Source organism: Enterobacter cloacae complex sp. P47BA (genome assembly GCF_014930485.1).
In the GTDB taxonomy this organism is placed as follows: Bacteria; Pseudomonadota; Gammaproteobacteria; order Enterobacterales; family Enterobacteriaceae; genus Enterobacter; species Enterobacter bugandensis.
The window spans coordinates 1-113,340 of sequence record NZ_JADBRF010000012.1 but is presented as its reverse complement, the minus strand read 5'-3'; the positions used below and the strand labels follow the sequence as shown (position 1 = coordinate 113,340).

At 56.6% G+C, this 113,340-nt stretch carries 114 protein-coding genes, 1 tRNA gene and 1 other RNA gene (1 of these 116 only partly in view); 46 read left to right on the top strand and 70 right to left on the bottom strand.

What is annotated here, in order from left to right; all coding sequences use genetic code 11:
- From IM299_RS13885 to rppH, 6 genes are all read right to left on the bottom strand, one after another.
- Positions 1-519, bottom strand: partial view of a prepilin peptidase-dependent protein gene (locus IM299_RS13885; RefSeq protein ID WP_193357648.1) — the 5' portion only. 42 nt of this gene lie to the left of the window's left edge; the window shows 519 of its 561 coding nt (coding positions 1-519); the start codon lies at positions 517-519; the stop codon falls past the left edge of the window.
- Positions 510-974, bottom strand: coding sequence for a prepilin peptidase-dependent protein (locus tag IM299_RS13880; RefSeq protein WP_059353925.1), 465 nt, complete (start codon positions 972-974; stop codon positions 510-512). Before IM299_RS13880 ends, IM299_RS13885 begins: the two co-directional genes overlap by 10 nt.
- A 184-nt stretch (positions 975-1,158) precedes the next feature.
- Positions 1,159-1,953 carry a thymidylate synthase gene (gene thyA, locus IM299_RS13875; RefSeq protein WP_013098550.1) on the bottom strand — a complete coding sequence of 265 codons (795 nt, stop codon included), beginning with the start codon at positions 1,951-1,953 and terminating at the stop codon, positions 1,159-1,161.
- A gap of 6 nt (positions 1,954-1,959) precedes the next feature.
- Positions 1,960-2,835, bottom strand: coding sequence for a prolipoprotein diacylglyceryl transferase (gene lgt, locus IM299_RS13870; RefSeq protein ID WP_028014284.1), 876 nt, complete (start codon positions 2,833-2,835; stop codon positions 1,960-1,962).
- A gap of 192 nt (positions 2,836-3,027) precedes the next feature.
- Positions 3,028-5,274, bottom strand: a complete 2,247-nt coding sequence (gene ptsP / locus IM299_RS13865; RefSeq protein ID WP_193357647.1) for a phosphoenolpyruvate--protein phosphotransferase — start codon at positions 5,272-5,274, stop codon at positions 3,028-3,030.
- Positions 5,275-5,286: 12 nt separating this feature from the next.
- Complete coding sequence (gene rppH / locus IM299_RS13860) at positions 5,287-5,817, bottom strand: RNA pyrophosphohydrolase (protein WP_013098553.1); 531 nt, start codon at positions 5,815-5,817, stop codon at positions 5,287-5,289.
- 683 nt (positions 5,818-6,500) lie between these two features.
- Between rppH and mutH the strand changes: the two genes are divergently transcribed.
- From mutH to IM299_RS13845, 3 genes are all read left to right on the top strand, one after another.
- The gene (mutH, locus tag IM299_RS13855) at positions 6,501-7,193 is read left to right on the top strand and encodes a DNA mismatch repair endonuclease MutH (RefSeq protein WP_028014286.1); all 693 of its coding nucleotides are present in this window, start codon (positions 6,501-6,503) and stop codon (positions 7,191-7,193) included.
- Between the two features lie 128 nt (positions 7,194-7,321).
- Positions 7,322-7,540: a YgdI/YgdR family lipoprotein gene (locus IM299_RS13850; protein WP_014885085.1), complete on the top strand. Its 219-nt coding sequence runs from the start codon at positions 7,322-7,324 to the stop codon at positions 7,538-7,540.
- A 131-nt stretch (positions 7,541-7,671) separates the two neighbouring features.
- Positions 7,672-8,712 carry an NADP(H)-dependent aldo-keto reductase gene (locus tag IM299_RS13845; RefSeq protein ID WP_028014287.1) on the top strand — a complete coding sequence of 347 codons (1,041 nt, stop codon included), beginning with the start codon at positions 7,672-7,674 and terminating at the stop codon, positions 8,710-8,712.
- A 45-nt stretch (positions 8,713-8,757) separates the two neighbouring features.
- Here the strand turns inward: IM299_RS13845 and lplT are convergent, their stop codons facing one another.
- Positions 8,758-9,951: a lysophospholipid transporter LplT gene (gene lplT / locus IM299_RS13840; protein ID WP_193357646.1), complete on the bottom strand. Its 1,194-nt coding sequence runs from the start codon at positions 9,949-9,951 to the stop codon at positions 8,758-8,760.
- Entirely contained in the window at positions 9,944-12,103 is a 2,160-nt protein-coding gene (gene aas / locus IM299_RS13835) for a bifunctional acyl-ACP--phospholipid O-acyltransferase/long-chain-fatty-acid--ACP ligase (RefSeq protein WP_193357645.1), read from the bottom strand. Before aas ends, lplT begins: the two co-directional genes overlap by 8 nt.
- 624 nt (positions 12,104-12,727) lie before the next feature.
- Between aas and galR the strand changes: the two genes are divergently transcribed.
- Complete coding sequence (gene galR / locus IM299_RS13830; protein ID WP_028014290.1) at positions 12,728-13,744, top strand: HTH-type transcriptional regulator GalR; 1,017 nt, start codon at positions 12,728-12,730, stop codon at positions 13,742-13,744.
- Here galR and IM299_RS13825 read toward each other — a convergent pair.
- Positions 13,705-14,190, bottom strand: a complete 486-nt coding sequence (locus IM299_RS13825) for a GNAT family N-acetyltransferase (RefSeq protein WP_041908378.1) — start codon at positions 14,188-14,190, stop codon at positions 13,705-13,707. The two genes, galR and IM299_RS13825, sit on opposite strands and share 40 nt — an antisense overlap.
- Positions 14,191-14,410: 220 nt before the next feature.
- Between IM299_RS13825 and IM299_RS13820 the strand changes: the two genes are divergently transcribed.
- Positions 14,411-15,448, top strand: a complete 1,038-nt coding sequence (locus IM299_RS13820) for a LacI family DNA-binding transcriptional regulator (protein WP_028014292.1) — start codon at positions 14,411-14,413, stop codon at positions 15,446-15,448.
- Here the strand turns inward: IM299_RS13820 and lysA are convergent.
- Positions 15,418-16,680, bottom strand: a complete 1,263-nt coding sequence (gene lysA, locus IM299_RS13815; protein WP_045629967.1) for a diaminopimelate decarboxylase — start codon at positions 16,678-16,680, stop codon at positions 15,418-15,420. The two genes, IM299_RS13820 and lysA, sit on opposite strands and share 31 nt — an antisense overlap.
- A gap of 122 nt (positions 16,681-16,802) precedes the next feature.
- On the opposite strand from lysA, the gene IM299_RS13810 reads away from it, so the two are divergent.
- Positions 16,803-17,729 carry a LysR family transcriptional regulator gene (locus IM299_RS13810; RefSeq protein WP_041908376.1) on the top strand — a complete coding sequence of 309 codons (927 nt, stop codon included), beginning with the start codon at positions 16,803-16,805 and terminating at the stop codon, positions 17,727-17,729.
- Here the strand turns inward: IM299_RS13810 and IM299_RS13805 are convergent.
- On the bottom strand, positions 17,724-18,416 hold the full coding sequence (locus IM299_RS13805) for an aspartate/glutamate racemase (protein WP_028014295.1): 693 nt from the start codon (positions 18,414-18,416) through the stop codon (positions 17,724-17,726). The genes IM299_RS13810 and IM299_RS13805 overlap by 6 nt on opposite strands.
- 133 nt (positions 18,417-18,549) lie before the next feature.
- Here IM299_RS13805 and IM299_RS13800 point away from each other — a divergent pair, with 133 nt between their 5' ends.
- The gene (locus tag IM299_RS13800; protein ID WP_048957335.1) at positions 18,550-18,873 is read left to right on the top strand and encodes a cupin domain-containing protein; all 324 of its coding nucleotides are present in this window, start codon (positions 18,550-18,552) and stop codon (positions 18,871-18,873) included.
- A gap of 37 nt (positions 18,874-18,910) precedes the next feature.
- Here the strand turns inward: IM299_RS13800 and wzz(fepE) are convergent, their stop codons facing one another.
- From wzz(fepE) to IM299_RS13770, 6 genes are all read right to left on the bottom strand, one after another.
- A complete protein-coding gene (gene wzz(fepE) / locus IM299_RS13795; protein WP_028014297.1) occupies positions 18,911-20,035 on the bottom strand; it encodes an LPS O-antigen length regulator Wzz(fepE) in 1,125 nt (374 codons plus the stop codon).
- Between the two features lie 187 nt (positions 20,036-20,222).
- Positions 20,223-21,638, bottom strand: coding sequence for a sugar porter family MFS transporter (locus IM299_RS13790; RefSeq protein WP_028014298.1), 1,416 nt, complete (start codon positions 21,636-21,638; stop codon positions 20,223-20,225).
- A gap of 314 nt (positions 21,639-21,952) precedes the next feature.
- Positions 21,953-22,714: a 2-dehydro-3-deoxy-D-gluconate 5-dehydrogenase KduD gene (gene kduD / locus IM299_RS13785; RefSeq protein ID WP_003862835.1), complete on the bottom strand. Its 762-nt coding sequence runs from the start codon at positions 22,712-22,714 to the stop codon at positions 21,953-21,955.
- Between the two features lie 63 nt (positions 22,715-22,777).
- Complete coding sequence (gene kduI, locus IM299_RS13780) at positions 22,778-23,614, bottom strand: 5-dehydro-4-deoxy-D-glucuronate isomerase (protein WP_045260916.1); 837 nt, start codon at positions 23,612-23,614, stop codon at positions 22,778-22,780.
- A 235-nt stretch (positions 23,615-23,849) separates the two neighbouring features.
- Positions 23,850-25,028, bottom strand: a complete 1,179-nt coding sequence (locus tag IM299_RS13775; RefSeq protein WP_028014300.1) for an acetyl-CoA C-acetyltransferase — start codon at positions 25,026-25,028, stop codon at positions 23,850-23,852.
- Between the two features lie 93 nt (positions 25,029-25,121).
- Complete coding sequence (locus tag IM299_RS13770; RefSeq protein ID WP_045629969.1) at positions 25,122-25,988, bottom strand: LysR family transcriptional regulator; 867 nt, start codon at positions 25,986-25,988, stop codon at positions 25,122-25,124.
- A 104-nt stretch (positions 25,989-26,092) separates the two neighbouring features.
- Here IM299_RS13770 and IM299_RS13765 point away from each other — a divergent pair, with 104 nt between their 5' ends.
- Together IM299_RS13765 and IM299_RS13760 are read left to right on the top strand one after the other, a co-directional pair.
- Positions 26,093-26,554, top strand: coding sequence for a multidrug/biocide efflux PACE transporter (locus IM299_RS13765; protein WP_041908370.1), 462 nt, complete (start codon positions 26,093-26,095; stop codon positions 26,552-26,554).
- 119 nt (positions 26,555-26,673) lie between these two features.
- Complete coding sequence (locus tag IM299_RS13760; protein WP_059358104.1) at positions 26,674-27,903, top strand: amino acid permease; 1,230 nt, start codon at positions 26,674-26,676, stop codon at positions 27,901-27,903.
- Positions 27,904-27,939: 36 nt separating this feature from the next.
- On the opposite strand, the gene IM299_RS13755 is transcribed toward IM299_RS13760, so the two are convergent.
- Complete coding sequence (locus IM299_RS13755) at positions 27,940-28,212, bottom strand: GNAT family N-acetyltransferase (RefSeq protein ID WP_048957332.1); 273 nt, start codon at positions 28,210-28,212, stop codon at positions 27,940-27,942.
- Between the two features lie 10 nt (positions 28,213-28,222).
- Positions 28,223-28,453 (bottom strand): 4Fe-4S mono-cluster protein YjdI, encoded by a 231-nt coding sequence (yjdI, locus tag IM299_RS13750; protein WP_041908367.1) that lies wholly within the window; start codon positions 28,451-28,453, stop codon positions 28,223-28,225.
- Between the two features lie 178 nt (positions 28,454-28,631).
- Between yjdI and IM299_RS13745 the strand changes: the two genes are divergently transcribed.
- The 6 genes from IM299_RS13745 to IM299_RS13720 all read left to right on the top strand — a co-directional run bounded on the left by IM299_RS13745 (position 28,632) and on the right by IM299_RS13720 (position 35,690).
- A complete protein-coding gene (locus tag IM299_RS13745) occupies positions 28,632-30,272 on the top strand; it encodes a sensor histidine kinase (protein WP_193357644.1) in 1,641 nt (546 codons plus the stop codon).
- Complete coding sequence (locus IM299_RS13740; protein WP_075206212.1) at positions 30,256-30,951, top strand: response regulator; 696 nt, start codon at positions 30,256-30,258, stop codon at positions 30,949-30,951. The genes IM299_RS13745 and IM299_RS13740 overlap by 17 nt, the downstream gene beginning before the upstream one ends.
- A gap of 168 nt (positions 30,952-31,119) precedes the next feature.
- A complete protein-coding gene (locus IM299_RS13735) occupies positions 31,120-32,208 on the top strand; it encodes an ABC transporter substrate-binding protein (protein ID WP_028014307.1) in 1,089 nt (362 codons plus the stop codon).
- Positions 32,209-32,287: 79 nt separating this feature from the next.
- The gene (locus IM299_RS13730) at positions 32,288-34,057 is read left to right on the top strand and encodes an iron ABC transporter permease (protein ID WP_045260923.1); all 1,770 of its coding nucleotides are present in this window, start codon (positions 32,288-32,290) and stop codon (positions 34,055-34,057) included.
- Entirely contained in the window at positions 34,050-35,120 is a 1,071-nt protein-coding gene (locus IM299_RS13725) for an ABC transporter ATP-binding protein (protein WP_193357643.1), read from the top strand. Before IM299_RS13730 ends, IM299_RS13725 begins: the two co-directional genes overlap by 8 nt.
- 174 nt (positions 35,121-35,294) lie before the next feature.
- Positions 35,295-35,690, top strand: coding sequence for a hypothetical protein (locus IM299_RS13720; RefSeq protein WP_045260924.1), 396 nt, complete (start codon positions 35,295-35,297; stop codon positions 35,688-35,690).
- Between the two features lie 59 nt (positions 35,691-35,749).
- On the opposite strand, the gene IM299_RS13715 is transcribed toward IM299_RS13720, so the two are convergent.
- Entirely contained in the window at positions 35,750-36,364 is a 615-nt protein-coding gene (locus tag IM299_RS13715) for an outer membrane beta-barrel protein (protein WP_193357642.1), read from the bottom strand.
- Positions 36,365-36,458: 94 nt separating this feature from the next.
- Positions 36,459-37,088: a helix-turn-helix domain-containing protein gene (locus IM299_RS13710; RefSeq protein ID WP_136343742.1), complete on the bottom strand. Its 630-nt coding sequence runs from the start codon at positions 37,086-37,088 to the stop codon at positions 36,459-36,461.
- Positions 37,089-37,936: 848 nt separating this feature from the next.
- Here IM299_RS13710 and IM299_RS13705 point away from each other — a divergent pair.
- Positions 37,937-38,746 carry a DUF4225 domain-containing protein gene (locus IM299_RS13705; RefSeq protein ID WP_193357641.1) on the top strand — a complete coding sequence of 270 codons (810 nt, stop codon included), beginning with the start codon at positions 37,937-37,939 and terminating at the stop codon, positions 38,744-38,746.
- Here the strand turns inward: IM299_RS13705 and IM299_RS13700 are convergent.
- From IM299_RS13700 to actS, 3 genes are all read right to left on the bottom strand, one after another.
- Positions 38,743-39,057: a hypothetical protein gene (locus IM299_RS13700; protein WP_020882780.1), complete on the bottom strand. Its 315-nt coding sequence runs from the start codon at positions 39,055-39,057 to the stop codon at positions 38,743-38,745. The two genes, IM299_RS13705 and IM299_RS13700, sit on opposite strands and share 4 nt — an antisense overlap.
- 387 nt (positions 39,058-39,444) lie before the next feature.
- Positions 39,445-39,518 (bottom strand) — tRNA-Gly (locus IM299_RS13695).
- An 80-nt stretch (positions 39,519-39,598) separates the two neighbouring features.
- A complete protein-coding gene (gene actS, locus IM299_RS13690; protein WP_041908359.1) occupies positions 39,599-40,342 on the bottom strand; it encodes an amidase activator ActS in 744 nt (247 codons plus the stop codon).
- 163 nt (positions 40,343-40,505) lie between these two features.
- On the opposite strand from actS, the gene idi reads away from it, so the two are divergent.
- Positions 40,506-41,048 carry an isopentenyl-diphosphate Delta-isomerase gene (gene idi / locus IM299_RS13685; protein WP_059353910.1) on the top strand — a complete coding sequence of 181 codons (543 nt, stop codon included), beginning with the start codon at positions 40,506-40,508 and terminating at the stop codon, positions 41,046-41,048.
- Positions 41,049-41,086: 38 nt separating this feature from the next.
- Here the strand turns inward: idi and lysS are convergent, their stop codons facing one another.
- The 5 genes from lysS to xerD form a co-directional block, all read right to left on the bottom strand.
- A complete protein-coding gene (gene lysS / locus IM299_RS13680; RefSeq protein WP_014885130.1) occupies positions 41,087-42,604 on the bottom strand; it encodes a lysine--tRNA ligase in 1,518 nt (505 codons plus the stop codon).
- A 9-nt stretch (positions 42,605-42,613) separates the two neighbouring features.
- Positions 42,614-43,712, bottom strand: a protein-coding gene (gene prfB, locus IM299_RS13675) for a peptide chain release factor 2 (RefSeq protein ID WP_100170824.1) whose coding sequence is annotated in 2 segments (ribosomal slippage) — positions 42,614-43,636 and positions 43,638-43,712 — 1,098 coding nt in all. Because the reading frame shifts where the segments join, the coding sequence is not laid out codon by codon here.
- Positions 43,713-43,802: 90 nt separating this feature from the next.
- Positions 43,803-45,536 (bottom strand): single-stranded-DNA-specific exonuclease RecJ, encoded by a 1,734-nt coding sequence (gene recJ, locus IM299_RS13670; RefSeq protein ID WP_041908356.1) that lies wholly within the window; start codon positions 45,534-45,536, stop codon positions 43,803-43,805.
- A gap of 5 nt (positions 45,537-45,541) precedes the next feature.
- The gene (dsbC, locus tag IM299_RS13665) at positions 45,542-46,255 is read right to left on the bottom strand and encodes a bifunctional protein-disulfide isomerase/oxidoreductase DsbC (protein ID WP_028014319.1); all 714 of its coding nucleotides are present in this window, start codon (positions 46,253-46,255) and stop codon (positions 45,542-45,544) included.
- A 28-nt stretch (positions 46,256-46,283) separates the two neighbouring features.
- A complete protein-coding gene (gene xerD / locus IM299_RS13660; RefSeq protein ID WP_193357640.1) occupies positions 46,284-47,180 on the bottom strand; it encodes a site-specific tyrosine recombinase XerD in 897 nt (298 codons plus the stop codon).
- Positions 47,181-47,281: 101 nt separating this feature from the next.
- Here xerD and fldB point away from each other — a divergent pair, with 101 nt between their 5' ends.
- The gene (gene fldB, locus IM299_RS13655; RefSeq protein ID WP_041908355.1) at positions 47,282-47,803 is read left to right on the top strand and encodes a flavodoxin FldB; all 522 of its coding nucleotides are present in this window, start codon (positions 47,282-47,284) and stop codon (positions 47,801-47,803) included.
- 6 nt (positions 47,804-47,809) lie between these two features.
- On the opposite strand, the gene IM299_RS13650 is transcribed toward fldB, so the two are convergent.
- Both IM299_RS13650 and sdhE read right to left on the bottom strand, forming a co-directional pair.
- The gene (locus tag IM299_RS13650; RefSeq protein ID WP_028014322.1) at positions 47,810-48,220 is read right to left on the bottom strand and encodes a protein YgfX; all 411 of its coding nucleotides are present in this window, start codon (positions 48,218-48,220) and stop codon (positions 47,810-47,812) included.
- Entirely contained in the window at positions 48,201-48,467 is a 267-nt protein-coding gene (gene sdhE, locus IM299_RS13645; protein ID WP_010435322.1) for an FAD assembly factor SdhE, read from the bottom strand. Before sdhE ends, IM299_RS13650 begins: the two co-directional genes overlap by 20 nt.
- Positions 48,468-48,761: 294 nt before the next feature.
- Here sdhE and ygfZ point away from each other — a divergent pair, with 294 nt between their 5' ends.
- Positions 48,762-49,742: a tRNA-modifying protein YgfZ gene (gene ygfZ, locus IM299_RS13640; RefSeq protein WP_028014323.1), complete on the top strand. Its 981-nt coding sequence runs from the start codon at positions 48,762-48,764 to the stop codon at positions 49,740-49,742.
- An 87-nt stretch (positions 49,743-49,829) separates the two neighbouring features.
- Here ygfZ and IM299_RS13635 read toward each other — a convergent pair whose 3' ends face one another.
- Entirely contained in the window at positions 49,830-50,489 is a 660-nt protein-coding gene (locus IM299_RS13635; protein WP_023331242.1) for a hemolysin III family protein, read from the bottom strand.
- A 265-nt stretch (positions 50,490-50,754) separates the two neighbouring features.
- Here IM299_RS13635 and IM299_RS13630 point away from each other — a divergent pair, with 265 nt between their 5' ends.
- Together IM299_RS13630 and bglA are read left to right on the top strand one after the other, a co-directional pair.
- On the top strand, positions 50,755-51,486 hold the full coding sequence (locus IM299_RS13630) for a MurR/RpiR family transcriptional regulator (RefSeq protein ID WP_028014325.1): 732 nt from the start codon (positions 50,755-50,757) through the stop codon (positions 51,484-51,486).
- Positions 51,487-51,602: 116 nt separating this feature from the next.
- A complete protein-coding gene (bglA, locus tag IM299_RS13625) occupies positions 51,603-53,036 on the top strand; it encodes a 6-phospho-beta-glucosidase BglA (RefSeq protein WP_028014326.1) in 1,434 nt (477 codons plus the stop codon).
- 51 nt (positions 53,037-53,087) lie between these two features.
- On the opposite strand, the gene IM299_RS13620 is transcribed toward bglA, so the two are convergent.
- The 8 genes from IM299_RS13620 to IM299_RS13585 all read right to left on the bottom strand — a co-directional run bounded on the left by IM299_RS13620 (position 53,088) and on the right by IM299_RS13585 (position 63,062).
- Positions 53,088-53,831 (bottom strand): SDR family oxidoreductase, encoded by a 744-nt coding sequence (locus IM299_RS13620; RefSeq protein WP_048960830.1) that lies wholly within the window; start codon positions 53,829-53,831, stop codon positions 53,088-53,090.
- Positions 53,832-53,899: 68 nt separating this feature from the next.
- Positions 53,900-56,773, bottom strand: a complete 2,874-nt coding sequence (gcvP, locus tag IM299_RS13615; RefSeq protein WP_193357639.1) for an aminomethyl-transferring glycine dehydrogenase — start codon at positions 56,771-56,773, stop codon at positions 53,900-53,902.
- 70 nt (positions 56,774-56,843) lie between these two features.
- Entirely contained in the window at positions 56,844-57,233 is a 390-nt protein-coding gene (gcvH, locus tag IM299_RS13610; RefSeq protein WP_006178383.1) for a glycine cleavage system protein GcvH, read from the bottom strand.
- Between the two features lie 23 nt (positions 57,234-57,256).
- Entirely contained in the window at positions 57,257-58,351 is a 1,095-nt protein-coding gene (gcvT, locus tag IM299_RS13605) for a glycine cleavage system aminomethyltransferase GcvT (RefSeq protein ID WP_193357638.1), read from the bottom strand.
- 397 nt (positions 58,352-58,748) lie between these two features.
- Positions 58,749-59,951, bottom strand: coding sequence for an FAD-dependent 2-octaprenylphenol hydroxylase (ubiI, locus tag IM299_RS13600; protein ID WP_163332800.1), 1,203 nt, complete (start codon positions 59,949-59,951; stop codon positions 58,749-58,751).
- Between the two features lie 12 nt (positions 59,952-59,963).
- Complete coding sequence (ubiH, locus tag IM299_RS13595; RefSeq protein ID WP_059358264.1) at positions 59,964-61,142, bottom strand: 2-octaprenyl-6-methoxyphenyl hydroxylase; 1,179 nt, start codon at positions 61,140-61,142, stop codon at positions 59,964-59,966.
- On the bottom strand, positions 61,139-62,452 hold the full coding sequence (pepP, locus tag IM299_RS13590; protein WP_193357662.1) for a Xaa-Pro aminopeptidase: 1,314 nt from the start codon (positions 62,450-62,452) through the stop codon (positions 61,139-61,141). The genes ubiH and pepP overlap by 4 nt, the downstream gene beginning before the upstream one ends.
- Positions 62,453-62,483: 31 nt before the next feature.
- Positions 62,484-63,062, bottom strand: a complete 579-nt coding sequence (locus IM299_RS13585) for a YecA family protein (protein ID WP_028014333.1) — start codon at positions 63,060-63,062, stop codon at positions 62,484-62,486.
- A gap of 167 nt (positions 63,063-63,229) precedes the next feature.
- Here IM299_RS13585 and zapA point away from each other — a divergent pair, with 167 nt between their 5' ends.
- The 3 genes from zapA (at position 63,230) to IM299_RS13570 (ending at position 64,405) form a co-directional block, all read left to right on the top strand.
- Positions 63,230-63,559 carry a cell division protein ZapA gene (gene zapA, locus IM299_RS13580; protein WP_006811891.1) on the top strand — a complete coding sequence of 110 codons (330 nt, stop codon included), beginning with the start codon at positions 63,230-63,232 and terminating at the stop codon, positions 63,557-63,559.
- Between the two features lie 41 nt (positions 63,560-63,600).
- Positions 63,601-63,784: non-coding RNA, 6S RNA (ssrS, locus tag IM299_RS13575), on the top strand.
- Positions 63,785-63,808: 24 nt separating this feature from the next.
- The gene (locus IM299_RS13570) at positions 63,809-64,405 is read left to right on the top strand and encodes a 5-formyltetrahydrofolate cyclo-ligase (protein WP_041908348.1); all 597 of its coding nucleotides are present in this window, start codon (positions 63,809-63,811) and stop codon (positions 64,403-64,405) included.
- Positions 64,406-64,501: 96 nt separating this feature from the next.
- On the opposite strand, the gene serA is transcribed toward IM299_RS13570, so the two are convergent.
- A complete protein-coding gene (serA, locus tag IM299_RS13565) occupies positions 64,502-65,734 on the bottom strand; it encodes a phosphoglycerate dehydrogenase (protein ID WP_041908347.1) in 1,233 nt (410 codons plus the stop codon).
- Positions 65,735-65,999: 265 nt separating this feature from the next.
- Positions 66,000-66,659: a ribose-5-phosphate isomerase RpiA gene (gene rpiA / locus IM299_RS13560; protein WP_003860091.1), complete on the bottom strand. Its 660-nt coding sequence runs from the start codon at positions 66,657-66,659 to the stop codon at positions 66,000-66,002.
- A gap of 127 nt (positions 66,660-66,786) precedes the next feature.
- Here rpiA and argP point away from each other — a divergent pair, with 127 nt between their 5' ends.
- Positions 66,787-67,680, top strand: a complete 894-nt coding sequence (gene argP / locus IM299_RS13555; RefSeq protein ID WP_003860089.1) for a DNA-binding transcriptional regulator ArgP — start codon at positions 66,787-66,789, stop codon at positions 67,678-67,680.
- A gap of 43 nt (positions 67,681-67,723) precedes the next feature.
- On the opposite strand, the gene IM299_RS13550 is transcribed toward argP, so the two are convergent.
- From IM299_RS13550 to tkt, 7 genes are all read right to left on the bottom strand, one after another.
- On the bottom strand, positions 67,724-68,455 hold the full coding sequence (locus tag IM299_RS13550) for an oxidative stress defense protein (protein WP_028014336.1): 732 nt from the start codon (positions 68,453-68,455) through the stop codon (positions 67,724-67,726).
- A 92-nt stretch (positions 68,456-68,547) separates the two neighbouring features.
- Positions 68,548-69,183 carry an arginine exporter ArgO gene (gene argO, locus IM299_RS13545; RefSeq protein WP_021242063.1) on the bottom strand — a complete coding sequence of 212 codons (636 nt, stop codon included), beginning with the start codon at positions 69,181-69,183 and terminating at the stop codon, positions 68,548-68,550.
- 145 nt (positions 69,184-69,328) lie between these two features.
- Positions 69,329-70,183 (bottom strand): small-conductance mechanosensitive channel MscS, encoded by an 855-nt coding sequence (mscS, locus tag IM299_RS13540; protein WP_003860082.1) that lies wholly within the window; start codon positions 70,181-70,183, stop codon positions 69,329-69,331.
- A gap of 186 nt (positions 70,184-70,369) precedes the next feature.
- Positions 70,370-71,449, bottom strand: coding sequence for a class II fructose-bisphosphate aldolase (gene fbaA, locus IM299_RS13535; protein WP_008499731.1), 1,080 nt, complete (start codon positions 71,447-71,449; stop codon positions 70,370-70,372).
- Between the two features lie 92 nt (positions 71,450-71,541).
- The gene (gene pgk / locus IM299_RS13530; RefSeq protein WP_028014337.1) at positions 71,542-72,705 is read right to left on the bottom strand and encodes a phosphoglycerate kinase; all 1,164 of its coding nucleotides are present in this window, start codon (positions 72,703-72,705) and stop codon (positions 71,542-71,544) included.
- A 49-nt stretch (positions 72,706-72,754) separates the two neighbouring features.
- The gene (gene epd, locus IM299_RS13525; protein ID WP_041908345.1) at positions 72,755-73,774 is read right to left on the bottom strand and encodes an erythrose-4-phosphate dehydrogenase; all 1,020 of its coding nucleotides are present in this window, start codon (positions 73,772-73,774) and stop codon (positions 72,755-72,757) included.
- Between the two features lie 325 nt (positions 73,775-74,099).
- Positions 74,100-76,091 carry a transketolase gene (gene tkt, locus IM299_RS13520; protein ID WP_041908344.1) on the bottom strand — a complete coding sequence of 664 codons (1,992 nt, stop codon included), beginning with the start codon at positions 76,089-76,091 and terminating at the stop codon, positions 74,100-74,102.
- Between the two features lie 271 nt (positions 76,092-76,362).
- Between tkt and IM299_RS13515 the strand changes: the two genes are divergently transcribed.
- On the top strand, positions 76,363-77,121 hold the full coding sequence (locus tag IM299_RS13515) for a M48 family metallopeptidase (protein WP_028014340.1): 759 nt from the start codon (positions 76,363-76,365) through the stop codon (positions 77,119-77,121).
- A gap of 210 nt (positions 77,122-77,331) precedes the next feature.
- Complete coding sequence (locus IM299_RS13510; protein ID WP_193357637.1) at positions 77,332-78,600, top strand: OprD family outer membrane porin; 1,269 nt, start codon at positions 77,332-77,334, stop codon at positions 78,598-78,600.
- Between the two features lie 76 nt (positions 78,601-78,676).
- On the opposite strand, the gene IM299_RS13505 is transcribed toward IM299_RS13510, so the two are convergent.
- The 14 genes from IM299_RS13505 to IM299_RS13440 all read right to left on the bottom strand — a co-directional run bounded on the left by IM299_RS13505 (position 78,677) and on the right by IM299_RS13440 (position 91,371).
- Positions 78,677-80,317 (bottom strand): thiamine pyrophosphate-binding protein, encoded by a 1,641-nt coding sequence (locus tag IM299_RS13505; RefSeq protein WP_193357636.1) that lies wholly within the window; start codon positions 80,315-80,317, stop codon positions 78,677-78,679.
- Between the two features lie 13 nt (positions 80,318-80,330).
- On the bottom strand, positions 80,331-81,800 hold the full coding sequence (locus tag IM299_RS13500; protein WP_193357661.1) for an aldehyde dehydrogenase: 1,470 nt from the start codon (positions 81,798-81,800) through the stop codon (positions 80,331-80,333).
- Positions 81,801-81,809: 9 nt separating this feature from the next.
- Complete coding sequence (locus tag IM299_RS13495; protein ID WP_193357635.1) at positions 81,810-82,580, bottom strand: aspartate dehydrogenase; 771 nt, start codon at positions 82,578-82,580, stop codon at positions 81,810-81,812.
- A gap of 9 nt (positions 82,581-82,589) precedes the next feature.
- Positions 82,590-83,384 (bottom strand): SDR family oxidoreductase, encoded by a 795-nt coding sequence (locus IM299_RS13490; RefSeq protein WP_193357634.1) that lies wholly within the window; start codon positions 83,382-83,384, stop codon positions 82,590-82,592.
- Positions 83,368-84,138 carry an alpha/beta fold hydrolase gene (locus IM299_RS13485; RefSeq protein WP_193357633.1) on the bottom strand — a complete coding sequence of 257 codons (771 nt, stop codon included), beginning with the start codon at positions 84,136-84,138 and terminating at the stop codon, positions 83,368-83,370. The genes IM299_RS13490 and IM299_RS13485 overlap by 17 nt, the downstream gene beginning before the upstream one ends.
- A gap of 9 nt (positions 84,139-84,147) precedes the next feature.
- Complete coding sequence (locus IM299_RS13480) at positions 84,148-84,678, bottom strand: cupin domain-containing protein (protein ID WP_017382915.1); 531 nt, start codon at positions 84,676-84,678, stop codon at positions 84,148-84,150.
- 10 nt (positions 84,679-84,688) lie between these two features.
- Positions 84,689-85,945 carry an MFS transporter gene (locus IM299_RS13475; RefSeq protein ID WP_049136407.1) on the bottom strand — a complete coding sequence of 419 codons (1,257 nt, stop codon included), beginning with the start codon at positions 85,943-85,945 and terminating at the stop codon, positions 84,689-84,691.
- A gap of 25 nt (positions 85,946-85,970) precedes the next feature.
- A complete protein-coding gene (locus IM299_RS13470; RefSeq protein WP_193357632.1) occupies positions 85,971-87,158 on the bottom strand; it encodes an NAD(P)/FAD-dependent oxidoreductase in 1,188 nt (395 codons plus the stop codon).
- Entirely contained in the window at positions 87,155-88,081 is a 927-nt protein-coding gene (locus IM299_RS13465; protein ID WP_063452017.1) for a VOC family protein, read from the bottom strand. The genes IM299_RS13470 and IM299_RS13465 overlap by 4 nt, the downstream gene beginning before the upstream one ends.
- 78 nt (positions 88,082-88,159) lie before the next feature.
- Positions 88,160-88,948, bottom strand: coding sequence for an IclR family transcriptional regulator (locus tag IM299_RS13460; protein ID WP_193357631.1), 789 nt, complete (start codon positions 88,946-88,948; stop codon positions 88,160-88,162).
- Positions 88,949-88,960: 12 nt separating this feature from the next.
- Positions 88,961-89,710, bottom strand: coding sequence for an SDR family oxidoreductase (locus IM299_RS13455; protein WP_193357630.1), 750 nt, complete (start codon positions 89,708-89,710; stop codon positions 88,961-88,963).
- Entirely contained in the window at positions 89,710-90,732 is a 1,023-nt protein-coding gene (locus tag IM299_RS13450) for an aromatic ring-hydroxylating dioxygenase subunit alpha (protein ID WP_028014352.1), read from the bottom strand. The genes IM299_RS13455 and IM299_RS13450 overlap by 1 nt, the downstream gene beginning before the upstream one ends.
- Positions 90,733-90,742: 10 nt before the next feature.
- A complete protein-coding gene (locus IM299_RS13445) occupies positions 90,743-91,051 on the bottom strand; it encodes a recombinase-like helix-turn-helix domain-containing protein (protein WP_028014353.1) in 309 nt (102 codons plus the stop codon).
- Positions 91,048-91,371: a non-heme iron oxygenase ferredoxin subunit gene (locus IM299_RS13440; RefSeq protein ID WP_003860044.1), complete on the bottom strand. Its 324-nt coding sequence runs from the start codon at positions 91,369-91,371 to the stop codon at positions 91,048-91,050. The genes IM299_RS13445 and IM299_RS13440 overlap by 4 nt, the downstream gene beginning before the upstream one ends.
- A 414-nt stretch (positions 91,372-91,785) precedes the next feature.
- Here IM299_RS13440 and IM299_RS13435 point away from each other — a divergent pair, with 414 nt between their 5' ends.
- Positions 91,786-92,997: an MFS transporter gene (locus IM299_RS13435; protein ID WP_193357629.1), complete on the top strand. Its 1,212-nt coding sequence runs from the start codon at positions 91,786-91,788 to the stop codon at positions 92,995-92,997.
- Positions 92,998-93,000: 3 nt separating this feature from the next.
- Here IM299_RS13435 and speB read toward each other — a convergent pair whose 3' ends face one another.
- The 3 genes from speB to yqgB all read right to left on the bottom strand — a co-directional run bounded on the left by speB (position 93,001) and on the right by yqgB (position 96,248).
- Positions 93,001-93,921, bottom strand: coding sequence for an agmatinase (gene speB / locus IM299_RS13430; RefSeq protein ID WP_017382921.1), 921 nt, complete (start codon positions 93,919-93,921; stop codon positions 93,001-93,003).
- Positions 93,922-94,131: 210 nt separating this feature from the next.
- Positions 94,132-96,108 carry a biosynthetic arginine decarboxylase gene (gene speA / locus IM299_RS13425; protein ID WP_028014361.1) on the bottom strand — a complete coding sequence of 659 codons (1,977 nt, stop codon included), beginning with the start codon at positions 96,106-96,108 and terminating at the stop codon, positions 94,132-94,134.
- Positions 96,109-96,116: 8 nt separating this feature from the next.
- Positions 96,117-96,248, bottom strand: coding sequence for an acid stress response protein YqgB (gene yqgB / locus IM299_RS13420; protein WP_127312443.1), 132 nt, complete (start codon positions 96,246-96,248; stop codon positions 96,117-96,119).
- A 189-nt stretch (positions 96,249-96,437) separates the two neighbouring features.
- On the opposite strand from yqgB, the gene IM299_RS23040 reads away from it, so the two are divergent.
- The 9 genes from IM299_RS23040 (at position 96,438) to ruvX (ending at position 103,982) form a co-directional block, all read left to right on the top strand.
- A complete protein-coding gene (locus tag IM299_RS23040; RefSeq protein ID WP_041908330.1) occupies positions 96,438-96,725 on the top strand; it encodes a hypothetical protein in 288 nt (95 codons plus the stop codon).
- A 186-nt stretch (positions 96,726-96,911) separates the two neighbouring features.
- Positions 96,912-98,066 (top strand): methionine adenosyltransferase, encoded by a 1,155-nt coding sequence (gene metK, locus IM299_RS13405; RefSeq protein WP_041908329.1) that lies wholly within the window; start codon positions 96,912-96,914, stop codon positions 98,064-98,066.
- A 359-nt stretch (positions 98,067-98,425) separates the two neighbouring features.
- Complete coding sequence (gene galP / locus IM299_RS13400; RefSeq protein ID WP_041908328.1) at positions 98,426-99,823, top strand: galactose/proton symporter; 1,398 nt, start codon at positions 98,426-98,428, stop codon at positions 99,821-99,823.
- 58 nt (positions 99,824-99,881) lie between these two features.
- Positions 99,882-100,379, top strand: a complete 498-nt coding sequence (locus IM299_RS13395) for a SprT family zinc-dependent metalloprotease (protein ID WP_028014364.1) — start codon at positions 99,882-99,884, stop codon at positions 100,377-100,379.
- A gap of 94 nt (positions 100,380-100,473) precedes the next feature.
- The gene (gene endA / locus IM299_RS13390) at positions 100,474-101,181 is read left to right on the top strand and encodes a deoxyribonuclease I (RefSeq protein WP_028014365.1); all 708 of its coding nucleotides are present in this window, start codon (positions 100,474-100,476) and stop codon (positions 101,179-101,181) included.
- A 51-nt stretch (positions 101,182-101,232) separates the two neighbouring features.
- Complete coding sequence (gene rsmE, locus IM299_RS13385; RefSeq protein WP_041908327.1) at positions 101,233-101,964, top strand: 16S rRNA (uracil(1498)-N(3))-methyltransferase; 732 nt, start codon at positions 101,233-101,235, stop codon at positions 101,962-101,964.
- Between the two features lie 19 nt (positions 101,965-101,983).
- Positions 101,984-102,931 (top strand): glutathione synthase, encoded by a 948-nt coding sequence (gene gshB, locus IM299_RS13380; protein ID WP_041908326.1) that lies wholly within the window; start codon positions 101,984-101,986, stop codon positions 102,929-102,931.
- A 74-nt stretch (positions 102,932-103,005) separates the two neighbouring features.
- Complete coding sequence (locus IM299_RS13375; protein ID WP_028014368.1) at positions 103,006-103,566, top strand: YqgE/AlgH family protein; 561 nt, start codon at positions 103,006-103,008, stop codon at positions 103,564-103,566.
- Positions 103,566-103,982, top strand: coding sequence for a Holliday junction resolvase RuvX (gene ruvX / locus IM299_RS13370; RefSeq protein ID WP_021242076.1), 417 nt, complete (start codon positions 103,566-103,568; stop codon positions 103,980-103,982). Before IM299_RS13375 ends, ruvX begins: the two co-directional genes overlap by 1 nt.
- A 9-nt stretch (positions 103,983-103,991) precedes the next feature.
- On the opposite strand, the gene IM299_RS13365 is transcribed toward ruvX, so the two are convergent.
- On the bottom strand, positions 103,992-104,972 hold the full coding sequence (locus tag IM299_RS13365) for a type IV pilus twitching motility protein PilT (protein ID WP_048957287.1): 981 nt from the start codon (positions 104,970-104,972) through the stop codon (positions 103,992-103,994).
- A gap of 17 nt (positions 104,973-104,989) precedes the next feature.
- On the opposite strand from IM299_RS13365, the gene IM299_RS13360 reads away from it, so the two are divergent.
- The 6 genes from IM299_RS13360 to IM299_RS13335 all read left to right on the top strand — a co-directional run bounded on the left by IM299_RS13360 (position 104,990) and on the right by IM299_RS13335 (position 108,706).
- The gene (locus IM299_RS13360; RefSeq protein WP_047364543.1) at positions 104,990-105,691 is read left to right on the top strand and encodes a YggS family pyridoxal phosphate-dependent enzyme; all 702 of its coding nucleotides are present in this window, start codon (positions 104,990-104,992) and stop codon (positions 105,689-105,691) included.
- Between the two features lie 21 nt (positions 105,692-105,712).
- Complete coding sequence (locus tag IM299_RS13355) at positions 105,713-106,279, top strand: YggT family protein (protein ID WP_045260768.1); 567 nt, start codon at positions 105,713-105,715, stop codon at positions 106,277-106,279.
- Positions 106,276-106,572 carry a DUF167 family protein YggU gene (yggU, locus tag IM299_RS13350; RefSeq protein WP_014885193.1) on the top strand — a complete coding sequence of 99 codons (297 nt, stop codon included), beginning with the start codon at positions 106,276-106,278 and terminating at the stop codon, positions 106,570-106,572. The genes IM299_RS13355 and yggU overlap by 4 nt, the downstream gene beginning before the upstream one ends.
- Before the next feature lie 3 nt (positions 106,573-106,575).
- Positions 106,576-107,169 (top strand): XTP/dITP diphosphatase, encoded by a 594-nt coding sequence (locus IM299_RS13345; RefSeq protein WP_010435473.1) that lies wholly within the window; start codon positions 106,576-106,578, stop codon positions 107,167-107,169.
- The gene (gene hemW / locus IM299_RS13340; protein ID WP_048957286.1) at positions 107,162-108,304 is read left to right on the top strand and encodes a radical SAM family heme chaperone HemW; all 1,143 of its coding nucleotides are present in this window, start codon (positions 107,162-107,164) and stop codon (positions 108,302-108,304) included. Before IM299_RS13345 ends, hemW begins: the two co-directional genes overlap by 8 nt.
- 63 nt (positions 108,305-108,367) lie before the next feature.
- Positions 108,368-108,706, top strand: a complete 339-nt coding sequence (locus tag IM299_RS13335; RefSeq protein WP_028014373.1) for an endonuclease domain-containing protein — start codon at positions 108,368-108,370, stop codon at positions 108,704-108,706.
- A gap of 70 nt (positions 108,707-108,776) precedes the next feature.
- On the opposite strand, the gene IM299_RS13330 is transcribed toward IM299_RS13335, so the two are convergent.
- Genes IM299_RS13330 through trmB form a run of 3 tightly spaced genes read right to left on the bottom strand, consistent with a single transcriptional unit; the run spans position 108,777 to position 110,596 of the window.
- Entirely contained in the window at positions 108,777-109,493 is a 717-nt protein-coding gene (locus IM299_RS13330; protein ID WP_041908321.1) for a DUF2884 domain-containing protein, read from the bottom strand.
- 57 nt (positions 109,494-109,550) lie between these two features.
- Positions 109,551-109,877 (bottom strand): YggL family protein, encoded by a 327-nt coding sequence (locus tag IM299_RS13325; protein ID WP_028014375.1) that lies wholly within the window; start codon positions 109,875-109,877, stop codon positions 109,551-109,553.
- Positions 109,877-110,596, bottom strand: coding sequence for a tRNA (guanosine(46)-N7)-methyltransferase TrmB (gene trmB, locus IM299_RS13320; protein WP_028014376.1), 720 nt, complete (start codon positions 110,594-110,596; stop codon positions 109,877-109,879). Before trmB ends, IM299_RS13325 begins: the two co-directional genes overlap by 1 nt.
- A 144-nt stretch (positions 110,597-110,740) precedes the next feature.
- Here trmB and mutY point away from each other — a divergent pair, with 144 nt between their 5' ends.
- Genes mutY through mltC form a run of 3 tightly spaced genes read left to right on the top strand, consistent with a single transcriptional unit; the run spans position 110,741 to position 113,225 of the window.
- Complete coding sequence (mutY, locus tag IM299_RS13315) at positions 110,741-111,793, top strand: A/G-specific adenine glycosylase (protein WP_193357628.1); 1,053 nt, start codon at positions 110,741-110,743, stop codon at positions 111,791-111,793.
- 26 nt (positions 111,794-111,819) lie between these two features.
- Complete coding sequence (locus IM299_RS13310; RefSeq protein WP_023309138.1) at positions 111,820-112,092, top strand: oxidative damage protection protein; 273 nt, start codon at positions 111,820-111,822, stop codon at positions 112,090-112,092.
- Between the two features lie 56 nt (positions 112,093-112,148).
- Entirely contained in the window at positions 112,149-113,225 is a 1,077-nt protein-coding gene (gene mltC / locus IM299_RS13305) for a membrane-bound lytic murein transglycosylase MltC (protein WP_041908319.1), read from the top strand.
- The last annotated feature ends 115 nt before the right edge of the window (positions 113,226-113,340 follow it).

Genomic DNA, 113,340 nt, shown 5'->3' with positions numbered 1-113,340 from the left:
CTCTCCATGATCGCCGTTGCGCAGGGCGAACAGTTCGATATTCAGCTCCGGCGCAAACCCGGCGTGTGTTACTTTCCTCACCACAAAATGCGCGATGGCGAGCTTGTCCGGGTCCGTGAGCTTTTCCCATCCCTGACCTTCACATGAGGTTGCCCCACGAAGCGTTTCCAGCGCGCCCGATTCCAGACGAAAACCGGTGCTGTCGTTTTCTGATGCACTGCGATCCCAACGACCGTTACTGTTGGCATCCCACCGAACAATGACGCAGCTGCCCTGCCTTGCGATCGCCAGCCCTTGCCCCTGGCAGTTCCCAGCACAGTAACCCGCACGCTGAAGCTGTTTGCCGAGAGCAAACAGGCGCTGCCAGACCTCTTCTTCCAGCTCTCTCTGGCCGGATTGCAGTAATACCGCCTGATGCAATCCGAGTAGAAAGCGCGATGCGCCAATCAACAACAGGCTACTGATGGCCGTAGCAATCAGAACTTCTGTCAGCGAGAAACCGCGTTGTCTCATCGACATGAACCTCCTTGTGAGACCTTACACATTCTGATGCGCCCTCCGTCTGAGACCAGGATAAGCCATTCTCCGGCACGGCTTTGCAGGCGTATCCGCCCTGCCCATGCCGTATCCCTTAACCCATAGAACCCTAATGAAGGTGTGACCTCGCTCACCGCGACCTCTGGCCAGAGTGGAATCAGAACAAAGGGGCTGCCCTTCTCACAGCCTTGTACGGCAGCGCTCACCAGACACTCTGTCTCCCCCAACCGCTGAAGGCTAATTTGATGGTCACGGTTGTAGCGGTTGGCATGGTTGCGCAGAAACACCAGATAGTCGCGCACCTGGCCGGCGGTTTGCCACAGCCGCTGCTGCCGCTGCCAGCTGTCCCAGCCGTACAGACCTGAGGCGCTGAGTATGACAACCAGCGAGACTGCCACCAGCGTTTCGATAAGCGTAAAGCCGTTCTCTTTTTTCATGCGGGAAGTGTGGCGATTCGCCGTGGGCGTGGCGAGCGGTGAATAATGGTTTTACGAGGCGTTATCCGAAGTATCAGGAGAGTTGCAGCGCGTTGCACGTTTTCTGGATAACGCCTCGGAAAACGAAATAAAGACGAAAAAAAACCGGCGCTAAACAGCACCGGTTATGTCACGCTTTACCGCATCAGATAGCGACGGGCGCTTTGATGCCAGGGTGCGGGTCGTAGCCCTCAATCTCAAAATCATCAAAGCGGTAATCGAAGATCGATTCCGGTTTGCGTTTGATAATCAGCTTCGGCAACGCGCGCGGTTCACGAGTGAGCTGAAGATGCGTCTGTTCCATATGATTGCTGTAAAGATGGGTGTCCCCACCTGTCCAGACGAAATCACCCACTTCCAGGTCGCACTGCTGCGCCATCATGTGGACTAACAGCGCATAGCTGGCAATGTTAAACGGCAGGCCGAGGAACACGTCACAGGAGCGCTGGTAGAGCTGGCAGGAGAGCTTGCCGTCTGCGACATAAAACTGGAAGAACGCGTGACACGGAGCCAGCGCCATTTTGTCCAGCTCGCCCACGTTCCAGGCGGAAACGATGATTCGGCGAGAGTCCGGATCGTTTTTCAGCTGGTTCATCACGGTGGTGATCTGGTCAATATGGCGGCCATCAGGCGTTGGCCATGCGCGCCACTGCTTGCCGTAAACCGGGCCCAGGTTGCCGTTTTCATCTGCCCATTCGTCCCAGATGGAGACGTTATTTTCGTGCAGATACGCAACGTTGGTGTCGCCTTGCAGGAACCAGAGCAGTTCATGAATGATCGAGCGCAGGTGGCAGCGCTTCGTCGTCACCAGAGGGAAGCCTTCTTGCAGATTGAAGCGCATCTGGTGGCCAAAAATGGAGAGCGTACCGGTACCGGTACGGTCGTTTTTCGGCGTGCCCTCATCGAGCACTTTTTTCATCAATTCAAGATACTGTTTCATGGTTCCTCAGGAAAGTTGTTGCTGTGGACGACGACGATACGCCCAAATCATCATAATGGCACCCGCGACAATCATCGGAATGGAGAGGATCTGCCCCATGCTGATGTACTGTACCCATTCGCCGGTAAACTGCGCATCCGGCTGGCGGAAGAATTCAACGATGATGCGGAACGCGCCATAGCCAATCAGGAACAGTCCGGAAACAGCTCCCATCGGGCGCGGCTTGCGAATAAACAGGTTGAGGATGATAAACAGCACCACGCCTTCCAGCGCCAGTTCATACAGCTGGGACATATGACGCGGCAGCACGCCGTAGGTATCGAAAATGGACTGCCACTCCGGGTGCGACGGCAGCAGCGCGATATCCTCCGCGCGGGAGCCCGGGAAGAGCATCGTGTACGGTACGCTTGGGTCAACGCGGCCCCACAGTTCACCGTTAATAAAGTTGCCCAGACGACCCGCCCCCAGACCAAACGGGATCAGCGGTGCGATAAAATCTGACACCTGGAAGAAGTTGCGTTTGGTGCGTTTGGCAAAAATCACCATCACCAGGATCACCCCAATCAGGCCGCCGTGGAAGGACATGCCGCCGTCCCAGACGCGGAACAGGTAGAGGGGATCGTTCAGGAACACCGGGAAGTTATAGAACAGTACATACCCAATACGGCCACCGAGGAACACGCCGAGGAAGCCCGCGTACAGCAGGTTTTCAACTTCGTTTTTGGTCCAGCCGCTGCCAGGACGGCTGGCGCGACGGCCCGCGAGCCACATGGCAAAAATAAAGCCCACCAGGTACATCAGACCGTACCAGTGAAGCGAAACAGGTCCTACTGAGAAAATGACCGGATCAAATTCCGGAAAATGCAGATAACCACTGTTCATCTGTCACCACAAGATGTTGTTATTCCGCTGAAAGTGGACAGCGGTAGACATGCGATTCTGCCTTAAGCAGAGGCTCCAAAGTTGCGAATCATAGCATAAGGCGGGCGCGGAGGATGCGCCAGAGATGTAAAAGATGTGTATAGAGTTTTGTGCGCACTGGCGCCCTCTCCACAAGGAGAGGACGAAAGACGATTAGCGACCACCGCGGATCAGGCCGCCCATACCGCGCCGTTCCATAAATGCCGCCACCTGGTGACGAACCTCTGCGGCCAGCTGCGCCTCAAGGCTGCGCTCAGCCAGCTCGCGGGCATCATTGATGTCGATATGCCGCAACAAATACTTCACGCGCGCTACTGCGCGGCCGTTCATTGACAGATGGCGATACCCCAGACCAATAAGGATCGCGACGCACATCGAGTCTCCGGCCATTTCACCGCACAGGCGGAGATCAATACCGTACTGTTCAGCCTCACGGGCAATCATCGCCAGCGCGCGAATGATCGCCGGGTGCAGGCTATCGTAGATACTGGCGACGCGGGTGTTGTTCCGGTCGACGGCCAGAATATATTGCGTCAGGTCGTTGGTACCGACAGAGATAAAATCAACGCGATTTGCCAGCTGCGGCAGCATAAAGACCATAGATGGCACTTCGAGCATGACGCCGATCCGTGGTTTCGGGATCGCATAGCCAATCATCTCTTCCAATTCACGACCAGCACGTTCGATCAGGCGCCGCGCTTCGTCGATTTCATCTATGCTGGTGACCATCGGCAGCAGAATACTGAGATTGCCCGTCGCGGCGTTGGCGCGCAGCATCGCGCGCACCTGGATCAGGAAGATCTCCGGCTGATCGAGCGTAATGCGGATCCCGCGCCAGCCCAGACACGGGTTCTCTTCGCTGATGGGCATATACGGCAGCTGTTTATCCGCCCCGACATCCAGGGTTCGCAGGGTGACAGGCTTGTCGTTGAACATCTGCAACATCCCCTGATACTGCGCCACCTGCTCCTCTTCGGAGGGGAAACCGCTCTGCAGCATGAAGGGGATTTCAGTGCGGTATAAACCGATCCCGTCGATGCGGCTGCCAAGCTTCTCTTCGTGCTCGGGGCTTAAGCCGGCGTTGAGCATGACTTTGATCCGCTCTCCGCTTTTCAGCTGCGCGGGCAGGTTAACGTCATCTTCCGCCAGCTTGCTTAATTCATTCTCTTCGCTGATGAGACGCTGATATTCCTGGAGCAGAACCGGCTCAGGATCGACCAGCAGTTCACCGCGGTAACCATCAACCACCAGCGTGCGGCGGTGCAGCACCGAGGGCTGAATATCCGCCCCCATAACGGTAGGGATACCGAGCGCGCGCACCATAATGGCGGCATGGGAGTTCGCTGCACCATCACGTACGACAACCCCGGCGAGTCTGTCCTGCGGCAGCTCGGCCAGTGTTGTTGCCGAAAGTTCATCGGCCACCAGCACAAACCGTTTTGGCCAGGCATTCGGCCCCTGAATGGTATCATCGAGGTGGAACAACAGGCGCTGTCCCAGCGCGCGGAGATCTCCCGCCCGCTCTTTCAGATAACCGTCGGTCAGAGCAGCGAACTGCTCGGCAAATTTTTCGATGACCTTTTTAACCGCCCACTCCGCGACTGCGCCTTTATCAACCTCAGCAAAAAGCTCACGGCGCAGACGCGCGTCGGAAAGCAGGTGCGAGTAGAGGTCGAAGATGGCCGCCGTCTCTTTTTGCGCACCAGCGGCAAAGCGCTTGCTGTAGCGACGGAACTCATTGGCCGCCTCTTCCAGCGCGGCGGTAAGACGCTCGCGCTCCAGCGCTTCATCAAGCGTAGAGGCTTCGTAGACCTGCTCCATCAACGGCAGCGTGGCGTCCATCCAGCCTTCCGCAATCGCCACCCCTGGCGATGCCGGAAGGGCGCGAATGCGCGTATGGCGGTACTGACCAAAGAGCGCAGCAAGCTGAGACTGAGAGAGGATCGCCGCCATCTGTGTCGCCAGCGTGACGAGGAAGGACTCTTCGCTTTCATCATACTGACGCAGCTCGCGCTGCTGGACGACCAGCACACCGAGTAGCTGACGGCGCTGAATAATCGGCACACCCAGAAACGCGCGGAAGCGTTCTTCTTTTACGGAAGGGATGTATTTAAAGCTGGGGTGTTTTTGCGCGTCGGCAAGGTTGATAGGTTCAGCCAGCCGCCCAACCAGCCCGACGATACCTTCATCAAATGCGAGCGTTACGGTGCGCCCCCGCGGCTTTTTCAAACCGCGGGTCGCCATCAGGTAATAGCAGCGCCGATCGTGGTCGGCCAGATACACCGAACAGACCTCGGTCTCCATCGCAAGACAGATGTCAGTGACCAGAATATTCAGCGCCTCGTTGAGGCGCGGAGCGCTGGCCACCTTCTCGACTATTTCTCGCAAGCGGGTGAGCATGATTTGCGTAGCTTAACCTCTTTTACGTCGCCAGGCAGGTGCGCTCTGCGGCTTAGGCGGGATCTCCTGAAGCTGCATCACCACACTTGCAAACTCTTTCATCACCCTACGGTAAACATCGCGCTTAAATGACACGACCTGACGAACAGGATACCAATAGCTCACCCAGCGCCAGCCATCGAACTCCGGCGTACTGCTGGTTTGCATATTGATGTCCGAATCGTTGCCCACCAACTGCAGAAGAAACCACTTCTGTTTCTGGCCGATACAAACCGGCTTTGTGTCCCAACGCACCAAACGTTTCGGTAACTTGTAACGCAACCAGTTGCGGGTCGAGGCAAGGATGCGAACATCTTTTCGGCTTAAACCGACCTCTTCAAAAAGCTCCCGGTACATCGCTTGTTCTGGGGACTCTCCCGGATTGATCCCGCCTTGCGGGAACTGCCAGGAGTGCTGACCATATCGACGGGCCCACATGACCTGGCCCTGACGATTACAAATTACTATTCCTACGTTCGGGCGGTAGCCATCGTCATCAATCACCGGACTACCCCAAACTAAACCTTATATATGAATGATTGTTTCACACTACAGTGAGGCGGTAAACCACTCTCTTACAGGCCTGCAACCTAATAACATTTGAATAACTCACAAATAAGCGCAGAGTTATAAACAGATGTGCGGTCTCAAGGGCAATTTTATTCACCTTTTCTGTGGATATAGTTGTGAAGAAGTGTCTGATTACCGATGAACAACCTGAAATGGCCTCTGCCCTCCCATTTCTCGCCTTCAACATAAAGTCATATTTTTCATTATTTTATATTCATATCGACAAACAAAATGCAGAATAGCGTGACGATCGTCACAGCAGGGATCGTCGTGCTGATGAAAGATCGAACAGCGTCGGTTTTATCCACAGATTGTGCCAATAAGTTAGGCACAATTTGTCTGAAATTTGGATTTTCGTCGCACGTCAAGGCTGTAAATTGAAACAGTAGTCAGGGTTATGCCCAGTTATCCCATTTTTCTGTGGATAACATGGTGTAAGATCCTGTTTATTGTCAGTGACCAGATTTGAACAACCCGTTTTGCGTCCCTGATGAAACCGTGAAAAATTCATAAAAAAACCTATAAATCATGCACATGGAATATTGGTACAGAAAAAGTTAAACTCTATCCACAGGGGACTGTTTCTTCGTTTATTTTTTAATCAAAAGGTTATCGTCATGCATCCGCTTTCACCCTTGCTCTCACCGCCTTCGAGCGAAAGCCAGTTGCTACAGCAGGCTCAGCGCCTTGCAGGCTTCTCGCTGGGCGAACTGGCGGCGATGGCAGGGCTACAGATCCCGAAGGATCTGAAACGAGATAAGGGCTGGATCGGCATGCTTCTGGAGCTGTGGCTGGGGGCAAGCGCCGGGAGCAAGCCAGAGCAAGATTTCGCGGCCCTTGGCGTAGAGTTAAAAACCATTCCTATCGACCGCCAGGGTCGGCCCCTGGAGACTACCTTTGTCTGCGTTGCACCCTTAACCGGCAATACCGGCGTAACGTGGGAAACCAGCCACGTGCGCCATAAGCTGAATCGCGTGCTTTGGGTTCCGGTTGAAGGTGAACGGCAGATCCCGTTAGCTGAACGCCGAGTTGGCGCGCCGCTGCTCTGGAGCCCGGATGAAGAAGAGGAGCATCAGCTTCGCCTGGACTGGGAAGAACTGATGGACATGATTGTGCTCGGTCAGGTCGAGCGAATTACCGCCCGGCACGGAGAAGTGTTACAGCTGCGCCCGAAAGCGGCAAACAGCAAAGCGCTTACCGAGGCGATCGGCGCGATGGGCGAACCCATACTGACGCTACCGCGCGGTTTTTATCTTAAAAAAAATTTCACCGGCGCGCTGCTTGCTCGTCATTTCTTACTTAAAACATAGTTTTTTACTTATTTTGCGAGCTCACAAACATAATCGCCTGGTTTTTAAGATTTTACCGCTTCACCCTGTTGCTATAACGGGTTAATACTACACTATGATTTGATACGAGCCAGATGAGGACGATAACGATGAAAAAATGGGCGGTGTTAATTTCAGCAGTCGGGTTGGCGTTTGCCGTTTCGGGCTGCAGCAGTGATTACGTCATGGCGACGAAAGACGGCCGGATGATCCTGACTGACGGTAAACCTGAAGTCGACGATGATACCGGTCTGGTCAGCTACCACGACCAGGCAGGCAATAAAATGCAGATCAATCGCGACGAAGTCTCGCAAATTATTGAGCGATAACAGTCGGAGGTCAGTAGCCTACTGGCCTTTTTGATTTTTTTCTTCCCCTTTTGCTTCCCCTCTGCCATGTTTATATTCCTTTGTCGGGAGGTTCCTGACGCGGTCTACATGTCTATTGAAGGAAGCCGGCTATGCATTATCACCGTATCCCCCACAGCGCTCTGGAGATAAGTCAACTGGGGTTGGGCACGATGACATTTGGTGAACAAAACAGCGAAGCCGATGCCCATGCACAACTCGATTATGCCGTCAGCCAGGGGATTAACCTGATTGATGTCGCAGAGATGTACCCTGTGCCTCCACGCCCTGAAACGCAGGGACTTACCGAAACCTACGTCGGTAACTGGCTGGCAAAACGCGGTAACCGTGAAAAGCTGGTTATCGCCTCGAAAGTGAGTGGCCCCGCGCGAAACAACGATGCCGGGATCCGCCCAAACCAGATCCTCGATCGCAAAAATATCCGTGCCGCGCTGGACGCGAGCCTGAAGCGCCTGCAAACCGACTATCTCGACCTTTACCAGGTCCACTGGCCGCAGCGTCCAACCAACTGTTTTGGCAAGCTCGGGTATAGCTGGAACGAGAGCGCCCCCGCCGTTACGCTGCTGGAAACGCTGGAGGCGCTGACCGAATGCCAGCGCGCGGGAAAAATCCGCTACATTGGCGTGTCCAACGAAACAGCCTTTGGCGTAATGCGCTATCTGCACCTGGCGGATAAACACGATCTGCCGCGCATCGTCACCATCCAGAACCCGTACAGCCTGCTTAACCGCAGCTACGAGGTGGGGCTGGCTGAAGTGACGCAATATGAGGAAGTGGAACTGCTCGCCTATTCATGCCTCGGTTTCGGCACTCTGACGGGGAAATACCTGAACGGTGCGAAACCGGCCGGGGCGCGTAATACCCTCTTTAGCCGCTTTACCCGCTACAGCGGCGAGCAGACGCAAAAAGCCGTTGCTGCCTATGTGGATATCGCGAAGCGCCACGGCCTGGATCCGGCGCAGATGGCGCTGGCCTTCGTGCGCCGTCAGCCGTTTGTTGCCAGTACCCTGCTTGGCGCGACGACCATGGAACAGCTGAAAACTAACATTGAGAGTTTCCATCTGAACCTGAGTGAAGAGGTGTTAGCGGAGATTGAAGCGGTGCATCAGGTTTATACCTATCCTGCGCCGTAGCTGATGCTTTTGCCGGGTAAGGCGAAGCCGCCACCCGGCTACTTATCAACGGCGACGCTGCCAGATCCACAATCCCGCAATCGCCGCCGCGAACAGCCCACCAAATCCGACGCCAATCGCCACCACCGGGACACCTACTTTTACCGCCAGCGAGTAGAGCCCCAGCATTAACAGCATGGCCAGGTTTTCACCGAGATTTTGAACCGCAATGGCATTCCCCGCCCCGACGGTCTGCTTGCCACGCTCCTGGAGTAACGCATTCAGCGGTACCACGAAGAAGCCCCCCAGAATACCAATCAGGATCAACAGAGCATAAGCGGGCAATAACACATGTTGCAGCGAGAAGATAAGCACCACGAGGCCAATCAGGATCCCCGCTGGCATGCAGCGTGCAACCGTTTCGAGCGTCACCAGCTTCGCCGCCGCGCCCGCACCAGCCACAATGCCAATCGCCACCATCGCATTAAGATAGGTCGGCGTCGCGTTGTCGGTGATCCCCAGCGCCACCGGTACCCACAGAACCAGCAGGAAGCGCAGCGTGACGCCCGCCCCCCAGAACATACTGGTTCCCATCAGGGAGAAACGCGTTTCCCCGTTACGCCACAGCACGCGGCACGCGTTAAAGAAACTGCCGGTCATTGGTTTAAAGCGCCAGGACTGGCCTGGGCGAGCCACCGGCAGCTTCGGAATAAACAGGTTAGCCACGACCGCCCCACCATACACCACTGCACACACGCCCAGGGCCGCCAGAACATGCCAGTCGGCCAGCACGCCACCCGCGACGGAGCCGAGGAGGATAGCGGCAATCGTTGACGACTCCATCAGGCCGTTGGCTTTCACCAGCTTATCGCCCGTGGTCAGCTCCCCGAGGATGCCATACTTCGCCGGAGAGTAGGCGGCAGCGCCGATACCCACCAGCGTATAGCCAATAAACGGATTGAAGCCGAAGCAGATACTGGCAGCGCCCAGCAGCTTGAGACCGTTGGCAAACATCATCACCCGGCCTTTGGGGAAACTGTCCGCCACCTGCCCCACAAACGGGGCAAAGATAATGTAAGCGCCCACAAACACCATCTGCAGGATCGGCTGACTCCAGTCAGGGTAAAACTCGGCTTTCAGCAGCGCCAGTGTGGCAAACAGCAGCGCGTTATCACCGAATGCAGAGAGAAACTGCGCGGCGATGACCGCCATCATGCCTTTCGACCTGAGGGAGGTGTTAGTGTGTACTGACTCACGCATTTTGCTGTTCCGCCTCTTCAACCATACCTTTCAGGGTCACGAAATCGGGCTTGCCGCTACCCAGCACCGGAAGCTGCTTCAGGTAGCGAATATCGCGCGGCACCGCCAGCTCTGGAATGCCATGCTCACGCGCATAGCTCAGTAACCTGTCGCGCTTAAGCTCAGCATCAGTGGTAAACAGCACCAGCGCCTCGCCTTTGCTGGCATCGCTCTTCACGACCGTGGCGTGCATCTTCTCGGCGGACACGGCCGTCGCCAGCTGTTCAACCATTTCCAGAGAGACCATCTCACCGGCGATTTTGGCGAAGCGTTTTGCGCGCCCCTGAATCTGTACAAAGCCTTGCTCATCGAAACGAACGATGTCACCGGTGTCGTACCAGCCGGTTTCAATCTCGCCGTTGACGTTTTCCGCCGTTGGCGCTTCCAGCACGCCTGGGTTTTCCACGCGCAGGTAACCGTTCATCACGTTTGGCCCTTTCAGCTGCAGGCGGCCACCGTCCTCAATGCCCGGCACCGCCAGCAAGCGCGCATCCATCCCCGGCAGAATTCGCCCCACCGTTCCCGGTTTCGCCGCCATCGGTACGTTGATCGAGACAACGGGCGCGCACTCGGTAACGCCATAACCTTCAAGAATGCGCAGGCCAAACTTGTCCTGCCAGATCTGACGCGTGCTCTCCTGCAGCTTTTCCGCACCGGCCACCACGTACCGCACGTGATAGAAATCATACGGATTGGCGAAACGGGCATAGTTACCCAGGAAGGTTGAGGTCCCGAACAGGACGGTGCAGTTACGGTCATACACCAGCTCCGGCACAATGCGGTAGTGCAGCGGGCTAGGATAGAGGAACACCTCGGCACCGGTCAGCAGCGGCGTGAACAGCCCCACAGTCAGGCCAAAGGAGTGGAACAGCGGCAGCGCCGACATAAAACGGTCATTCGCGGTAAAGTCGGCAATGCTTTTGATCTGCTCAACGTTCGCCAGAATACTCTTGTGGCTGTGGACGACGCCTTTCGGGTTGCCCTCCGAACCCGACGTGAAAAGGATAATCGCGTCATCTTCCGGCTGCTGTTTGACCTGAGCCAGATGCGGCACCAGCAGATGCGCAAAAATCCACAGCTTGTCGCCGGTGGTCACGTCCGCTTTTAGATCTTCCAGGAAGACCCAGCGTACCTGGGTCAGCTGTTCCGGCAGATGCCACAGCTTGCCTTTGTCCAGGAACTGTCGGGAGGTAAAGATGGTATTGATTTGGGCGGCGGTAATGGCGCTGGTCAGCCCTTTCACGCCCGCCGTGTAGTTCATCATCGCCGGTATACGGCCACGGGAAACCGCACCAAAAATCACCGCCGCGCTGATGCCCGCGTTTGGCAGCATCAGGCCGATCTTTTCGCCCTTTTTGCTGTACTTCTCAAGAATGCGGCCCACGAACAGCGTCTTGGTCAGCAGTTTACGATAGGTATCCGGGGTAAAGTTGATGTCTTCAATGCAGTTTTTCTTCGCGCCGTAGCGGTACTGCGCCGAAAGCAGGGATTCATACAGCGTTTCGCGCGGACGAACGGCCATGCGCGCTTCCATCATAATCTGGTGCAGCATTTCCCCGGCGATTTTACGGCGATCGCGGGCACGCGGCGCTTCCGGCATCGGTAACGACGTTGGCGGCAGGATATGCAGGGTGATTTTGGGGAACAGACGCTGCTTCACCAGCCCCTTAAGGCGGCTGAAATGGGTCAACTCTGCGCCTTCAATGCGCAGCGGCACCACGGTCGCGTTTGATTTCGCCGCGACAAACCCCGCGCCGTCGTAGATTTTCATCAGCGAACCGGTCACTGAAATGCGCCCTTCCGGGAAAATGACCACCGGACGCCCCTGCTCTACCAGACGTACCAGGTGTTTAATCATCATCGGCTTTGTCGGGTCAAGCGGTACGAAATCGATCAGTGGGGTGAGCCAGCGCATATACCACTGCTGGCTGATGGAGGTATAGACCGCAAACACCGGACGCACGGGCAGAAACAGCGCAAGCAGGATGCCGTCTATAAAGGAAACATGATTGGGTGTGATAAGAACGCGCTCGCCGCGAAGCGCCTGGGCATCGCCAGTGACGCGGATGCGAAAAAGAATACGGAACAGTGTACGGAAAAACCCAAATAGCATCTCAACTCCCTTTGCCAGACAGTGTGGTGGGTTGACAGTAAATGGTGGCAGATTACACGAGAAGTGATACGGGAGCGACAGCAAAAGTGGAGGCGAAAAAAAACCTGCGCATCCGCGCAGGTTGGTGCAAGAGATGAGTACGAAATCGTACTAAGAATTCTCACCAATCAATACCTCTGGGATCTTGATTGTGGCTGTTGACCCTGCACTTCGCCAGCAGGAAAACGCAAGGGAATGAGCCGAAATGCAACCAGGTGTGAATATTCTCTTTTGCTGTTACAGGTTGAACTATCAGGCAAAAAAAAACCTGCGTAAGAACGCAGGCTGGTGTAAGTCGTGTTAATCAACCGGAGTTGATTCCACCTATCAATACCTCTGGGATCTCGACTCTACCAACCTCTTTAACGTCATCGCCACCGGACAATCGCAACAGCCTGAGGCAAAGTGTAACTAAAGGTTCAGAATGACATTCTTCTGACATGACCAGGCGTGTAACGATTACACTACCAGGGTTGGTCTGCGTCACGTTTGTGGCTCCCGGAAACCGGCTTCCCTTGAATGGACGTCACTTTTCCGCAACACTATTCAGTGTGTAAACGCTTACCCCAAATAAGAAGGTTATAAATGGCGACAATAAAGGATGTGGCTCGTCTGGCAGGTGTGTCGGTAGCCACCGTCTCCCGCGTGATTAATGATTCACCCAAAGCCAGTGACGCATCACGCCAGGCGGTACAAAGCGCCATGGAAACCCTGAACTACCATCCGAATGCCAACGCCCGCGCGCTCGCCCAGCAGTCAACAGAGACTATTGGGCTGGTGGTGGGAGACGTTTCCGATCCCTTTTTCGGTGCCATGGTAAAAGCGGTTGAACAGGTCTCTTATCAGACGGGTAATTTTTTGCTGATCGGCAATGGCTATCATAATGAACAAAAAGAACGCCAGGCCATCGAGCAGCTGATCCGCCACCGCTGCGCTGCGCTGGTGGTACACGCCAAAATGATCCCGGATGCCGAGCTAATTCACCTGATGAAGCAGATGCCCGGCATGGTGATTATCAACCGTATTATCCCCGGCTTTGAAAAACGCTGTGTAGCCCTCGACGACCGCTACGGCGCCTGGCTTGCGACCCGTCATCTGATTCAACAGGGTCATACCCGGATTGGCTATCTCTGCTCCAATCACCCCATTTCTGATGCGGAAGACCGCCTGCAGGGCTACTACGACGCCCTGCGCGAAAACGGTCTGCCGTGCAATGACCGTCTGGTGGCCTACGGTGAACCGGATGAGAGCGGCGGCGAACAGGCCATGACGGAGCTACTGGGTCGCGGACGGAATTTCACCGCGGTCGCCAGCTATAACGATTCGATGGCCGCCGGGGCAATGGGCGTCATGAATGACAACGGGATCGAGGTGCCAGCGGAAATCTCGCTGATTGGCTTCGACGATGTTTTGGTCTCCCGGTACGTGCGCCCGCGCCTGACCACCGTACGCTACCCCATCATCACGATGGCCACCCAGGCCGCAGAGCTGGCGCTGGCGCTGGCCGAACAACGCCAGCCGCCGGAGATTACCCATCTCTTCAGCCCAACGTTAGTGCGCCGTCACTCCGTTGCTGCCCCCGCTGACGCGCAGAGCGAATAGCGATACAGGTGTACCGTTTTATCCGGATACTCCAGCCCATCGCCAATATACTGCCAGCCGTAACGTTCATAGAAGTCGCGGCAGGCAGACCAGAGATGAAGTTCCTCGTACCCGGCCCGTGCGGCGAAGCGAATAACATGCTGCTGTAACTTTCCTGCCAGCCCCTTGCCGCGCGCTGCGTCGTCAACGTAGAGCGCCGCCAGCCACGGACAGAGATCCTGACGGGTAATCAAATCACAGCGCCAGAGTCCCACCGTCCCGAGAAGCCGTTCATCCTCTACGGCGATAAAGGTCAGCGGCAGGGCACCCGGCGTCTGGCTGTGCTCGACGATGCTATGGAAAAAATCCCGCGCAAGCCCCTCGCCAAAGGCCTGCCAGAGCCAGTCGGTGACCTGCTCCGCATAGCGCGGTGCCTCGTAAAGCGGGAGAATGACGGTCTTTTTCACGTTTCACCTGCGTTTTTAATGATTATGCTGGCCTGACGTCTCCAGCCCGGTTTGGCGATTATTTTACCAGAGTCAGACTATTTAGTTTTACTTCCGGCAGGCCAGGCGAATCGTGACCAAAAAGCGTGATCGTGGCAGAAGTTTTGCGCTTCCCGCATCGCTTATACGCTGTCAGGTCTGTGTTAAACTGCAAACCATTACGTGGAAGCAGGAATGTAGAATGGCAACAATGCTGGATGTCTCACTGCGCGCGGGCGTGTCGAAGGCTACCGTCTCGCGCGTGCTGAACGGCACAGGTCAGGTTAAAGAGAGCACGCGTCAGCAGGTCTTTGCTGCGATGGAAGAGCTGGGCTACCGCCCAAACTTTCTCGCGCGTTCGCTGGCTAACCAGACCAGCAACAGCATTGGTCTGGTCGTCTCTACCTTCGACGGCTTTTACTTTGGTCGTCTTTTGCAGCAGGCGTCGCGGCAGACCGAAACCCACGGGAAACAGCTGATCGTCACCGACGGTCACGACGCGCCAGAGCAGGAAGAGCAGGCGGTGCAAATGCTGGCCGACCGCCAGTGCGATGCCATCGTGCTTTACACGCGCTATATGAGCGAAAAAGCGATCATCAAGCTGATTAATACCGTGCAAACGCCGCTGGTGGTCATCAACCGTGAAGTCAGCCAGGCACCGGAGCGCTGCGTGTTCTTCGAACAACAGGATGCCGCGTTTAAGGCGGTGGATTACCTGATCAATCAGGGCCACCGGGAGATCGCCTGCATTACCGTTCCGATCCACACCCCCACGGGTAAAGCACGGCTGATGGGCTACCGTAAGGCGCTGGAAAAGCACGGCATTCGTCTGGACGAGCGTCGAATAAAATACGGTGATGCGGGAATGACGCGGGGCTATGAGCTGTGTAAGGAGCTGATTGCTGAAGGGGTGTCGTTCAGCGCGCTGTTTGCCTGTAACGATGATATGGCGCTGGGCGCGTCCAAAGCGCTGCATCAGGCAGGGCTTAAGATCCCGCAGGATATCTCCCTGTTCGGCTTTGACGATGCCCCAAGCGCAAAGTGGCTGGAGCCTGCGCTGTCGTCGGTTTATCTGCCGATAGATAACATGATCGTCACGGCTATCGATCAGGCGATCCGGCTGGCGAAGAACCAGCCGGTCGATGCGATCCCGCCGTTTACCGGCACGCTGGTATTACGCGATTCGGTCACAACGGGGCCGTACTTTAATCAAACGAGTTCCAGCGCCAGCAGTTCCTGAATGGTCTGGCGACGACGGATCAGCCGCGCCTTGCCGTTATCAAACAGCACTTCCGGCAGCAGCGGACGGCTGTTGTAGTTCGAGGACATAGACGCCCCGTACGCCCCGGTGTCGTGCAGCACCAGGTAATCGCCCGGCTTCACCTCGGGCAGCGCGCGGGTTTCAACTTTGCCACCTTCCTGCTGGGTAAACACATCACCGGATTCACACAGCGGGCCTGCGACCACCGTCTCGCGGCGCGGCGCGTGCGTTAAATCGCGGCCATCGGCAGCCAGGGCGGTAATGTGATGGTAGCTGCCGTACATGGACGGACGCATCAGGTCGTTAAAGCCCGCATCAATCAGCACGAAGTGGCGGGAGCCCATCTCTTTGACGCTGCGTACCTGAGCCACCAGCACGCCGGCTTCGGCTACCAGGAAACGACCCGGCTCAATTTCCAGCTTCACGGCATGGCCCAGATGTGCGGCAATTTGATCGCGCGCGGCGCTCCACAGGCCGTAATAGTGATCGGTGTCGATCGCCTCTTCCCCTTCACGATAAGGAATGGAAAGACCTCCACCGGCGGAGATCGCCTCCAGATCCTGACCGAAGTCAACAACCTGGCGCACCATCGCCCCGCACACCTGCTCCAGGTGCCCGTAATCGACGCCGGAGCCAATGTGCATATGAATGCCTACCAGCTTCAGGCTGTAGCGCTGCAGTACCTCAAGCGCGGCAGGCATATCGGCGTACCAGATGCCGTGCTTGCTGTTTTCGCCCCCGGTGTTGGTTTTTTGGCTATGGCCATGTCCAAAGCCCGGGTTGACGCGCAACCAGACGCGATGGCCGGGTGAAACCTGCCCAAGCTGCTCCAGCATATCCACAGAACCAGCGTTCACCGGCACCTGCAGTTCATGCACGCGCGCAAGCGTGGCGTCGTCGATCACATCCGCGGTAAAGACGATCGCGTCAGGATCGGTTTTCGGATCAAAGCCTGCCGCCAGCGCACGCTCGATTTCACCCAGCGATACGGAGTCAACCTTCACGCCCTGCTCGCGCATCAGGCGCAGAATATGAATATTGGAGCAGGCCTTCTGGGCAAAACGCACCACGTCAAACTGATGCAGGGCGGCGATCTTCTCGCGAACGATCTGCGCGTCGTAGACCCATACCGGGCAGCCAAACTCGGCGGGCAGGCGCAGCAGGTTTTCAGCGTTCAAATCGGTATCCGTCTGGTTGAGCGGGCGTGGCATGGTCTTCTCCGGTTCAATTCATTTTTTATGATTACGCCACAGCGGAAGCAGAATAAAAAATATCGTTTTATCGCGAGTCTATGCAAAAATGATATGGACAATTCCTTGCTTTCAGGTGCCCTATGCCCGCCGTCAATTTACGCCACATCGAGATTTTTCACGCCGTGATGACCGCCGGCAATCTCACCGAAGCCGCGCAGATGCTGCATACCTCGCAGCCGACGGTCAGCCGCGAGCTGGCGCGCTTCGAGAAAGTGCTGGGGCTGAAGCTGTTCGAACGCGCCCGGGGCAGGCTTCACCCGACGGTGCAGGGGTTGCGCCTGTTTGAGGAAGTGCAGCGCTCATGGTACGGGCTGGACAGAATCGTCAGCGCGGCGGAAAGCCTGCGCGAGTTTCGTCAGGGCGAGCTGTCGATTGTCTGCCTGCCCGTCTTCTCTCAGTCCTTTTTACCGACGCTGCTCCAGCCTTTTCTGGCCCGCTATCCTGAGGTCAATCTCACCATCGTCCCGCAGGAGTCGCCTCTGCTTGAAGAGTGGCTGTCGGCACAGCGGCACGATCTCGGGTTAACCGAAACCCTCTCGACACCCGCAGGAACGGTGCGCACGGAACTACTCGCGCTGGATGAAGTGTGCGTTCTGCCCGCCGGGCATCGGCTTGCCCACAAAGCAGTGCTGACGCCCGCGGATTTTCATGGTGAAAACTACATTAGCCTGTCGCAAACGGACAGCTACCGGCAGCTGCTGGATACGCTTTTTTCTGAGCATCAGGTGAAGCGGCGGATGGTCGTTGAAACCCACAGCGCGGCGTCAATATGCGCGATGGTGCGCGCGGGCGTTGGCGTTGCGGTCGTCAATCCGCTTACGGCGCTGGACTATGCAGGAAGCGGGATCGTCATCCGCCGTTTTAGCGTTTCCGTCCCGTTCACCGTAAGCCTTATCCGCCCGCTGCACCGTCCGGCTTCCGCGCTGGTGGACGCATTCACCGAACACTTAGTTGAGCATGCGCGTCAGGTGGCGCTTCGCTTACCTGACCTGCAAAACCCGTTATGACAGCATAAATTCCACGGCATCTGCCGCGTGAATGGCCGCGGTATCAAACACCGGGATGGGGCTTCGTTCGGCCGGCACCAGCAAACCGATCTCCGTGCAGCCGAAAATCACCCCTTCAGCCCCCTGCTGCGCCAGTTTATCTATTACGCTGACGTAATATGCGCGGGAGGTTTCGCTGAAGGTTCCGAGGCAGAGCTCGTCGAAGATAATCTGATTGATGCGCGCCCGGTCCCCCTCATCCGGGATCAGGCTTTCAATCCCAAACTCGCTGTGCAAGCGCCCGCGATAGAAATCCTGCTCCATGGTGTAACGTGTGCCCAGCAAGGCCACGCGCGACATTCCCGAAGCGCGAATGGCGCGTCCGGTGGCGTCCGCGATGTGCAGGAACGGCAGCGAACAGCGCGCTTCAATATGCGAGGCCACTTTGTGCATCGTGTTGGTACACAGCAGAATGCCCTGCGCCCCCGCACGCTCCAGCCCCAGCGCGGCATCAGCCAGGATTTCTCCGGCTTTATCCCATTCGCCGCTCGACTGGCAGGCTTCGATTTCATGAAAATCAACGCTGTGCAGCAGCAGGCTCGCGGAGTGCAGGCCGCCCAGACGCTGCTTTACGCCTTCGTTAATCAGGCGGTAATAAGGGATTGTCGATTCCCAACTCATCCCACCTATCAGGCCAATCGTTTTCATCATCGCTCCTTATCTGTTTAAGCCAGTGAAGCAAACTTGTGATCCTGTTTCCAGTTCTTTATTACGTCGTTTTCTTTTTAAGCTGGCCAATGTAAATTAAATAAAACACTGTTTTATTATGAAGGGCAAAGCCATGTTTATGTTCCACAAAGAGACCGCGTCTGAAGATCTGGGGAACGGCGTTACGCGTCGCGTGCTGGCCCACGGCGGCAGGCTGATGGCGGTTGAAGTACATTTTGAGCAGGGCGCGATTGGCCCACTGCATAACCACCCGCACGAACAGTTAACCTATGTTCTCTCTGGAGAATTTGAGTTTACCATTGGTGAAGAGAAGCATGTCGTGACGGCGGGAGATACCCTCTACAAACAACCACATGTGATGCACGGCTGCGTCTGCCTCAGGGCCGGCACGCTGCTGGACACCTTTACGCCTGTTCGCGAGGATTTCCTGAAATAAAAAAGGCGCTGTTGCAGCGCCTTCATGTGTGCAGAATTTATTCCGTTACCGGCTCTGGCAATGGGTTTCGGCTGAGCATGGCCTCACGGAGTAATACGCTGCCGCAGGCAAACAGAGCGCCAAGGATCGCCGCCAGAATGACAATCATGCCTTTGCCCGGGCCGTCTTTTTTCACCGGCATCGATGGCGAAAGCTGATACCTGAATGGCTCAAGCTTAACGTCTGCGAAGGAGAGTTTTTTCAGCTGCGCCAGGTAATATTCCCGGTTCTGGAAGTCCGCGTTCAGCTCCGTCACATCCTTAAGATTTTTTTCAATCCTTAGCTTTTCCGCGATACCGTCAGCCCCGAGCGCGACGGAGTAATCCGGATCGTCTTTTATCCCTTGTCCGTTGCTATAAACAGGCTTCTTAATGCCCGCCGCATTCGCCACTTCCAGCGAATAGTTCAGCCGCTGCAGGTTGGTGTTATGCACATTGGTCAGACGAACGCGGTCGAGCGTCAGCTGCTGCTCTACCTCGTTCGTTTTGAGGGCGATCTGGTTGCGGATATTCTGCACCGTTTCTTTCTCAACAATTGCCGAGATATAGTTGATATACCCCTCCAGAACGGATTGGGCATCGGCTGCGGTCGGCGCGGTGAAGCTCAATGTCCAGGAGACGAAAGGCGCTTTATCCGCATCTTTTCCCTGAACATCATTCACCGCTTTCATTTTGTCTGCAATATTGACAACCGCACGGTGCAGTTCAAGCGGGTCCACTTGCGCATTCTTGAGCTGCGCCATCACGTAAGGGGAAGAGGTCATATACTCTTCAAGCAATGACTGCGACTGGAATTTTTTAATAAACAGGTCAAAGACTTCCTGACGGGTAACCGGCACCTTCACATCAAGAACCTGCAGCGCAACCATCATCTGGCTCAGCGGATTCCACTGTGTCTGTTCCGCCGGAGTGATCACCGCTTTACTGGTCCATTTTTGCGGCAGTAGAAGCGCAATTGCCAGACCTGCCAGCGCGAAAACAAAGATAATGGTGGCAATACGTTTTTTCGCGGTAATCAGAATATCTAACAGGCCCAGAAGATCGATCTCTTTTGAACTGACTGCTGGAGGAGCATATGAGGGAAAATCGAGGTCCGTATTTTTTTTGAAATCCATTGCTGACATAGCCGTTCTTATGTTTCGGGTGCAGTAAATTCCTGCCGGGTGAGTTCAGTTGCCCAATAATACAAGAAACTAAGAATAATCTGAACACGAGAATGGACTATCTGAGGAACGGCTATCAAAGTTGGTAGTTATTCAGCATCACGGTTACAAAACGCCGGGTGGCGCTGCGCTTACCCGGCATTACCCCTTACACGCCGATATTTCGCAGTTTCTCCCCGCTCATCAGCTTGCGTTCAATATGTTCCAGCGTCACGCCTTTGGTTTCTGGAATTAGCCAGAATGTCACTCCAATAAACGCCACGTTCAGCACCGTATAGAGCCAGAAGGTTCCCGCCGCGCCAATCGCATCCAGCAGCGTCAGGAAAGTCGCGCCGATGATCATGTTCGACACCCAGTTGGTGGTGGTGGAGCAGGTGATACCAAAATCGCGACATTTCAGCGGCTGAATTTCAGAGCACAGGATCCACACCACCGGCGCGGCGCTCATCGCGTAGCCAGCGATACACATCATGGTCATGCCCACGGAGAGCCAGGAGAGGCCGCTGGACGCCGTGCCGTTATCAAACTGCATCAGGCAGTAGCCGAGGATCAGCGTACCGAGCGCCATCACGCTAAAGCCAATCTTCAGCGCCGGTTTACGTCCGGCTTTATCGACGGTGAACACCGCGATAAAGGTGGCGAACATAAAGGTCAGCCCCACCACCAGCGTGGCGATCATCTGCTGTTCGGTGGTGGTAAAACCGGCCATTTTGAAGATGCGCGGGGCGTAATACATGATGATGTTCATCCCCGTGAACTGCTGCATCGCCTGCAGCAACATGCCGAGGAACACCGCGCGGCGCACGTTGCGGTTAGCCTTAAACAGCGACCAGCCGCCCTGCTTCAGCTTCAGGCTTTCGCGGATCTCGTTCAGCTCTTCACGCGCTTTCTCAGACGTGTCGCGCAGCATGCGCAGCACCTCTTCCGCTTCCACGTGACGCCCTTTTTGGGCCAGCCAGCGCGGGCTGTTGGGCAGGAAGATCACTAACACAATCAGCACTACCGCAGGCAGCGCCAGCACGCCGAGCATCGCCCGCCAGTTACCGCTGTAGCTGAAGTACGTATCGGACAGGAACGCCAGCACGATGCCCAGCGTCACCATCAGCTGGTACATGCTAATCATCTTGCCGCGCACGTTCTCGCTCGCCATTTCGGAGAGATACAGCGGCGCGGTGTAGGAGGCAATCCCCACCGCCACACCCAGCAGCACGCGGGAGAGCAGCAGCACTTCAACGTTAGTGGCAAACGCCGAACCAATGGACCCGGCAACAAACAGGACCGCCCCGACCATCAGGCTGTATTTACGCCCAAGGCGGAACGAAAGCCAGCCGTTAAACAGTGCGCCGATGGCCGCGCCGAGCATCATGCTGCTCACCACCCACTCCTGCAGGCGGTTACTCAGCGTAAAGTGATCGGTAATAAACGGCAGCGCTCCGGCGATAACGCCGATATCCAGGCCGAACAACAAACCGGCCACGGCTGCCGCAATGGAGACAAACTGGTTCATGCGGCGGGTATCGCGCAGCGCGGCGGGCATCAGGGTAGAGTCATTTATAGATGTCATATTTTTCCTGCCTCAACAGCAAAATTCGTTAAATGAAATTACGAGATAGCGGGGAAAAGTGTCAGGCCGGAATTCGTGAAGATATGGATTATTTCGCTATGGCATAGCGATCTGTGATGGACATTACAATTTCAACTAATGCTGGTTAATCACCTGATTTTACTAACGCCTTAATTTTTAAGTAATAAAAGTGTGATGGCAGTCATCTATGATTTTTAAGTATGGATTTTTCGTGTTTATCAATATGGACTTTGACAAATTTTAAGCAAAAAAAACCTCCGCCGAAGAGCAGAGGTATTTGTCATAAGTTATGATTATCGCGCCAGCCAGCCGCCATCAACCGCGACGGTATAACCATTGATATAGTCCGATGCCGGGGAAGCCAGGAACACTACCGGCCCCATCAGATCGCTCGGCAGCCCCCAGCGGCCCGCCGGAATACGCTCCAGGATCGCCGCACTGCGTTCTTCGTCAGCACGAAGCTGCTGGGTGTTGTTGGTGGCCATGTAGCCCGGCGCAATCGCGTTGACGTTGATGTTGTGCTGCGCCCATTCGTTCGCCAGCAGGCGGGTCACGCCCATCACCGCGCTTTTCGACGCGGTGTAAGACGGCACGCGGATGCCGCCCTGGAAGGAGAGCATCGAGGCGATGTTAATGATCTTGCCGCCCTTGCCCTGCGCGATGAAGTGCTTCGCCGCCGCCTGGGACATAAAGAACACGCTCTTGATGTTCAGGTTCATGACATCGTCCCAGTCGGTCTCGCTGAAGTTAATCGCGTCTTCACGGCGGATCAGCCCCGCGTTGTTGACCAGAATGTCGATATGGCCAAATTCCGCCACCGCGCGATCCAGCAGCTCCGGAATAGCGTCGATTTTACGCAGGTCGGCGGTCAGGCTGAGAAAACGGCGGCCCAGCGCGGTTACGCGTTCGATGGTTTCCGTGGGCTCAACGATGTTAATCCCGACGATATCACAGCCCGCTTCCGCCAGGCCTAACGCCATCCCCTGGCCCAGTCCGGTGTCACACCCGGAAACCACGGCCACTTTACCCTGCAGAGAAAATGCATCCAGAATCATGTTTGTTCCTTACTCTTTCAGCGCCTGTCATCAACAGGCAGATGTATGCTTAATTGCCCGCGACTAGCGCAGATCCTTAACCGCGACGTGGTCCATGTCATCGAAGACCTGGTTTTCTCCAACCATCCCCCAGATGAAGGTATAGGCTTTCGTCCCCACGCCGGAGTGAATAGACCAGCTGGGTGAAATCACCGCCTGCTCGTTATGCATGACGATATGGCGGGTTTCCTGAGGCTGTCCCATCATGTGGAACACGCAGGCGTCTTCATCCATGTTGAAGTAGAAGTAGACTTCCATGCGGCGTTCGTGGGTATGGCACGGCATGGTGTTCCACAGGTTGCCTGGCGCAAGCTCGGTCAGCCCCATGCTGAGCTGGCAGGTTTCCAGCACATCCGGCACGAAGTATTTATTGATGGTGCGGCGGTTGCTGGTGAGGTTGTCGCCCAGCGTCACGGGCGCAACGTCAGCGGGCGTTACTTTTTTGGTTGGATAAGCGGTGTGCGCCGGGGCGCAGTTGTAGTAAAACTTCGCGGGTTTACCGCCGTCGATGCTGGCAAAGACCACCTCTTTCGCCCCTTTGCCGACGTACAGCCCGTCGCGGTGGCCAATCTCGTAGCACTGGCCGTCCACGGTGATCGTGCCCGGCCCGCCAATATTAATCACCCCCAGTTCACGACGCTCCAGGAAGTAGCTTACGCCCAGCTGCTTGCCTACTTCACCGCCCACGGAGACGGTTTTCGCCACCGGCATAATGCCGCCCACGATAATGCGGTCGATGTGGCTATAGACCATGGTGTACTTATCGGCTTCGAACACCTGCTCAACTAAAAACTCGCTGCGCAGTCCCTGAGTATCCAGCGTTTTGGCGTGCGCGCTGTGGATGCTTTGTCTGACGTCCACGGTAACCTCCAGATGTGGTCATGCCCGAAGGCAGAAATTAAACGAAACGACGTTTCGTTTTATGATGAGCACATACTAGCGGCATAAAATAGGGTTTTCAATTGCAATTAAAACAACGTTTCATTTTTTATTTTTGTTTATAACAGAAATGACGCGCGGATCACGATTACTTCCCATGAAGAGAAGAACACGATAAAAAAAACCTCCCGAAGGAGGTTTTTTAAGTGAGGAGAAATTAGCGTTCGATGGCGAGCGCCACGCCCTGTCCGCCGCCTATACAGAGGGTAGCGATCCCTTTGCGCGCGTTTCGCTTTTTCATTTCGTGGACCAGCGAAACCAGGATTCGGCAGCCGGACGCGCCGATGGGATGACCCAGCGCAATTGCACCGCCGTTCACGTTGACCCGCAGCGGATCCCATTCCAGCATTTTGCCGACCGAGATCGCCTGCGCGGCAAAGGCTTCGTTCACTTCGATCAGATCGACATCCGAAAGTTGCCACCCTGCGCGCTCCAGGCAGCGACGGGTAGCGTAGACCGGCGCAATCCCCATCAACGCAGGATCCACGCCCACGCTGGCAAACGCCTTAATGCGGGCCAGCACGGGGAGATCGAGCTCAAGGGCTTTGCTTTCGCTCATCATCATCACGGCGGCGGCACCGTCGTTAATGGACGAGGCATTGCCCGCGGTGACCGAGCCCTGCGTTTCAAACGCGGGATTCAGTCTCGCCAGGCCTTCCGCGCTGGCATCCGTGCGCGGCTGTTCATCGGTATCGACGACGATCGCCTCGCCGTTCTGACGCTGCGTGCTGACCGGGACAATCTCGTCGCGAAAGCGACCGGAATCAATCGCGGCACGCGCTTTTTGCTGCGAACTGAGCGCATAGGCGTCCTGCAATTCGCGGCTAATGCCGTACTCGCGCGCCAGGTTTTCTGCCGTCACGCCCATATGATAGTCGTTGAACGCATCCCACAGCCCGTCATGCACGAGGCTGTCGAGCAGCTGGCTGTTACCCAGCTGCGCGCCGGTTCGGCTATCGGTGAGAACGTGCGGCGCGCGGCTCATGTTCTCTTGTCCGCCAGCTATAACCACATCCGCTTCACCGCACTGAATGGCCTGGGTGGCGAGATGCAGCGCTTTTAACCCTGAACCACAGACGTCGTTGATGGTAATAGCGGAGACGGTGTTGGGCAGCCCGCCCTTCAGCGCCGCCTGACGCGCAGGGTTTTGCCCGGCACCGGCCGTGAGAACCTGCCCCAGGATCACCTCATCAACTTCATGGGCTGCGATCCCGCTACGTTCCACCAGCGCTTTAACGACCACGCTGCCCAGGTCAACCGCCGAGTGACGCGCAAGCGCTCCCTGAAAACAGCCGATAGCCGTACGCAACGCACCCACTATTACGACATCTTTCATCACGACCTCTGTGTTAAATGACATGACGATAGTAGAGGATTGTTACTGGCAATTATCTTAATTGTTTAAAAATAGTGAGTTTAATCACAAGGATTAGCGTGCATCCTGCAGATACTGCCGCAGCCAGCTTCCGGCCACGCCGGGAGGGGATCGTTTATTCCACAGCAGATCGATGCCGATCGCCCGTGGCCAGCCGGGAACATTGAGCTGTACCAGCGACTTCGCGGCGGCGAATTCATCCACCAGCGCGCACGGCAGCACGCACCAGCCGAACCCCTGGACGGCCATACTCAGCAATAACAGGTAGTTCGGCGCTGACCAGACGGGCCCGCGCGCGATCTCAGCCTCGCGCTCAAGGTAGGTGCTGAGCCTCAGCTCCCGCCAGCCGTGCAGCTCGTCGCTCTGCACCTCGTGTTGTCCGGCGAGCGGATGCGTGGTCGCGGCATATATCGCCATTCGGGTCTGCACCGGCAGCCGGGTAGCGCCAATATCCGTAGGATAACCGTCTCGCGCTTCCGTCAGCCCCACCTGCGCGCGCTCCTTTTGCAGCAGATCGATCACGTCCTCTTCCTCGCCAATCAGGCATTCGAACTCCGTGTGGGGAAAGCGAGCGTCAAACTGCTTCATCAGATCTTCAAGCACGTCGGGGTTGAGGGTATCGGAGAGGACAAACGTCAGACGCGCCTCCGTTTGTGCCGTTAACGACACCGCCAGCTCATCCAGCCGCGTGCTGGCGGCGAGAATGGCCTGCACATAGCCCAGTACCTGTTCCCCCTGGACCGTTAACACCGGCTGGCGCGCCGAGCGGTCAAACAGTTCGAAACCCAGATCGGCTTCAAGGTTGGCAATGGAGGTGCTGATCGTCGACTGGCTTTTACGCAGCCTGCGCGCGGCAGCAGAGAAAGAGCCTGCCGCAACGGTCTCAACAAACGCGGTAAGAGCTTCAGGTGAATAGCGCATAAACTATCTACTTTATCGATGGATACCATCTTTAATATATCAGCTTTAGCGATAAAAATAGGCTGCATCAACGCCCATACCGGTGAATTAATGAGGTCTACACTATGCAACATCAGGATGCACTCCAACGTAAGCTGCCGGAGCGGATCTTTCATGCTGTCTGTTTCGAAGGGATTGCCACGGCAATTCTCGCCCCCACGGCGGCATGGCTGATGCAGCGCTCGGTGGTGGAGATGGGTGGGTTAACCATTATCCTGGCTACCACCGCCATGCTCTGGAACATTATCTATAACTTCGGCTTCGACCGTTTCTGGCCTGTCCAGCGCGTAAAACGTACGGCAAAAGTGCGCGCGCTGCACGCCCTGGGGTTCGAATGCGGGTTTATTGTAATCGGCGTGTCGATTGTCGCCGCCGTGCTGGGCGTGACCCTGCTTGAGGCATTCACGTTAGAAATTGGTTTCTTCCTTTTCTTCCTGCCATACACCATGTTCTATAACTGGGCATACGATAACCTGCGTGAGAAATTCCTTAAGCGTCGCCAGCAACGACGCGCTCTGGCAGGCTAAACCCTCGCTGGCCGGACGCCTGTTCCGGCCAAACTCCGTCGAAGCAACTGCGCTCTTCAGGCATAACTATGGTAAATTGCACGCCATTCTGATGGTTTGTTAGTTGAAACGTTGCTCTAATGTCGAAAATTTGGTCAAAAGATGAGACTCTCTGGAGTTTCGCTCTCTATGGCACGGCCGTGGGCGCAGGAACGCTGTTCTTGCCCATTCAGCTGGGCTCCGCAGGCGCTATTGTCCTGTTTATCACCGCCCTCGTGGCCTATCCGTTAACCTACTGGCCGCACCGGGCGCTGGCGCAATTTATTCTCTCGTCAAACACAAAAGGTAATGAAGGGATCACCGGCGCCGTCTCCCACTACTATGGTAAGAAGATTGGCAATCTGATCACCACGCTCTATTTCATCGCCTTTTTTGTGGTGGTGCAGATTTATGCGGTGGCCATTACCAACTCGTTAACCGAGCAGTTGGCAAAACACCTGACGGTGGACACCACCGTTCGCGTGCTGGTCAGCCTGGGGGTAGTGCTGGTATTGAATCTGATTTTCCTGATGGGACGGCATATCACGATAAAAGTGATGGGCTTCCTGGTGTTTCCGCTGATTGCCTATTTCCTGTTTGTCTCGATCTATCTCACCGGAAGCTGGCAGCCCTCGTTGCTTACCAGCCAGATGGCTTTCGATCGCCAAACGCTGCATCAGGTATGGATTTCAATTCCGGTGATGGTGTTTGCCTTTAGCCATACCCCGATTATCTCAACGTTTGCCGTTGACCGTCGCGAGAAGTTTGCCGACGGTGCCATGGATAAATGCAAGAAGATCATGAAGGTGGCGTACCTGATTATCTGCCTGAGCGTGCTGTTCTTTGTCTTCAGCTGCCTGCTCTCTATCCCACCGTCCTATATTATGGCCGCCAAAGAGCAGGGGGTGACGATTCTGTCAGCGCTGTCGATGATGCCGTCTTCCCCAGCCTGGCTCGGCATTTCCGGGATTATCGTGGCGATCGTAGCGATGTCGAAATCGTTCCTCGGCACCTATTTTGGGGTGATTGAAGGGGCGACGGAGATCGTGAAGTCGTCGCTAAATCAGGTGGGGATTAAAAAGAGCCGCGCCTTTAACCGCGCGATTTCCATTATGGGGGTGTCGTTAATCACCTTTGCGGTCTGCTGCATTAACCCGAACGCCATCTCAATGATTTACGCCATCAGCGGCCCGCTTATCGCCATGATCCTGTTTATCATGCCGACGCTGTCGACGTATCTGATCCCTTCCCTGAAACCGTACCGCTCAATTGGCAGCCTGCTGACGCTGGTCGTCGGCGTGCTGTGCGTGTCGGTGATGTTTGTTGGCTAGACGTACTCGTGCCCGGCGTGCTGCCGGGCGCGTTATTTACGCCCGAATATCGTCATATTCCCGCGTCTTATCAAACTCATGCTTCGCAAACGGGCACAGCGGAATAATTTTGCGGTTCTCACCGCGCATCTTCTCCACCACTTTCGCCACCAGCTGTTTACCGACGCCCTGCCCTTTCAGGCTCTCATCCACATCGGTGTGCTCGATAATGCTCAGGTGCTCGCCGGTCGGCACGAAGACAATCTCTGCGACCTGATTGCCGTTCTCATCATTCACGTAAAACTTGTTATGGCCTTCCAGAATTTCCATGGTTCCTCGCTTATTTTTGGCGATACTTCAGCGCACCGCTCGGGCAGGTATCAATCACGCGTACAACCGTTTCAACGTCCACTTCATCGGGAATGATCCACGGCTTACGTTTCAGATTAAACAGCTTTGCGCTCCCACGCACGCAGTTACCTGAGTGTTTGCAGATCCCGGTATTAAAGTAAACGTCAATTTTCTCGCCGGTATAGGCCCGGTACCCCTCATCCAGTAGTTCTTTATCCATGACATTGCCTCTGTAATTATTATCGTGCTGAATGAAGCATAGCCTTACGGGATCCTGATGGCTATAACGCCGAAAACGAAAAGCCAGGTCACAACTCTTTTCTCGCCAGATTGCGTCCGCTATTGGCACATGTCAGGCTCCGCAAATCTCTCACTTTCATAGGGCTAGCACAGGTTGAATGAAACGCAGACTCTCTTTTCAGGTAAAGCTGTTTTTAGCGCTGGTGTGCTTCTCCTGCCTGCTGTTAGTTCTGCTGGGAACGATCCTGTTTCATTTTATTGACCGACAGCTACACCACGATTTGGGCCAGCGCGCCCGGGTACAGGCCAGTGAAATCGCCCTGATACCGGGTCTGGCGGAAATGGTGGCAGCCAGAGATATCCCCGGTATCGCCCGCTTAATACAGCCGCTGCGTGCCGAAAGCGATGCCAGCTATATTGTGATTGGCGATACCCGGGAACAGCACCTTTATCATTCGGAATCACCGGAGCGCATTAATTTACCGATGATTGGAGGGGATAATGCGGAGGTGTTAAAAGGCAAAACCATTATTTCCGTGCGTCAGGGCGGGATTGGGGTGTCGCTGCGCAGCAAAGCGCCAATCTTTAATGCGCAGCATCAGGTCATTGGCATCGTCTCGGTCGGCTATCTGACCTCGTATATCGCCAATATTAACGCCCGCATTCTCTGGCAGGCTGGACTGTACGGTATTGCCCTTCTGCTGTTGCTGTTTATTTTCTCCTGGCTGTTTACCCGCAATCTTAAAAAGCAGATGTTCCGCCTTGAGCCGAAAGATATCGCCCAGTTGGTTTTGCAGCAACGCGCGCTATTAGAAGCCATGTACGAGGGGGTATTTGCCATCAATGAAGAGAAGCGGCTGATTTTAATTAACCGGGCAGCCAGGGAGATGCTCGATATTCATCAAAGTGAGAAAGAACTTATCGGCAAACCGCTGGAAGACGTTCTGCAGACGTCGCCGGGCTTTTTATCCCAGCGCTACGCCTCGGTAAGCGCTGGTCGCCACGACCAAATCGCAGTGCTTAACCAGCGAGAGGTGATCGTTAACCGCGTGGCGATTGAGGTCGAACCCGGCGTTGAAAGCGGCTGGGTGTACAGCTTTCGCGACAAAAACGACATTAACACCCTCAGCAGCCAACTGAGCCAGATCAAGCGCTATGCGGACAACCTGCGCATTATGCGCCACGAGCAGCTGAACTGGACCGCCACGCTGGTGGGGCTGCTGCAGATGAAACACTATGACGAGGCGATCCGTTACATCCAGGTGCAGTCAGAAGGCGCGCAGCGCGTGCTGGATTTTGTCTCCGCCCATTTTGTCTCTCCGGCCCTGTGCGGGCTGCTGTTAGGAAAATACGTCAGCGCACGCGAAAAAGGCGTTGAACTGCTGTTTGATCCGGCCTGTCAGCTCACCCGCATGCCCGCCACGCTCAACGAAACGGAGCTGATGTCCATTATTGGTAACCTGCTGGATAACGCGGTGGACGCGACCCTTAAGGCACCGGTCCCCGCGCCGGTGGAACTCTACATTTCTGACCGCAACCAGGAGTTGTTGATAGAGGTGGCAGACAGAGGCTGCGGTGTGGATGAGGCGGTGAAGCCACACATTTTCCGCCAGGGATTCAGCAGCAAACCGGAAAGTGAAAACGACATTGTGGGTACCGAGCACGGTATTGGCCTGTTTCTGGTGGCAGGCTATATCAGGAAAGCGGGCGGCAGCATAGAGATCGCCGACAACACGCCGCAGGGCACCATTTTTTCTGTGTTTATTCCCAATGGACAACCGCATGACCCAACCACTTGACGTTGTGATCGTTGAAGATGAACCGCACCTGGCGGAGCTGCATCGCGAGTATATCGAGCAGAATTTTCACTTGCGCGTGGTGGGCATCGCCGCGTCGATTGAGCAGGCATGCAGCCTGATTCGTCAGCATCAGCCGCGGCTTATCCTGCTGGACAACTATCTCCCGGACGGTAAAGGCGTGGAGCTCATCGATAACCCGCTGTTGAAAAGCTATGAATGCTCGGTGATCTTCATCACCGCCGCCAGCGATATGCAGACCTGCAGCCATGCCATGCGCAGCGGCGCGTTTGACTACCTGATCAAGCCCGTCTTTTTCCAGCGCCTGCACGCCTCGCTGGAGCGGTTTATGCGCTTCGTCCACACCGTGCAGCAGGTGAAGGTGGTCGACCAGCACGCGCTGGATCGTCTGTTTAATCTGCCTGCCGCGGAAGCCTCCATTACGCCGTCGACGAAGGGCATTGAACCCCAAACGCTGGAAAGGATTAAACGCCTGTTCGCCGAACATCCCGACAGCGCGATGTCGGTTGAAGAGGTGGTGGAAAACGTGGGGATCAGCAAAACCACGGGGCGTCGCTACCTGGAATACTGCGTGGAGAGCGGGTTAATCATCGTCGAAATGCTGTATGGCAATATTGGTCATCCACGGCGGCTATACCGCAAAGCCGACGATAAACCGTAATCCGAAACCGTTCGCAGGCAAACGTTCGCGGATTTTATGGTGTTAATTGCTGAAACGATGGTGACAGTCACACTTCGGAATCATTGCCCGCGCCTCCCTATTGTCGGAGGCGCGCTTTACGCTATGTTGACAATTAGTTCCTCAAATGTAACTAAAAGGTTAACTATAATGTCGAACACGTTCCGAATTTCTCTGCTTACCGCTACCGTACTGTTCTCTGCTTCTGCACTCTCTGCCCTGCCGCAGGGCTATCCTGCTGAGTATCAAAAAGTTGTCGATGCCGCCACCAAAGAGGGCAAGGTGGTGATTTACTCCACCACCGACACCAAAGCCGCCGGGCCGCTGATTGCGGGCTTCGAAAAAACCTACCCGGGCATCAAAGTTGAATACAACGACATGAACAGCACCGAGCTGTACAACCGTTTTATCAGCGAACAGGCCTCCGGTGGCGGTAGCGGCGACGTGGTCTGGAGCTCCTCAATGGACACCGGGCTGAAACTCGCCACCGACTACGCCATGGAGTACAAATCGCCGGAGCAAAGTCAGCTGCCGAAATGGGCAGTCTGGAAAGATAAGGCATACGGCACCACCTATGAGCCAGTGGTCTTTATCTACAACAAGCGCCTGATCCCGGCTGGCGACGTGCCGGATTCTCACGCCGCGCTGGCGAAGCTGATTGCCAGCCAGACGGACAAATTCAAGAGCAAAGTCACCACCTACGACATCGAAAAATCGGGTCTTGGCTTTATGCTTTCCGTGCAGGATCACAAGGCCGATCCAAACTACTTTAAAACCCTGGCCGACGTCGCCAAAGGCGGCTTAGCAGTGCAGTCATCAACGGGCACCATGATGGAGAGGGTTTCCTCCGGTGAAAACCTGATCGGCTTTAACATCCTCGGATCCTATGCTGAAGCCCGTGCGAAGAACGATCCTTCTCTCGGCATTTCGTACCCGAAAGATTACACGCTGGTGCTCTCGCGCGTGTCGTTCATCAGCCAGCAGGCGCAAAACAGCAATGCGGCAAAACTGTGGCTGGACTATGTGCTGTCTGAAAAAGGGCAAAGCATTCTGGCCAGTCAGGCGGATATTCCCTCCATCCGTAACGATATCGAAGGCAAAAATGATATTGACGGCCTGACCAAAATCCTCGGTAACGCGCTGAAGCCGATCCCGGTTGATGAAACGCTGCTGGAGTACCTGCAGCCGAAAAAACGCCTGGAGTACATCAAAGAGTGGCGTGCAGCCGCCGCCAAATAAGCGTTCGGGCGCGGCGCACGCCGTCGCGCTCCCTGTCGACTGAGTTCGTTTTATTGGGCTGCAACACCAGGGATACCCCATGAATACATTACGCAGAAAGTGGCAAAGCCTACCGCGCGGCATCGTCGTGCTGATAACCGCTCTGGTTATCTACACGCCGCTGTCATTTATCGTGATACAGAGCTTCCTGTCCGCTCCGTTCTTTTCTCCGGCAAAAGAGTGGAGCCTTGAATCATTTGGCTTTATCTTCACCGACCCTGATTTCTATAAGGCTCTGAGAAGCGGCTTTATTCTCGCCTTCGGGCTGGTCATCATCGCCATTCCGCTGGGTGGCGTACTGGCGTTTCTGATGGTTCGCACCGACCTGCCCGGCCGCCGCCTGATTGAACCGCTGATCCTGGTCCCCATTTTCGTATCGCCGATGGTGCTCGGCTTTGGCTATGTGGTGGCTGCCGGTCCCGTGGGCTTTCTGTCCCTGTGGGCGCAGGCGCTGATCGGCTTTGTGCCGTGGAACATCTACGATATGTCGAGCATCGTGGTCATTGCTGGCCTGACGCACGTGCCGCATGCCTATCTCTATATTTCATCCGCGCTGCGCAGCGTCGGCTCTGATGTGGAAGAAGCCGCGCGCATTGCGGGTGCCTCTCCGCTGCAGGTGATGACCTCCGTCAGCCTGCCGATGGTGCGCCCGTCGATCCTGTACGCCATCGTGCTGCTGTTCTTCCTCGGGCTGGAAGTATTTGGCCTGATGCTGGTGCTCGGCGATCCGGAAGGCAATATGGTGCTGGCAACCTACCTGTACCAGCTGACGAACAAGCTCGGCACGCCTTCCTATCACCTGATGGCGGCGGTTGCCGTGGTGCTGATCTGCATCACCATCCCGCTGGTGATGCTCCAGCGCCGTCTGATGCGCACCGCCAACCGCTTCGTCACTATGAAAGGGAAAGCCTCACAGGCTCGCGCGTTACCGCTGGGCAAATGGCGCTGGGTTGCCGGGGCGGTGGTTGCCTTCTGGCTCACCGTCACCATCGGCGTGCCGCTGCTCGGCGTGGTGCTGCGCGCGTTTATCTCCAACTGGGGCGTCGGCGTTTCGCTGTGGGATGAGCTTTCGCTGAGCACTTTCCGCACCATCTGGGCACAGCCCAACCTGCTGCGCGCCATCGTCAACTCCATGGCAATTGGGGTGATTGGCGGCGCGCTGGCCGTGGCGTGCTACCTGTTCGTCGGGATTGCGATGCACCGTAAACCGGATAACACCACGCGCTTCCTGGACTACAGCGTACTGGTGCCGCGCGCCGTGCCTGGCCTGCTTGCCGGTCTGGCGTTCCTGTGGGTGTTCCTGTTCCTGCCGATGTGGCTGGACAACTCGCTGAAATCCGGCTGGCTTTCCGGGTTCGCCTGGACCGACTGGATGCGCGAGAACGTCATCGTCTGGCTGCGTTCGCTGCGCAGCACCATTTTCAGCGTCTGGCTGGCCTATACCGTGGTGTGGATGGCTTACGGGCTGAGGCTTATCTCTTCCACGCTGCTGCAGGTGGGGCCAGAGCTTGAAGAAGCCGCGCGCAGCACCGGGGCGACGCGCGGGCAAATCACCCGCCATGTGACCATTCCCCTCTCCCGCTACGGTCTTATTGGTTCGTGGCTGCTGATGTTTCTGATCTTTGAGCGCGAATACTCAACGGGTGTGTATCTGCTTTCCCCCGGCACGGAGACCATCGGTTCAATGCTGGTTTCCCTCTGGGCCGCGGGTGCCATTGATATCGTGGCGGCGCTCTCTTTCATTAACATCCTGCTGGTCGTGGTAGGTCTGGGCATTGCCCTTCGTTTCGGAGTGAAAATACATGATTGAATTAGCGGTTGACGATCTGCACTTAACCTACGGCGACAATCCTGTTTTAAAAGGGGTCTCCATGAACCTGAAGCGCGGCGAAGTGGTCTCCTTGTTAGGCCCCTCCGGCAGCGGTAAAACCACCCTGCTGCGTGCCGTCGCGGGTCTGGAAAAACCGACGCAGGGGTCGATTGTCATTGGCAACAATAAAGTTTACGACGGCACGCCACGCAGTGAGATCCCGGCAGAAGAGCGTAACCTGGGGCTGGTGTTCCAGTCCTATGCCCTGTGGCCGCACAAAACCGTGTTTGAGAACGTGGCCTATCCGCTCAAGCTGCGTAAAGTTCCGGCCAAAGAGATCCAGCAGCGCGTACAGGACGTACTGGACCAGCTGGGTCTGGGCCATCTTGGCAAACGTCACCCGCACCAGCTCTCCGGCGGGCAACAGCAGCGCGTGGCGATTGGCCGGGCGCTGGTGTACAACCCACCGGTGATTTTGCTGGACGAGCCGCTTTCCAACCTCGACGCCAAGCTGCGCGAAGAGGCCCGCGTGTTCCTGCGCGAGCTGATTATCAAACTCGGGTTATCCGCGCTGATGGTGACGCACGACCAGAACGAAGCGATGTCCATATCCGACCGCATCCTGCTGCTTAACAACGGCAAAATTGAGCAACAGGGCACGCCGCAGGAGATGTACGGCTCGCCAAAAACGCTGTTTACCGCCGAGTTTATGGGCAGCAACAACCGCCTGCACGGTAAGGTCACCGAAGTGCGCGACGGCAGAGCGCGTATCGAAGGAAAAGGCTGGGTGCTGTGGGGCCAGGCGGGCGAAGGGGTGCAGAGCGGTGATGACGCTACGGCGGTGATCCGGGTCGAACGCGTGGCGGTGGTTGAGGGGCCAGGGGAAAATCAGCTTGAACTGCCGCTGCTCACCAGCATGTATCTTGGTGACCGCTGGGAGTACCTGTTCCGCACGCCGGGAGATGATTTTGTCATTCGCGCGTACGGGCATGAGGTTCGGGATCCGCAGCACTGCCATCTTTCGCTGCCGGAGAGGCATGTTTGGGTGTTCCCGAAAAACTGATAAAAAAGGCTGCGTACTGCAGCCTGTTTTACTTTAACAGCGTGAACAACCGTTTATGTCTACGCCGTTGTTAAACATACCCGCTAAGTTATTTAAAATTAAACAAGTTTACTCTGAAGATCTTCATGTTGTTTACGATAATGTCCGTTCCGCTTATTAACCCTGAGTTGTCCAATGAAGACACGGTCATTATTACTGGCGCTGTTCAGCCTCAATTTAGTTACCGCCTGCAGCGCATCTCATCCGGATAAGGTTGAACAGATACATCATCTGCAGGTTCCGCTAGTTCTACCGGGAGATAAACCGCCTTCCATTCCGGCCTCGCATATTGCAGCGCTTTATCAGGAGAATAAAGTACAGATAGACAGATTATCGGCACAACTGAAATCAGAATATTTACAGCACGCTACCGCGAAGGATATTTTTACCGAAGATAGCCCCGTTCAGCCGGTCTACGCCTCGCTGACAAAACTGGAACAGCTTGAAATGATTAATCAGCAATACCTGAAAGACAAAAACGTTACCGGCCTGCAAAAGATTAAACTTGCTCTTGATCCTTTAGTTACTTAAATACCAAAAAGCCCAACTGCTAAGCAGTCGGGCTTTTATCATTGAGAGGCTAACAACGATCAATCGTGCTGTCCAAATCGCCATGTCAGGCCTGCTGTTACGGAGCTTACGTCGCTGCTGACGCCAATCTGGTTGGCATTACCCACATTGCTTACCCATTGATATTCGAGGCGACCAGCCAAATTTTTGTTGAACGCATACTCCGTGCCCACCGCAGCAAGCGGGCGAACGCCTGTATCGAAACGATTGTGACCACTTACATCAGATTCTGCCCGATATGCCATCGCACCGGCGCGCCCATAGATATCCCAGCTGTCGGTCACGGCATAGCTGGCTTTTAAGGACATCTGCAGCCCCTGGCTTTTCATTTGTGCGCCCGCACTATGGTTGCCTTTCATCTGCATATTTCCTAAATAATCGTAACCACCTTCTACTGCCAGCCAGGGTGTCATCTGATAGCCAGCGTAAACCCCACCACCGACGTTATCATGAACGATATTATACTGGCTGGAGCCACTGTTATTATCACTCGCTTTTGAACCGGTGCTGGCGTCAAAATAGTGTGACCAGCCGAATTTAGCCCCGCTGTACCATGTACCTGTATCCGCAGCTGCAAATGCAGTTGTGGCTGTGAATGCGTTAGCAATAATTAATGCAAAAAGTGTCTTCTTCATACAAATCCCGTTTACTCCGTTGAATAGTTTCAGTGAGCAAACGATATCGACAAACGAGAACAACGTGAAATATTTTTCTGTTTAATTTTAAATTTTAGAACGACTCCGGTAAATCTCCCAATTCCATTAAATACCCGCCGCGCTTAAATGCGATATATTGACCTTGCTTAAGGGCTGATAAGACGTTGAGTATACTGCTGCGTGAAAGAAGCGTCCGGTCCTGAATATATTCCAGAATGCTGGTTCGCATACGCGCCTCTTCGGGCAATAATACCATTTCCTGCAAATAACTACGAATCACGGAATAGGTACGTTGCTGCACGACCTGCGCATCACGATAAATGAGATACGCCGTATGATACGACAGCAAGGCCGCAACATCTTCCCAGACGCCCTGTTGACGAAATAGCGTAGCTGCTTCATCTGCATCAGCACGTAAAATGATAGACTCTCTTTCTGCACGTAAAATATGCCCCTGTGTCGGCTGAATCATCTCGGCAATGCCGAACAGATGAGGCTCAAAAACGGTCACCAGGAGCAGACCATCAGATGCCCGCAGCAAAGAAAGCTCACCCTCCTGAAAAAGATACATTTGCTGGTGGCCTTTGTGTTTCCAGGTGATCCGCTTACGCGGCACGAGCTTCACTTTTTCCGCGATCGGCTCAAGGATGGCAGTAAGACGTTCAATAGATTGTTCAGGCCGAACGGGAGGTAAAATATTCATGACACCACCTTTTAGCGTTGGTTAATAGCCATTATAGACTACAGCGGTCATGGCTCAGACAAGTATGAGGGAGAAGTGATATCAGATGGAAAAGGCTGAGTAAAAATAAATTTTGTTTATTTTTGAATTTCCCCTCAGAACATTAGTGATATATAACTGATATTTATTGGTGCTTACTTTAAAACCCATGAAAAATCAAGGAGAAAAGACCATTAAAACCTGAATAATCTTGTCTTTTTACGCATCATTTCATTAATGATTATTCTTAATACAGCAATCAACACTTATTCTTTCTAAATAATTACGAAACTTAAAAAGGAAACAGGCCGTTCCGGATTTTGCATTGTGTATTAATCCTGACCATTCTCATTCGAGCCCATACATTCCGGTAATTAACATGAGTAAAATGCATTAAACATAGATTAATTTATCAGGCTGTTACCCTGTTGTAACCTATGTTCGCCATCTCATCCCCCTTTCCATCATGTTATAAAATGCCATAACAGATTAAACTATAATACTGTATTACCTTAAATTAAGGCTTTTTACTACCGGAAGACAGTGTTTCGCCTGTTGTAAAATTGCGAGGCATTTTGCAACGCAAGCAAAGTGGTGTGACGCAGTGGCAACACCAGGATATTTCATGCAGATCCTAGCAAAATAGTTAGCGGCCTAATTAGTTACTTGGCAGTGCTTCAACAGAGCCGGGGATATTTTCAACAGGAGAATGTAAACCTGGAGGATAAAGAAACGGGACACCCACGTGGGCGGGTTGTGAAAGTATTTCCTGTTGCCTTCGACCTTATTGCACGTAAAATGACCAGACATATTTTGGGAAGGAGTCTTTAATGGATATTGCGCTGCTCAACAGGGGCTGGAACAGAACATGGTCAGATACCATGGTGAATCTTGAAGCCCGGAAACTCGTCGAAACAGCAAATCGGCTGTCAGCATTCTATTTGCAAGATGGTCTTACACGCATCAAGTTTGTCGAAGAGATAAAACAGGTTGTAGATAAAGAATTTGAAACAGCACGACGAGCTAAAACCGATGAAGAATGCATTGCATGCATCAAAAATCTACGTGCCGAAACAGATAATCTACAAGAACAAGAACACCTGTTAAGAACTAGAGCCGCAGAGCTTTACGCGAAAGTCGAATTTGTTAAGGAAAATAATAAAATCGTCGGTTATGTTATATCCGCTGTAAATGTGGTGCTATCAGGCGTGGTTCTCTTTGGTGGCTTTATGATGTTATCCACTATGGGGCCGATTGGTATGCTGGCTGGGGCAGTCCTGATTGCCGATGGAATGAACGGATTAACGAAAGAAGTGCTCAACTTTAATCAGCCAGCAGGACATAAACCCTCACAAGGTATCATTGCTGACTCCGCGATGCATACCGCCCAGTTTATGGGATTTAATCCTAACATGGGCCTGGCTCTCTATAATGGTGTTACTCTTGGTGCCAGTGTGTACAGCATTGTGGGATTCGCTCGAAAAACTGGAGCCTGGAGATTATTCCGCTGGCTTCCACACGATTACTATCGCAAAGTCAGCACAATGAGCACTCCTAAACTAACAATGAAGATTGTCGGTTATGGTGTTAAAGCAAAAGTGATTTTCGATCTACTAACAACAGAAAATGGAACCAGTTAATCCTTGATAGTTTTTCGGTAACGCCAGGATTTATAGGAAATTACCGGCGGCTGTGCGAAGGACATAATGGCAACCCCAAAGATCATCGCCAGCCCCCATGCAAATGCTCTATCAGGTGAGCTGAAGACGATAAGTAGCAGTAGGATTAAGGCGCACACAGCCACCACTCCCGCCAAGGTAACAAATCGCCTGGCAAGGTCATTTATGGCCTCTCCAAGCGTTCCTCCATATTTTTCAATATTGCTTTTTATCTTCTGCAATTCGGGCTGCGTAAACCCTGAACGTAACAAAGCTTCATCAGTCACTTTCATATCGTCTCGTCCCTTATCTTCCAGAAGTGCTTTCCCAATCGCTGATTGTGCTAGCAATCATACTGATGAACTTTACAGCAATCCACATGATGTTTGTGCAATGTATCAGATTTCAGACAATAGCAGCCATAAGGCCGCACATCGGGCTTAAATGCGTGTGATCAGTCTGTTCGGGAGTTATGCCAGGTATGCGGCTTTTTGTTCGTTGTTGTACTGTCGCGGTAAGAATCAGGAACCACCGCCAGCGTGAAGATATGCTCCCTTGTACCACAGACCAATCACGCGACCGGTGCGGGCGTAGAACAATGGGTAGTTTAAGTTGTACCTGCTAACGCGGGGAAACGTAACTAACTGATAAATCATAACCTGTTGATTTATCAAGAGATCTGGAGCGGGCGAAGGGAATCGAACCCTCGTATAGAGCTTGGGAAGCTCTCGTTCTACCATTGAACTACGCCCGCTTTGAGGTGCGTAAGGCATTATAGACCTTACGCACCTTCATACAAGCCTCTTCACAACTAACCGGCGATTAAATAATCACTTAGCACTTCGGTTTGCTGCCGGGCGCAGGAAGATAGCGTTGCGGATCGATGGCCGTCGCCTTATAGCGGATCTGGAAGTGCAGCTTCACCGAATCGGTACCGGTGCTGCCCATGGTGGCAATCTTCTGCCCCGCCTTCACGTTCTGGCCGTTGTTAACCAGCATCGTGTCGTTATGCGCGTAGGCGGTGATGTAATCTTCGCCATGCTTAATCATGATCAGGTTACCGTAGCCGCGCAGCTGGTTACCCACATAAACCACCTTCCCTGCCCCGGAGGCATAAACCGGCGTACCGCGCGCAGCGGCGATATCAATACCCTTGTTGCCACCTTCAGAGAGTGAGTAAGGGGCGACCACTTTACCGCTGGCAGGCCAAATCCAGCAGCGCTGTCCAACCGGCGGCCATGACGATTGCGGTACCTGATAGGACGGCGTCACTTTGGCGGTTTTGCCTTTCGATGAGGATTTTTTGCCCGAGGACGAACTGCCGTTCACCTTGAGCTTTTGCCCCACTTCGATGGTGTACGGCGGAGAGATGTTATTCAGGCGCGCCAGATCCTTCACGCTGGTCCCCGTTGCGCGCGAAATCCGGTACAGCGTATCCCCGCGCTTAACGGTATAGACCGAACCGGAATAGCTACCCATATCCGACGATTTGCTTCCTGAACAGCCTGCCAGGAATAGCGTCAGCGTCAGGCAAAAGATGGCGATGATGGGGTTTCTCGTCAGGCTTCCTGCAAACAAAACAGATCCTCGGTCAGCGTGAATGGCGCACTATGATACCAGCCCGGAGAGATATGGGTCAGCCCTTTTCCGCTCCTGGAAACAAACCGTTCGTATAAGATTGCCGTATAATGCTCCCTGTTGATGGTGCAGAACCATCCGCATCGTTGGCACTGGAGCATGAATGAGTATTCAAGAACACGTTATTTTGGTTAATGACCAGGGAATGGTGATTGGCACTCAGGAAAAATACGCCGCGCATACTGCCCAAACCCCGCTGCATCTGGCGTTCTCATCCTGGCTGTTTAACGCCGAAGGCGAGTGTCTGGTAACCCGACGCGCACTAAGTAAAAAAGCCTGGCCGGGCGTCTGGACGAACTCCGTCTGCGGTCACCCTCAATCTGGTGAACGGACGGAAGAGGCAATTATCCGTCGCTGCCGCGATGAGATTGGCGCAGAAATTACCGCGATTACGCCTGTCGCCTCAGAATTCCGCTACCGCGAAACGGATCCTTCCGGGATCGTGGAAAACGAGATTTGCCCGGTCTTCGCTGCCCGCGTCACCAGCGAACTGCGGATTAACCATGAAGAAGTGATGGCATTTGAATGGGTGACGCTGGAGTCGTTATTCCGCGCGCTGGACGCCGCCCCATGGAGCTTTAGCCCGTGGATGGTGCAGGAAGCAACGGTCGCGCGAGACGCGCTGAGAGCGTTCGCGGCGCAATAAAAAAGCCCCTTTCGGGGCTTTTTTAGCAACGTAACGCCTTATTTCACCGGGCGCATTGCCGGGAACAGGATCACGTCACGAATGGTGTGGCTGTTGGTGAACAACATCACCATACGGTCGATACCAATACCCAGACCTGCAGTTGGCGGCAGGCCGTGCTCCAGCGCGGTCACATAGTCTTCGTCGAAGAACATCGCTTCGTCGTCGCCTGCTGCTTTCGCGTCAACCTGATCCTGGAAACGCTGCGCCTGGTCTTCCGCATCGTTCAGCTCGCTAAAGCCGTTGCCGATTTCACGGCCGCCGATGAAGAATTCGAAACGGTCGGTGATTTCCGGGTTCTCGTCATTACGACGCGCCAGCGGAGAGACTTCCGCCGGGTATTCAGTAATGAAGGTCGGCTGAATCAGGTGCGCTTCGGCCACTTCTTCGAAGATCTCGGTCACGATGCGGCCCAGACCCCAGCTCTTCTCAACCTTGATGCCGATGCTTTCAGCGATGGCCTTCGCAGAGTCGAAGTTATCCAGATCCGCCATGTTGGTTTCCGGACGGTATTTCTTGATCGCTTCGCGCATGGTCAGTTTTTCGAATGGCTTGCCGAAGTCGAACACTTCTTCACCGTAAGGAACCTGCGTGGTGCCCAGAATGTCCTGCGCCAGGGTACGGAACAGGGATTCGGTCAGCTCGATCAGATCTTTGTAGTCCGCGTACGCCATATAGAGTTCCATCATGGTGAACTCTGGGTTATGGCGAACGGAGATACCTTCGTTACGGAAGTTACGGTTGATTTCGAACACGCGGTCGAAACCACCGACCACCAGACGCTTCAGGTACAGTTCCGGCGCGATACGCAGGTACATGTCCAGGTCCAGGGCGTTGTGATGGGTGATGAACGGACGCGCAGACGCGCCGCCAGGGATCACCTGCATCATCGGGGTTTCCACTTCCATAAAGTCGCGGTTGACCATGAACTGGCGAATACCGGCCATGATCTGGGAGCGAATTTTGAAGGTCTTGCGGGATTCATCGTTAGAGATGAGATCCAGGTAACGCTGACGATAGCGCGCTTCCTGATCCTGCAGGCCGTGGAACTTGTCCGGCAGCGGGCGCAGGGCTTTGGTCAGCAGACGCAGCTCGGTGCAGTGGATAGACAGTTCACCGGTTTTGGTTTTAAACAGTTTACCTTTCGCGCCCAGGATATCGCCCAGGTCCCACTTTTTGAACTGCTCGTTGTAGATGCCTTCCGGCAGGTCGTCACGGGAAACGTACAGCTGAATACGGCCGCCGACATCCTGCAAGGTCACGAAGGAGGCTTTACCCATGATACGGCGGGTCATCATACGGCCTGCAACGGCCACTTCGATGTTCAGCGCTTCCAACTCTTCGTTCTCTTTACCGTCGAAGTCAGCGTGCAGTTGGTCTGAGGTGTGGTCACGACGAAAATCGTTCGGGAACGGCACGCCCTGCTCGCGCAGCGCTGCCAGCTTCTCGCGGCGGGTTTTCAGTTCGTTGTTAAGATCGACTACCGCGTCAGCGCCCTGTGCTTGTTGTTCAGACATGTTGGTTCCTCATAACCCTGCTTTCAAACTTGCTTCGATAAATTGGTCCAGGCTGCCGTCCAGCACCGCCTGCGTGTTGCGGGTTTCAACCCCGGTACGCAGGTCTTTGATGCGGGAGTCATCAAGGACGTAAGAACGGATCTGGCTGCCCCAACCGATGTCGGACTTGTTGTCTTCCATCGCCTGTTTCTCAGCATTTTTCTTCTGCATCTCCAGCTCATAAAGCTTCGCTTTCATCTGCTTCATGGCCTGGTCTTTGTTCTTATGCTGGGAACGGTCGTTCTGGCACTGTGTTACCAGCCCGGTTGGAATGTGGGTAATACGCACCGCAGATTCTGTACGGTTAACGTGCTGACCACCCGCACCGGACGCGCGGTAAACGTCAATACGCAGGTCCGCCGGGTTAATTTCGATATCGATATCTTCGTCAACTTCCGGGTAAACAAACGCGGAGCTGAAGGAGGTATGACGACGACCACCGGAGTCAAACGGGCTCTTACGCACCAGGCGGTGAACGCCGGTTTCGGTACGCAGCCAGCCGTAGGCGTAGTCGCCAATGATCTTGATAGTGACGGATTTAATACCGGCCACTTCACCTTCAGACTCTTCGATAATTTCGGTTTTGAAGCCGCGCGCTTCCGCCCAACGCAAATACATACGCGTCAGCATGCTGGCCCAGTCCTGCGCTTCGGTACCGCCAGAACCTGCCTGAATATCGAGATAGCAGTCAGCGCTGTCGTATTCGCCGGAGAACATGCGACGGAATTCCAGCTGTGCCAGCTTCTCTTCCAGCCCGTCGAGTTCTGCCACGGCTTCGTTAAAGGTTTCTTCGTCGTCGGCTTCGACGGCCAGCTCCAGCAAACCGGAAACGTCTTCCAGCCCCTGAGCCATTTGATCCAGCGTATCTACGATAGCTTCGAGAGAGGAACGCTCTTTACCCAGCGCCTGTGCGCGTTCAGGTTCGTTCCAGACGTCCGGCTGTTCCAGCTCGGCGTTTACTTCTTCAAGACGCTCTTTCTTGGCATCGTAGTCAAAGATACCCCCTAAGAACGTCAGAGCGCTCCGTGAGGTCCTGAATACGGTTTTTTACCGGATTAATTTCAAACATGGTCTGTTTTCTTTTATGGACTTGTCAAAATGCGGTGATAAGAGCGGGATTGTACCGAATCCACGCCCTTTTTTATAGAGATTACTGCCGCTAAATTGGCCAGATATTGTCGATGATGATCTGAAGGGTACGGTTACCGCGAAACTCGTTGATATCCAGTTTGTACGCCAGCTCGACCTCGCGCACGCCGTTGTCCGGCCAGATGGAGGTGTCAACGTTGAAGGCGATGCCGTCCAGCAGCGGTCCGCCGCCCACGGGCTCGACCATCACTTTCAGGTGGCGTTCGCCGACGATACGCTGCTGCAGCAGACGGAATCGCCCGTCGAACAGCGGTTCCGGGAACATCTGCCCCCATGGACCGGCATCGCGCAGCATCTGCGCGACCTCCATCGTCATTTCGGAGACAGACAGCTCACCGTCAGAGACCACTTCGCCCTGCAGCAGCGCCGGGTCAATCCACTCGGTGACCAGCTCGCCAAACAGGCGCTGGAACTCGTCGAACTTTGCCTCTTCCAGCGACAAGCCTGCCGCCATCGCGTGGCCGCCGAACTTTATCATCAGACCCGGGTAAAGCGTATCCAGACGCTCCAGCGCATCGCGCATGTGCAGCCCCTGAATCGAACGGCCAGAGCCTTTCAGCGTGCCGTCACCCGCAGGCGCAAACGCGATCACCGGACGGTGGAAGCGCTCTTTAATGCGCGACGCCAGAATGCCGACCACGCCCTGATGCCACTCGGGATGGTACATCGCCAGGCCGCCCGGCAGCGTATCGCCGCTGCGCTCCAGCTTTTCACACAGGGTCAGCGCTTCGGCCTGCATCCCCTGCTCGATCTCTTTACGGGTCTGGTTCAGGGCGTCCAGCTCGTTGGCCAGCACGCGCGCCTCGCCGATGTTGTCGCACAGCAGCAGCGCGACGCCAACGGACATATCGTCCAGTCTTCCGGCCGCGTTCAGGCGCGGCCCGAGGGCAAAGCCCAGGTCGCTTGCCGCCAGCTTAAGCGGATCGCGGTTGGCAATCTCCAGCAGCGCCTTAATTCCGGGACGGCACTTGCCCGCGCGAATACGGCTTAAGCCCTGCCAGGTCAAAATGCGGTTATTGGCATCAAGAGGTACCACGTCCGCCACGGTGCCCAGCGCCACCAGGTCGAGGTATTCGGCCAGGTTTGGAACGGCAATGCCGCGGGATTCGAACCAGCCCTTATCGCGTAAGAGAGTACGCAACGCCAGCATCAGATAAAACGCCACGCCCACGCCGGCGAGGGATTTCGACGGGAAATCGCAGTCGCGCAGGTTGGGGTTAATAATCGCTTCTGCTGCGGGGAGCGTATCGCCGGGCAGGTGATGATCGGTGACCAGCACCGGGATCCCCAAAGCGTGAGCATGATCGACGCCCGCATGGGAGGAGATCCCGTTGTCTACGGTCATGATCATCTGCGCACCGCGGGCATGGGCCTGATCGACCACCTCCGGGCTGAGGCCATAGCCGTCTTCAAAGCGGTTCGGCACCAGATAGGTGACATTATCGCAGCCCAGCGCGCGTAGGCTGAGTACGCTCAGGGCGGTGCTGGTTGCGCCGTCGGCGTCGAAATCCCCTACCACCACAATGCGCGTTCCCTCACGCAGCGCGTTGTAGAGCATTTCGGTAGCTTTCTCGATACCGTTCAGCTGCTGCCAGGGCAGCATCCCTTTCACGCTGCGCTCAAGATCCTCTGCGCGACGCACGCCGCGGCTGGCGTAGAGGCGCTTTAGCAGCGGCGGGAGATCGTCCGGTAAATCAACGTGTTCAACCGCCTCGCGGCGGCGCAATTTGATGGGGGCTTTCACGCGAATTATTTACCACCAAACTGTTTCTGGTGCGCGTCGAGAAACTCTTTCATCTCTTTCGGTCCCTGATAGCCCGGAACAACATAGCCGTTACTCAGGACAATCGCTGGCGTACCGCTCACGCCAAACTGCACGCCCAGCGCGTAGTGGTTAGCAATGTCGATGTCGCAGGAGGCAGGCTTAACGTCTTTACCGTTCATCGCGTCATCAAACGCTTTGTTGCGGTCTTTGGCACACCAGATCGCTTTCATGTCCTGCTCTGGCTTGCTCTGTACGCCTGCGCGCGGGAAGGCCAGGTAACGCACGGTAATGCCCAGCGCGTTATAGTCTTTCATCTGTTCATGCAGCTTGTGGCAGTAGCCACAGGTGATGTCGGTGAAGACGGTAATCACATGTTTTTCCTGCGCCGCTTTATAGACGATCATCTCTTTTTCGAGCGCGTTCAGGTTTTTCATCAGCAGCTGGTTGGTGACGTTCACCGGCTGCGCGCCGCTCACGTCGTACAGCGGTCCCTGAATAAAGTGTTTGCCGTCTTCGGTGACGTACAGCACGCCGCTGTTGGTCAGTACGGTTTTCATACCGGCAACCGGCGCAGGCTGGATGTCGCTGCTGGTGACGCCAAGCTTAGCCAGAGACTGTTTGATGGCGGCGTCATCCGCATGGGCGAAGCCGGTAAATGAGGCTGCCAGCAGGGTGAACAGCACGAAAGACTTTTTCATAATTGATCCTGTTACAATTTGTCGGCACTCACGCACGAGGGTGGTGCTGTTGGTGTAGCTGCCGCAGGCGTTCCGTCGCGACATGGGTGTAAATTTGCGTCGTTGAAAGATCGCTGTGTCCCAGCAGCATCTGCACCACGCGTAAATCTGCGCCGTGGTTTAACAGATGCGTCGCGAAGGCGTGACGCAATACGTGCGGCGAAAGCTTTTCACTGTCGATACCCGCCAGTGTGGCGTAATGCTTGATGCGATGCCAGAACGTTTGTCGCGTCATCTGCTGCGCGCGCTGGCTCGGAAACAGGACGTCGATAGACGCGCCATTGAGCAGCCAGGGGCGGCCATGCTCAAGATACGTCTCCAGCCAGTAAACCGACTCTTCTCCCAGCGGAACCAGCCTTTCCTTGTTTCCTTTACCGATGACGCGCACCACGCCCTGACGCAGGCTGATGTCGCTCATCGTCAGGCCAACCAGTTCCGAAACGCGCAAGCCGGTAGCATACAATAGCTCAAGCATGGCTTTATCGCGTAACTCCAGCGGCAGGTCAACAGCCGGTGACTGTAATAATCTCTCAACTTGTGCTTCGCTGAGATCTTTCGGCAGCCGCTGCGGGAGTTTCGGGGACGCCAGCAGCGCGCTGGGATCGTCTTCGCGAATCTTCTCCCGATAAAGATGCTGGAAAAGCCGACGCATTGCGCTGAGCAAGCGTGCAGAGCTGGTGGCTTTGTACCCCCCTTCTACGCGTTCAGCGAGCAGCGCCTGCAGGTCGTCGCTTTGCGCGCTCGCAAGCGATAGCTCCCGACGCGCCAGCCACTCCACCAGCATGGTGAGATCGCGCCGGTAGGCACTGAGGGTATTCTCGGCCAGATTTTTCTCCAGCCACAGCGCGTCGAGAAACTGTTCAACGAGTGCGAGATCCTTTTCCACATCAGCCCCTTTGATTTTGCAGTCAGGCCATTATGCCTGATTGCGACCGGTTTCTGGTACACTACGCGCAAAGTCATAGCAAGAATTGAGATAGTTACGCGATGAATATTGGTCTGTTCTATGGTTCCAGCACCTGCTACACCGAAATGGCGGCGGAGAAAATTCGCGACATCATTGGCCCGGAACTGGTGACGTTGCATAACCTGAAAGATGACTCGGTCGCCTTGATGGAGCAGTACGATGTGCTGATTCTGGGCATCCCAACCTGGGATTTTGGTGAGATACAGGAAGACTGGGAAGCCATCTGGGATCAGCTCGATTCAGTCAATTTCGACGGTAAAATTATTGCGATGTACGGCATGGGTGACCAGTTAGGCTACGGCGAATGGTTCCTGGACGCACTCGGCATGCTGCACGATAAGCTGGCACCAAAAGGGGCGGCGTTTATCGGCTACTGGCCAACCGAAGGGTATGAATTCACCAGTAAAAAGCCGATTATTGCCGATGGCGAGCTGTTTGTCGGGCTCGCGCTGGATGAAACCAATCAGTACGATCTCAGCGACGAGCGCCTGCAGGCCTGGTGCGAGCAGATCCTCGGCGAAATGGCAGAAAAATTCAGCTAACGCGCGTTACTCCTGCGTCGGCTGTTGCAGCAACATCCGGCGCAGATCCCGCCATTCTGATGCGTCCATACTGTCCGCCGCCAGCCACAGGTGCTGGCAACGTCCGCCCCCCACTTTGCGTAACCGTAGCATCATCCCGGCGTTAAGCATCCAGGGCACACCGAGAATATCCCACTCTTTTCCCTGCCAGCGCAGGCGGGAATCCATCAGCAGCTTAATCTCGCCCTGACGCGCGTTAATGCGACGCTGGCTGCGTACGCTGTCAAAAACAACAAACGAAAGTAATAGCAGCCACAGCGGCGTATAGCTGAGCGGCCACGGCATGAGTAAAACGATGGCCGCAACCAGCCCGTGGAGCAATAAAGACATCCACTGCGAGCGCCACGAGACGCGAAGATCAGATTGCCACAGGACCACGTTCCCGATTCCGTGTTTGAATTAATTGCACCATCCGTTGCAACTCGGTGTCGGCGGGTTTGCCGTGGTTCATCAGCCAGTTGAATAAATCCGGATCGTCAGACTCAAGCAGGCGAACAAACAGACGCTTATCATCATCGCTTAAGCTGTCGTACTCATATTCGAAGAAAGGCATGATAGAAATATCAAGTTCACGCATTCCGCGACGGCATGCCCAGTGAATACGGGCCTTGTTGTTAATATCCATGTTCAGTTTCCTGCATTACGTTTGGCACAGTCGGTACCCCGTTTTCTGTTCTTAATTTCTCTACGGGGACACCAGCTAGTGTAACGTGTTTTTGACCGTTTCATTACTGGAATATTGCGTTTGACGAGCTGGCTTCCAGAATAATCCCTACATAGACAGCGGATTACACTATTTTGCGTAGCGCTACGCATAACCCGTTTATGGCACAAATGGTCTGCTGAAAGCGCTTGCAATGCCTGCAGGCTCTTTTACCATTAGGCATTATCAAAGCGTTAAGCAATTCAGGATACCGTTATGGCCTTTACACCATTTTCTCCTCGCCAGCCCGCCGCCTCTGCGCGTCTGCCGCTGACGCTTATTTCTCTTGATGACTGGGCGCTGGCAACCCTCTCCGGCGCCGACGCCGAAAAATACTTGCAGGGTCAGGTGACTGCGGATGTTGCGCAGTTGACTGAACACCAGCATCTGCTGGCAGCGCACTGCGATCCTAAGGGCAAAATGTGGAGCAACCTGCGTCTCTTCCGCCGTCAGGACGGTTTTGCCTTTATTGAGCGCCGCAGCCTGCGCGATGCGCAGCTCAAAGAACTGAAAAAATACGCGGTCTTTTCCAAAGTCACCATCGCCCCGGACGATGAACATGTTCTGCTGGGCGTGGCGGGCTTCCAGGCGCGTGCGGCGCTGAAAAACCTGTTTGCTGAACTGCCGGATGCAGAAAAACAGGTGGTCAGCGAGGGCGCAACTTCCATCCTGTGGTTTGAACACCCGGCAGAGCGCTTCCTGTTAGTCACGGATGCCGCAACAGCCGAACGCGTGACCGAGGCGCTGCGCGGCGAAGCGCAGCTCAACAACAGCCAGCAGTGGCTGGCGCTGAACATCGAAGCGGGTCTGCCGGTAATTGACGCAGCCAACAGCGCGCAGTTTATTCCTCAGGCAACTAACCTGCAGGCGCTGGGGGGCATCAGCTTTAAAAAAGGCTGCTACACCGGTCAGGAAATGGTCGCGCGTGCAAAATTCCGTGGGGCAAACAAACGCGCGTTGTGGACACTGGCAGGCCATGCCAGCCGCGTACCGGAAGCAGGAGAAGACTTAGAACTGAAGATGGGCGACAACTGGCGCCGCACCGGTACCGTGTTAGCCGCAGTCCAGCTGGACGATGGCCGTCTTTTGGTACAGGCTGTAATGAACAACGACATGGAAGCGGACAGCGTGTTCCGCGTGCGCGACGACGCGAATACGTTGAGTATTGAGCCGCTACCGTATTCACTGGAAGAGTGATGCTCTATCGCCCGGTGGCGCTGCGCTTACCGGGCCTACGGGTGCAAATCCAGGTCGGGTAAGGCGAAGCCGCCACCCGACAACAAACTAAACCTGCCCCACGTACAAATAAATCGCCAAAAAGTGGCACACGCTGCCGCCCAGCACAAAGCCGTGCCAGATGGCATGGTTGTATGGGATGCGCTTGCAGACGTAGAAAATAACGCCCAGCGAGTAGACCACACCGCCCACCGCCAGCAGCGTTACCCCGCCGACCGCCAGCTTAATCGCCAGCTGATACACCACAATCAGCGACAGCCAGCCCATCGTCAGATAGGTGACCAGCGACAACACTTTAAACCGGTGCGCAATGGTCAGCTTAAACAGGATCCCCAGCAGCGCCAGGCTCCAGATAACAATCATCAGGCCGCGCGACAGCGGTGAGTTTAGCCCCACCAGCAGGAAAGGCGTATAGGTACCCGCAATCAGCAGATAGATAGCGCAGTGGTCAAATTTCTTAAGCCATATTTTGGCCCGCTGATGCGGAATCGCGTGATAGAGCGTCGAGGCCAGGAACAGCAGGATCATACTTCCGCCATACAGGCTATAGCTGGTAATGGCCATCGCGCTGGCATTGGTATCCACCGCCTGTACCAGCAATAACACTAAACCGACAATCCCAAACACCAGGCCAATGCCGTGGCTGATGCTGTTGGCTACTTCCTCAGCCAGCGAATATCCCTGTGCGATTAATGGTCTGCTCGCCATACTAAACTCCGGGAAAACTAAAGATGATTATTCATTGCATGACTATGCTAACTGAGAATGATTCCAGTGAACACCTGTTAGCTAAAATAATTTTAAAGTAAATTTTTACAATAAAAATCAAAAACATAAACGAAAAACTCACCTGACATTTGTTCACATAAAAATTTAAGTGTTACTAATCAATGGCATAAAATTGGCTCCTGCCGTCTGGCTGCATGATATGATGGATAAATGAGGTCTGAATGAGAGTTTTGCCACTGTGAGTATGTTCACCCACTCCGCCATTGCCAGTCTCAATAACCTGGAAATGATGGTCTACAACTATGTCATCAAAAACCGGGACAAAGTGATGTACATGACCATCCGCGAGCTGGCGGATGCGGCCGGCGTCTCAACCACCACTATCCTGCGCTTTTGCCGCAAGCTCAACTGCGAAGGGTATTCTGAATTTCGCGTGCGCTTTAAGCTCTATCTTGAGCAGAACGAGCCCCAGCAGGCGAATTTCGGCGCCAGCGAAATTATCAGCTTCTTTAAAAGCGTGAATAATGAAGAGTTCGACGCGCTATTAAATGACGCGGTAAATATCATTTTGTCTTCCGAGCGAATTATATTTGTCGGGGCGGGCACGTCAGGCTCTTTGGCCAAATATGGCGCACGCTTCTTTTCAAATATTGGTAAATTCAGTAATCATATTGATGACCCTTATTTCCCGGTTACCAATGATATGGCGAAAAATGCGCTGGCGATTGTGCTCTCCGTCTCGGGCGAAACCGAGGAGATCCTGCGCTTCGCCAGCCAATTCAGCCTGCATCACTGCAAGGTGCTCTCTATCACCAGCCACGAGCACTCGCGCCTGGCAAAACTGGCGGACTTTAATCTCTCCTGGCACGTTCCCCAGACGCGAATTGGCGGCGTCTATGATATCACCACGCAAATTCCCGTCATTTATATTCTGGAATCTCTCGGACGCAAGCTGGCGAAAAAACTGACGGAATAAAACACCCTGTTTTTTCGATGTGACAAATCACAATTTTCGCAAATTGTTATATCGTGACATTCAATTTCGCTTTGCTAGACTCAATGCCAATAAGCCATTTATTGAGAATAGCAGCGATGAAAAAAATAACCTTACCGAAAGATTTTTTATGGGGCGGCGCGGTTGCCGCTCATCAGGTTGAAGGCGGCTGGAACAAAGGCGGCAAAGGGCCAAGCATTTGCGACGTGCTGACCGGCGGCGCACACGGCGTGCCGCGCGAAATCACGCAGGAGGTGGTGCCGGGTAAATACTACCCAAACCACGAAGCCATCGACTTCCACGGCCACTATAAAGAAGACATCAAGCTATTTGCCGAGATGGGCTTCAAGTGTTTCCGTACCTCTATCGCCTGGACGCGCATCTTCCCGAAAGGTGACGAAACACAGCCAAACGAAGAAGGGCTGAAGTTTTACGACGACATGTTCGATGAGCTGCTGAAGTACAACATCGAACCGGTGATCACCCTCTCCCACTTCGAAATGCCGCTGCACCTGGTGCAGGAGTATGGTAGCTGGACCAACCGCAAAGTGGTCGATTTCTTTGTGCGCTTCGCGGAAGTGGTGTTTGAGCGCTACAAGCACAAGGTCAAATACTGGATGACCTTCAACGAAATCAACAACCAGCGCAACTGGCGCGCCCCGCTGTTCGGCTACTGCTGCTCGGGCGTGGTCTACACCGAACATGACAACCCGGAAGAGACCATGTACCAGGTGCTGCACCATCAGTTTGTGGCCAGCGCCCTGGCGGTGAAAGCCGCGCGCCGCATCAACCCGGAGATGAAAGTCGGCTGCATGCTGGCGATGGTGGCGCTCTATCCGTTCTCCTGCAAGCCTGAAGACGTGATGTTCGCCCAGGAATCCATGCGCGAGCGCTATGTCTTTACCGACGTCCAGCTGCGTGGTTACTACCCGTCCTACGTGCTGAACGAGTGGGAGCGCCGCGGCTTTTCCATCAAAATGGAGGCGGGCGACGAGCAGATCCTGCGTGAAGGTACCTGCGACTACTTAGGCTTCAGCTACTACATGACCAACGCGGTGAAGGCGGAAGGCGGCACAGGTGACGCCATTTCCGGCTTCGAAGGCAGCGTGCCGAACCCGCACGTGAAGGCGTCCGACTGGGGCTGGCAGATTGACCCGGTGGGCCTGCGCTATTCCCTGTGCGAACTGTACGAGCGTTATCAGAAACCGCTGTTTATCGTTGAAAACGGGTTCGGTGCCTACGACAAGGTGGAAGAAGACGGCAGCATCAACGATGACTATCGCATCGACTACCTGCGTGCCCACGTGGAAGAGATGATCAAAGCCGTCACCCACGATGGCGTGGATCTGATGGGCTATACGCCGTGGGGCTGCATCGACTGCGTGTCGTTCACCACCGGTCAGTACAGCAAGCGCTACGGCTTTATCTACGTCAACAAGCACGACGACGGCACGGGCGACATGTCGCGCTCCCGTAAGAAGAGCTTCGAGTGGTATAAAGGCGTGATTGCCAGCAACGGCGAGAAACTTTAACGCCGGGCGCAGTTCCCTCTCCCCTTTGGGGAGAGGGTTAGGATGAGGGGTTTACTTCCCGCCAGCCAGCTCGATAAAACTGCCCGTCACGTAAGACGCCTTCTCGCTCAGCAGCCAGACAATCGCCTGCGCCACCTCTTCCGGCTGGCCGCCGCGCTGCATCGGCAGTAGCGATTTCACGCGATCCACTCGCCCCGGCTCTCCGCCGGAAGCATGGATATCGGTATAAATCAGCCCAGGCCGCACGCAGTTCACGCGAATGCCCTGCGCCGCCACCTCCAGCGATAGCCCGGTTGTCAGCGAATCTACCGCGCCTTTAGAAGCAGCGTAATCGACATATTCACCCGGCGCGCCCAGACGAGACGCGGCGGAAGAGACATTCACAATCGCCCCGCCCTTGCCGCCATGCTTGGTGGACATGCGTTTCACCGCTTCACGACAGCAGAGGAAGTAGCCCGTGACGTTGGTCGCCAGCACGCGGTTAATGCGCTCTGCGGAGAGATTCTCAATGGTGGATTGCTCAAAGAGAATGCCTGCATTATTGACCAGCGCGCGAAGCGGCTCACCTTCACGATCGATGCTGTCAAACATCGCCAGCACCTGAGCTTCATCGCTGATGTCCGCACGCACGGCAAACGCTTTACCGCCGGCCTCAACGATCTGATTGATAACGTCCGTCGCGGCTTTAATGTTGTGGTGATAGTTCACCGCCACGGTGTAGCCTTCACGTGCCAGCTGCAGCGCGGTGGCTTTCCCAATGCCCCGGCTCGCGCCGGTGACCAGTGCAATTGCCATTCACAACCTCCAGATAAAAAAAAGCCGGGTGGCGCTTACGCTTACCCGGCCTGCAGTATGGCAAATAATTACTGGTATTCGCTCATCGGCACGCAGGAGCAGAACAGATTACGGTCGCCGTAAACGTCATCAAGACGCTTCACAGTCGGCCAGTATTTGTTTGCCACGCCTGCCGGGAAGACGGCCAGCTCGCGGGAGTAACCGTGGTTCCACTCTGCCACCATCTCGTGCTGGGTATGCGGGGCGTTGACCAGCGGGTTATCTTCCAGCGTCCATTCGCCGTCCTGCACGCGGTCGATCTCCATGCGGATGGCCAACATCGCGTCGATAAAGCGGTCCAGCTCGGCTTTGCTTTCAGACTCGGTCGGCTCCACCATCAGCGTCCCCGCAACCGGGAACGACATGGTTGGCGCGTGGAAGCCGTAGTCGATCAGACGCTTGGCGATATCCAGCTCGCTGATGCCGGTCTGCTCTTTCAGCGGACGAATATCCAGAATGCACTCGTGCGCCACGCGACCGTCGCGGCCGGTATAGAGCACCGGGAAGGCGGACTTCAGGCGAGTCGCAATGTAGTTGGCGTTCAGAATAGCCACCTGGCTCGCCTGCTTCAGCCCTTCCGCGCCCATCATGCGGATGTACATCCAGCTGATTGGCAGAATTGATGCGCTGCCGAACGGTGCCGCAGAGACCGCGCCCTGACGGGTCAGCATGCCTTCAATCTGCACCACGCTGTGCCCCGGCACAAACGGCGCCAGGTGCGCTTTCACGCCGATTGGTCCCATGCCCGGGCCGCCACCGCCGTGCGGAATGCAGAAGGTTTTATGCAGGTTCAGGTGCGACACGTCCGCGCCGATAAAGCCCGGCGAGGTAATGCCCACCTGAGCGTTCATGTTCGCGCCGTCGAGGTATACCTGACCGCCAAACTGGTGCACCACTTCGCACACTTCACGGATGGTCTCTTCGTACACGCCGTGGGTGGACGGGTAGGTCACCATAATGCAGGAGAGCTTGTCGCCCGCCTGCTCGGCTTTCGCACGCAGGTCGGCCAAATCGATGTTGCCGTTCTTATCGCACGCGACCACCACCACTTCCATGCCCGCCATCTGGGCTGAGGCCGGGTTGGTGCCGTGGGCGGAGCTAGGGATCAGGCAGATATCGCGGTGGCCTTCGTTACGGCTTTCGTGATAGTGACGGATCGCCAGCAGGCCCGCGTATTCACCCTGCGCGCCGGAGTTCGGCTGCATGCAGAGCGCGTCGTAACCGGTCAGCTTCACCAGCCAGTCTGAAAGCTGGTTGATCATCATGTGATAGCCTTCCGCCTGTTCTGGCGGGCAGAACGGGTGCAGTTCGGAGAATTCAGGCCAGGTAATCGGGATCATCTCTGCCGCGGCGTTCAGCTTCATGGTGCAGGAGCCCAGCGGGATCATCGCCTGGTTCAGCGCCAGATCCTTGCGCTCCAGAGAGTGCATATAGCGCATCATCTCGGTTTCGCTGTGATAGCGATTGAACACCGGGTGAGTCAGGATCGCGTCATTGCGCAGCATGCTTTCCTGAATGGAGCGGCTGTCGAGCGCGACCTCTTTGTCGAGCGCATCAACGTCCAGACCGTGCGCGTCGCCCAGCAGCACGCTGAACAGGTTCAGGATATCGTCACGGGTGGTGCTTTCATCCAGCGTAATGCCGACGGCGTTATGAATGTCGCTGCGCAGGTTAATCTCTGCTGCATCCGCACGCGCCAGCACGGCCGCTTTGTCCGCCACGTCCACACACAGGGTGTCGAAGTAGTGAGCGTGGCGCAGCTTAAGGCCTTTCTGCTGCAGACCGCAGGCCAGAATATCGGCCAGTCGGTGAATGCGGCTGGCAATACGCTTCAGGCCAGCTGGTCCGTGGAACACGGCGTACAGGCTGGCGATGTTTGCCAGCAGCACCTGAGAGGTACAGATGTTGGAGTTCGCTTTCTCGCGGCGGATATGCTGCTCGCGAGTCTGCATCGCCATGCGCAGCGCGGTATTACCGGCAGCATCTTTTGACACGCCAATGATACGGCCTGGCATGGAGCGTTTGAATTCATCTTTCGCGCCGAAGAACGCCGCGTGCGGGCCGCCGTAGCCCATCGGCACGCCGAAGCGCTGCGCGGAGCCGAATACGATATCCGCGCCCTGTTTGCCCGGCGCCGTCAGCAGCACCAGCGCCATAAAATCGGCGGCAACGCTGACAACCACTTTGCGGGATTTCAGCTCGGCAATCAGCGCGCCGTAGTCGTGAACTTCGCCGGTGGTACCCACCTGCTGCAGCAGCACGCCGAAGACGTCCTGGTGATCCAGCACTTTGTCGGCGTCGTCGACGATCACCTCAAAGCCGAAGGTTTCTGCACGGGTGCGCACCACGTCCAGCGTCTGGGGATGCACGTCCGCCGCCACGAAGAAGCGGTTAGCATTTTTCAGCTTGCTCACGCGCTTGGCCATCGCCATCGCTTCGGCAGCGGCGGTCGCTTCATCCAGCAGAGAGGCGGAAGCGATATCCATCCCGGTCAGATCCAGCGTCACCTGCTGGAAGTTCAGCAGCGCTTCCAGACGCCCCTGGGAGACTTCTGGCTGATAAGGGGTGTAAGCGGTGTACCAGCCCGGGTTTTCCAGCATGTTGCGCAGGATAACCGGCGGTAACTGCACGTTGGTGTAGCCCATGCCAATGTAAGACTTATAGCGCTTGTTGAGGCCTGCAATAGCCTTCAGCTCCGCCAGCGCGGCGAACTCCGTGGTGGCTTCCCCTACCTGAGGCGGCGTGGCAAGCTGGATGTCTTTTGGCACAATCTGGCCGATCAGTGCGTCTAATGAATCCGCGCCAACCGTCTTCAGCATCTCCTGCTGTTGCTGAGCATCCGGCCCAATGTGACGTTCAATGAAGGCGCCACGGTTTTCAAGCTGGCTTAAAGTCTGTGTCATGAGCGATGGTTCCTGATACGTGCAGTGAATGTGTTTTCTCCCTCTCCCCAAAGGGGAGAGGGATAATGGCTTACTCGTCTTCTAACAGTGCTTCGTATGCGGTCGCATCCAGCAGCGCGGCAACCTGCGCTTCATCGCTGGCTTTGATCTTGAAGATCCAGCCGCCTTCATAAGGCTCGCTGTTGACCAGCTCTGGCGAATCGCTCAGCGCATCGTTGACCGCAACAATCTCGCCGCTTACCGGTGCGTAGATGTCAGACGCCGCTTTTACGGACTCCGCCACGGCGCAGTCGTCGCCCGCGCTAACGGTCGTGCCCACGTCAGGCAGGTCAACAAACACCATGTCGCCCAGCAGCTCCTGCGCGTGCTCGGTGATCCCTACGGTGTAAGTGCCGTCCGCCTCTTTGCGCAGCCACTCGTGTTCTTTGCTGTATTTCAGTTCTGCTGGCACATTGCTCATTGAAGTTCTCCTGATAAAAATGATTAGGCGACCGGCTTACCGGCGCGAACAAAAATCGGTTTGGTCACGTGGACCGGCATTTCGCGGTTGCGGATTTGCACTACCGCCGTTTCGCCAATGCCTGCCGGCACGCGAGCCAGTGCAATACTGTAGCCCAGCGTCGGGGAGAAGGTACCGCTGGTGATCACGCCTTCGCGATGATTGCCGTCAGCATCGGTAAAGCGCACCGGCAGCTCGCCGCGCAGCACGCCTTTTTCCTTCATCACCAGTCCCACCAGCTGTTCGGTGCCCTTCTCGCGCTGCATCTCCAGCGCTTCACGGCCAATAAAGTCACGGTCAGCCGGTTCCCACGCGATGGTCCAGCCCATGTTGGCCGCCAGCGGAGAGACGCTTTCGTCCATCTCCTGACCGTAGAGGTTCATGCCCGCTTCCAGACGCAGCGTATCGCGCGCGCCCAGACCCGCAGGCTTCACGCCCGCTTCTACCAGCGCACGCCAGAAATCGGCGGCCTTCTCGTTTGGCATCGCAATTTCGTAGCCCGCTTCACCGGTGTAGCCGGTGGTGGCGATAAACAGATCCCCCGCCTGCACGCCGAAGAACGGCTTCATGCCTTCGGTGGCGGTGCGCTGCTCGTCGTTAAAGAGAGAGGCGGCTTTTGCCTGCGCGTTCGGCCCCTGCACGGCGATCAGCGACAGATCGTCACGGACGGTGATGTCGACGGCGTAGGGTTCGGCGTGTTGGGTGATCCAGGAGAGGTCTTTTTCGCGGGTGGCGGAGTTTACAACGAGGCGGAAGAAATCTTCGGTGAAGTAGTAGACGATAAGGTCGTCAATCACGCCGCCCGAGGCATTTAGCATGCCGGTATAGAGCGCTTTACCCGGCGTCTTCAGTTTGGCGACGTCGTTTGCCAGCAGATAACGCAAAAACTCCCGGGTGCGGCTACCGCGCAGATCGACAATCGTCATGTGGGACACGTCGAACATACCGGCATCGGTGCGCACCGCGTGGTGCTCATCTATCTGCGAGCCGTAGTGCAGCGGCATCATCCAGCCATGGAAGTCCACCATGCGGGCGCCGCATAACACGTGCTGTTCGTACAAAGGAGTCTGTTGAGCCATCTTGTCCTCGTTGAAAAATTCACCGTGAAACCCGGTATCGGCCTCGTTCCCGAATGCCGACGCAAACGTTCTCTTTTACCTGAACTTACCACCGAAACCGGCGGTTAACCATAAGGTAAAACGGGTCATCACATTAGCTTATGACCAAAAAACGCTGAAAAGCCTACAGAGTTATTCACTGGAAAAATGCGATTAACCCCGCACAAAATTAACAATAATCTAACAGGATTTAGCACATGGTGATATTTCATGCGGAAAAACGGGCCGAATTTCCGTCACGTAAAAATCACGACATGAGAATAACTAATGCGAAAAATGGCGTGGAATTAGAATATTTCAAACGAGGGGATTTCCCCGACGCAGAGGCCGGGAAAATAAAGTGTGACGGGGATCGAGGTTAGCGTAACCAGTCGGGAAGATCGTTAAGACCCATTGCCTGACGAAGAAGTTGAGGTTTGACGCCGGGAAGGGTGTCGGCCAGCTTGAGGCCGATATCGCGCAGCAGTTTTTTCGCCGGATTTGCCCCGGCAAACAGCTCGCGGAAGCCCTGCATTCCTGCCAGCATCATCGCCGCACTGTGCTTGCGGCTGCGCTCGTAGCGACGCAGATAGAGATGCTGGCCGATATCTTTACCTTCACGGTGCAGGCGACGCAGTTCTTCCACCAGTTCCGCCGCGTCCATAAAGCCGAGGTTAACGCCCTGCCCGGCCAGCGGATGAATGGTATGGGCCGCATCCCCCACCAGCGCCAGGCGGTGCGCGGCAAACTGACGCGCGTAGCGGCCGGTTAACGGGAAAACCAGCCGCTCGCTTTCAAGCGTGCACAGGCCAAGGCGATTATCAAACGCCACGCACAGCGCCTGGTTAAAGGCCTCCGGCGTCGCATCCTGCATCTGCTGCGCTTTCTCCGGCACCAGGGACCAGACTATCGAGCACAGGTGCGGATCGGCAAGCGGCAGGAACGCCAGTATGCCGTCGTTGTGGAAAATCTGCCGCGCAACGCCGCCGTGCGGCTCTTCGGTGCGGATCGTTGCCACCATCGCATGATGGCGGTAATCCCAGTACGTCAGCGGGATATCGGCCTTGCTGCGCAGCCAGGAGTTAGCGCCGTCGGCACCGACCACCAGACGCGCGGTCAGCATGTCGCCGCTTTGCAGGGTGATAAACGCCTCGTTTTCGCCCCAGGCCACCTGCTGGATCTGCGCAGGCGCAACCAGCGTCACGTCGCTGCACTGCTCTGCTTTCTGCCACAGCGCGTGGTGGATCACCGCGTTTTCAACGATGTGCCCCAGATGGCTATAGCCCATGCTTTCATCATCAAAGGCAATATGGCCAAAGCTGTCTTTGTCCCACACTTCCATGCCGTGATAGCAGCTGGCGCGCTGGGCGACGATATCTGACCAGACGCCGAGACGCGTCAAAAGCTTTTCGCTGGCCGCGTTAATCGCCGACACGCGGAGTTCCGGCGGGGCATCTGATGCGACAGGCTGGGGCTGCTTTTGCTCCAGCACGGCCACGCGCAGGCCGCTGCCCTGTAATCCACAGGCCAGCGCCAGCCCAACCATTCCGCCGCCAACGATGGCAACATCAACATTTTGCACAGTGATAACTCCTTAACGCGCGACCCAACCCAGGGTCCGCTGCGCCAGCACGTCACGTGCCGGAATGAACAGTTCCATCGCCATCAGCCCGAGGTTGCGACCAACAACCAGCGGCGCCCAGCGATTGGCAAAGAGATGGACTAAACCATCGGTGACGCCAATCGTCGCCTCTTTATCGGCCTGACGTCGCGTCTGGTAATGGCTTAGCACCGGGTAAGCGCCACAGTCTTTTTGTTCGCTCCACGCCTGCGAAAGCGTTTCGGCCAGGCTCATCACATCTCGCAGGCCGAGGTTAAAGCCCTGCCCGGCGATGGGGTGGAGGGTTTGCGCCGCGTTGCCGACCAGCGCCACGCGGTGAGAAACAGACTGTGACGCCGTGGTTAACGACAGCGGATAGACCGCACGTTTCCCGGCATGGGTAATACGCCCCAGCCGCCAGCCAAAGGCTTTCTGCAGCTCGGTACAAAAACGTTCGTCGGACCAGGATTTAACCTCTTCGGCCTTTTCCTGCGGGTGGCACCAGACCAGCGAGCAGCGCCCGCCCGTCATCGGCAGCATCGCCAGCGGGCCGTGCTGGGTGAAGCGCTCAAACGCCCGGCCGTTGTGTTCTGCTGCGGTCGAGACGTTCGCGATGACCGCGACCTGCCCGTAAGGCTGCTGCCGCCACTCTACGCCGCACTGGGTGCCGAGCGCCGAGCGCGACCCGTCAGCCGCAACCAGAAGCTGTCCTTCAAGCACGGTGCCATTGTCCAGCGTTACGCTGACCGCGTCTTCACTGCGGGTGAAGCTGGCAACGCGTGCCGGGCAGTGCAACGTGACGCCCGGCGCGTCCTGCAACAGGCGGAACAGGCGCAGGCCAATATCGTGCAGTTCAACGACCTGACCCAGCGCGTCAATACGGTAATCATGGGCATCCAGCGTCACAAACCCGGCATGACCGCGATCGCTCACGTGCACGGTATTAATGGCGGTAGCGCAGTCGGCGATGGCCTGCCAGATGCCAATGCGGGATAGCTGCTGGCAGGTGCCCTGCGCCAGGGCAATGGCGCGGGAATCAAACCCAGGGTGATTCTTCGCCTGCGGCGCGACGGCTTCAACCAGATGCACCGGCAGTTGCCCCTTCGTCAAATGCGAGATGGCTAACGCCAGCGTGGCGCCGGTCATGCCGCCGCCAACGATAATCACGCTCATACGCGCGCCGCTGCCATCAGCGCCTCGATATCGTCCGCTTTTTTCACCACGCTCGCGGTCAGGTTTTCGTTGCCGGTTTCGGTGATGACGATGTCGTCTTCAATACGAATGCCAATTCCGCGGTATTCCTCTGGCACGTCGGCATCCGGCGCGATGTACAGGCCCGGCTCGACGGTGAGCACCATGCCCGGTTCAAGCACGCGCGAACGTTCAGGGCCGTACGCGCCCACGTCGTGCACGTCCAGCCCCAGCCAGTGGCTCAGGCCGTGCATAAAGTACGGGCGGTGAGCATTCTCGGTAATCAGGGTGTCGACATCCCCTTTGAGGATCCCAAGCTTAACCAGCCCGGTAATCATGATGCGCACCACCTCACCGGTCACTTCCTGAATGGAGGTGCCCGGGCGATACAGCGTCAGCGCCGTCTCGAGTGATTCGAGAACGATGTCATAAATCGCCCGCTGCGCTGGCGAAAACTTGCCGTTCACCGGGAAGGTACGCGTGATGTCGCCCGCGTAGCCCTGATATTCGCAACCGGCGTCAATCAGCACCAGATCGCCGTCGCGCAGCGCGCTTTCGTTTTCGGTGTAGTGCAGAATGCAGCCGTTTTCCCCGCTGCCAACGATGGTGTTGTAGGAGGGATAACGCGCGCCGTGGCGGTTAAATTCGTGGTGAATTTCGCCCTCCAGCTGGTATTCGAACATCCCGGGGCGGCATTTCTCCATCGCGCGGGTGTGCGCCAGGGCGCTGATTTCGCCCGCACGGCGCAGCACGTTCAGCTCTTCTTCAGATTTGAACAGACGCATCTCGTGCACCACCGGACGCCAGTCCGTGAGGGTGGCGGGCGCGGACAGGTTCTGCCGCGAGCCTTTACGCAGTTTTTCCAGCGCGTTGAAAACAATCTCATCGGCGTAGGCGTATTCGCCCTGCGCGTGGTAGAGCACGTCGAGGCCATTAAGCAGCTGATAGAGCTGCTGGTTGATTTCGCTAAACGCCAGCGCGCGGTCAACGCCCAGCTTTTCCGGGGCGGCCTCTTGCCCTAAGCGGCGGCCAAACCAGATCTCAGCGGTTAAGTCTCGTACGCGGTTGAAAATCACGCTGTGGTTGTGGGTGTCATTGCTCTTAATCAGCACCAGCACCGCTTCCGGCTCGTTGAAGCCGGTGAAGTACCAGAAATCGCTGCTCTGGCGATAGGGGTATTCGCTGTCGGCGCTGCGCGTCACTTCCGGCGCGGCAAAAATCAGCGCCGCGCTTCCCGGCTGCATGTTTGCCAGCAGCGCCTGACGACGGCGCAAATACTCTTGTTGCGAGATAACCATGACACCCTCCTGTGCGTTATTTTTCTTAATGTAAGGTTGGCTTGCGAACTTCCGGCGCGGTCGGCTGCGAGCGCGTAAAGTTGTCGTGGCACAGCAGCGCCGCCACGCGCACGTACTCGATGATCTCTTCGAGAGACATTTCCAGCTCTTCCTGATCTTCCTCTTCATCGTAACCAAGCTGGGCGATGTTGCGCAGATCGTCAATCGCTTCACCCGCTTCGCCGGTGACTTTATCAAGCTTAGGCTGGGTGACGCCCAGGCCAAGCAGATAGTGGTTTACCCACCCCGCGAGCGCATCGGCGCGATCAAAGACGCTGACATCGTCGCCTTCAGGCAGATAAAGCTGAAAAAGGAAGCCATCGTCTTCCAGCGAATCGCTGGTTGCCGCGTGCATTTTTCGCAGCGCTTCCGCCAGTTCGTGGCCAAACGCCAGCCCTTCGTTGGTGAGGTCGTGGATCAGCGGCTGCCATGAGCTGTCGCTGTTTCCGCCGCACAGTATGCCGCTGATCAGACCGTGCATTTCGGCAGGGGTAAGACCGACTCCCTGCTGGTTCAGTAACTGGTTTAAATCCTTGTAACCAGGCATTTCGTTCTGTATAGACATACGCATTCGTCATCAAAGGGAGGATATTCATGATATGCTACCACTTTGGACCCTGGTGATACCAGAAAAGGGCTTGTATCTTCACATCAGGGTAGCTATAGTGTCGCCCCTTCGCAGCCCCCGGGGCAGTAAGCGAAGGCAGCGCAGTCAATCAGCAGGAAGGTGGCATGTCTGCACAACCCGTCGATCTCCAGATTTTTGGCCGTTCACTGCGAGTGAATTGTCCACCTGAACAAAGGGATGCTTTGAATCAGGCTGCGGACGATTTGAATCAGCGGTTGCAAGATCTAAAAGAACGCACTAGAGTCACAAATACTGAGCAGCTGGTTTTCATCGCCGCGTTGAACATCAGCTATGAACTGACTCAGGAAAAAGCGAAGACCCGCGATTACGCGGCTAGCATGGAGCAGCGCATTAAAATGCTCCAGCAGACCATTGAACAGGCGTTGCTTGATCAAGGTCGCAATCCCGAAAGACCGGGACCAAAGTTTGAATAACACTTCGCAGTTGACTATGGTAGAGTAACTGTGAAGACAAAATTTCTCTGAGATGTTTGCAAGCGGGCCAGTCCCCTGAGCCGATATTTCATACCACAAGAATGTGGCGCTCCATGGTTGGTGAGCATGCTCGGTTCGTCCGAGAAGCCTTAAAACTATGACGACACATTCACCTTGAACCAAGGGTTCAAGGGTTACAGCCTGCGGCGGCATCTCGGAGATTCCCTCTCTCTTCTTCTACCGACTACCATGACTCAATTCCCTGAAGTTTCTGCTTCACGCCAGGACATCCGTCAGCTCATTCGCCAGCGTCGTCGCGCCTTAAGCGTCGAACAACAGGCACACTTTGCGCAGCAGGCCGCCGCCCGCATGATGGCCTATCCGCCCGTGGTGATGGCAAATACCGTCGCGCTCTTTCTCTCGTTTGACGGCGAACTGGACACCCAGCCGCTTATCGACCAGCTCTGGCGCGCCGGGAAAAAAGTTTACCTGCCGGTACTGCATCCGTTCAGCCGGGGCAATCTGCTGTTTCTGCACTACCATCCGCACAGCGAGCTGGTGGTGAATCGTCTGAAAATCACCGAGCCGAAACTCGACGTGCGCGACGTACTCCCGCTGTCCGAGCTGGACGTGCTGATTACGCCGCTGGTGGCGTTTGATGAGCAGGGACAGCGCTTAGGCATGGGCGGGGGGTTCTATGACCGAACGCTGCAAAACTGGCAGCAGTACAGGCTGCAGCCGGTAGGCTACGCGCATGATTGTCAGTGCGTGGAGGCGTTGCCGGTGGAGAAATGGGATGTGCCGCTGCCGGCGGTGGTAACGCCAGGTAAAACGTGGCTTTGGTAGCATAAAGCCGGGTGGCGCTTACGCTTACCCGGCCTACAAAAGCTCAACGTAGGTCGGGTAAGGCGTAGCCGCCACCCGACACCACAGACCGCACCATCAGTACAGCAGGCGCGCGCGAATCGTCCCCGGAATGGCCTTCATGCTCTGCAGCGCTTTCTCAGCAACATCTTCATCGGCTTCAATATCGATAACCACATAACCCATCTGCGAGTTGGTTTGCAGATACTGGGCGGCAATGTTAACGCTCTGCTCGGCAAAAATCTGGTTGATGGCGGTCAGCACGCCAGGACGGTTTTCGTGGATGTGCAGCAGACGACGACCGCCGTGCAGCGGCAGAGACACTTCCGGGAAGTTCACCGCAGAAAGCGTTGAACCGTTGTCGGAATATTTGCTCAGCTTACCCGCCACTTCCAGACCAATATTCTCCTGCGCTTCCTGAGTAGAACCGCCGATGTGCGGCGTCAGGATCACGTTGTCGAATTCGCACAGCGGAGAGTTAAACGGATCGCTGTTGGTGGCCGGTTCCGTCGGGAACACGTCGATGGCCGCCCCCGCCAGATGCTTACGCTTCAGCGCATCGCACAGCGCAGGGATATCGACCACCGTACCACGCGCGGCGTTGATCAGCAGAGATCCCGGCTTCATCAGCGCCAGCTCTTCCGCGCCCATCATGTTTTTGGTGGAGGCGTTTTCCGGCACGTGCAGACTGACCACGTCGCTCATGTTCAGCAGGTCAGACAGATGCTGTACCTGCGTCGCGTTACCCAGCGGCAGCTTGCTTTCGATATCGTAGAAGTAGACGTGCATCCCCAGCGATTCCGCCAGGATCCCCAGTTGGGTACCGATGTGGCCGTAGCCGATGATACCCAGCTTTTTACCACGGGCTTCGTATGAGCCCGCGGCCAGTTTGTTCCACACGCCACGGTGCGCTTTGGCGTTAGCTTCCGGGATACCGCGCAGCAGCAGCAGCAGCTCGCCAATTACCAGCTCCGCCACGGAACGGGTGTTAGAGAACGGGGCGTTAAAGACCGGGATACCGCGTTTTGCGGCAGCGTTCAGGTCGACCTGGTTGGTGCCGATGCAGAAACAGCCAATAGCAACCAGCTTTTCTGCCGCGGCAATCACGTCTTCAGTCAGGTGGGTACGGGATCGCAGGCCAATGAAGTGGGCATCACGGATGGCGGCTTTCAGCTCTTCCGTGTCCAGCGCGCCTTTATGAAATTCGATGTTGGTGTAACCCGCCGCACGAAGGCTATCAAGCGCTTTCTGATGCACGCCCTCGACCAGCAGGAATTTAATCTTGTCTTTCTCCAGTGATACCTTTGCCATTTCCCGACCCTGTTTTTATCTGAACTGATGTTGTGCTGGATTGAAATCCGCTGTAGCCAACATATCAAAAAAAACTATTGCAGCAATATGAACGTTTGCGTCGGCACTCTGAAGAAAAGTCATACAGGGCAAAATGACAGAGTAAAATGCTGAGGAAATTTACAAACGTGGCAGGATCGGCAAAAGAGGCGGAAAAGCGTGACACAAGTCACCAAATTTAGCTTTTCAAAAATTTTTTAGCGGGGGGAGCACTCCCCCCGTCAGATCATTTTACGATGGTTTTCACACCGTCAGCCGTACCGATCAGCGCTACATCCGCGCCGCGGTTGGCAAATAACCCTACGGTGACGACGCCTGGAATGCCGTTGATGGCGTTTTCCAGCGCAATCGCGTCGAGAATCTCCAGACCGTGAACATCGAGGATGACGTTACCGTTGTCGGTGACCACGCCCTGACGGTATTCCGGACGGCCGCCCAGCTTCACCAGCTGACGGGCAACCGCACTGCGCGCCATCGGGATCACTTCAACCGGCAGCGGGAAATTACCCAGAATGTCGACCTGCTTGGAGGCATCCGCGATGCAGATGAACTTGTCCGCCACGGAGGCGATGATCTTTTCACGGGTCAGCGCCGCGCCGCCGCCTTTGATCATCTGCATATGGCCGTTGATTTCATCCGCGCCATCAACGTAAATGCCCAGACGATCCACTTCGTTGAGATCGAAAACGGTAATGCCGAGGCTTTTCAGCTTTTCCGTGGACGCATCGGAGCTGGAAACCGCGCCCTCGATCTGCCCCTTCATCGTGCCCAGTGCATCGATAAAGTGCGCCGCCGTTGACCCCGTACCAACACCGACAATGGTCCCTGGCTGTACGTACTGGAGAGCGGCCCATCCTACTGCTTTTTTCAGTTCATCCTGCGTCATGATCGTTTTGCCTGTGGTGTGAAAACTCAGGGCGCATTATAGAACACGTCGAATGGAATTCGTCTGCCAGGAAGGGAAAATTGTGTCATAGTGCAGATTAAGCAAAATTTAGGAGCCAGCCAGAGCAATGAAACGTCCGGACTACAGAACACTACAGGCACTTGATGCAGTTATTCGTGAACGCGGCTTTGAGCGCGCAGCGCAAAAGCTGTGCATCACGCAGTCCGCCGTATCACAGCGTATCAAACAGCTTGAAAACATGTTCGGGCAGCCGCTGCTGGTGCGTACCGTGCCGCCGCGCCCAACGGAGCAAGGGCAAAAGCTTCTCGCCCTGCTGCGTCAGGTTGAACTGCTGGAAGACGAGTGGCTGGGTGACGAACAAACGGGTTCCACGCCGCTGCTGCTCTCGCTGGCGGTGAACGCCGACAGTCTGGCGACCTGGCTGCTGCCGGCCCTTGCGCCGGTGCTGGCCGACTCCCCTATCCGCCTGAATCTTCAGGTCGAAGATGAAACCCGCACCCAGGAGCGCCTGCGTCGCGGCGAAGTGGTTGGGGCGGTCAGTATCCAGCCTCAGGCCCTGCCAAGCTGTCTTGTCGATCAGCTGGGCGCGCTCGACTACCTGTTTGTCGGTTCAAAAGCCTTTGCGGAGCGCTACTTCCCGAATGGCGTCACCCGCGCCGCGCTGCTGAAGGCGCCTGCCGTGGCGTTCGACCATCTGGACGATATGCACCAGGCGTTTTTGCAGCAAAACTTCGACCTGCCGCCGGGCAGCGTGCCGTGTCATATCGTTAACTCGTCCGAAGCTTTCGTGCAGCTGGCGCGTCAGGGCACCACCTGCTGCATGATCCCGCATTTACAGATTGAGAAAGAGTTGAAAAGCGGTGAGCTGATTGACCTGACGCCGGGGCTGTATCAGCGCCGGATGCTGTACTGGCACCGTTTTGCGCCAGAAAGCCGCATGATGCGCAACGTGACTGATGCGCTGCTGGCGTTTGGACATAAGGTGTTGAGACAGGATTAAAATGAAAAGCCGGGTGGCGGCTACGCCTTACCCGGCCTATTGATTATTGTGCAGGTTTCGGCTGTGCTGCAACGGGTTCCAGCTGGAACACCACATCAACCTGATCGTCGAACTGAATCGTTGGCTGCTCGTAGGTTTCCTGAGCAGAAACCGGCGCGGCGTCCGCCTTCATCATCCGAACCATCGGGCTTGGCTGGTAGTTTGAGACGTGGTAACGCACGCTGTATACCGGGCCAAGCTTGCTCTTGAAGCCAGACGCCAGCTGTTCCGCCTGATGAATGGCATCATCAATTGCCGCTTTACGCGCTTCGTCTTTGTATTTCTCCGGTTGCGCAACGCCCAGCGACACGGAACGGATTTCGTTCAGGCCGGCCTTCAGCGCACCGTCCAGCAGAGAGTTCAGTTTGTCCAACTGACGCACGGTCACTTCCACAGTGCGCACGGCGCGATAGCCTTTCAGGATACTTTTGCCGTTCTGGTAGTCGTAATCGGGCTGGGTACGCAGGTTCGCAGAGCTGATGTCTTTTTTAGCAACACCGTTCTGTTCCAGGAAAGAGAGATATTGCGCAACACGATCGTCTGCCTGTTTTTTGGCGGAAGCGGCATCTTTCGCCGCCACATTCACTTCAATTGCCAGGGTTGCAACATCCGGTACCGCGTCCACGCTTGCGGTGCCTGACGTGACGATGTGCGGGCCATCCGGCAGTTCACTTGCCTGCGCCGACACCGCACCGAAACTTACTAATGCCGCCAGGGCCATCACTTTAAACTTCACTGTCATTCCTCCATGTTGCGAAGAGTGCCCCAACAACAGGGCTCATGCCAGCAAGCTTAGCGGGTCTTGCTCAGTTGTCCATAAGACAAGGATTAGTTGAACAATTCCTGGACGTGGTGAATGCCCTCTTTTGCCAGCTGAAAAGCAATGAACCACATCACCAGCCCCACCAGGGTATTAATAATGCGCTGGGCTTTGGCAGTCCGCAGACGAGGCGCCAGCCATGCCGCCAGAATGGCGAGACCGAAGAACCAGAGGAAAGAGGCGCTGACCGTGCCGAGCGCAAACCAGCGTTTCGGCTCAACGTCCAGCTGTCCGCCCAGGCTGCCCAGCACTACGAAGGTGTCGAGGTAGACGTGCGGATTTAGCCAGGTGACCGCCAGCATGGTGACGATAATCTTCCAGCGGCCCTGCTTCATCACTTCCGCGCTCGCCAGTTCGAGGTTGCTGCTCATCGCCGTTTTCAGGGCACCGAATCCGTACCACAGCAGAAACGCCACGCCACCCCAGGTCACCAGCGCCAGCAGCCAGGGGGACTGCATCAGCAGCGCGCTGCCGCCAAAAATGCCGGCGCAAATCAGCAGCAGATCGCTCACCGCGCACAGCAGGGCAATCATCAGATGATACTGGCGGCGAATGCCCTGATTCATTACGAAGGCGTTTTGCGGGCCGAGGGGTAAAATCATGGCCGCACCTAAGGCAAGTCCTTGAAAATAATAAGATAGCATGACGATTTTCTCGCAGTGTTGTTCTGGAGGCTGACTATACTGCGCGAATCACATTAGAGGAAATGGATAATATTAATTGGGTATTAGCGGAGCTTATGAAAGTAAAGCCCGGTGGCGCGAGCGCTTACCGGGCCTACGGGTGACGTTATTCTGCTTCTTTGACTTTTTTGACGTTTACGTCCATCTGCGGGTAAGGGAAGCTGATGCCGTTGGCGTCGAAATCGCGCTTGATGCGCTCCAGCACATCCCAGTAAACGTTTTGCAGATCGCTGCTTTTGCTCCAGATACGCACCACGAAGTTAATAGAGGAAGCACCCAGTTCGTTCAGGCGAACCGTCTGCTCGCGGTCCTTCAGAATGCGGTCGTCAGAGGCGATGATATTCGCGATCAGCGACTTCACCTGATCGATATCGGAATCATACGCCACGCTGATGATGAGCTCGTTACGACGCACCGGCTCGCGGGAGAAGTTAATGATATTGCCCGCAATGATTTTCCCGTTCGGTACCACCACAATACGACCATCGACGGTACGCAGGGTGGTAGAGAAAATCTGTACCTGCAACACGGTACCGGCGATGCCGCCAAGGTCAACATATTCACCGGAACGGAACGGACGGAAAGTCACCAGCAGTACGCCCGCCGCCAGGTTTGAAAGCGAGCCCTGCAGTGCCAGACCAATGGCCAGACCGGCGGCACCAAGAACGGCAATCACGGAGGCGGTTTGCACCCCAACACGGCCCAGCGCGGCAATCAGCGTGAAGGCGATAATGCCGTAGCGCACCAGTGCGGAGAGGAAGTCAGCCACCGTGGCGTCAATGTGTCGTGCGACCATCACACGGTTGACGGCGTTCGACACGATACGCGCCACGATCATCCCGACGATGATGATGGCAATCGCCGCGACAATGTTCACGGCATAGCTCAGCAGCAGGGCCTGGTTGCGCACCAGCCAGTTACCGGCGTTATTGATGCTGTCTACAACATCGAGTTGTTCCATTTATTCTTCCTTTTGTTAAACCAAAACACAAAATCCATCCCCCATGGAGACAGGCAGGTCAGTAAAGGGTAAACAAAAAGCACCGGCTTTGCCAAACAGATCACAAAAACAGGTCTGACAGGGTATTGAAAAAGCATAAAAAAAGGCCCGCATTTGCGGGCCTTCTGATGCTGTCAGCAGCTCAAATTACAGAACGTCGATTGCGTTCAGTTCTTTGAAAGCCTGCTCCAGACGGGTCACCATGGACGTCTGAGCAGCGCGCAGCCATACGCGTGGATCGTAGTATTTCTTGTTCGGCTGGTCTTCGCCTTTCGGGTTGCCCAGCTGGCCCTGCAGGTAAGCTTCGTTCGCTTTGTAGTACTGCAGGATACCGTCCCAGGTTGCCCACTGGGTGTCGGTATCGATGTTCATTTTCACTACGCCGTAGCTTACGGAGTCTTTGATTTCCTGAGCAGAAGAACCGGAACCGCCGTGGAAGACGAAGTTCAGGCTGTTGTGCGGCAGGTTGTGTTTCTTGGAAACGTATTCCTGAGAATCGCGCAGGATGGTCGGGGTCAGAACCACGTTACCTGGCTTATAAACGCCGTGCACGTTACCGAAGGACGCTGCAATGGTGAAGCGCGGGCTGATTTTGCTCAGCTCGGTGTAAGCGTAATCAACGTCTTCTGGCTGGGTGTACAGGGCAGAAGCGTCCATGTGGCTGTTGTCCACGCCGTCTTCTTCACCACCGGTGCAACCCAGTTCGATTTCCAGGGTCATGTCCATTTTGGCCATGCGCGCCAGGTACTTAGAGCAGATTTCGATGTTTTCGTGCAGTGACTCTTCAGACAGGTCGATCATGTGAGAAGAGAACAGTGGCTTACCGGTTGCCGCGAAGTGTTTTTCACCCGCGTCCAGCAGACCGTCGATCCACGGCAGCAGTTTCTTCGCGCAGTGGTCAGTGTGCAGGATAACTGGAACACCGTAGTGTTCAGCCATCTGGTGTACGTGGTGCGCACCAGAGATAGCACCCAGGATAGCAGCACCCTGAGGAATGTCAGTTTTCACGCCTTTACCTGCGATGAACGCAGCGCCGCCGTTAGAGAACTGAACGATAACCGGTGCTTTAACTTTTGCAGCGGTTTCCAGTACGGCGTTGATGGAGTCGGTACCTACGCAGTTAACTGCTGGCAGAGCGAAGTTGTTTTCTTTAGCTACCTGGAACACTTTCTGTACGTCATCACCAGTGATAACGCCAGGTTTTACGAAATCAAAAATTTTAGACATGTTGCTTAGTCCTGTATCTTCGGCCGTTAGAAAAGGTGCGAGCTCTTAAAAGCGCGCTGAAAATTGGGCAGGTTTCCCTGCCCTTGAATGGCTTACTTCTTAGCGCGCTCTTCGAGCATTGCTACTGCTGGCAGTACTTTGCCTTCCACGAATTCGAGGAATGCGCCGCCACCAGTGGAGATGTAGGAGATCTTGTCAGCGATACCGAACAGGTCGATTGCTGCCAGGGTGTCACCACCGCCTGCGATAGAGAACGCTTCGCTGTCTGCGATTGCGTTAGCCACGATTTCAGTCCCTTTGCGGAAGTTCGGGAATTCGAACACGCCAACAGGACCGTTCCACAGGATAGTTTTTGCGTTTTTCAGGATTTCAGCCAGTTTCTGTGCAGAAACGTCGCCCAGGTCCAGAATCTGCTCTTCGTCTTTGATGTCGTTTACTGATTTCAGGGTCGCGGTTGCGGTTTCGGAGAACTCAGTCGCCACGCGAACGTCAGTTGGAACCGGGATATCACAGGTACCCAGCAGGCGTTTGGCTTCGTCAACCAGGTCTGCTTCGTACAGGGATTTACCCACGTTGTGGCCCTGAGCGGCAACGAAGGTGTTCGCAATACCACCGCCAACGATCAGCTGGTCAGCGATTTTAGACAGGGAATCCAGAACGGTCAGTTTGGTAGACACTTTAGAACCACCAACGATAGCGACCATTGGGCGAGCAGGTTCTTTCAGTGCTTTACCCAGTGCTTCCAGTTCGTCAGCCAGCAGAGGACCCGCACACGCGACGTCTGCGAATTTACCGATACCGTGGGTAGATGCCTGCGCACGGTGCGCAGTACCGAATGCATCCATCACGAATACGTCGCACAGTGCAGCGTATTTTTTGGACAGGGTTTCGTCGTCTTTCTTTTCGCCTTTGTTGAAGCGAACGTTTTCCAGAACAACCAGCTCACCTTCGGCAACGTCTACGCCGTCCAGGTAATCTTTCACCAGGCGAACCGGGTTGGACAGTTTGTCTTTCAGGTAATTAACAACCGGCAGCAGAGAGAACTCTTCGTTGTACTCGCCTTCAGTTGGACGGCCCAGGTGGGAGGTGACCATCACTTTAGCGCCCTGCTTCAGAGCCAGTTCAATGGTTGGCAGAGATGCACGGATACGCGCGTCGCTGGTCACTTTGCCATCTTTAACCGGTACGTTCAGATCGGCACGGATGAAAACGCGTTTACCTGCCAGATCCAGATCGGTCATCTTAATTACAGACATGGTGAATCCTCTCGTTGATTCTTAAAGTTTTGCAAGCGCAAGGTGCGCTCTACCTGAAACCTTTTGCGGCCATGGCTAACGTGGTGTCGAGCATTCGGTTAGCAAAGCCCCATTCGTTATCACACCAGACCAGCGTCTTGATAAGGTGCGCACCACTGACTCGCGTCTGCGTGCCATCCACGATGGCGCTGTGCGGGTCGTGGTTAAAATCTACTGAGACCAACGGTAATTCCGTATAGTCAACTATACCATGAAATGCTCCCTGTGCCGCTTTTTGCAGCAACAGGTTGACTTCACAGGCTTTTACCGGTTTTTTCACCGTCACGCTAAGATCGATTGCGGTGACGTTTATCGTCGGAACACGCACGGCAATCGCTTCGAAACGGTCATTAAACTGCGGGAAAATTCGGGTGATCCCTGCAGCCAGTTTCGTGTCCACCGGGATGATTGACTGGCTCGCCGCGCGAGTGCGTCGTAAATCCGGGTGATAGGCGTCGATAACCTGCTGATCGTGCATGGCGGAGTGAATCGTGGTTACGGTGCCGGATTCAATGCCATACGCATCGTCTAACAGTTTGATGACCGGAATAATGCAGTTGGTGGTGCAGGAGGCGTTGGAAACAATGCGGTGTTCGGCTTGCAGCTCATGCTGGTTGACGCCAAACACGACGGTCGCGTCGAGGTCGTGACTGCCGGGATGAGAAAACAGGACTTTTTTCGCGCCTGCTGTCAGATGCGCTTCGCCGTGTTCGCGGTTGCCATACACACCGGTACAGTCAAGCACCACATCCACACCCAGTTCACGCCAGGGTAGCCCGGAAATGCTGTTCTCATGCAGCACACGAATAGCGTCATCACCCACAAAAAGCTGATCTCTTTCCTGGCGCACATCCCAGGCGAAGCGTCCGTGGCTGGTGTCATACTTCAATAAATGCGCCATGCCCGCAGCATCCGCCAGTTCATTGATTGCCACCACGGTGATTTCCGCCCGACGTCCGGATTCATACAAAGCACGAACCACATTACGCCCGATGCGACCGAAGCCATTAATCGCTACGCGTACGGTCATAGATCTCCTGCAAAGCAATCCCTGAGTTTGAGGTGGCTGAAAGAGTAATCCAGCGACGCCCGAAGGGGAATCTTTGCTATCACAAACTGCGATTGATTGGTCAATTGTCGAACATTTAATCGACTGAAACGCTTCAGCAAGAATAAGCGAATCGGGGAATAAAAGGAATGTCTGTCCAGATGAATAAGCGAGCTATATGACTTGCGTCACATTTTCGTTGGAATAATGACGCAAAAAAAGCCGGGTAAGCGCTAGCGCTTACCCGGCCTACTTTTGAGCCATTTGTAGGCCCGGTCAGCGTAAGCGCCACCGGGCAAAACGGCGATTACAGCAGTTCTTTCGCCTTAGCGACCACGTTCTCAACGGTGAAGCCGAACTCTTCGAACAGCTGTTCTGCCGGAGCAGACTCACCGAAGGTGGTCATACCGACGATAGCGCCGTTCAGACCCACGTATTTGAACCAGTAGTCAGCAATACCCGCTTCCACTGCCACGCGAGCGGAAACCGCTTTAGGCAGTACGGATTCACGGTAAGCCGCATCCTGCTTGTCGAACGCATCGGTAGACGGCATGGAGACCACGCGCGCCTTCACGCCTTCGGCAGTCAGTTTTTCCCATGCTGCTACAGCCAGTTCAACTTCAGAACCGGTCGCGATGAAGATCAGCTCAGGCTGGCCCGCGCAATCTTTCAGCACGTAGCCACCGCGGGCGATGTTTGCCAGTTGCTCAGGGGTACGCTCCTGCTGCGCCAGGTTCTGACGGGAGAGGATCAGCGCGGTCGGGCCGTCCTGACGCTCAACGCCGTATTTCCACGCTACCGCAGATTCAACCTGGTCACATGGACGCCACGTGCTCATGTTCGGGGTTACGCGCAGGGAAGCTACCTGCTCTACCGGCTGGTGAGTTGGACCATCTTCGCCCAGACCGATGGAGTCATGGGTGTAGACCATCACCTGACGCTGTTTCATCAGCGCAGCCATACGCACGGCGTTACGTGCATATTCCACGAACATCAGGAAGGTAGAGGTGTATGGCAGGAAACCACCGTGCAGAGCGATACCGTTCGCGATAGCGGTCATACCGAACTCACGTACACCGTAATGGATGTAGTTACCGGCAGTGTCTTCGTTGATTGGCTTAGAACCAGACCACAGGGTCAGGTTAGAAGGCGCCAGGTCAGCGGAGCCGCCCAGGAATTCCGGAAGCAGCGGACCGAACGCTTCAATCGCATTCTGAGATGCTTTACGGCTGGCGATTTTAGACGGGTTCGCCTGCAGCTTCGCGATGAATTCGTTGGCTTTCGCGTCGAAGTCAGACGGCATATCGCCTTTCATACGACGGGTGAATTCAGCCGCTTCCTGTGGGAACGCCTTCGCATAGGCAGCGAATTTCTCGTTCCAGGCCGCTTCTTTCGCCTGGCCCACTTCTTTAGCATCCCACTGAGCATAGATCTCAGACGGGATTTCGAAGGCAGGGTGTTTCCAGCCCAGTGCTTCACGGGTCAGCGCGATTTCCGCGTCGCCCAGCGGTGCGCCGTGGGAGTCATGGGTGCCCGCTTTGTTCGGAGAACCGAAGCCGATGATGGTTTTGCACATCAGCAGGGACGGTTTGTCGGTGACTGCGCGAGCTTCTTCTACTGCACGTTTAATCGAGTCAGCATCGTGGCCATCAACACCACGCACAACGTGCCAGCCGTAGGCTTCGAAACGTGCGGCGGTGTCGTCAGTGAACCAGCCTTCAACGTGACCGTCGATGGAGATACCGTTGTCGTCGTAGAACGCCACCAGTTTGCCCAGCTTCAGGGTACCAGCCAGGGAGCACACTTCGTGAGAAATGCCTTCCATCATGCAGCCGTCGCCCAGGAAAGCGTAGGTGAAGTGGTCAACGATGTCATGGCCAGGACGGTTGAACTGCGCCGCCAGGGTCTTCTCGGCAATCGCCATACCCACAGCGTTAGCAATGCCCTGACCCAGCGGGCCGGTGGTGGTTTCTACGCCAGCGGTGTAGCCCACTTCCGGGTGACCTGGAGTTTTGGAGTGCAGCTGACGGAAGTTTTTCAGCTCTTCGATTGGCAGATCGTAGCCGGTGAGGTGCAGCAGGCTATAGATCAGCATAGAGCCGTGGCCGTTAGACAGCACGAAACGGTCGCGGTCAGCCCATGCCGGGTTCTGCGGGTTGTGGTTAAGGAAATCACGCCACAGGACTTCGGCGATATCAGCCATACCCATAGGGGCACCCGGGTGGCCGGATTTGGCTTTCTGTACTGCGTCCATGCTCAGCGCACGAATAGCATTAGCAAGCTCTTTACGTGAGGACATTTTAACTCCAGATCGGACTGTTAAAGGCCATGCCCTTGACGACAGCGCGTTTTGGGCTACGCCGGAAAAAAGTGCCAACAATGTAACCCAAGCCGCAGGGCATGTACATGGACCATTCTTTTGCAGCTTAAGAAATCTCTGGATCATGCTCGCATGTTGCGCAATCTGCTCGCCCGCGCCTGTAGATATTCCTTATACTTATCCCGCCCCGGCTTCGTTGCGGGTGCACTTTTCGGATTTTATTCAGTTTAACGAGTACGGAAGCAACCTCATGAAAATGCGTGCAATAGTGCTGGCCCTGGGTACAACGCTCGTGCTGAGCGGCTGTCAGAATATGGACTCTAACGGTCTGATGACTTCAGGTGCAGAAGCCTTTCAGGCCTACTCCCTGAGCGACGCGCAGGTTAAAGCGCTGAGCGATCAGGCCTGTAAAGATATGGACGGAAAAGCCACGCTTGCGCCGGCTGACAGTACCTACACACAGCGTCTGAATAAGATTGCTTCCGCGCTCGGCGATAACATCAACGGCCAGCCGGTGAACTACAAGGTTTACATGGCGAAAGACGTCAACGCCTTCGCGATGGCTAACGGCTGTATCCGCGTCTACAGCGGGCTGATGGACATGATGACCGACAACGAAGTGGAAGCGGTTATCGGCCATGAAATGGGTCACGTTGCGCTCGGCCACGTGAAGAAAGGGATGCAGGTTGCCTTAGGCACCAACGCCATTCGCGCGGCGGCGGCCTCTGCGGGCGGCATCGTTGGCAGCCTGTCCCAGTCGCAGCTTGGAGACGTAGGTGAAAAACTGGTTAACTCCCAGTTCTCGCAGCGTCAGGAGTCCGAAGCGGACGACTACTCCTACGATCTGTTGCGCAAACGCGGTATTAATCCATCCGGTTTAGCCACCAGCTTCGAAAAGCTGGCAAAACTGGAAGCGGGTCGCCAGAGTTCCATGTTTGACGATCACCCGGCCTCAGAAGCGCGCGCACAGCATATTCGCGACCGAATGGCCGCTGACGGAATTAAATAATTTTGGAAGGAGGCAATTTTGCCTCCTTTTTATTTCGCATGAATTGCTAACTAAATCGCACGTATCGGTAACACCTCTGAAAGCCCCGTCAAATCTACCCTTTCCGGCTGAAACGTCTGGTCACATATTTATTGCAATCGTTAATCTTTCCGGTAATTATCAAACGCGCAGTAATTCAATTTAATATATTAAGACAGAGACGTTCCCTCCGTGAAAAAAGAATTATCGTTAATTGCTTTAAGTTTATTCGCCGCATTACCCGCCGCTGCAAGCCAGCAATCTGACAGCAAGGGTTTTATCGACGACAGCCATTTAGACCTGTTTTTACGCAATGCGTATATCAGCCTTGACTACCATCAGGGCCAGCAGGATAAAGCCGAATGGGGTCAGGGGATCATCGCCACCTTTGAATCCGGCTATACCGAAGGGCTGGTGGGCTTTGGCGTGGACGGCATCGCGCAGTACGGCGTGCGCCTGGACGGCGGTCGCGGCAAGAGCGGTGCGGGAGGTATCGACTTCTTTAAACAGGAAGACGATGGCCGGGCCAAATCCGATTTAGCGAAATTTGGCGCTACCGCCAAAATGCGGATCTCGAATACCGTGCTGAGCTACGGTAACCAGCGTCCTGAACTGCCTATCGTTAATGCCGACAGCTCCCGCCTGCTGTTTGAAAGCTACACCGGTGCCATGCTGACCTCGAAAGAGATCGACGGGCTGGAAGTGAACGCCGGTTATTTCACCGACGAGCAGCGTAAAAGCGACGACCGCCACGACAGCGGCCTGAAAAGCCTGACTTTCGGTGGCGCAAGCTACCAGTTCAACGACCAGTTCAGCGGCGCGCTATACGCCTCTCATAACGAAGAGGTGATGAACAAACAGTACCTGGGGCTGAATTTCAAACAGCCGTTCAGCACCGGGCAGCAGCTGGTGCTCGACTTTAACGGCTATAACTCGCGTCTGGACCAGGGCTACGCTGACAGCCTCGACACGGGCCGCAGCAACACCATCTGGAGCCTGGCGGCGAGCTACATCTGGGATATTCACACGTTCAAAGTGGCGTACCAGCAGAGCAGCGGCAGCACCGGCTATAACTACGGCGGATATCGCGACAAGGGCGGCGTGGGCGACGGCGGTAACACCATCTGGCTCGCGAACTCCTACTGGTCTGACTTTAACGGCGAAGATGAACGTTCCTGGCAGGCATCCTACGGTCTGGACTTCGCGGGTCTCGGCCTGCCGGGCCTGAGCTGGACCACCGCCTACGTGCGCGGCGACAATATCAAGACCTCTGAAACCAGCAACGGCAAAGAGCACGAGTGGTTTAACCAGATCCAGTACCAGGTGCAGGACGGCCCGGCAAAAGATCTGAAGCTGAGACTGCGCTACTCCGTGCTGCGCGTCTCCGGCAACGCCAGCGACTATAACGTGGGCGGGGACGAGATCCGCGCCTACGTGGAATACCCGTTTAACGTGTTCTGATAAAACAAGCCGGGTGGCGGCTTCGCCTTACCCGGACTACTGTTTTCTCCCTCTCCCCGTGGGAGAGGGGAAACAGCTAGTAAAGCGTTTTCTGCGGCGGCCCGGCAAACTTCAGCGCGCCAATCTGACCCATCCGCACTTCCACTACCGACGGCCCCGGCATCGCCAGCGCTTCCGTCATCACGGCTTCAAAATCCTCTGCCCGCTCAACGCTCCACGCCTGCAGGCCAATTGCCTGTGCCAGCAGGGTAAAGTCCGGCGTATGCAGTTCGTTATAATACTGTCGCCCGCCGAAGTACTTATCCTGAATGCCGCGCATCACGCCGTAGCCCCCGTCGTTCATGATCAGCAGCGTCACGTTAGCTTTCTCCTGCGCAAGCGTCGCCAGCTCGCCTAAATTCAGGCTCAGGCCACCGTCGCCCACCAGCCCCACCACCTTACGCTGTGGGTTAGCAATCGCGGTACCAATCGCCATTGGCAGCCCCATGCCAATCGCCCCGGCCAGAGAGTGAATGTTCATCAGCGGGCCGTTAGCCCTGAACAGGCGGCTGCCCCACAGGCTGCCGGAAACGGTGATATCGCGCACCAGCAGGCCGTCCTGCGGCAGGGCTTTTTCAATGGCGTCGTTGAGCTTCGCATAGGCGCCGCACTGCTCGCGCAGACCCTGTTCAGCCTGCGAGACCACAAGCTGCACCTGCGCGTCCCACTGGGCGTTGCCCCACTCGCGGCCCTGCGCTTTTTCAGCCAGCGCGCCAAGCAGCGCTGAACAGTCGGCTACCAGCGTGTTATCCATCAGGTAGTTACGGCTCGCCGCCGCCGGGTCGATATCTATCTGCACCCGCGGAGACGGCAACTCCAGCGTCCAGGAGCGGGTTTCGTTACTGCGCAGGCGAGAACCGGCCACCAGCGTAAAATCACACTGCGCAATAAGCGCCTCAACCGACGGCGAGTTGTGGAACGCGCGCAGGCTGGCACGATGGCCATCCGGCAGCACGCCGCGCGCGTGGGTGCTGGAGATCACCGTCACGCCCGCATCCGCCAGTTTTTTCACCGCGTCAGCGCTTCCCAGCGCCCCGCCGCCCAGCCACAGCAGCGGCTGTTTAGCCTGTCTGAGCTGCGCCCACAAAGCATCCACCATCGCGGGATCCACGGCTGCAACCGAAGCTGGTTTCACCGGTGCGGTCACCAGAGACAGAGGAATTTTAGCCCCCTGAATATCAATCGGAATTTCCACAGAGACCGGCCCGCACGGCGGCGTCTGCGCCTCCTGAATCGCTTTATGCAGAATCGCTATCGCCTGGCTGGCATTGCTGATGCGGTACGCCCGTTTTGAACTGGCCTTCAGGAAGGTCAGCTGGTCGCGGGTCTCGTGGATAAACCCGGTGTCGGCGTCCAGCCAGGCCTTTTCAACCTGTCCGGTTAAATGCAGCAGCGGCGTGCAGGCGTTCATCGCCTCCACCAGCGCGCCTACCGCGTTCCCCGCCCCCGCGCCGGTGCTGGTCAGCGCCACGCCGAGGCCGGAAAACCGCCCGTGGGCGTCGGCCATGGTGACGGAACCCGCCTCGCCGCGCGCGGGCACGAAGCGGATTTTGCCCCGCTGCCCTACCGCGTCCGCGATCGGCAGGTTGTGAATGGAGATGACGCCGTAGATGGCCTCAACCTGATACTGCTCCAGCGTTCTGGCGATGGCGTCGCCGACGGTTATCATTTCGCTCATTGCTCACCCTTTCTCAGTCGCACCAGTGGTTGACGCTGTTACCCGTCGCCAGATAAATGCTCTTTTGCTGCATCCAGGCTTTCAGCCCCTGAATGCCCTTTTCGCGGCCCAGACCGCTCTCTTTAAAGCCCCCGAACGGGGTCGAAATCGCAAAAACTTTGTAGGTGTTGATCCACACCGTACCGGCCTCCAGCTGCTCGCTCAGGCGCAGCGCCCGCCCGGTATCGCGGGTCCAGATCCCTGCCGCCAGGCCGTAAGCCGAGTCGTTCGCCTCGCGGATCAACGCCGCTTCATCGCGAAACGGCATCGCCACCAGCACCGGGCCGAAGATCTCCTCCTGGCAGGCGCGGGCGCCGTTCGTCAGCCCTTCGATAATGGTCGGCTGGAAGAAGCTGCCGTTTGCGAGGTCAGGATCCGCCGGGATCTCCCCGCCGCACAGCACCCGGCCCCCCTCGCGCTTCGCCAGCTCGACGTATTCCTGTACGCTCTGGCGATGTTTCTCATTGATCAGCGGCCCAACGTGAACGCCGTCGGTGAAGGGGTGCCCTACGCGCAACCCGCGAGTTAATTCCAGCAGCCGCGCCATCAGCGGCGCGTACAGGCTTTCGTGGATAAACAGCCGGGACCCGGCGATGCACGCCTGCCCTGCTGAGCTGAAAATGCCGTAGCAGATCCCGCGCGCGGCCTGCTCAACGTCGGCATCCTCCAGCACGATGGTCGGGGATTTACCGCCCAGCTCCAGCGACGCCGGGATCAGCTTTTCCGCAGCCACGTGCGCCAGATGGCGGCCCGTGGCGGTGCCGCCGGTAAAGGAAATTTTTCGCACGCGGGGATGGCGCGCCAGCGCGTCGCCAATCACCGAGCCTTTGCCCGGCAGCACGCTCAGCAGCCCGGCGGGCAGCCCGGCCTGTTCAAAAATGCGCGCCAGCTCCAGCGCCATCAGCGACGTGGCTTCGGCAGGCTTGAGGATCACCGCGTTCCCGGCGGCGATGGCCGGGGCGACCTTCTGCATCTCGCTTGCAATGGGCGAGTTCCACGGCGTGATGGCCGCCACCACGCCGAGCGGCTCATAGCGGCTTAGCGTCAGCAGATCCGGCTGGCGCGGCGTGGGTAGCTCCCCTTCCAGCAGCTCGCAGGCGGCGGCGAAGTAGCGGGCCGTTCCCGCCGCGCTCATCACCAGCCCGCGCGCCTCCGCCAGCGGCTTGCCGTTATCCCGGCTCTGCATCTGCGCCAGCTCGTCAGCGCGGGACTCAATCAGATCCGCCACCTTGTGCAGGATCTTCGCCCGCATGTGCGGCAGGCTGTTGCGCCAGACGGGATCGCGCCACGCGCGCTCGCCGGCCTCGATCGCGTCGTGCAGATCGTCAAGGTTTGCCGCGTTCAGCGTCGCATTGATCGACCCGTCAGCCGGGAAGTGGCTCTGCATCGGGTTACCGCCGCCGCGTCGCCACTGGCCGCCGATAAAAATCTTCAGATCGTCCATCATCACTCCTCAGCTCAGGGCCAGTTCGCGGCAGGCGCGCACCGCGCTGAGTGCCGCCAGGGTGGAGGTTTTAGGGTTAGACGCCAGCGGCAGCCCGCTCAGCTCCAGATGGAATTCGCCAAACAGCCCTTCTACGTGCAGCGTGTGGGTGTTACGTTTCGTTGCCGGGTCAACCATCAGCTGTACGCGGGTTTCATCCATCCCGACGCCACCGAGCGCCACGGTCGCCGCCACGTTGGCGTTCGCCGGGAACAGGCGCGCCGCCTCGCGGGCGCTGCCTTCAAAAAAGACCTGCGCCTCTCTGACTGCGTTAAGGTCGATAAGCTGCTCGGCGTAGCTGCCGCGCCAGCTGGCCGGGCTTTTACGCGACTGATAGGTGACGCGCTCAAGCCCGCCCTCCTTCGCCGCCGCCAGCCCGTCGATGCCGGCCACCGCCCCGGAAAGCAGGGTCAGTTTCCCGCCCGCCGCGAGCAGGCGCTGCTCCAGCGCGCTGTCCGCCAGCGCGCCGGTGGAAATGACCGCCAGATGCCAGCCGCGACCCAGAATCGCTTCGCCGTACTGCGCAACCGCCTGCTGGCTGGCGCACTCCAGCACCAGATCGGGCGTTTGTGCGCACGCCATCGGCGAGGTCAGCGCCTCGACCGCATCGCCAAACTGGTCGCGAATGGCGGCATGGTGAGACGCGCGCGCCACGATCCAGCCGATAGCCACGCCAGCGGGCAGACGCTCAATCACCGCCTGCGCCATGGCGCCATAACCAATCAACATTACCTTTTTCATGATGCGTCCTTACAGATGACGGCAAAAGCCGCCGGAAACGTCCAGCGCCGCGCCGGTGGTAAACGAGGACAGCGGCGAGGCGAGGAACAGCAGCGCCTGCGCGGGCTCCTGCGGCTTGCCGAGACGCGCCATCGGGATGCCGCGCTTGCGCGCGATCTCCGCCGTCCACTCCGGCCAGCTCTGGCTTTTGTCCGCCCGGCTTTCGAAGCGGCGCTGCCACTGGCCGGACTCGACCATGCCAAGCAGTATGGAATTGACGCGAATCCCTTTGCCTACCAGCTCTTTCGAGAGCGTGAGCGTCATGTTCAGCAGCGCGGCGCGGGCGGCAGAGGTGGCGATCATGTGCTCCTCCGGCTGCAGCGCCAGCAGGGAGTTCACGCAGGTAATAGAGGCGATATCGGACCGTTCCAGCAGAGGCTGGAACGCCTGCACTGGATTGATGACGCCAAACAGCTTCAGCTCGGCTTCGTGGAGCCACGCCTCGCGCGGCGTCTCCTGGAAGTGCGCCACGTAGCCCTGACCGGCGTTGTTGATCAGCATATCCGCCGCGCCAAAGCGCGCCTGCACCGCATCCGCGAAGGCCTGCATCTCGTCGGCATTCAGCACGTCGCAGCGGTAAGAGAAAATCTCCCCGTCGGGGTATTCGTTGTGCAGCGCCGCATGGGCGCTGGCGAGCCGGTCCGGGTCGCGGCCACAGAAGGCGACTTTCGCCCCTTCGCCCAGCAGCAGGCGCAGCGTTTCAAAGCCAATGCCGGACGAACCGCCGGTAACGACCGCTACGCGGCCGTCAATGTGTGCATTCATCGCGCACCTCTTCGTTAATGCGTAAAAGCTGTTGGTTAAAAAACGCGTCGTTATCGAGATAGCAGGCGTGCCCGGCCTGTGGAATCGCGGTAAACGGCATGCCGTAGCGCAGCGCCAGCCCCTGCACCAGCTCGGGCTGGGTGATGGCATCCTGCTCGCCGCACCAGACTTCAAAATTACCGGCGTAGCGCTCAAGCCAGCCGTGAATGTCGTCATGCGCCAGCATCCACGCGGCGGCGAGATAGCCTTCCGGGCGCAGGGCTCGCATGCCCGTCGCAACGGTCGCGATGTCCTCCGGGCGCGCGCCGGGGCGCAGCAGCTTCGCGGCGCGGGTCTGCGCGAGGATGTCGCCACCGAGCGCCATCTGCTGCTCGCGATTACGCCAGACCTGCTCTCGCTGCGCCGGCGCGGCATTACCGTAGCCCTGCGCGGCGTCCGCCAGCACCAGATGAATGACGCGTTCAGGGAACTTCGCCGCAAACGCGCTGGCCACCAGCGCCCCCAGGGAATGGCCCACCAGTACCGCCTGCCAGACGCCTGCGCGGTCGAGCATCGCCGCCAGCGCGTCGGCGTAATCTCCCGCGTTCGCCCGCTCAACCGCCAGCATCGGGCTTTCGCCGTAACCGGGCATGTCCCACGCCAGCACGCGAAAACCGTTAAGCGCCATCTGCTTATGCCAGGACGCAGCGCCAGAGCTGATCCCGTGCAGCAACATCAGCGGGATGCCACTTCCCTGTTCACGAAAAGCCGTCATGTCGCCCCCTTAGTTCCGCTTCACTTTTGAGAGCGGATGATCGGAGGGGTAGGTCGGGATTTCCGGCTTGTTGGTTCCCAGCATGACGCACATCAGCGCCTCTTCTTCCCCGTGGTTAAACAGGCCGCGATAGATGCCCGGCGGGACGGAGATCAGGTCACGCTCGCGCAGCACGGTTTCGGTGTAGTTGTCGCCGTCCTGGATCATCAGCGTGATCTGCCCTTTGAGCATGAAGAACACCTCCTCCACGTCGTCGTGCAGGTGCAGCGGCCCTTCGCACTTCGACGGCAGCACCATGGTGGAGAAGGTAAAATGGTCCGCCTGCACGGTATTGGTGTCGTTCGCCACGCCGGTTGCCCCGGTGCCGATGTAGCGCATCTGCGCCCGGCGGTATTTCGGGTCAAAATCGGCCTGGAACTTCAGCGCGTTCCAGTCGTATTTACGGCCTTCGAAGCGCGCGATGCGCGACTCGACCCACTCTTCCATCGTCAGGTGGTCAGGTTTGATGCCTGTTTTGTTGGTTACGGTTGAATCAGTCATGACACTCTCCTCAGTAACGTCTCAGCAGCGGCAGTAACAGGACGCAGCCCACCGCCGCCATCACCGCCAGAAAAATCAGCCCGGAATCCATGCTGTGGGTGAAGGCGATCAGCGCGCCCATCACCGCCGGCGACAGCGCGCCCGCAAAGTTTCCCAGCCCGTTGAAAATGCCGCCCGCCGTGGCGCTCACCCGGGGATGGGTGGCCTTCGCCAGCAGGGCGAAAATGTTGGGGGCGCCGGTGCCCCACATAAAGGTGCTGAAGCTCATCGCCGCGATGATGGCAAGCGGGGTATCAAGGTGCATCACCGCCGCCAGCCCGACGGCTGCCCCTGCCATCGAGATAAAGCAGGCCGCCGCGCGCTTATCGACCCGGTCAGAGAGCCACGCGCCAATCACCTCTCCCGCCAGCATGGCGATGAACGGCATCGACGACAGCCAGCCCGCGTGCTCCAGGTGGATGCCTTTGCCCTTAATTAAGTAGCCAGGCAGCCAGCCGTTGATGCCCCACAGGTAGGTCAGGAACGCGATGTTAAAGATGCAGATGATCCAGAAGTGCGGGCTGACAAACAGCTCGCGCCGCGCCGCGCGCCGCTCGTCCTGAGATGCCTGCGAGGTGCCAGGTTTTGCCTCCAGCCGGATCCCCCGCAGGCCAACGCGCACAAAGATAAGCACCGGCACGGTCAGCATCGCCATCACAAAGAAGGTGCTCTGCCAGCCGAAGGTGTTCAGCAGCCAGAGGGAGAGCGGGAAGCCAATCGCCGCGCCGACCGGCGTGCCCAGCAGCCACAGCATGGTGGCACGCGCCTGCAGATGCTGCGGGAAGTTGTGGCGCACGATGGCGAAAGCCAGCGGGAACAGCGGCCCTTCCGCCACGCCCAGCAGGATGCGCAGAACGATCATCAGCGTGTAGTTATGGGTAAAGCCCATCGCCACCATCAGCACGCACCAGATCGCCATCATCCCGGTGAGCAGGCGCAGCGGCGCGATTTTGTCGCCTAAACCGCTCAAAAATACCGACGAAAAACCGTAGCTCAGCAGGAAGGCGCTCATCAGAATGCCGAGGCGCGTGGTGTCAAAATCGATGCCCATCGCCTGCTGGAAATGGCCGTCGGAAAAGAGCGCCGCGATGCTGATTTTGTCGAAAAACGCCAGCAGCACGCAGGCCAGCAGCGACAGCGGGATGGCCCAGCGCACCGCTTTTTCAGGCGTGCGGGTTCCCTCACCGCTCGCCTCGACGGGCGCGGTGTTGGTCTCTAATGTAGTCATGTCTCCCCCTACGGGTGCGGGTTAGCTATCGCAATGACATCAGTGAAAAAGCCGGGTCGGCGAGCGGTACGTCCGACAGGTCCCGCCCCGCCGCCATCCAGCGCTTCGCCAGCTTGACGGTGCGCGCATCGTTGAACGCCACCAGCTGCGTTAGCCGACCGTTGTCGTCCAGCGAGAAGTACAGCGCCTCTTCACGCACTATCGTTCGGCTGCACGGCTGCGGAATGCCGAGGATCTGGATGTTGTGCTGATATTGATCCGACCACAGCCACGGCGCGTCGTCATAGCCTGGCGCATCGGGGTTAAGCATGGCTTTCGCCGTCGCCACCGCCTGGTTCTGGGCGAAGGCCCAGGACTGAATGCACAGGCCGTAGTGATGGTGCTGCGCCACGTCGCCTGCGGCAAAGATGAACGGATCGGACGTGCGTCCCTGGGCGTCCACCACGATCCCCCGCTCGGTGCGAAGTCCCGCATCGCGCGCCAGCTCAAGATTGAGATCGACACCGATCCCCACCACGACCGCGTCAAAGGTTTCGCGCTGGCCGTCGCAGTGCATGGCCGGCAGGCCGTTATCGTCCTCCAGCTCCAGCGCGCCGCAGCCGGTACGGATCTCCACCCCCTGCTCGCGATGGATAGCCTCTAAGCGCTGCGACACCTCGCCGGTCACCGAGCGCATGCACAGCGCGGGCTGCTGCTCGAACAGCGTGACCGCCACGCCGCTTTTGCGCGCGGAAGCGGCAATCTCAAGGCCGATCCAGCCGCCGCCGACAATCGCCAGTTTTTTACTTTCCGCCAGGCGCGCCTTCAGGCGCTGCGCATCCTGCCAGTGGCGCAGAGTGTAGACCTGCGGGTGCGCCGCCCAAGCCTGCGAAGGCAGGCGCGCCCGCCCGCCGGTGGCCATTAAAAGAATGTTGTAACTAAGACGTTCGCCGTTACTTAAACGCACGGTTTTCGCTTCACGATCGACTGATTCAGCACGCAGCGGGCGGTACCAGATCAGGTTCAGCGCCTGCTGTGCTTCTTCGCTAAACAGCCGCGGGAGCGCCGCGTCCGGCTCCAGCAGAGACGCTTTCGACAGCGGCGGACGTTCGTAGAAATCCCACTCCTCTTCCGCCACTACGCAGATCTCGCCGTCGAAGCCCTCGTCGCGCAGGGTTTTCGCCGCCCAGCCGCCCGCCTGACCGCCGCCGATAATGACAATGCGTGACGTCATACCGCCTCCGGCTTTTTCTGCTGGCGGCGCGTGTCGTGGTCAATCCCGCCTTCTACCGCCCATTCGGTAAAGGAGACCAGGGAGTGCTCCAGCTCGCGCGGCTGCCAGTTTTCCGTCAGATAGTCGTCATTGGTGTAATACTCAAACGCGCCGCCGGTCGGGCTATTGACGTACCAGAAATAGGCCGACGACACCGGATGGCGGCCCGGCCCGATAAAGGTGCTCCATTCATTTTTATTCATCGCGATACCGCCGCCGATCACCTCGTGGATGTCGCGCACGGTGAAGGCCACGTGGTTGAGGCCGCGCTTGCGGTTCGGCAGTTGCAGCAGGAACAGGTTGTGATGTCCGCCGCGCGCCCCGCAGCGCAGGAACACGGCGCGGTTGATGTAGCGGTCCGAAACCTGGAAGCCGAGCACCTCGCGGTAGAATTTCTCCACCGCCGCCAGCTCCTCCACGAAGAACACCACGTGCCCGACGTTGATCGGCTGCGCGCGATCGTAAACCGGGCTGGGCGTGTCGATACGGCGGGCATCGCCCCACTGGTTGATCGGCTCAACGTTCAGCTCCACGTCGGTCTGCTGGCTGACCTGCACGCGCAGGGTCATGCCGTTCGGATCGAGGCATTCCAGCGCGTCGCCCACTTCGCGAAAGCCGGGCTGCTGCGCAAGCTTCGGGCGCAGCGCGTCGAGATCGGACTGTGTGGCAACCGCCCAGGTCATGCGGCGCAGGGTGTTGCCCGCTTCAAACGCCGGCGGCAGGTCGGGACTGTCGATGGGGTTCAGCTCCACGCGCGCGCCGCTCAGGGTGGTAAAACGCTGGCCGCTGGCATCGCCCGTCAGGCCAAAATCACGCATAAATTTGGCGCAGTGCGTCAGGTCTTCCACGCCAAATTCCAGCTTTTCAATTCCGGTTACACTCATCGTTCGTTGCCTCATCTGGCCCAAACTGGGCGTAAAACATGCCCGACGCAGTCAAGCGCCTGACGTTAACTCACTGATTTAGCTGGCCTGTGACAAATACCCTAAGAAGCCAGAAATTTTATCCGCCGCGAGGCGAACCTCGTTTTGCAGCCGCTTGCGGTCGGTCTGCGGGATCTCCTCCGACGGCACCAGAATGCTGACCACCGCCGCCACGCGTCCGCTTCGGTCATACACCGGGTAGACGATGGAGGAGATGCCGTGGCGGAAGAAGGATTCGCCGATGACAAACCCGCGGGCTTTGTCCTGTTGCACCATCTGCCACAGGGCCTCGCGGTCGTGAAGCTGCCCCGGCGTGTTGCCCGGCAGGCGCTCGTGCGGGAACAACTGTTCGAAATCGGCGCGGGAAATATCGGTCAGCAGCATGCGGCCCAGCGAGGTGCAGTGCACCGGCAGGCGGGTGCCAATGCTGACCTGGTTGATGCGCGACCCGGCGGCGCTGACGCGGGCGATGTAGATAATGTCGCGCCCGTCGCGGATCGCCAGATGGCTGCTGCACTGGCTCACGTCGCGCAGCTGCTCGATCACCGGCTGGCCGACCTGCGCCACGTCCAGCGAGGCGATGTACTCAAAGCCGAGACGCAGCACGTTCATGCCCAGCGAAAAGGTATTGGTGCGCGCGTTGCGCTCCAGAAAGCCCATGTACTCCAGCGTCTGCACCACGCGATAGGCGGTCGCCTTCGGCATATCCACCAGCCGGTGCAGCTCGGCAAAGGTCAGATCGCGATGCTGCTCGCCAAAGGCCAACAGCAGCTGTAAACCGCGCTCCAGCCCCGGCACCAGATACTTCACTTCCTGATCGTTTGCCATAATCGCCACACCTTAGTTAAAAACAAAACCGCCGTTGACCGGGATCAGCTGCCCGGTGATAAACCGCGACAGATCGCTTAACAGCCAGACTACGCTGCCGGTGACGTCTTCCGGCTGCTGCGCGCCGGTTAACGCGCGGCCATTCTCGTAAAGCTGATGGCGCTCGGCCGGAACATATTCGGTCGCCTCGACGCGGGTTAACCCCGGCGCGATGGCATTAATGCGTATACGCTTTTCGCCCAGTTCACGCGCCATTGAGCGGGTCATGGCGATCACGGCGCCCTTGCTGGCGACGTAGGCCATCAGGCGCGGCGCGCCCCACAGCGCGGTGTCGGACGCAACGTTCACGATACCCGCGCCCTCGCGCAGCAGCGGCACCGAAGCGCGCGTCACCAGCCAGGTGCCTTTGACGTTAACGCTCATCACCCGATCCCAGAGATCCGGATCGTAATCGAGCATATTTTTGCCGCCGACGCCCGTCGCCATCGCCGCGTTGTTCACCAGGCCATCAATCTGACCCTGCTCGCCAATCGCGCTGAACACCTGCTCAATGGACTGTGGATCGGCCAGATCGATAACGTGCGGTTCGATCGCATAGCCCCGCTCGCTCAGGGCGTGGGCGCTCTCGGCCAGCTCGCCCTTGAGGATGTCGCACATCACCACCGCCGCGCCCTGCTCCGCGCAGGCTTTGGCAAAGTGAAAGCCCAGCCCGCGCGCGGCGCCGGTTATGACGATGCGTTTGCCGCTCAGCAGCCCGTTCATCAGGCGGCTCCCTGCTGTTCTTCGCGCATCGCCAGCTGCTCTTTGGCGGCCTTTTGCATCATGCGGCGCAGGCGCGAGAGGCCGACGTCGTGCTGATACAGGTATTCATGGTCGCGGGCGTTTGGCGCCAGGCTTTCCAGCACTACGCGGTCCTGCTCCAGCACTTCCCAGTGCAGTTTTTCCAGACGGTTGCGGTACATGAAGCGCCACATGTCGCGCTGCCAGCCCTGCACCCGGCGAATGCGCCAGAAGAAGACGCGGCAGTTGTCGTTATCTTCCGGCACCACCATGCCGACGATAAAGAAGTGGCCGCCCGGCCCGAAGCGCTTCTTGTACGGAATGGAGAGGCGCATCCAGCAGGTGCCGCTGTTGCCCAGCTCCACCCAGTCAAAGTTGACGCCGCTCTGCCCTTTCTTCTCGAAGATAAAGCCGGTTTTTGTCGGCTGGAGCACCATGTCGGCCTTGCGATCCCCTTCCGCCATCGAGTGCGACGAGGAGTGCAGATAGGTGCCGTGCATCGGGTCCATCACGTTTTCCAGCGCGTACTGGTAATTGCATTTCCACGCGGCGGTGCAGAGGAAGTTGCTGAAGCTGTCCGTATCGGCGAGCTCGTCCGGGAAGGTCAGCTCGTCCGGCTGCTGGTCTGCGGTAACGCCAAACCACAGAAAGATTGCGCCGTGCGCCTCCTGCACGTTGTAGCTGCGCACGCACTGCTGGCCGACCAGCGGGCATTTGTCCACGGCGGGCACGTCTTTCACCTCGCCGTTGCCCGCGACCTCCACGCCGTGATACCAGCAGGCAATGCGGTCGCCCAGGTTCCAGCCCATCGACAGGCGTGCGCCGCGGTGCGGACAGCGGTCCTCCAGCGCCTGCACCTGGCCGTCTTTGTTGCGCCAGACCACAATCTGTTCGCCCAGGCGGGTAATGCCCACCGGTGCAGACTGCACCTCCCAGCTCGCCAGCACCGGATACCAGAGGCCGCGCAGACCTTTATCGAGATAGTGTTGTACGGTCGTCGTCATCGCGTTGCCCTCAGTAGCCGTTAACCTGTAAGAATGCCTGGAAGCTGGCCTCGCTCCACGGCTCGCCCTGCTGATCGTGCATGCGCACCGCGTTCAGCCCGTTCACCAGCTCCGGTAAGGTTTCAACCCCCTGCTCGAAGAGATCTTCCAGCGTGGCGATGAGGTTCACTTCCCAGCTTTCCGGCTCGCGGCTGCGGGTCTGCCAGATAAGGTTCTGGTAATCGCCCGGCTTATGGATCGCACCGTTACCGCCCTCAGCCGGTGGGGCAAACTGACGGCTTTCCGGCAGCGCCGGGTTGTAGTTCAGGGTGTCGCTCATGCCACGGTCTCCTCGACGAAGGTAATCTGAATCTGGTTTTCAAAAACCCGAACCGGGTAGCGGTTGAGGTTGCGCCCGCCGGGGCCGTGCAGGCACTGGCCGGTTTTGACGTCGAATACCGCCTCGTGCAGCGGGCATTCCACCTTGCCATCCTCCACGAAGCCCTGGCTCAGCAGGGCATAGGCGTGGGGGCATACGTCTTCCAGCGCGTAATATTCACCGTCAATCAAATACACGCCGATCTCTTTACCGTCGACGTTGCCGCTAAAAGGGAAATCTTCCTGTACTTGTTCTGCGTCACATACGCCTATCCAGCTCATCACGATCCTCCAGGCTTTTGTTTCATATATGAAACTCTGTTTCTTATTTAATACGGTCAATATAAAAGCGATGAATGTTTCGTCAAGCCGCAATGTGACGAATTTGTTAATCAAACGGTAATTAATTAACTAAGTGTGCAAAGGATCACGAAAAAATGCAGCGATATGAAATTTTCATTATTTCGGTGTGAAAGAATACGATTTATCGATGGCCTTAAATTTTAATAAACAGTGATTGACTTCTTTTCTTTTTGTTCCTTAAAAATAAAAGAAGTGAAAAACAGGGTGTTTCACCTGTGAAACTTAATTTTATTTTTTCTTTAATAAACAATTAGTTTCACAGGTAAACCATTTTACCCACGTGACAATCACGCGCATAAAAATAGAAATAAACGAAAACATAAGGCAGGCGTTATGACGGCAAGATGGCAAGGCACAGTGGCACTGTTATTACTGATTATTATTTCCTACGTTGACCGGGTGAATATTTCTGTCATGATTTTAAACCCGGAATTTGCTCAGCATTTTCAGCTAAATGAAAACAGAATGTTACAGGGAATGCTTATGACCTGTTTTCTGCTGGGTTATGGATTTTCAGCTTTATTATTAACTCCGGTTATTGAAAGCAAACTTCATTATCGACAGGGATTATTGAGCAGCATAGCGATGTGGGCAGCGGTATGCGCCATTTCCCCGCTGCTCGGATCGCTGATGGGCATGCTCGTCGCGCGCACGATCCTGGGGATCGCTGAGGGGCCGCTCTTTTCGCTGAAAACGCGCTTCATCAGCGATCACTTTAGCGCGCAAGAGATCGGCAAACCCAACGCCGTGACCGCGCTGGGCGTCTCGCTCGGGCTGGCCGTGGGCTTTCCGCTGGTAACGTGGCTGATGGCGCATCTCGGCTGGGCCGGGTCGTTTTATGCCCTGGCGGTATTAAATCTGGTGCTGGGCGGCGGCCTTGTCTGGCGCTTCCTGCCCGCGCCGCGGGGTGCGGAGAAAATCAAAAAACCGGGCTTCGCAGAGACGTTTTCGCTTGCCTGGCAGACGCCGCTGCTCGGGTGGATCCTGCTGGTGGAGATTGCCACCCTGAGCTATCTCTGGGGGAGCAGCGCCTGGCTGCCCGCGTGGCTGCGCGACGAGCATCATTTCTCGCTGCACGCCACGGGCATGCTTGCGGCCGTTCCCTTCCTGCTGAGCCTGGGCTCGAAGTTCCTCGGCGGGGTGCTGCTCGACAGAATGCGCCCGGAACAGGCACCAATGCTGTTTGTGGTGGGCGGCGCGCTGACGGCGCTGTCCGTGGTCGCGCTGATGCTCAGCCATCAGCCTGCCTGGCTGGCGCTGTTTATGCTCTCGGCGAATATCTTCTGGGGGCTACAGGGGGCGGCTATTCCGGCGGTGATCCAGCATCACGCCGCGCGGGAGGCGGTGGGCAGCGCTTACGGCATTATCAACGGGATCGGCAATATCTGCGCGGCGTTTATTCCGCTGCTGATGGGGATGGTGATGAGGTCGGTAGGGTCGGTCAGCTCAGGCTTTTCGGTGCTGGTCGTCTCGCAGGTAATCACCCTGCTTGCCGGGGGAATGTTGCTGCTGCGCATGCGTCGCGCAGCAGCAATCAGCGCGTAAGGCTTATTCGCCTTTTTTCGCGGCCTGGATGTAGAGCATTTCCAGCGCCAGGGTCGCCGCGGCAAGCGCGGTGATCTCGGACTGGTCATAGGCTGGCGCCACTTCCACCACGTCCATCCCAACGATGTTCAGATCCTTCAGGCCACGCACCAACTTGATGGCGCGGTCTGACGTCAGGCCGCCAATCACCGGCGTACCAGTACCCGGTGCAAACGCCGGATCCAGGCAGTCGATATCGAAGGTCAGGTATACAGGCATATCGCCGACGATCTGCTTAACCTGAGCCAGAATATCGTCCACGCCGCGATCGTTCACCTGGCCGGCGTCCAGCACGGTGAAACCGTTGTCTTTGTCGAACTCGGTACGGATGCCGATCTGCACGGAGTGGTTCGGATCGATCAGGCCTTCTTTCGGCGCGGTGTAGAACATGGTGCCGTGGTCGAACTCGCAGCCGTTCGCGTAGGTGTCGGTATGCGCATCGAAGTGCACCAGCGCCATTTTACCGAAGTGCTTCGCGTGGGCGCGCAGCAGCGGCAGAGTGACAAAGTGGTCACCGCCGAAGGAGAGCATGCGCTTACCGGCCGCCAGCAGTTTCTCTGCGTGCGCCTGCAATTTTTCGCTCATTTCGCGCGCGTCGCCGAAGGCGTACACCAGGTCACCGCAGTCCACCACGTTCAGGCGCTCGCGCATGTCGAAGTTCCACGGGAAGCGGTTGTGCTCCCAGGCCAGGTTGGTGGAAACCTGACGGATTGCCGCCGGGCCGTGACGTCCACCCGCACGACCGGAGGTTGCCATGTCGAACGGCACGCCGGTGATCACCCAGTCCGCATCGCTGTCGTACGGCTGGAAGTTCATTGGAAGGCGTAAAAAACCAAACGCGTTAGATACCAGAGAGTTATCGTACTGATGACCTAAAGTGCTCATGTCCTGACCTCTTTTAACGTCGATACATTAAAAACAGATGAAAAAAAATCCCCTCCGCGTCGTTAAACCCGACGAGGAAGGGATTGATTCGTAAATCGCATATTGGGGCGAATTATCGCCGGTAATTCATACGGGTTCAAGTGAGTATAGGGTATTGTGCGGTCTGATGCCCTCACCCCAACCCTCTCCCACCGGGAGAGGGAGGTTTTACTACTCGTCTTCCAGGTAGGTGTACCCGTACAGACCCGCTTCAAACTCTTCCAGGAACTGCTGCTGCAAGGCATCGTCCAGACCGGTGTTTTTCACCTGGTCGCGGAACTGGGTGAGCAGTTTTTTCGGATCCAGCTGCACGTATTCGAGCATGTCCGCCACGGTGTCCCCTTCGTCGGACAGCTCAACCTCGACGCTGCCGTCAGGGAAGACAAACACGTCAACCGCTTCGGTATCACCGAACAGGTTGTGCATGTTGCCGAGGATCTCCTGATACGCACCCACCATAAAGAAGCCCAGCATTGGCGGGTTCTCCGGATCGTACTCCGGCATTGGCATCGTCGTTGCGATACCGTCACCGTCAACGTAGTGGTCAATCGCGCCGTCAGAGTCACAGGTGATGTCCAGCAGCACCGCACGACGTTCCGGGGCGTGGTTCAGCCCTTCCAGCGGCAGAACCGGGAACAGCTGGTCGATACCCCAGGCATCCGGCATCGACTGGAACAGGGAGAAGTTGACGTACATTTTGTCCGCCATACGCTCCTGCAACTCGTCGATAATCGGACGATGCGCGCGGTTGCTCGGGTCGAGCTGTTTCTGCACTTCATGGCACATGTTCAGATAGAGCTGCTCCGCCCACGCGCGCTCCTGCAGGCTGAAGGTGCCTGACGAGTAGCCGACGTGGATATCGTGCAGATCCATCTGGCTGTCGTGCAGCCATTCGCGCAGGGAACGGCGCGTGCCCGGCTCGTGCATTTCCTGCCAGGTTTCCCACATGCTTTGCAGGGAACGCGGGGCATCATCTTGCGGAGGCGTCGCTTCGGTGATTTCGCTGCGCTCAACGCCAATGATATTAGACACCAGCACCGTATGGTGCGCGGTAACCGCGCGGCCAGATTCGGTAATCACCGTCGGGTGCGGCAGGCCGTGCTCTTCACAGGCATCGCCAATCGCCCAGATGATGTTGTTGGCGTATTCGTTCAGGCCGTAGTTCACCGAGCAGTCGGACTGCGAGCGGGTCCCTTCGTAGTCCACGCCCAGGCCGCCGCCCACGTCGAAGCACTGAATATTCACGCCAAGCTTGTGCAGCTCAACGTAGAAACGCGCGGATTCACGCACGCCGGTGGCGATGTCGCGAATATTGGCCATCTGCGAGCCGAGGTGGAAGTGCAGCAACTGAATGCTGTCCAGACGACCGCGCTCGCGCAGGATCTCCACAAGCTGCAGCACCTGGTTCGCCGCGAGGCCGAACTTGGATTTTTCACCGCCGGAAGACTGCCATTTACCGGAACCCTGCGACGCCAGACGCGCACGTACGCCAAGGCGCGGAATGACGTTCAGACGCTCGGCCTCTTCCAGCACGATGGCAATTTCGGTCATCTTCTCGATAACCAGATAGACCTTGTGGCCCATCTTCTCGCCAATCAGCGCCAGACGAATGTACTCGCGGTCTTTATAGCCGTTACAGACGATCACCGACCGGGTCATGCCCGCGTGCGCCAGAACCGCCATCAGCTCCGCTTTGGAGCCTGCTTCCAGTCCCAGCGGTTCGCCGGAGTGGATCAGGGATTCGATTACGCGGCGGTGCTGGTTCACCTTGATCGGGTAAACCAGGAAGTAGTCGCCGTTATAGCCGTAGGATTCACGCGCGCGCTTGAACGCGGCGTTAATGGAACGCAGGCGATGTTGCAGGATCTGCGGGAAGCAGAACAGTGCAGGCAAACGCTGGCCCTGCGCTTCACGGGCTTTCACCAGCTTAGCGAGATCCACGCGCGCTTCAGGGACGTCCGGGTCCGGGCAGACGCTGATGTGGCCCAGTTCGTTGACGTCGTAGTAGTTATTGCCCCACCAGGCAATATTGTAAGTGCGCAGCATCTTGCTGGCTTCCTGGGAGCTCATCGCAACCTCCTGCATAGAACGTAGTACACCCTGTTCGCCCGCTGACGAAGGCGAAAAAGAAGACATGTCGTCAGACATAGCGAACCTCAACTCTTTGTATTAAGTGTAAAACAGTTGACTACTATCGCAGCGTTATACGGCGATAACAACCCATAAACGGCTCCGTTTCCCAGCAGAGTATGCTGAAATCCAGACCGTGCGACCGGTTTCTTATTCATATCATTGTAAAACACGTATCCGAACTCTGTATGACAAGGTTCGGCGAAACCACGAGAAAACTCTTGTATTAACAAGAGCGCCCTTGTTCAGTTTTCACAGAGCGTAACCGGCCCTTGAATCCTGAGAAGCGCCGAGATGGGTATAACATCGGCAGGTTTGCAGACTAGAAATGCGGGTTGCGGGAATCAATGGCGCGCCAGAACGGCAGCGCTGAATTAGCGGAAAACGATGGTTCATTATCTCGTATCACCTCCACGGCCGCCTCTGATGAAACGGACCCCAAGCCAAAGCTAAAAGTTCACTGCTCAACCCGGCTGGAAGTGGCGACACGATGTATTCATCGAGCGCTGATTTTATATGAGCCGCGCGCCGCGTTTTATACCGAGAAGGGGGCTAAAAAGCAAAACAAAAATACGCGTGTTGCCAGCAGCGTCAGGAAAAATTTCCAGCAGCCATTTCAACGCAGTGAGAGATGAATCAAAAAAAACTGGAAATCGGGCGAAGAAGTGACCTAAAATAGCCATCCAGATGTTAATCCATCTATACTGATTAACACTCATACTGCCAGTGTCAAAAACCTGCAGGCCTTGGTAGAATTATCTCCTTTGGCTATTCCACACAGCAGCTTGAGCTAACCAAATTCCTCTTAGGTGAAATAAAACATGGCAAAACACCTGTTTACGTCCGAGTCCGTATCAGAAGGACATCCTGATAAAATTGCTGACCAAATCTCCGATGCGGTGCTGGATGCGATCCTGGCGCAGGATCCTAAAGCGCGCGTAGCGTGTGAAACCTATGTCAAAACCGGCATGGTTCTGGTTGGCGGTGAGATCACCACCAGCGCATGGGTTGATATCGAAGAGATCACCCGTAACACGGTGCGTGAGATCGGCTATGTGCATTCTGATATGGGCTTTGATGCCAATTCCTGCGCGGTACTGAGCGCGATTGGCAAACAGTCTCCGGACATCAACCAGGGCGTTGACCGTGCCGATCCGCTGGAACAGGGCGCGGGCGACCAGGGCCTGATGTTCGGTTATGCAACCAACGAAACCGATGTGCTGATGCCAGCACCTGTGACCTACGCACACCGTCTGGTGCAGCGTCAGGCTGAAGTGCGTAAAAACGGCACCCTGCCGTGGCTGCGCCCGGATGCGAAAAGCCAGGTCACCTTCCAGTACGACGACGGCAAAATCGTCGGTATTGACGCGGTGGTGCTGTCTACCCAGCATGCCGAAGAGATCGATCAGAAATCCCTGCAGGAAGCAGTGATGGAAGAGATCATCAAGCCGGTTCTGCCAACCGAATGGCTGAGCTCAGCAACCAAATTCTTCATCAACCCAACCGGACGCTTTGTTATCGGCGGCCCAATGGGCGACTGCGGCCTGACCGGTCGTAAAATCATCGTTGATACCTACGGCGGCATGGCGCGTCACGGTGGCGGCGCGTTCTCCGGTAAAGATCCGTCTAAAGTTGACCGTTCTGCCGCGTACGCTGCACGTTATGTGGCGAAAAACATCGTTGCTGCCGGCCTGGCCGACCGCTGTGAGATTCAGGTTTCCTACGCAATCGGCGTGGCTGAGCCAACCTCCATCATGGTGGAAACCTTCGGTACGGAGAAAGTGCCTTCAGAACAGCTGACCCTACTGGTGCGCGAGTTCTTCGACCTGCGTCCATACGGCCTGATTCAGATGCTGGATCTGCTGCACCCAATCTACCAGGAAACCGCTGCATACGGTCACTTTGGTCGTGAACATTTCCCATGGGAAAAAACCGACAAAGCCGCTCTGCTGCGTGAGGCTGCCGGTCTGAAATAATCGACAGCCGAGAATATTAAACAGGCCAGCCTTTGTGCTGGCTTTTTTTATGTCGGGTGGCGGCTAAAGCCGCACAACTGAAAGCGATTACACCGCACCGGCACCACTCCGCTTTCAGAATAATCTCTTTGCATGATCGCCTTTCTTCTGCTGTTACATTTCCTTTCAGTTAAGTCTGAAATTCAAACAAACGCGATGCGCATCACCTCGTTTACCTCTATATTTTCAAAGCTTTAATAATTTTTACGGTTGCACGTTAGTGTAACCGATTACACCATTGTGATTAATCTCACATATTTTTACGGGTCGCTCACCTACCCTTATCATCAATAAAACTGATAACCCAACTGGAGGGCATAATGCCTGACAATAAAAAACAGGGGCGTACGTCCAACAAGGCGATGACTTTCTTCGTCTGCTTCCTCGCCGCCCTGGCAGGATTACTCTTTGGCCTGGATATCGGCGTCATTGCCGGCGCTCTTCCCTTCATCGCAGACGAATTCCAGATTAACGCGCATACCCAGGAATGGGTGGTTAGCTCCATGATGTTCGGTGCGGCCGTTGGGGCCGTCGGCAGCGGCTGGCTCTCCTTCAAGCTCGGACGCAAAAAGAGCCTGATGATCGGTGCGATCCTCTTCGTCGCCGGTTCGCTCTTCTCCGCTGCCGCCCCTAACGTTGAAGTGCTTATTCTTTCCCGCGTGCTGCTGGGCCTTGCGGTGGGCGTGGCGTCTTACACCGCCCCGCTCTACCTCTCCGAAATTGCGCCGGAGAAAATCCGCGGCAGTATGATTTCCATGTACCAGCTGATGATCACCATCGGTATTCTCGGCGCTTACCTGTCCGATACCGCGTTCAGCTACAGCGGCGCATGGCGCTGGATGCTCGGCGTGATCATCATCCCGGCCATTCTGCTGCTGATTGGCGTCTTCTTCCTGCCGGACAGCCCGCGCTGGTTTGCCGCCAAACGCCGCTTCGTTGATGCCGAACGCGTGCTGCTCCGCCTGCGCGATACCAGCGCGGAAGCGAAAAACGAGCTGGAAGAGATCCGCGAAAGCCTGAAGGTAAAACAGTCCGGCTGGGCGTTGTTTAAAGAGAACAGCAACTTCCGTCGGGCGGTGTTTCTCGGCGTGCTGCTGCAGGTGATGCAGCAGTTCACCGGGATGAACGTCATCATGTACTACGCGCCAAAAATCTTTGAACTGGCGGGCTACACCAACACCACCGAGCAGATGTGGGGCACCGTCATCGTGGGCCTGACCAACGTGCTGGCGACCTTTATCGCCATCGGCCTGGTGGACCGCTGGGGTCGTAAGCCAACCCTGACACTGGGCTTCCTGGTGATGGCGACGGGTATGGGCGTTCTCGGTACGATGATGCATGTGGGCATCCACTCCCCAACCGCCCAGTACTTCGCGGTGGGCATGCTGCTGATGTTTATCGTCGGGTTTGCGATGAGCGCCGGTCCGCTGATTTGGGTACTGTGCTCTGAAATCCAGCCGCTGAAAGGGCGTGATTTTGGTATCACCTGCTCTACCGCAACCAACTGGATTGCCAACATGATCGTCGGCGCAACGTTCCTGACCATGCTCAACACCCTGGGCAATGCCAACACCTTCTGGGTCTACGCCGGTCTGAATATCTTCTTTATTGTGCTGACCGTCTGGCTGGTTCCAGAAACCAAACATGTTTCTCTGGAACATATTGAACGTAACCTGATGAAAGGTCGTCCGCTGCGCGAAATCGGCGCCCACGACTAATCCTCTTGCGGGAGGCGCCTCTTGCGCCTCCCCGCTTCCCGCTTTATGCTCTGCCCCTATGAAAGCTCCCCGTCTCCCCATCGCCATTCAGCAAGCCGTTATGCGCAGCCTGCGGGAAAAACTTGCCCAGGCGAATCTGAAACTCGGCCGCAATTACCCTGAACCGAAGCTGGTCTATCAGCAGCGCGGCACCGCAGCCGGCACCGCCTGGCTGGAATCGTACGAGATCCGCCTGAACCCGGTGCTGATGATGGAAAACCAGCAGGCGTTTATTGAAGAAGTGGTGCCGCACGAGCTGGCGCACCTTCTGGTATGGAAGCATTTTGGCCGCGTCGCGCCGCACGGCAAAGAGTGGAAGTGGATGATGGAAGCGGTGCTCGGCGTTCCGGCGCGCCGTACCCATCAGTTCGAGCTGGAATCGGTACGCCGCAATACCTTCCCCTATCGCTGCCAGTGTCAGCAGCACCAGCTTACCGTCCGCCGCCATAACCGCGTGGTGCGCGGCGAGGCGACCTACCGCTGCGTCAAATGCGGCGAACCGCTGATTGCGGAGTAATCACCTGAACTTTCAGGAACTTTCCTGATCTGACTGATTGCATACAGGAACAACATTCGTTACGTTGCGGGCTCGTTTTGACACGGAGTGTAAGATGTCCCGTAATGTTTCTCTCGCGGTCGCTTTTCTGGCGACGGCGCTTTCCGGTCAGGCCCTGGCCGACGGTATCAACAGTTTTTCCCAGGCCAAGGCAGCAGGCGTGAAGGTGAACGCCGATGTGCCGGGCGATTTCTACTGCGGCTGCAAAATTAACTGGCAGGGCAAAAAAGGGGTCGTTGACCTCGAATCCTGCGGCTATAAGGTGCGTAAAAATGAAAACCGCGCCAGCCGCATCGAGTGGGAGCATGTCGTTCCGGCCTGGCAGTTTGGTCACCAGCGCCAGTGCTGGCAGGACGGCGGACGTAAAAATTGCGCCAAAGATCCGGTTTATCGCCAGATGGAAAGCGACATGCATAACCTGCAGCCTGCGGTTGGTGAAGTGAACGGCGACCGCGGCAATTTCATGTACAGCCAGTGGAACGGTGGCGAAGGCCAGTACGGCCAGTGCGGTATGAAGGTAGATTTCAAAGAGAAAGTCGCCGAGCCCCCTGCCCGCGCGCGCGGCAGCATCGCCCGCACCTACTTCTACATGCGTGACCGTTATGACCTCAACCTTTCACGCCAGCAGACGCAGTTGTTCAATGCCTGGGATAAGCAGTATCCGGTGACGGAATGGGAATGCCAGCGCGACGAACGTATCGCCAGAGTCCAGGGGAATCATAACCCGTACGTCCAGCGGGCTTGCCAGGCGCAAAAGAGCTAACCTACACTACGGCAATTCGCTTATACCGCATGACATATGGAATTTTTGACTATGCGCATTCCCCGCATTTACCACCCTGAACTGATTACCGCAGGCCGCGAAATCGCCCTGTCTGACGACGCCGCCAACCACGTTGGCCGCGTGCTGCGCATGGGGGCTGGCCAGGCAATACAGCTGTTCGACGGCTCTAATCAGGTTTTCGACGCGGAAATCACGCGGGCGGATAAAAAAAGCGTGCATGTGAATGTCTTGCGCGGCGAAGTGGACGACCGTGAATCGCCGCTGCACATCCACCTTGGGCAGGTGATGTCGCGCGGAGAAAAGATGGAATTCACCATTCAAAAATCCATTGAGCTGGGTGTAAGCCTCATTACGCCACTTTTTTCCGAGCGCTGTGGCGTTAAACTGGATGCGGAACGTCTGAACAAAAAGATCCAGCAGTGGCAGAAAATCGCCATTGCGGCCTGCGAACAGAGCGGCCGCAACCGTATTCCGGAGATCCGCCCGGCGATGGATCTGGAGGACTGGTGTGCAGAAGAGGATAGCGGGCTGAAGCTCAATCTTCATCCGCGCGCCAGCGCCAGCATCAATACGCTGCCGCTGCCCGTTGAGCGCGTACGCCTGCTGATTGGCCCCGAAGGCGGCCTGTCGGCGGACGAAATTGCGATGACGGCGCGCTACCAGTTTACTGATATTCTGTTGGGACCTCGCGTTCTGCGCACTGAGACAACGGCACTCACGGCCATAACCGCGCTACAGGTACGGTTTGGCGATCTGGGTTGAAGTATTAACGGAGAAGAACATGATAAAGCTCGGCATCGTGATGGATCCCATCGCAAACATTAACATCAAGAAAGACTCCAGCTTCGCCATGCTGCTGGAAGCGCAGCGTCGTGGCTATGAGCTCCACTATATGGAGATGAACGATCTTTATCTGATCAACGGTGAAGCCCGCGCACGCACCCGCATCGTTAACGTCGAGCAGAACTACGACAAATGGTACGAATTCGGCACCGAGCAGGACATTGCCCTGGCCGACCTCAACGTCATCCTGATGCGTAAAGATCCGCCGTTTGACACCGAATACATCTATAGCACCTACATCCTTGAGCGTGCCGAAGAGAAAGGGACGCTGATCGTCAACAAGCCGCAGAGCCTGCGCGACTGCAACGAGAAGCTTTACACCGCCTGGTTCTCTGACCTGACGCCGGAAACGCTGGTCACCCGCAGCAAAACGCAGCTGAAAGAATTCTGGCAGAAGCACGGCGACATCATCATGAAGCCGCTGGACGGCATGGGCGGCGCGTCTATTTTCCGCGTGAAGGAAGGCGACCCGAACATTGGCGTGATTGCCGAAACGCTGACCGAGCTGGGCACGCGTTACTGCATGGCGCAAAACTATATTCCAGCGATCAAAGATGGCGATAAGCGCGTGCTGGTCGTGGACGGTGAGCCGGTGCCTTACTGCCTGGCGCGTATCCCACAGGGTGGCGAAACCCGCGGTAACCTTGCGGCAGGTGGCCGCGGCGAGCCGCGTCCGCTAACCGAAAGCGACTGGGAAATTGCCCGCCGCGTTGGCCCAACGCTGAAAGCCAAAGGCCTGATCTTCGTTGGCCTGGATATCATCGGCGATCGCCTGACCGAAGTTAACGTCACCAGCCCAACCTGCATTCGCGAAATCGAAGCGGAGTTCCCGATCTCGATCACCGGAATGCTGATGGACGCTATCGAAAAACGTTTACAGAAATAAACTGTGACAGCGCCTGGGTTTATCCCCATACTGGGCGCTGTCGCTTTTTAAACCAGGAAACAGTACCTCTGACAATGAATTTACAGCATCACTTTCTTATTGCCATGCCTGCTCTCCAGGATCCGATTTTTCGCCGCGCCGTGGTTTATATTTGTGAATACAATGAAGACGGCGCGATGGGTATTATCATCAACAAACCGCTGGAAAACCTGCAGGTTGAAGGGATTCTGGACAAGCTGAAAATCTCGGCTGAAGCGCGCCTGCCGGAAATCCGGCTTGATAAACCGGTGATGCTGGGTGGACCTCTTGCCGAAGATCGCGGCTTTATCCTGCATACCCCGCCGGTATTCTCTTCCAGCATTCGCATCTCCGATAACACCGTGATCACTACCTCGCGCGACGTGCTTGAAACGCTGGGCACCGCTGAGCAGCCTTCCGAAGTGCTGGTGGCGCTGGGCTATTCGTCGTGGGAGAAAGGCCAGCTTGAGCAAGAGATCCTCGATAACGCCTGGCTTACCGCACCTGCGGACATGAATATTCTGTTTAAAACCCCTATTGCCGATCGCTGGCGTGACGCGGCAAAACTGATTGGCATTGATATTCTGACCATGCCTGGCGTAGCGGGGCACGCGTAATGAGCGGCACCCTTCTCGCCTTCGACTTCGGCACCAAAAGCATCGGCGTCGCCGTGGGTCAACGGATCACCGGCACCGCCCGCCCGCTCACGGCGCTGAAAGCTAACGACGGCACGCCGGACTGGAACCTTATTGAGCGCCTGCTCAAAGAGTGGCAGCCGGACGACGTGATTGTCGGCCTGCCGCTGAACATGGACGGCACCGAGCAACCGCTTACCGCCCGCGCGCGTAAATTCGCCAATAAAATCCATGGCCGCTTTGGCGTCTCCGTGAAGCTTCACGACGAGCGTCTCAGCACCGTCGAAGCGCGTGCAGGCCTGTTTGAACACGGTGGCTTCCGGGCGCTCAACAAAGGCAGCGTAGACTCCGCTTCAGCCGTTATCATCCTCGAAAGCTACTTCGAACAGGGCTTTTAACGCAGGGGCCTACAGCCGCCCCTGTGCCCGTCTCTCCGCCAGGCTCTGGTCAAAGTTCTGCATTCCCGCCTGCTGGCCGGTTTGAATGATGCCGGGCAGCTGCCAGGTCTTCCCCTCACGAATCAGATTCGCCGCCGCCGCGGTGTTTACCAGCAGCTCGTACAGCGCGACGCGCCCGCCCTGAAGATCGGGAAGCAGCTTTTGCGCCAGCACTGCCCGCAGGCTGCCGGCCAGCTGGTTACGCACCGGATCTTTCTCCTGCGCCGGGAACGTATCGACCAGCCGTTCAATCGCCTGTGCTGCCCCGCGCGTGTGCAGCGTCGCCAGCACCAGATGCCCGGTCTCCGCCGCCGTCAGCGCCAGGCGGATCGTTTCGCTGTCGCGCAGCTCCCCCAGCAAAATAATGTCCGGGTCCTCGCGTAACGCACTGCGCAGCGCCTCTGCAAATGACGGGCTGTGCTGGCCTATCTCCCGCTGCTGAATCAGGCAACGTTCACTCTGGTACATAAACTCCACCGGATCTTCAAGCGTGAGGATATGGCCGTCAGTATGGCGGTTGAGGAAGTCGACCATTGCGGCCAGCGTGGTGGATTTACCGCTACCGGTCGCTCCCGTTACCAGAATCAACCCGTTGTCGCTGGACAACAGTTCGGGAATAGCGCGCGGCACCCCAAGCGAAGGGAGCTGCGGACAGGAACGCGGCAACAGCCGCAGGGTAACGGAGATGCCCTTCATCTGCTTAAACGCACTGCCGCGCAGACGCTGGTCTCCTGCGACCGTCACGGCAAAATCGACCTGCCCGTTTGCCCACCATGCGCCCTGCTGTTCGTCGTTGAGCCACGCCTTTAGCAACGCCCCGACGTCCGGCGGCGGAAACGGGGCCGGCTCAAGGCGGCCCAATCTGCGCCAGCGCGGTGGTGAATCACTGCACAGGTGTAGATCGGAGACGTTATGCTTTACACTAAGGGCCACAATTTCTTCCACATCCATAGACTACTCCTCGGAAAATGAACGACATTGCGCATAACCTGGCACAGGTCCGGGACAAAATCTCAGCTGCTGCAACGCGTTGCGGCCGTGCTTCAGAAGAAATTACGCTACTTGCAGTCAGCAAAACCAAGCCTGCGAGCGCCATCGCAGAAGCGATTGCTGCAGGTCACCGGGCGTTTGGCGAAAACTACGTGCAGGAAGGTGTGGATAAAATTCGCTACTTCCAGGAGCAGGAGACGTCCGATCTGCAATGGCACTTTATTGGTCCCCTGCAGTCGAACAAAAGCCGTCTGGTGGCAGAGCACTTTGACTGGTGCCATACCATCGACCGTCTGCGTATTGCTTCCCGTCTGAGCGACCAGCGCCCGGCGGAGATGCCTGCGCTTAACGTGCTGATTCAAATCAACATCAGTGATGAAAACAGCAAGTCCGGCATTGCGCTGAACGAGCTGGATGCGCTGGCCGCAGAGGTGGCCGCCCTGCCGCGCTTAACCCTGCGCGGACTGATGGCCATTCCGGCACCTGAGTCAAGTTATGAAAGGCAGTTTGCCGTGGCACAGCAAATGGCTGTAGCATTTGAGGCGCTTAAAGCGCGCTATGAAACGGTAGACACGCTTTCACTGGGCATGTCGGATGATATGGAAGCCGCCATCGCGGCAGGCAGCACTATGGTGCGCATCGGCACAGCCATTTTCGGTGCGCGCGACTACACCAAATAATAAGGAAACCTGAGGAACGCCATGAAGACGTTGACTTTCCTGCTCTCAACGGTCATTGAGCTGTACACGATGGCGCTTTTGCTGCGCGTCTGGATGCAGTGGGCCCGCTGTGACTTTTACAATCCGTTCTCCCAGTTTGTCGTGAAAATCACGCAACCTGTTGTCGGACCGCTGCGCCGTATTATCCCGGCCATGGGCCCCATCGACAGCGCTTCGCTGCTGGTGGCGTTTATTCTGAGCGTGCTCAAAGCCATCGTGCTGTTTATGGTCATCACCTTCCAGCCGATTATCTGGATTGCCGCCGTTCTGATTCTGATCAAAACCGTCGGTTTGCTGATCTTCTGGGTACTGCTGGTGATGGCGATCATGAGCTGGGTAAGCCAGGGGCGTAGCCCGGTAGAGTACGCCTTGATTCAGTTGGCCGAGCCGCTGCTGCGTCCGATCCGTAACCTGCTTCCGTCCATGGGCGGCATCGACTTCTCCCCGATGATCCTGGTGCTGCTGCTCTATGTGATCAACATGGGGATCGCCGAACTGCTCCAGTCTACGGGCGATATGCTGCTGCCGGGGCTGTGGATGGCGCTATGAGTGCAGTAAGCACCTGCGCCGACGGGCTGGTTTTACGGCTGTATATTCAGCCGAAAGCCAGCCGCGACAGTATTGTTGGGCTGCATGGCGACGAGCTAAAGGTCGCCATCACCGCCCCACCGGTCGATGGCCAGGCGAACGCGCATCTGACCAAATATCTGGCAAAACAGTTTCGCGTCGCCAAAAGCCAGGTCATCATTGAAAAAGGTGAACTTGGGCGGCATAAACAGGTAAAAATCCTTAATCCGCAATCTATCCCGACGGAAGTCGCGGCTCTGACAGAACAGGACTAAACCATGCAGAAAGTTGTTCTCGCGACCGGTAACGCCGGTAAAGTGCGCGAGCTGGCCTCGCTATTAAATGATTTTGGGCTGGACGTGGTGGCTCAGACCGAGCTGGGCGTGGAGTCCGCCGAAGAGACGGGCCTGACGTTTATCGAAAACGCCATTCTGAAAGCGCGCCATGCGGCGCAGGTAACCGGCCTGCCCGCGATTGCCGACGACTCCGGTCTGGCCGTGGATTTTCTCGGCGGCGCGCCGGGAATTTACTCCGCGCGCTATTCCGGGGTGGACGCCACCGACCAGCAGAATCTGGAAAAGCTGCTCGTGGCCCTGAAGGACGTTCCCGACGAACAGCGTACCGCGCAGTTCCACTGCGTGCTGGTCTACATGCGTCATGCAGAAGACCCGACGCCGATCGTCTGTCACGGCAGCTGGCCGGGCGTGATTACCCGTGAAGCGGCGGGCAACGGCGGCTTTGGCTACGACCCGATTTTCTTTGTCCCGACCGAGGGCAAAACCGCTGCGGAACTGACCCGCGAAGAGAAAAGTGCGATTTCCCACCGTGGACGCGCGCTGAAACTATTACTGGAAGCACTACGTAATGGCTAATTTGCCGCCTCTGAGTCTTTATATTCATATCCCGTGGTGCGTGCAGAAATGCCCGTACTGCGATTTCAATTCGCACGCGCTGAAGGGCGAAGTGCCGCACGATGACTACGTCGCGCATCTGCTGGCCGACCTGGACGCCGATGTGCCGTACGCACAGGGACGTGAAGTTAAGACCATTTTCATTGGTGGCGGTACGCCGAGCCTGCTGTCAGGCCCGGCAATGCAGACGCTGCTGGACGGCGTGCGTGCGCGCCTGAACCTGGCGGCGGATGCAGAAATTACGATGGAAGCCAACCCCGGCACCGTTGAGGCCGACCGTTTTGTCGAGTATCAGCGCGCGGGCGTGAACCGCATCTCCATCGGCGTGCAGAGCTTTAGCGAGCCGAAGCTGAAGCGTCTGGGGCGCATTCACGGCCCGGAAGAGGCGAAGCGCGCGGCGAACCTGGCAACGGGGCTTGGGCTGCGCAGCTTTAACCTCGATTTGATGCATGGCCTGCCGGATCAGTCGCTGGAAGAGGCGCTGGACGATCTGCGCCAGGCCATTGCGCTGAATCCACCGCACCTGTCGTGGTATCAGCTCACCATTGAGCCAAACACGCTGTTCGGCTCGCGCCCGCCGGTGCTGCCGGATGACGACGCGCTGTGGGATATCTTCGAGCAGGGCCACAAGCTTTTGACCGCTGCCGGGTATCAGCAGTATGAAACGTCCGCCTACGCGAAGCCGGGCTTCCAGTGTCAGCACAACCTGAACTACTGGCGTTTTGGTGATTATCTGGGGATTGGCTGCGGCGCCCACGGCAAGGTGACCTTCCCGGATGGTCGCATTCTGCGTACCGCCAAAACCCGCCACCCGCGCGGGTATATGGAAGGCCGCTACCTGGAGCGTCAGCACGACGTTGAGGCGGCGGATAAGCCGTTTGAGTTCTTTATGAACCGTTTCCGCCTGCTGGAAGCCGCGCCGCGCGCGGAGTTTTCGCTGTACACTGGCCTGGCGGAATCGGTGATTCGTCCGCAGATTGACGAAGCGCTGGCAAAGGGGTATCTCACCGAGAGTGAGGAATGCTGGCAGATCACCGAGCACGGCAAGCTGTTCTTAAACTCCCTTCTTGAGCTGTTCCTCGCCGAAGATTCCTGAAGGCTGATTCAGGATTTCGCATCCCGTTCTGCCAGCTAAGGGAAAGGCTGGCAGAGTATGGGGATGGAAAAATCAAAACAACTCCGTAAACAAATGACGCCCGAAGAGTTACGCCTCTGGTATTTACTCAGGGGACGCCGCTTCTTTGGCTATAAGTTTCGCCGCCAGATGCCGATTGGTGCATATATCGTGGATTTTGCCTGTTTTAAGGCAAAGCTGATTATCGAGCTGGACGGTGGCCAACATCAGAATAACGAAACCTATGATTCACGTCGTACTGAATTTTTGAATGCGAACGGCTGGGAAATACTACGGTTCTGGAATAACGAATTCAGGACAAACGAGGAGGAGGTGTTAATGGCTATCAGGCAACGACTGCGCTGCCTGATGCCCTCACCCTGACCCTCTCCCACAGGGAGAGGGAACAATTACACCCTCTCCCCTGGGGAGAGGGACCCAGCGCGCAGAGAACTTACTTCAGCGTCCCCACCAGCGCCTTCCGGCTGTCTTCCAGCGACACCACGCGTTTACACACGTCTTTGCCGAACTGCTGGAAATCATCTTCCTGGTTCTTCCACTCGTTCTGAATGGAAGTCTGCAAGCCGCCCAGGCTGCCCAGCACGCCCTGCAGCGGGTTACCGCCGCCTTTCAGCACGGCTTTCGCCCCCATCTCGTTAATGCTGTCCTGCAGGATGCCGCCCATCGCCTGGTTCACCAGCTGCTGGCCGTCAGCGCGGACCTGATCGATCGCCTTATAGTGGAACGTCAGGCCATCAGAGCGCGTCTCGATAATGCGGTTCATCTGCTCTTTGAGCTGCTTGTCGAGCTTCGTAAGGCGGGAGCGCATATTACTGCTCTCCCCCACCTCTTTAGTGATGATTTTGTCCAGCGCGACGCGGCTCTTTTCGACGCGCGTCAGGGCACCTTCATTAATCCATGGCAGCGCGGTACGCAAATCGGCCTGATAATCTTTCGCCTGCTCACGCTGTGCGGCAGTCAGGTTGTACTGTTTGCCGTTAAAGGTGACGTTTCCTTCCGGCGTAATCACCAGATTGCCGTTCTCGCCTTTGACCTGCACGGTTTGCGGGCTTAACACCACGTCATCACGCGGGGTGACGCTACATTGATAATCCGCATGGGCGGTGAATCCGGTTGCCATCAAAGCAACAGCCAGCAACGTTTTGCGCATCTTAAACACTCCCTCAGACAAAATGGGCCAGCTAATGCTGGCCCGCTTACTGCTTTATTAGTCCCACCAAACGTCGAAAAGTTCGCTCACGCGGACATCTTCCAGCTTGTGCTCTTCGAGCCATTTGCGAACCAGGGCCTGATGTTCTTCGGTGCATTTGCCCACTTCCTGGGTGCAGATCAGACCTTCCCATGCCAGGTAGCCGCTACCGTCGAAGGCCAGCTTGTTTGGCTCGATTACCTCGTTGATGAACGCATCAACGTCCTGGTCGATCTGCTCAACGCTGGTGCCTTCCGGGAAACGCCAGGCAACGGAGAAGCCCACTTCCTGGAATTCTTCGATGTGCATCTTTTTACGCAGACGACGGCTACGATTCTTTGCCATTATTTCACCCTCTCGAACATTAAGTCCCATACGCCGTGACCAAGACGATGGCCACGCTGTTCAAATTTTGTCACCGGACGCGATTCCGGACGCGGTACGTAGTCGTTGCTCTCGGACTGATTTTTGTACCCGTCCAGAGACGACATCACTTCCAGCATGTGTTCCGCATAAGGTTCCCAGTCGGTCGCCATGTGGAAAACGCCGCCCAGCTTGAGCTTGCTTTTCACCAGCTCGGCAAACGGTGCCTGAACGATACGGCGTTTATTATGACGCGCTTTGTGCCATGGGTCAGGGAAAAAGAGCTGAACCATGTTCAAAGAATTGTCAGGAATCATTTTGTGCAGCACTTCCACCGCGTCGTGACACATCACGCGCAGGTTCTCAACGCCCTCTTCGTGGGCCGTAGCCAGGCACGCGCCGACGCCCGGCGAGTGTACTTCAATGCCGAGGAAGTTCTGCTCCGGGCGCGCTTTCGCCATAGTGACCAGCGAGGTGCCCATACCAAACCCGATCTCCAGCGTGACGGGCGCGTCGCGGCCAAACAGCTCGGTAAAGTCGAGCGGCTGCTCGCTGAACTCAACGCCCATCACCGGCCAGTAGTTGTCCAGCGCGTGTTGCTGCCCTTTTGTCAGGCGGCCCTGACGGCGGACAAAGCTGCGAATACGGCGCAGCGGGCGACCGTTTTCATCAAATTCCGGTGAAATGACGTCGTTTTTCATAAAAGAGTTGTCTGCTTGTGAGAATGTTCGGGAAACGGGCATTATCCAAAGTTAAGGCTTCTATGCAAGCATGGGAAAGATCCGGTTTACAGCAGATGGACGCTGTGCTGCAATCTGCGTCCCTGATTATGCGAATCGATGACCATGCAAGCCTCTCAATTTTCAGCCCAGGTGCTGGACTGGTACGACAAATACGGGCGTAAAACCCTGCCCTGGCAAATTGAAAAAACGCCCTACAAAGTATGGCTCTCCGAGGTGATGTTGCAACAAACGCAGGTCGCCACCGTGATCCCTTACTTCGAGCGTTTTATGGCACGCTTCCCGACGGTCACCGACCTGGCAAACGCGCCGCTGGACGAAGTGCTGCACCTGTGGACCGGGCTGGGCTATTACGCCCGCGCGCGCAACCTGCACAAGGCCGCGCAGCAGGTCGCCACCCGCCACAACGGTAAATTCCCGGAAACCTTCGACGAGGTGGCCGATTTACCCGGCGTCGGACGTTCAACCGCAGGCGCGATCCTCTCCCTTTCATTAGGCAAGCATTTCCCGATCCTCGACGGCAACGTGAAGCGCGTGCTCGCACGCTGCTACGCCGTTGACGGCTGGCCGGGTAAGAAAGACGTTGAAAAACGCCTGTGGGAGATCGCTGAAGCGGTCACCCCGGTGAATGGCGTAGAGCGTTTTAACCAGGCGATGATGGATCTTGGCGCGATGGTCTGCACGCGCTCAAAACCAAAGTGCGAACTCTGCCCGGTGAACAACCTCTGCGTGGCGTATGCCAACCAGTCATGGGCGCAGTATCCGGGTAAGAAACCTAAACAGACGCTGCCGGAGCGCACCGGCTATATGCTGCTGATGCAGCACGGTGACGAGGTCTTCCTCGCCCAGCGTCCGCCGAGCGGTCTGTGGGGTGGTCTATACTGCTTCCCACAGTTTGAAGATGAAGACTTGCTGCGTGAATGGCTTAAACAGCGCGGCATTGCGGCAGATACCCTGACGCAGCTGACCGCGTTTCGCCACACCTTCAGCCATTTCCATCTGGATATAGTACCAATGTGGCTTCCCGTGTCCTCATTCACCTCCTGCATGGATGAAGGCACCGCTCTCTGGTATAACTTAGCGCAACCGCCATCAGTCGGGCTGGCGGCTCCCGTGGAGCGCCTGTTACAGCAATTACGTGCCGGTGCAATGGTTTAGCATCGGCAACACAAAGAGGAATACGTATGGCCAGAACCATTTTTTGTACTTTCCTGCAGCGCGACGCTGAAGGCCAGGATTTCCAGCTCTACCCGGGCGACCTGGGCAAGCGCATCTATAACGAGATCTCCAAAGAAGCCTGGGGACAGTGGCAGAAAAAACAGACTATGCTGATCAACGAGAAAAAGCTCAGCATGATGAACCCGGAGCACCGCAAGCTGCTGGAGCAGGAGATGGTGAGCTTCCTGTTCGAGGGCAAAGACGTCCACATCGAAGGCTATACGCCGCCGGAAAAATAACAGCGTGCGGGTGAAACCCCGCCGTAAAAGCAAACACAACACGCACTCCCGGAATGATGAAAAAACTTTTAGCGCTAGCCCTTGTTGCGCCGTTGCTGGTCTCGTGCTCGTCCAAAAAAGGCGATGATTACAATGAAGCCTGGGTCAAGGACACCAACGGTTTTGACATTTTGATGGGGCAGTTTGCCCATAACATCGAGAACATATGGGGATTTAACGAAGTTCTTATTGCCGGACCGAAGGACTACGTTAAGTACACCGACGCCTATCTGACCCGTAGCCACATCAACTTTGATGAGGGTACGATCACCATTGAGACCATCGCAGGCACCGACCCTGCGGCACGGCTGCGTCAGGCGATCGTCAAAACCCTGCTGATGGGTGACGATCCGGGATCTATCGATCTCTACTCCGATGCGGACGACATCACCATTTCGAAAGAGCCGTTCCTGTACGGTCAGGTTGTCGACCAGACCGGACAGCCGATCCGCTGGGAAGGTCGCGCCACGAAATTTGCCGACTACCTGCTGCAGACGCGCCTGAAGAGCCGCTCTAACGGCCTGAAGATTATCTACAGCGTTACCATTAACCTTGTCCCGAACCACCTCGACAAGCGTGCGCATAAGTATCTGGGCATGGTGCGTCAGGCGTCGCGTAAGTATGGCGTGGACGAGTCGCTGATCCTGGCGATTATGCAGACCGAATCCTCGTTCAACCCGTACGCGGTCAGCCGTTCCGACGCGCTGGGGCTGATGCAGGTTGTCCAGCACAGCGCCGGTAAAGACGTCTTCCGCTCGCAGGGGAAATCCGGCACGCCGAGCCGCAGCTATCTGTTCGATCCGCAAAGCAACATTGATACCGGCACGGCCTATCTGGCGATGCTGAACAATGTCTATCTCGGCGGAATTGATAACCCGACGTCGCGTCGCTACGCGGTGATCACCGCCTATAACGGCGGCGCGGGCAGCGTGCTGCGCGTCTTCTCGAATGACAAAGTGCAGGCTGCGAACATCATCAACAGCATGACGCCGGGGGATGTTTACTCCACCCTCACCACCCGCCACCCGTCTGCGGAATCCCGCCGGTACCTGTATAAGGTGAATACGGCGCAGAAAAACTATCGTCGTCGATAATCAACACACCTTCTCCAGCAAGGAGAAGGTGTTCTGCTTCCCCTCTCCCTGTGGGCTGAGGGATCCCCAGTAATATGGTCATGCCTCCATGACCATATTACTGTACTCTTTTCCC

Bases quoted from the DNA above. Each gene is read 5' to 3' on its own strand.
- IM299_RS13880 (WP_059353925.1), bottom strand. From the start codon at position 974: ATGAAAAAAGAGAACGGCTTTACGCTTATCGAAACGCTGGTGGCAGTC.
- thyA (WP_013098550.1), bottom strand. From the start codon at position 1,953: ATGAAACAGTATCTTGAATTGATGAAAAAAGTGCTCGATGAGGGCACG.
- lgt (WP_028014284.1), bottom strand. From the start codon at position 2,835: ATGAACAGTGGTTATCTGCATTTTCCGGAATTTGATCCGGTCATTTTC.
- ptsP (WP_193357647.1), bottom strand. From the start codon at position 5,274: ATGCTCACCCGCTTGCGAGAAATAGTCGAGAAGGTGGCCAGCGCTCCG.
- mutH (WP_028014286.1), top strand. From the start codon at position 6,501: ATGCATCCGCTTTCACCCTTGCTCTCACCGCCTTCGAGCGAAAGCCAG.
- IM299_RS13850 (WP_014885085.1), top strand. From the start codon at position 7,322: ATGAAAAAATGGGCGGTGTTAATTTCAGCAGTCGGGTTGGCGTTTGCC.
- IM299_RS13845 (WP_028014287.1), top strand. From the start codon at position 7,672: ATGCATTATCACCGTATCCCCCACAGCGCTCTGGAGATAAGTCAACTG.
- lplT (WP_193357646.1), bottom strand. From the start codon at position 9,951: ATGCGTGAGTCAGTACACACTAACACCTCCCTCAGGTCGAAAGGCATG.
- aas (WP_193357645.1), bottom strand. From the start codon at position 12,103: ATGCTATTTGGGTTTTTCCGTACACTGTTCCGTATTCTTTTTCGCATC.
- galR (WP_028014290.1), top strand. From the start codon at position 12,728: ATGGCGACAATAAAGGATGTGGCTCGTCTGGCAGGTGTGTCGGTAGCC.
- IM299_RS13820 (WP_028014292.1), top strand. From the start codon at position 14,411: ATGGCAACAATGCTGGATGTCTCACTGCGCGCGGGCGTGTCGAAGGCT.
- lysA (WP_045629967.1), bottom strand. From the start codon at position 16,680: ATGCCACGCCCGCTCAACCAGACGGATACCGATTTGAACGCTGAAAAC.
- IM299_RS13810 (WP_041908376.1), top strand. From the start codon at position 16,803: ATGCCCGCCGTCAATTTACGCCACATCGAGATTTTTCACGCCGTGATG.
- IM299_RS13805 (WP_028014295.1), bottom strand. From the start codon at position 18,416: ATGAAAACGATTGGCCTGATAGGTGGGATGAGTTGGGAATCGACAATC.
- IM299_RS13800 (WP_048957335.1), top strand. From the start codon at position 18,550: ATGTTTATGTTCCACAAAGAGACCGCGTCTGAAGATCTGGGGAACGGC.
- IM299_RS13790 (WP_028014298.1), bottom strand. From the start codon at position 21,638: ATGACATCTATAAATGACTCTACCCTGATGCCCGCCGCGCTGCGCGAT.
- kduD (WP_003862835.1), bottom strand. From the start codon at position 22,714: ATGATTCTGGATGCATTTTCTCTGCAGGGTAAAGTGGCCGTGGTTTCC.
- IM299_RS13775 (WP_028014300.1), bottom strand. From the start codon at position 25,028: ATGAAAGATGTCGTAATAGTGGGTGCGTTGCGTACGGCTATCGGCTGT.
- IM299_RS13770 (WP_045629969.1), bottom strand. From the start codon at position 25,988: ATGCGCTATTCACCTGAAGCTCTTACCGCGTTTGTTGAGACCGTTGCG.
- IM299_RS13765 (WP_041908370.1), top strand. From the start codon at position 26,093: ATGCAACATCAGGATGCACTCCAACGTAAGCTGCCGGAGCGGATCTTT.
- IM299_RS13760 (WP_059358104.1), top strand. From the start codon at position 26,674: ATGTCGAAAATTTGGTCAAAAGATGAGACTCTCTGGAGTTTCGCTCTC.
- IM299_RS13755 (WP_048957332.1), bottom strand. From the start codon at position 28,212: ATGGAAATTCTGGAAGGCCATAACAAGTTTTACGTGAATGATGAGAAC.
- yjdI (WP_041908367.1), bottom strand. From the start codon at position 28,453: ATGGATAAAGAACTACTGGATGAGGGGTACCGGGCCTATACCGGCGAG.
- IM299_RS13745 (WP_193357644.1), top strand. From the start codon at position 28,632: ATGAAACGCAGACTCTCTTTTCAGGTAAAGCTGTTTTTAGCGCTGGTG.
- IM299_RS13740 (WP_075206212.1), top strand. From the start codon at position 30,256: ATGACCCAACCACTTGACGTTGTGATCGTTGAAGATGAACCGCACCTG.
- IM299_RS13735 (WP_028014307.1), top strand. From the start codon at position 31,120: ATGTCGAACACGTTCCGAATTTCTCTGCTTACCGCTACCGTACTGTTC.
- IM299_RS13730 (WP_045260923.1), top strand. From the start codon at position 32,288: ATGAATACATTACGCAGAAAGTGGCAAAGCCTACCGCGCGGCATCGTC.
- IM299_RS13725 (WP_193357643.1), top strand. From the start codon at position 34,050: ATGATTGAATTAGCGGTTGACGATCTGCACTTAACCTACGGCGACAAT.
- IM299_RS13720 (WP_045260924.1), top strand. From the start codon at position 35,295: ATGAAGACACGGTCATTATTACTGGCGCTGTTCAGCCTCAATTTAGTT.
- IM299_RS13715 (WP_193357642.1), bottom strand. From the start codon at position 36,364: ATGAAGAAGACACTTTTTGCATTAATTATTGCTAACGCATTCACAGCC.
- IM299_RS13710 (WP_136343742.1), bottom strand. From the start codon at position 37,088: ATGAATATTTTACCTCCCGTTCGGCCTGAACAATCTATTGAACGTCTT.
- IM299_RS13705 (WP_193357641.1), top strand. From the start codon at position 37,937: ATGGATATTGCGCTGCTCAACAGGGGCTGGAACAGAACATGGTCAGAT.
- IM299_RS13700 (WP_020882780.1), bottom strand. From the start codon at position 39,057: ATGAAAGTGACTGATGAAGCTTTGTTACGTTCAGGGTTTACGCAGCCC.
- idi (WP_059353910.1), top strand. From the start codon at position 40,506: ATGAGTATTCAAGAACACGTTATTTTGGTTAATGACCAGGGAATGGTG.
- lysS (WP_014885130.1), bottom strand. From the start codon at position 42,604: ATGTCTGAACAACAAGCACAGGGCGCTGACGCGGTAGTCGATCTTAAC.
- dsbC (WP_028014319.1), bottom strand. From the start codon at position 46,255: ATGAAAAAGTCTTTCGTGCTGTTCACCCTGCTGGCAGCCTCATTTACC.
- fldB (WP_041908355.1), top strand. From the start codon at position 47,282: ATGAATATTGGTCTGTTCTATGGTTCCAGCACCTGCTACACCGAAATG.
- sdhE (WP_010435322.1), bottom strand. From the start codon at position 48,467: ATGGATATTAACAACAAGGCCCGTATTCACTGGGCATGCCGTCGCGGA.
- ygfZ (WP_028014323.1), top strand. From the start codon at position 48,762: ATGGCCTTTACACCATTTTCTCCTCGCCAGCCCGCCGCCTCTGCGCGT.
- IM299_RS13635 (WP_023331242.1), bottom strand. From the start codon at position 50,489: ATGGCGAGCAGACCATTAATCGCACAGGGATATTCGCTGGCTGAGGAA.
- IM299_RS13630 (WP_028014325.1), top strand. From the start codon at position 50,755: ATGTTCACCCACTCCGCCATTGCCAGTCTCAATAACCTGGAAATGATG.
- bglA (WP_028014326.1), top strand. From the start codon at position 51,603: ATGAAAAAAATAACCTTACCGAAAGATTTTTTATGGGGCGGCGCGGTT.
- IM299_RS13620 (WP_048960830.1), bottom strand. From the start codon at position 53,831: ATGGCAATTGCACTGGTCACCGGCGCGAGCCGGGGCATTGGGAAAGCC.
- gcvP (WP_193357639.1), bottom strand. From the start codon at position 56,773: ATGACACAGACTTTAAGCCAGCTTGAAAACCGTGGCGCCTTCATTGAA.
- gcvH (WP_006178383.1), bottom strand. From the start codon at position 57,233: ATGAGCAATGTGCCAGCAGAACTGAAATACAGCAAAGAACACGAGTGG.
- gcvT (WP_193357638.1), bottom strand. From the start codon at position 58,351: ATGGCTCAACAGACTCCTTTGTACGAACAGCACGTGTTATGCGGCGCC.
- ubiH (WP_059358264.1), bottom strand. From the start codon at position 61,142: ATGAGCGTGATTATCGTTGGCGGCGGCATGACCGGCGCCACGCTGGCG.
- IM299_RS13585 (WP_028014333.1), bottom strand. From the start codon at position 63,062: ATGTCTATACAGAACGAAATGCCTGGTTACAAGGATTTAAACCAGTTA.
- zapA (WP_006811891.1), top strand. From the start codon at position 63,230: ATGTCTGCACAACCCGTCGATCTCCAGATTTTTGGCCGTTCACTGCGA.
- IM299_RS13570 (WP_041908348.1), top strand. From the start codon at position 63,809: ATGACTCAATTCCCTGAAGTTTCTGCTTCACGCCAGGACATCCGTCAG.
- serA (WP_041908347.1), bottom strand. From the start codon at position 65,734: ATGGCAAAGGTATCACTGGAGAAAGACAAGATTAAATTCCTGCTGGTC.
- rpiA (WP_003860091.1), bottom strand. From the start codon at position 66,659: ATGACGCAGGATGAACTGAAAAAAGCAGTAGGATGGGCCGCTCTCCAG.
- argP (WP_003860089.1), top strand. From the start codon at position 66,787: ATGAAACGTCCGGACTACAGAACACTACAGGCACTTGATGCAGTTATT.
- argO (WP_021242063.1), bottom strand. From the start codon at position 69,183: ATGCTATCTTATTATTTTCAAGGACTTGCCTTAGGTGCGGCCATGATT.
- mscS (WP_003860082.1), bottom strand. From the start codon at position 70,183: ATGGAACAACTCGATGTTGTAGACAGCATCAATAACGCCGGTAACTGG.
- fbaA (WP_008499731.1), bottom strand. From the start codon at position 71,449: ATGTCTAAAATTTTTGATTTCGTAAAACCTGGCGTTATCACTGGTGAT.
- pgk (WP_028014337.1), bottom strand. From the start codon at position 72,705: ATGTCTGTAATTAAGATGACCGATCTGGATCTGGCAGGTAAACGCGTT.
- epd (WP_041908345.1), bottom strand. From the start codon at position 73,774: ATGACCGTACGCGTAGCGATTAATGGCTTCGGTCGCATCGGGCGTAAT.
- tkt (WP_041908344.1), bottom strand. From the start codon at position 76,091: ATGTCCTCACGTAAAGAGCTTGCTAATGCTATTCGTGCGCTGAGCATG.
- IM299_RS13515 (WP_028014340.1), top strand. From the start codon at position 76,363: ATGAAAATGCGTGCAATAGTGCTGGCCCTGGGTACAACGCTCGTGCTG.
- IM299_RS13505 (WP_193357636.1), bottom strand. From the start codon at position 80,317: ATGAGCGAAATGATAACCGTCGGCGACGCCATCGCCAGAACGCTGGAG.
- IM299_RS13500 (WP_193357661.1), bottom strand. From the start codon at position 81,800: ATGGACGATCTGAAGATTTTTATCGGCGGCCAGTGGCGACGCGGCGGC.
- IM299_RS13495 (WP_193357635.1), bottom strand. From the start codon at position 82,580: ATGAAAAAGGTAATGTTGATTGGTTATGGCGCCATGGCGCAGGCGGTG.
- IM299_RS13490 (WP_193357634.1), bottom strand. From the start codon at position 83,384: ATGAATGCACACATTGACGGCCGCGTAGCGGTCGTTACCGGCGGTTCG.
- IM299_RS13485 (WP_193357633.1), bottom strand. From the start codon at position 84,138: ATGACGGCTTTTCGTGAACAGGGAAGTGGCATCCCGCTGATGTTGCTG.
- IM299_RS13480 (WP_017382915.1), bottom strand. From the start codon at position 84,678: ATGACTGATTCAACCGTAACCAACAAAACAGGCATCAAACCTGACCAC.
- IM299_RS13475 (WP_049136407.1), bottom strand. From the start codon at position 85,945: ATGACTACATTAGAGACCAACACCGCGCCCGTCGAGGCGAGCGGTGAG.
- IM299_RS13470 (WP_193357632.1), bottom strand. From the start codon at position 87,158: ATGACGTCACGCATTGTCATTATCGGCGGCGGTCAGGCGGGCGGCTGG.
- IM299_RS13465 (WP_063452017.1), bottom strand. From the start codon at position 88,081: ATGAGTGTAACCGGAATTGAAAAGCTGGAATTTGGCGTGGAAGACCTG.
- IM299_RS13460 (WP_193357631.1), bottom strand. From the start codon at position 88,948: ATGGCAAACGATCAGGAAGTGAAGTATCTGGTGCCGGGGCTGGAGCGC.
- IM299_RS13455 (WP_193357630.1), bottom strand. From the start codon at position 89,710: ATGAACGGGCTGCTGAGCGGCAAACGCATCGTCATAACCGGCGCCGCG.
- IM299_RS13450 (WP_028014352.1), bottom strand. From the start codon at position 90,732: ATGACGACGACCGTACAACACTATCTCGATAAAGGTCTGCGCGGCCTC.
- IM299_RS13445 (WP_028014353.1), bottom strand. From the start codon at position 91,051: ATGAGCGACACCCTGAACTACAACCCGGCGCTGCCGGAAAGCCGTCAG.
- IM299_RS13440 (WP_003860044.1), bottom strand. From the start codon at position 91,371: ATGAGCTGGATAGGCGTATGTGACGCAGAACAAGTACAGGAAGATTTC.
- IM299_RS13435 (WP_193357629.1), top strand. From the start codon at position 91,786: ATGACGGCAAGATGGCAAGGCACAGTGGCACTGTTATTACTGATTATT.
- speB (WP_017382921.1), bottom strand. From the start codon at position 93,921: ATGAGCACTTTAGGTCATCAGTACGATAACTCTCTGGTATCTAACGCG.
- speA (WP_028014361.1), bottom strand. From the start codon at position 96,108: ATGTCTGACGACATGTCTTCTTTTTCGCCTTCGTCAGCGGGCGAACAG.
- yqgB (WP_127312443.1), bottom strand. From the start codon at position 96,248: ATGAATAAGAAACCGGTCGCACGGTCTGGATTTCAGCATACTCTGCTG.
- IM299_RS23040 (WP_041908330.1), top strand. From the start codon at position 96,438: ATGGCGCGCCAGAACGGCAGCGCTGAATTAGCGGAAAACGATGGTTCA.
- metK (WP_041908329.1), top strand. From the start codon at position 96,912: ATGGCAAAACACCTGTTTACGTCCGAGTCCGTATCAGAAGGACATCCT.
- galP (WP_041908328.1), top strand. From the start codon at position 98,426: ATGCCTGACAATAAAAAACAGGGGCGTACGTCCAACAAGGCGATGACT.
- IM299_RS13395 (WP_028014364.1), top strand. From the start codon at position 99,882: ATGAAAGCTCCCCGTCTCCCCATCGCCATTCAGCAAGCCGTTATGCGC.
- endA (WP_028014365.1), top strand. From the start codon at position 100,474: ATGTCCCGTAATGTTTCTCTCGCGGTCGCTTTTCTGGCGACGGCGCTT.
- rsmE (WP_041908327.1), top strand. From the start codon at position 101,233: ATGCGCATTCCCCGCATTTACCACCCTGAACTGATTACCGCAGGCCGC.
- gshB (WP_041908326.1), top strand. From the start codon at position 101,984: ATGATAAAGCTCGGCATCGTGATGGATCCCATCGCAAACATTAACATC.
- IM299_RS13375 (WP_028014368.1), top strand. From the start codon at position 103,006: ATGAATTTACAGCATCACTTTCTTATTGCCATGCCTGCTCTCCAGGAT.
- ruvX (WP_021242076.1), top strand. From the start codon at position 103,566: ATGAGCGGCACCCTTCTCGCCTTCGACTTCGGCACCAAAAGCATCGGC.
- IM299_RS13365 (WP_048957287.1), bottom strand. From the start codon at position 104,972: ATGGATGTGGAAGAAATTGTGGCCCTTAGTGTAAAGCATAACGTCTCC.
- IM299_RS13360 (WP_047364543.1), top strand. From the start codon at position 104,990: ATGAACGACATTGCGCATAACCTGGCACAGGTCCGGGACAAAATCTCA.
- IM299_RS13355 (WP_045260768.1), top strand. From the start codon at position 105,713: ATGAAGACGTTGACTTTCCTGCTCTCAACGGTCATTGAGCTGTACACG.
- yggU (WP_014885193.1), top strand. From the start codon at position 106,276: ATGAGTGCAGTAAGCACCTGCGCCGACGGGCTGGTTTTACGGCTGTAT.
- IM299_RS13345 (WP_010435473.1), top strand. From the start codon at position 106,576: ATGCAGAAAGTTGTTCTCGCGACCGGTAACGCCGGTAAAGTGCGCGAG.
- hemW (WP_048957286.1), top strand. From the start codon at position 107,162: ATGGCTAATTTGCCGCCTCTGAGTCTTTATATTCATATCCCGTGGTGC.
- IM299_RS13335 (WP_028014373.1), top strand. From the start codon at position 108,368: ATGGAAAAATCAAAACAACTCCGTAAACAAATGACGCCCGAAGAGTTA.
- IM299_RS13330 (WP_041908321.1), bottom strand. From the start codon at position 109,493: ATGCGCAAAACGTTGCTGGCTGTTGCTTTGATGGCAACCGGATTCACC.
- IM299_RS13325 (WP_028014375.1), bottom strand. From the start codon at position 109,877: ATGGCAAAGAATCGTAGCCGTCGTCTGCGTAAAAAGATGCACATCGAA.
- trmB (WP_028014376.1), bottom strand. From the start codon at position 110,596: ATGAAAAACGACGTCATTTCACCGGAATTTGATGAAAACGGTCGCCCG.
- mutY (WP_193357628.1), top strand. From the start codon at position 110,741: ATGCAAGCCTCTCAATTTTCAGCCCAGGTGCTGGACTGGTACGACAAA.
- IM299_RS13310 (WP_023309138.1), top strand. From the start codon at position 111,820: ATGGCCAGAACCATTTTTTGTACTTTCCTGCAGCGCGACGCTGAAGGC.
- mltC (WP_041908319.1), top strand. From the start codon at position 112,149: ATGAAAAAACTTTTAGCGCTAGCCCTTGTTGCGCCGTTGCTGGTCTCG.